The 115,343-nt window shown below is 60.1% G+C and carries 103 protein-coding genes, 3 pseudogenes and 1 riboswitch (1 of these 107 running past the window's edge); of the genes and pseudogenes, 62 read left to right on the top strand and 44 right to left on the bottom strand.

The window, feature by feature from the left end; all coding sequences use genetic code 11:
• Positions 1-106: 106 nt before the first annotated feature.
• The 7 genes from AC13F2_RS09005 to AC13F2_RS09035 all read left to right on the top strand — a co-directional run bounded on the left by AC13F2_RS09005 (position 107) and on the right by AC13F2_RS09035 (position 9,433).
• On the top strand, positions 107-691 hold the full coding sequence (locus tag AC13F2_RS09005) for an efflux RND transporter periplasmic adaptor subunit (protein WP_482970466.1): 585 nt from the start codon (positions 107-109) through the stop codon (positions 689-691).
• Between the two features lie 3 nt (positions 692-694).
• Positions 695-3,958, top strand: coding sequence for a multidrug efflux RND transporter permease subunit (locus tag AC13F2_RS09010; RefSeq protein ID WP_094062451.1), 3,264 nt, complete (start codon positions 695-697; stop codon positions 3,956-3,958).
• Positions 3,955-5,403, top strand: a complete 1,449-nt coding sequence (locus AC13F2_RS09015) for an efflux transporter outer membrane subunit (protein WP_160683005.1) — start codon at positions 3,955-3,957, stop codon at positions 5,401-5,403. The genes AC13F2_RS09010 and AC13F2_RS09015 overlap by 4 nt, the downstream gene beginning before the upstream one ends.
• A 643-nt stretch (positions 5,404-6,046) precedes the next feature.
• Complete coding sequence (locus AC13F2_RS09020; protein ID WP_063510889.1) at positions 6,047-7,147, top strand: ABC transporter permease; 1,101 nt, start codon at positions 6,047-6,049, stop codon at positions 7,145-7,147.
• On the top strand, positions 7,144-7,911 hold the full coding sequence (locus tag AC13F2_RS09025) for an ABC transporter ATP-binding protein (protein ID WP_094062453.1): 768 nt from the start codon (positions 7,144-7,146) through the stop codon (positions 7,909-7,911). Before AC13F2_RS09020 ends, AC13F2_RS09025 begins: the two co-directional genes overlap by 4 nt.
• A gap of 35 nt (positions 7,912-7,946) precedes the next feature.
• On the top strand, positions 7,947-8,819 hold the full coding sequence (locus AC13F2_RS09030; protein WP_234036495.1) for an MlaD family protein: 873 nt from the start codon (positions 7,947-7,949) through the stop codon (positions 8,817-8,819).
• A complete protein-coding gene (locus AC13F2_RS09035) occupies positions 8,816-9,433 on the top strand; it encodes an ABC-type transport auxiliary lipoprotein family protein (RefSeq protein ID WP_094062454.1) in 618 nt (205 codons plus the stop codon). Before AC13F2_RS09030 ends, AC13F2_RS09035 begins: the two co-directional genes overlap by 4 nt.
• Before the next feature lie 41 nt (positions 9,434-9,474).
• On the opposite strand, the gene AC13F2_RS09040 is transcribed toward AC13F2_RS09035, so the two are convergent.
• Positions 9,475-10,113, bottom strand: a complete 639-nt coding sequence (locus AC13F2_RS09040; RefSeq protein ID WP_482964317.1) for a TetR/AcrR family transcriptional regulator — start codon at positions 10,111-10,113, stop codon at positions 9,475-9,477.
• A gap of 239 nt (positions 10,114-10,352) precedes the next feature.
• Between AC13F2_RS09040 and AC13F2_RS09045 the strand changes: the two are divergent.
• Positions 10,353-10,616 (top strand): annotated as a pseudogene (locus AC13F2_RS09045) (transposase); the annotation flags it as partial.
• A gap of 235 nt (positions 10,617-10,851) precedes the next feature.
• On the opposite strand, the pseudogene AC13F2_RS09050 reads toward AC13F2_RS09045, so the two are convergent.
• Positions 10,852-11,808, bottom strand: a pseudogene (locus tag AC13F2_RS09050) (IS110 family RNA-guided transposase); the annotation flags it as partial.
• Between AC13F2_RS09050 and AC13F2_RS09055 the strand changes: the two are divergent.
• A complete protein-coding gene (locus AC13F2_RS09055) occupies positions 11,710-12,855 on the top strand; it encodes an IS3 family transposase (protein WP_482970467.1) in 1,146 nt (381 codons plus the stop codon). The pseudogene AC13F2_RS09050 and the gene AC13F2_RS09055 sit on opposite strands and share 99 nt — an antisense overlap.
• A gap of 118 nt (positions 12,856-12,973) precedes the next feature.
• On the opposite strand, the gene AC13F2_RS09060 is transcribed toward AC13F2_RS09055, so the two are convergent.
• The 5 genes from AC13F2_RS09060 to AC13F2_RS09080 form a co-directional block, all read right to left on the bottom strand.
• Positions 12,974-15,706, bottom strand: a complete 2,733-nt coding sequence (locus AC13F2_RS09060; RefSeq protein WP_063506921.1) for a TonB-dependent receptor — start codon at positions 15,704-15,706, stop codon at positions 12,974-12,976.
• Between the two features lie 166 nt (positions 15,707-15,872).
• A complete protein-coding gene (locus tag AC13F2_RS09065) occupies positions 15,873-16,943 on the bottom strand; it encodes an acyl-CoA dehydrogenase family protein (RefSeq protein ID WP_482964316.1) in 1,071 nt (356 codons plus the stop codon).
• Between the two features lie 18 nt (positions 16,944-16,961).
• Positions 16,962-18,173 carry an acyl-CoA dehydrogenase family protein gene (locus AC13F2_RS09070; protein WP_482964315.1) on the bottom strand — a complete coding sequence of 404 codons (1,212 nt, stop codon included), beginning with the start codon at positions 18,171-18,173 and terminating at the stop codon, positions 16,962-16,964.
• 68 nt (positions 18,174-18,241) lie between these two features.
• Entirely contained in the window at positions 18,242-18,568 is a 327-nt protein-coding gene (locus tag AC13F2_RS09075; RefSeq protein ID WP_006834191.1) for a 2Fe-2S iron-sulfur cluster-binding protein, read from the bottom strand.
• 28 nt (positions 18,569-18,596) lie between these two features.
• Entirely contained in the window at positions 18,597-19,859 is a 1,263-nt protein-coding gene (locus tag AC13F2_RS09080; protein WP_006834190.1) for a cytochrome P450, read from the bottom strand.
• A gap of 123 nt (positions 19,860-19,982) precedes the next feature.
• Between AC13F2_RS09080 and AC13F2_RS09085 the strand changes: the two genes are divergently transcribed.
• From AC13F2_RS09085 to AC13F2_RS09135, 11 genes are all read left to right on the top strand, one after another.
• Positions 19,983-20,789 (top strand): FadR/GntR family transcriptional regulator, encoded by an 807-nt coding sequence (locus tag AC13F2_RS09085; RefSeq protein ID WP_234036496.1) that lies wholly within the window; start codon positions 19,983-19,985, stop codon positions 20,787-20,789.
• A gap of 50 nt (positions 20,790-20,839) precedes the next feature.
• Positions 20,840-21,982, top strand: coding sequence for an NAD(P)H-dependent flavin oxidoreductase (locus tag AC13F2_RS09090; protein ID WP_006834188.1), 1,143 nt, complete (start codon positions 20,840-20,842; stop codon positions 21,980-21,982).
• Positions 21,983-22,062: 80 nt separating this feature from the next.
• Complete coding sequence (locus tag AC13F2_RS09095) at positions 22,063-22,755, top strand: Coq4 family protein (RefSeq protein ID WP_006834187.1); 693 nt, start codon at positions 22,063-22,065, stop codon at positions 22,753-22,755.
• The gene (locus AC13F2_RS09100; RefSeq protein WP_006834186.1) at positions 22,752-23,924 is read left to right on the top strand and encodes a thiolase C-terminal domain-containing protein; all 1,173 of its coding nucleotides are present in this window, start codon (positions 22,752-22,754) and stop codon (positions 23,922-23,924) included. The genes AC13F2_RS09095 and AC13F2_RS09100 overlap by 4 nt, the downstream gene beginning before the upstream one ends.
• Entirely contained in the window at positions 23,921-24,397 is a 477-nt protein-coding gene (locus AC13F2_RS09105) for a Zn-ribbon domain-containing OB-fold protein (protein ID WP_006834185.1), read from the top strand. Before AC13F2_RS09100 ends, AC13F2_RS09105 begins: the two co-directional genes overlap by 4 nt.
• A gap of 6 nt (positions 24,398-24,403) precedes the next feature.
• Positions 24,404-25,654 (top strand): acyl-CoA dehydrogenase family protein, encoded by a 1,251-nt coding sequence (locus AC13F2_RS09110; protein ID WP_063506922.1) that lies wholly within the window; start codon positions 24,404-24,406, stop codon positions 25,652-25,654.
• Positions 25,654-26,745 (top strand): acyl-CoA dehydrogenase family protein, encoded by a 1,092-nt coding sequence (locus tag AC13F2_RS09115; RefSeq protein ID WP_050599567.1) that lies wholly within the window; start codon positions 25,654-25,656, stop codon positions 26,743-26,745. Before AC13F2_RS09110 ends, AC13F2_RS09115 begins: the two co-directional genes overlap by 1 nt.
• A 63-nt stretch (positions 26,746-26,808) precedes the next feature.
• Positions 26,809-28,419, top strand: a complete 1,611-nt coding sequence (locus tag AC13F2_RS09120) for an acyl-CoA synthetase (protein ID WP_006834182.1) — start codon at positions 26,809-26,811, stop codon at positions 28,417-28,419.
• Complete coding sequence (locus tag AC13F2_RS09125; RefSeq protein ID WP_063506924.1) at positions 28,416-30,053, top strand: flavin-containing monooxygenase; 1,638 nt, start codon at positions 28,416-28,418, stop codon at positions 30,051-30,053. Before AC13F2_RS09120 ends, AC13F2_RS09125 begins: the two co-directional genes overlap by 4 nt.
• Positions 30,050-31,021, top strand: coding sequence for an alpha/beta fold hydrolase (locus AC13F2_RS09130; protein WP_050599570.1), 972 nt, complete (start codon positions 30,050-30,052; stop codon positions 31,019-31,021). Before AC13F2_RS09125 ends, AC13F2_RS09130 begins: the two co-directional genes overlap by 4 nt.
• A 419-nt stretch (positions 31,022-31,440) precedes the next feature.
• Positions 31,441-34,377, top strand: a complete 2,937-nt coding sequence (locus AC13F2_RS09135; protein WP_067506363.1) for a TonB-dependent receptor — start codon at positions 31,441-31,443, stop codon at positions 34,375-34,377.
• Between the two features lie 440 nt (positions 34,378-34,817).
• Here AC13F2_RS09135 and AC13F2_RS09140 read toward each other — a convergent pair whose 3' ends face one another.
• Genes AC13F2_RS09140 through AC13F2_RS09150 form a run of 3 tightly spaced genes read right to left on the bottom strand, consistent with a single transcriptional unit; the run spans position 34,818 to position 39,027 of the window.
• Entirely contained in the window at positions 34,818-36,305 is a 1,488-nt protein-coding gene (locus AC13F2_RS09140) for an efflux transporter outer membrane subunit (RefSeq protein WP_067506500.1), read from the bottom strand.
• 37 nt (positions 36,306-36,342) lie between these two features.
• A complete protein-coding gene (locus tag AC13F2_RS09145; RefSeq protein WP_063511168.1) occupies positions 36,343-37,896 on the bottom strand; it encodes a DHA2 family efflux MFS transporter permease subunit in 1,554 nt (517 codons plus the stop codon).
• Between the two features lie 3 nt (positions 37,897-37,899).
• Positions 37,900-39,027, bottom strand: coding sequence for an HlyD family secretion protein (locus AC13F2_RS09150; protein WP_063511170.1), 1,128 nt, complete (start codon positions 39,025-39,027; stop codon positions 37,900-37,902).
• A gap of 177 nt (positions 39,028-39,204) precedes the next feature.
• On the opposite strand from AC13F2_RS09150, the gene AC13F2_RS09155 reads away from it, so the two are divergent.
• The 3 genes from AC13F2_RS09155 to AC13F2_RS09165 all read left to right on the top strand — a co-directional run bounded on the left by AC13F2_RS09155 (position 39,205) and on the right by AC13F2_RS09165 (position 41,887).
• Entirely contained in the window at positions 39,205-39,681 is a 477-nt protein-coding gene (locus AC13F2_RS09155) for a MarR family transcriptional regulator (RefSeq protein WP_225082872.1), read from the top strand.
• Positions 39,654-40,604 (top strand): MlaD family protein, encoded by a 951-nt coding sequence (locus AC13F2_RS09160; protein WP_006834175.1) that lies wholly within the window; start codon positions 39,654-39,656, stop codon positions 40,602-40,604. Before AC13F2_RS09155 ends, AC13F2_RS09160 begins: the two co-directional genes overlap by 28 nt.
• A 539-nt stretch (positions 40,605-41,143) precedes the next feature.
• The gene (locus AC13F2_RS09165) at positions 41,144-41,887 is read left to right on the top strand and encodes a Crp/Fnr family transcriptional regulator (protein WP_103025105.1); all 744 of its coding nucleotides are present in this window, start codon (positions 41,144-41,146) and stop codon (positions 41,885-41,887) included.
• On the opposite strand, the gene AC13F2_RS09170 is transcribed toward AC13F2_RS09165, so the two are convergent.
• The 5 genes and pseudogenes from AC13F2_RS09170 to AC13F2_RS09190 all read right to left on the bottom strand — a co-directional run bounded on the left by AC13F2_RS09170 (position 41,884) and on the right by AC13F2_RS09190 (position 47,143).
• Positions 41,884-42,468 (bottom strand): glycosyltransferase, encoded by a 585-nt coding sequence (locus tag AC13F2_RS09170; protein ID WP_482964314.1) that lies wholly within the window; start codon positions 42,466-42,468, stop codon positions 41,884-41,886. The two genes, AC13F2_RS09165 and AC13F2_RS09170, sit on opposite strands and share 4 nt — an antisense overlap.
• Positions 42,469-42,584: 116 nt before the next feature.
• A pseudogene (locus AC13F2_RS09175) lies at positions 42,585-43,330 on the bottom strand (IS5 family transposase).
• A 299-nt stretch (positions 43,331-43,629) separates the two neighbouring features.
• A complete protein-coding gene (locus AC13F2_RS09180) occupies positions 43,630-45,756 on the bottom strand; it encodes a hypothetical protein (protein ID WP_482964313.1) in 2,127 nt (708 codons plus the stop codon).
• Positions 45,723-46,481 (bottom strand): hypothetical protein, encoded by a 759-nt coding sequence (locus AC13F2_RS09185; protein ID WP_156501901.1) that lies wholly within the window; start codon positions 46,479-46,481, stop codon positions 45,723-45,725. The genes AC13F2_RS09180 and AC13F2_RS09185 overlap by 34 nt, the downstream gene beginning before the upstream one ends.
• A gap of 35 nt (positions 46,482-46,516) precedes the next feature.
• A complete protein-coding gene (locus AC13F2_RS09190) occupies positions 46,517-47,143 on the bottom strand; it encodes a conjugal transfer protein TraD (protein ID WP_067678047.1) in 627 nt (208 codons plus the stop codon).
• Positions 47,144-47,284: 141 nt separating this feature from the next.
• Here AC13F2_RS09190 and AC13F2_RS09195 point away from each other — a divergent pair, with 141 nt between their 5' ends.
• The 14 genes from AC13F2_RS09195 (at position 47,285) to AC13F2_RS09260 (ending at position 67,184) form a co-directional block, all read left to right on the top strand.
• Entirely contained in the window at positions 47,285-49,609 is a 2,325-nt protein-coding gene (locus AC13F2_RS09195) for a MobA/MobL family protein (protein ID WP_482964312.1), read from the top strand.
• Between the two features lie 102 nt (positions 49,610-49,711).
• Complete coding sequence (locus AC13F2_RS09200; protein ID WP_482964311.1) at positions 49,712-50,524, top strand: ribonuclease H-like domain-containing protein; 813 nt, start codon at positions 49,712-49,714, stop codon at positions 50,522-50,524.
• Between the two features lie 57 nt (positions 50,525-50,581).
• Positions 50,582-51,133: a hypothetical protein gene (locus tag AC13F2_RS09205; protein WP_067678112.1), complete on the top strand. Its 552-nt coding sequence runs from the start codon at positions 50,582-50,584 to the stop codon at positions 51,131-51,133.
• Between the two features lie 112 nt (positions 51,134-51,245).
• Complete coding sequence (locus AC13F2_RS09210; RefSeq protein WP_067678114.1) at positions 51,246-52,073, top strand: 3'-5' exonuclease family protein; 828 nt, start codon at positions 51,246-51,248, stop codon at positions 52,071-52,073.
• 183 nt (positions 52,074-52,256) lie between these two features.
• Positions 52,257-53,798: a type I restriction-modification system subunit M gene (locus AC13F2_RS09215; RefSeq protein WP_482964310.1), complete on the top strand. Its 1,542-nt coding sequence runs from the start codon at positions 52,257-52,259 to the stop codon at positions 53,796-53,798.
• Positions 53,795-54,940: a restriction endonuclease subunit S gene (locus tag AC13F2_RS09220; RefSeq protein ID WP_067678132.1), complete on the top strand. Its 1,146-nt coding sequence runs from the start codon at positions 53,795-53,797 to the stop codon at positions 54,938-54,940. The genes AC13F2_RS09215 and AC13F2_RS09220 overlap by 4 nt, the downstream gene beginning before the upstream one ends.
• 2 nt (positions 54,941-54,942) lie before the next feature.
• Positions 54,943-55,887 carry a hypothetical protein gene (locus AC13F2_RS09225; RefSeq protein ID WP_067678135.1) on the top strand — a complete coding sequence of 315 codons (945 nt, stop codon included), beginning with the start codon at positions 54,943-54,945 and terminating at the stop codon, positions 55,885-55,887.
• Positions 55,884-59,288: a DEAD/DEAH box helicase family protein gene (locus AC13F2_RS09230; RefSeq protein WP_482964309.1), complete on the top strand. Its 3,405-nt coding sequence runs from the start codon at positions 55,884-55,886 to the stop codon at positions 59,286-59,288. Before AC13F2_RS09225 ends, AC13F2_RS09230 begins: the two co-directional genes overlap by 4 nt.
• Positions 59,289-59,559: 271 nt before the next feature.
• Positions 59,560-61,605 (top strand): FUSC family protein, encoded by a 2,046-nt coding sequence (locus tag AC13F2_RS09235; RefSeq protein ID WP_482964308.1) that lies wholly within the window; start codon positions 59,560-59,562, stop codon positions 61,603-61,605.
• A gap of 185 nt (positions 61,606-61,790) precedes the next feature.
• On the top strand, positions 61,791-62,423 hold the full coding sequence (gene paoA / locus AC13F2_RS09240) for an aldehyde dehydrogenase iron-sulfur subunit PaoA (protein ID WP_272019815.1): 633 nt from the start codon (positions 61,791-61,793) through the stop codon (positions 62,421-62,423).
• A 2-nt stretch (positions 62,424-62,425) separates the two neighbouring features.
• The gene (locus AC13F2_RS09245) at positions 62,426-63,376 is read left to right on the top strand and encodes an FAD binding domain-containing protein (RefSeq protein ID WP_397489178.1); all 951 of its coding nucleotides are present in this window, start codon (positions 62,426-62,428) and stop codon (positions 63,374-63,376) included.
• A 4-nt stretch (positions 63,377-63,380) separates the two neighbouring features.
• The gene (gene paoC / locus AC13F2_RS09250; RefSeq protein WP_482964307.1) at positions 63,381-65,582 is read left to right on the top strand and encodes an aldehyde oxidoreductase molybdenum-binding subunit PaoC; all 2,202 of its coding nucleotides are present in this window, start codon (positions 63,381-63,383) and stop codon (positions 65,580-65,582) included.
• Positions 65,583-65,611: 29 nt separating this feature from the next.
• Positions 65,612-66,595, top strand: a complete 984-nt coding sequence (locus AC13F2_RS09255; RefSeq protein ID WP_482964306.1) for an XdhC family protein — start codon at positions 65,612-65,614, stop codon at positions 66,593-66,595.
• Positions 66,582-67,184: a nucleotidyltransferase family protein gene (locus AC13F2_RS09260; RefSeq protein WP_482964305.1), complete on the top strand. Its 603-nt coding sequence runs from the start codon at positions 66,582-66,584 to the stop codon at positions 67,182-67,184. Before AC13F2_RS09255 ends, AC13F2_RS09260 begins: the two co-directional genes overlap by 14 nt.
• 15 nt (positions 67,185-67,199) lie before the next feature.
• On the opposite strand, the gene AC13F2_RS09265 is transcribed toward AC13F2_RS09260, so the two are convergent.
• Positions 67,200-67,892: a GntR family transcriptional regulator gene (locus tag AC13F2_RS09265; RefSeq protein WP_482964304.1), complete on the bottom strand. Its 693-nt coding sequence runs from the start codon at positions 67,890-67,892 to the stop codon at positions 67,200-67,202.
• A complete protein-coding gene (locus AC13F2_RS09270; RefSeq protein WP_482964303.1) occupies positions 67,889-69,259 on the bottom strand; it encodes a formimidoylglutamate deiminase in 1,371 nt (456 codons plus the stop codon). The genes AC13F2_RS09265 and AC13F2_RS09270 overlap by 4 nt, the downstream gene beginning before the upstream one ends.
• Before the next feature lie 65 nt (positions 69,260-69,324).
• On the opposite strand from AC13F2_RS09270, the gene hutI reads away from it, so the two are divergent.
• From hutI to AC13F2_RS09300, 6 genes are all read left to right on the top strand, one after another.
• Positions 69,325-70,542, top strand: a complete 1,218-nt coding sequence (hutI, locus tag AC13F2_RS09275) for an imidazolonepropionase (RefSeq protein ID WP_482964302.1) — start codon at positions 69,325-69,327, stop codon at positions 70,540-70,542.
• Positions 70,535-72,067, top strand: a complete 1,533-nt coding sequence (gene hutH / locus AC13F2_RS09280) for a histidine ammonia-lyase (RefSeq protein ID WP_482964301.1) — start codon at positions 70,535-70,537, stop codon at positions 72,065-72,067. Before hutI ends, hutH begins: the two co-directional genes overlap by 8 nt.
• Positions 72,064-72,852 (top strand): N-formylglutamate deformylase, encoded by a 789-nt coding sequence (hutG, locus tag AC13F2_RS09285; protein WP_482964300.1) that lies wholly within the window; start codon positions 72,064-72,066, stop codon positions 72,850-72,852. Before hutH ends, hutG begins: the two co-directional genes overlap by 4 nt.
• Positions 72,849-74,522, top strand: a complete 1,674-nt coding sequence (gene hutU, locus AC13F2_RS09290) for a urocanate hydratase (protein WP_482964299.1) — start codon at positions 72,849-72,851, stop codon at positions 74,520-74,522. Before hutG ends, hutU begins: the two co-directional genes overlap by 4 nt.
• A 102-nt stretch (positions 74,523-74,624) precedes the next feature.
• Positions 74,625-76,412, top strand: coding sequence for a DUF885 domain-containing protein (locus AC13F2_RS09295; RefSeq protein WP_482964298.1), 1,788 nt, complete (start codon positions 74,625-74,627; stop codon positions 76,410-76,412).
• A 26-nt stretch (positions 76,413-76,438) separates the two neighbouring features.
• Positions 76,439-78,217 carry a DUF885 domain-containing protein gene (locus tag AC13F2_RS09300; RefSeq protein WP_482964297.1) on the top strand — a complete coding sequence of 593 codons (1,779 nt, stop codon included), beginning with the start codon at positions 76,439-76,441 and terminating at the stop codon, positions 78,215-78,217.
• Positions 78,218-78,292: 75 nt separating this feature from the next.
• Here the strand turns inward: AC13F2_RS09300 and AC13F2_RS09305 are convergent, their stop codons facing one another.
• The 5 genes from AC13F2_RS09305 to AC13F2_RS09325 all read right to left on the bottom strand — a co-directional run bounded on the left by AC13F2_RS09305 (position 78,293) and on the right by AC13F2_RS09325 (position 86,505).
• Positions 78,293-80,347, bottom strand: a complete 2,055-nt coding sequence (locus AC13F2_RS09305; RefSeq protein WP_482964296.1) for a S9 family peptidase — start codon at positions 80,345-80,347, stop codon at positions 78,293-78,295.
• 49 nt (positions 80,348-80,396) lie between these two features.
• Entirely contained in the window at positions 80,397-81,713 is a 1,317-nt protein-coding gene (locus AC13F2_RS09310; protein WP_482964295.1) for a PepSY-associated TM helix domain-containing protein, read from the bottom strand.
• A complete protein-coding gene (locus AC13F2_RS09315) occupies positions 81,710-82,273 on the bottom strand; it encodes a hypothetical protein (protein ID WP_482964294.1) in 564 nt (187 codons plus the stop codon). The genes AC13F2_RS09310 and AC13F2_RS09315 overlap by 4 nt, the downstream gene beginning before the upstream one ends.
• 11 nt (positions 82,274-82,284) lie before the next feature.
• On the bottom strand, positions 82,285-84,426 hold the full coding sequence (locus AC13F2_RS09320; protein WP_482964293.1) for a TonB-dependent siderophore receptor: 2,142 nt from the start codon (positions 84,424-84,426) through the stop codon (positions 82,285-82,287).
• Positions 84,427-84,576: 150 nt separating this feature from the next.
• Positions 84,577-86,505, bottom strand: coding sequence for a CshA/CshB family fibrillar adhesin-related protein (locus AC13F2_RS09325; protein ID WP_482964292.1), 1,929 nt, complete (start codon positions 86,503-86,505; stop codon positions 84,577-84,579).
• A gap of 117 nt (positions 86,506-86,622) precedes the next feature.
• Positions 86,623-86,731, top strand: a riboswitch (TPP riboswitch).
• A 34-nt stretch (positions 86,732-86,765) separates the two neighbouring features.
• Between AC13F2_RS09325 and thiC the strand changes: the two genes are divergently transcribed.
• The 6 genes from thiC to AC13F2_RS09355 all read left to right on the top strand — a co-directional run bounded on the left by thiC (position 86,766) and on the right by AC13F2_RS09355 (position 91,494).
• Positions 86,766-88,676: a phosphomethylpyrimidine synthase ThiC gene (gene thiC / locus AC13F2_RS09330; protein ID WP_482964291.1), complete on the top strand. Its 1,911-nt coding sequence runs from the start codon at positions 86,766-86,768 to the stop codon at positions 88,674-88,676.
• Between the two features lie 23 nt (positions 88,677-88,699).
• A complete protein-coding gene (locus AC13F2_RS09335; RefSeq protein ID WP_482964290.1) occupies positions 88,700-89,158 on the top strand; it encodes a hypothetical protein in 459 nt (152 codons plus the stop codon).
• Positions 89,151-90,200, top strand: coding sequence for a serine/threonine-protein kinase (locus AC13F2_RS09340; protein WP_482964289.1), 1,050 nt, complete (start codon positions 89,151-89,153; stop codon positions 90,198-90,200). Before AC13F2_RS09335 ends, AC13F2_RS09340 begins: the two co-directional genes overlap by 8 nt.
• A 445-nt stretch (positions 90,201-90,645) precedes the next feature.
• Positions 90,646-90,948 (top strand): hypothetical protein, encoded by a 303-nt coding sequence (locus AC13F2_RS09345; RefSeq protein ID WP_482964288.1) that lies wholly within the window; start codon positions 90,646-90,648, stop codon positions 90,946-90,948.
• 131 nt (positions 90,949-91,079) lie between these two features.
• A complete protein-coding gene (locus AC13F2_RS09350) occupies positions 91,080-91,286 on the top strand; it encodes a hypothetical protein (protein ID WP_272019792.1) in 207 nt (68 codons plus the stop codon).
• A 52-nt stretch (positions 91,287-91,338) separates the two neighbouring features.
• Positions 91,339-91,494, top strand: a complete 156-nt coding sequence (locus tag AC13F2_RS09355) for a hypothetical protein (protein WP_173829928.1) — start codon at positions 91,339-91,341, stop codon at positions 91,492-91,494.
• A gap of 6 nt (positions 91,495-91,500) precedes the next feature.
• Here AC13F2_RS09355 and AC13F2_RS09360 read toward each other — a convergent pair whose 3' ends face one another.
• The 4 genes from AC13F2_RS09360 to AC13F2_RS09375 form a co-directional block, all read right to left on the bottom strand.
• Positions 91,501-91,959 (bottom strand): YaiI/YqxD family protein, encoded by a 459-nt coding sequence (locus tag AC13F2_RS09360; protein ID WP_482964320.1) that lies wholly within the window; start codon positions 91,957-91,959, stop codon positions 91,501-91,503.
• Positions 91,960-92,075: 116 nt separating this feature from the next.
• Complete coding sequence (locus AC13F2_RS09365) at positions 92,076-92,207, bottom strand: hypothetical protein (protein WP_255548735.1); 132 nt, start codon at positions 92,205-92,207, stop codon at positions 92,076-92,078.
• A gap of 129 nt (positions 92,208-92,336) precedes the next feature.
• Entirely contained in the window at positions 92,337-92,762 is a 426-nt protein-coding gene (locus tag AC13F2_RS09370) for an ion channel (protein ID WP_103022292.1), read from the bottom strand.
• A 156-nt stretch (positions 92,763-92,918) separates the two neighbouring features.
• Positions 92,919-93,365: a PRC-barrel domain containing protein gene (locus AC13F2_RS09375; RefSeq protein WP_482964287.1), complete on the bottom strand. Its 447-nt coding sequence runs from the start codon at positions 93,363-93,365 to the stop codon at positions 92,919-92,921.
• Between the two features lie 110 nt (positions 93,366-93,475).
• Here AC13F2_RS09375 and AC13F2_RS09380 point away from each other — a divergent pair, with 110 nt between their 5' ends.
• From AC13F2_RS09380 to AC13F2_RS09395, 4 genes are all read left to right on the top strand, one after another.
• Positions 93,476-93,898 (top strand): YbaY family lipoprotein, encoded by a 423-nt coding sequence (locus tag AC13F2_RS09380; RefSeq protein ID WP_482964286.1) that lies wholly within the window; start codon positions 93,476-93,478, stop codon positions 93,896-93,898.
• 48 nt (positions 93,899-93,946) lie between these two features.
• Entirely contained in the window at positions 93,947-94,408 is a 462-nt protein-coding gene (locus tag AC13F2_RS09385; RefSeq protein WP_482964285.1) for a hypothetical protein, read from the top strand.
• A 183-nt stretch (positions 94,409-94,591) separates the two neighbouring features.
• Positions 94,592-94,936 carry an HPF/RaiA family ribosome-associated protein gene (locus tag AC13F2_RS09390; protein ID WP_103022295.1) on the top strand — a complete coding sequence of 115 codons (345 nt, stop codon included), beginning with the start codon at positions 94,592-94,594 and terminating at the stop codon, positions 94,934-94,936.
• 184 nt (positions 94,937-95,120) lie between these two features.
• Entirely contained in the window at positions 95,121-95,708 is a 588-nt protein-coding gene (locus tag AC13F2_RS09395) for a fasciclin domain-containing protein (RefSeq protein ID WP_482964284.1), read from the top strand.
• 51 nt (positions 95,709-95,759) lie between these two features.
• On the opposite strand, the gene AC13F2_RS09400 is transcribed toward AC13F2_RS09395, so the two are convergent.
• From AC13F2_RS09400 to AC13F2_RS09410, 3 genes are read right to left on the bottom strand one after another with little or no spacing between them, the layout of a single operon-like run.
• Positions 95,760-96,185, bottom strand: coding sequence for a hypothetical protein (locus AC13F2_RS09400; RefSeq protein ID WP_482964283.1), 426 nt, complete (start codon positions 96,183-96,185; stop codon positions 95,760-95,762).
• A gap of 2 nt (positions 96,186-96,187) precedes the next feature.
• The gene (locus tag AC13F2_RS09405; protein WP_221596238.1) at positions 96,188-96,535 is read right to left on the bottom strand and encodes a hypothetical protein; all 348 of its coding nucleotides are present in this window, start codon (positions 96,533-96,535) and stop codon (positions 96,188-96,190) included.
• A gap of 53 nt (positions 96,536-96,588) precedes the next feature.
• Complete coding sequence (locus tag AC13F2_RS09410; protein ID WP_482964282.1) at positions 96,589-97,074, bottom strand: helix-turn-helix domain-containing protein; 486 nt, start codon at positions 97,072-97,074, stop codon at positions 96,589-96,591.
• Between the two features lie 269 nt (positions 97,075-97,343).
• Between AC13F2_RS09410 and AC13F2_RS09415 the strand changes: the two genes are divergently transcribed.
• A complete protein-coding gene (locus AC13F2_RS09415) occupies positions 97,344-97,832 on the top strand; it encodes a hypothetical protein (protein WP_482964281.1) in 489 nt (162 codons plus the stop codon).
• Positions 97,833-97,879: 47 nt separating this feature from the next.
• Here AC13F2_RS09415 and AC13F2_RS09420 read toward each other — a convergent pair whose 3' ends face one another.
• Entirely contained in the window at positions 97,880-98,500 is a 621-nt protein-coding gene (locus AC13F2_RS09420; RefSeq protein ID WP_482964280.1) for a hypothetical protein, read from the bottom strand.
• 209 nt (positions 98,501-98,709) lie between these two features.
• Between AC13F2_RS09420 and AC13F2_RS09425 the strand changes: the two genes are divergently transcribed.
• Both AC13F2_RS09425 and AC13F2_RS09430 read left to right on the top strand, forming a co-directional pair.
• The gene (locus AC13F2_RS09425; RefSeq protein WP_301642160.1) at positions 98,710-99,141 is read left to right on the top strand and encodes a COG3650 family protein; all 432 of its coding nucleotides are present in this window, start codon (positions 98,710-98,712) and stop codon (positions 99,139-99,141) included.
• 17 nt (positions 99,142-99,158) lie between these two features.
• Entirely contained in the window at positions 99,159-99,593 is a 435-nt protein-coding gene (locus AC13F2_RS09430; protein WP_222828369.1) for a DUF3429 domain-containing protein, read from the top strand.
• Here the strand turns inward: AC13F2_RS09430 and AC13F2_RS09435 are convergent.
• Together AC13F2_RS09435 and AC13F2_RS09440 are read right to left on the bottom strand one after the other, a co-directional pair.
• Positions 99,590-99,925: an Mpo1-like protein gene (locus tag AC13F2_RS09435; RefSeq protein WP_103022304.1), complete on the bottom strand. Its 336-nt coding sequence runs from the start codon at positions 99,923-99,925 to the stop codon at positions 99,590-99,592. The genes AC13F2_RS09430 and AC13F2_RS09435 overlap by 4 nt on opposite strands.
• Positions 99,925-101,322, bottom strand: a complete 1,398-nt coding sequence (locus tag AC13F2_RS09440) for a S41 family peptidase (RefSeq protein ID WP_482964279.1) — start codon at positions 101,320-101,322, stop codon at positions 99,925-99,927. The genes AC13F2_RS09435 and AC13F2_RS09440 overlap by 1 nt, the downstream gene beginning before the upstream one ends.
• A 254-nt stretch (positions 101,323-101,576) precedes the next feature.
• Between AC13F2_RS09440 and AC13F2_RS09445 the strand changes: the two genes are divergently transcribed.
• Positions 101,577-102,161 carry a YbhB/YbcL family Raf kinase inhibitor-like protein gene (locus tag AC13F2_RS09445; protein ID WP_103022306.1) on the top strand — a complete coding sequence of 195 codons (585 nt, stop codon included), beginning with the start codon at positions 101,577-101,579 and terminating at the stop codon, positions 102,159-102,161.
• Positions 102,162-102,186: 25 nt separating this feature from the next.
• Positions 102,187-102,438 carry an SWIB/MDM2 domain-containing protein gene (locus tag AC13F2_RS09450; RefSeq protein ID WP_067463687.1) on the top strand — a complete coding sequence of 84 codons (252 nt, stop codon included), beginning with the start codon at positions 102,187-102,189 and terminating at the stop codon, positions 102,436-102,438.
• A 7-nt stretch (positions 102,439-102,445) separates the two neighbouring features.
• Here the strand turns inward: AC13F2_RS09450 and AC13F2_RS09455 are convergent, their stop codons facing one another.
• Positions 102,446-102,844, bottom strand: coding sequence for a DoxX family protein (locus AC13F2_RS09455; RefSeq protein WP_482964278.1), 399 nt, complete (start codon positions 102,842-102,844; stop codon positions 102,446-102,448).
• A gap of 113 nt (positions 102,845-102,957) precedes the next feature.
• On the bottom strand, positions 102,958-103,248 hold the full coding sequence (locus AC13F2_RS09460) for a DUF427 domain-containing protein (protein ID WP_196846919.1): 291 nt from the start codon (positions 103,246-103,248) through the stop codon (positions 102,958-102,960).
• Positions 103,249-103,316: 68 nt separating this feature from the next.
• On the opposite strand from AC13F2_RS09460, the gene AC13F2_RS09465 reads away from it, so the two are divergent.
• Positions 103,317-104,591, top strand: coding sequence for a dipeptidase (locus AC13F2_RS09465; RefSeq protein WP_482964277.1), 1,275 nt, complete (start codon positions 103,317-103,319; stop codon positions 104,589-104,591).
• 53 nt (positions 104,592-104,644) lie between these two features.
• Here AC13F2_RS09465 and AC13F2_RS09470 read toward each other — a convergent pair whose 3' ends face one another.
• The 10 genes from AC13F2_RS09470 to AC13F2_RS09515 all read right to left on the bottom strand — a co-directional run bounded on the left by AC13F2_RS09470 (position 104,645) and on the right by AC13F2_RS09515 (position 112,687).
• Positions 104,645-105,088: a DUF1810 domain-containing protein gene (locus AC13F2_RS09470; protein ID WP_482964276.1), complete on the bottom strand. Its 444-nt coding sequence runs from the start codon at positions 105,086-105,088 to the stop codon at positions 104,645-104,647.
• Positions 105,069-105,260: a DUF3008 family protein gene (locus AC13F2_RS09475; RefSeq protein WP_103022311.1), complete on the bottom strand. Its 192-nt coding sequence runs from the start codon at positions 105,258-105,260 to the stop codon at positions 105,069-105,071. Before AC13F2_RS09475 ends, AC13F2_RS09470 begins: the two co-directional genes overlap by 20 nt.
• On the bottom strand, positions 105,260-105,487 hold the full coding sequence (locus AC13F2_RS09480) for a hypervirulence associated TUDOR domain-containing protein (RefSeq protein WP_103022312.1): 228 nt from the start codon (positions 105,485-105,487) through the stop codon (positions 105,260-105,262). Before AC13F2_RS09480 ends, AC13F2_RS09475 begins: the two co-directional genes overlap by 1 nt.
• Positions 105,488-105,506: 19 nt before the next feature.
• Complete coding sequence (locus AC13F2_RS09485) at positions 105,507-105,818, bottom strand: hypothetical protein (RefSeq protein ID WP_199797710.1); 312 nt, start codon at positions 105,816-105,818, stop codon at positions 105,507-105,509.
• 80 nt (positions 105,819-105,898) lie between these two features.
• The gene (gene dapD, locus AC13F2_RS09490; RefSeq protein WP_482964275.1) at positions 105,899-106,723 is read right to left on the bottom strand and encodes a 2,3,4,5-tetrahydropyridine-2,6-dicarboxylate N-succinyltransferase; all 825 of its coding nucleotides are present in this window, start codon (positions 106,721-106,723) and stop codon (positions 105,899-105,901) included.
• Positions 106,724-106,769: 46 nt separating this feature from the next.
• Positions 106,770-107,849: a phosphotransferase family protein gene (locus AC13F2_RS09495; RefSeq protein ID WP_482964274.1), complete on the bottom strand. Its 1,080-nt coding sequence runs from the start codon at positions 107,847-107,849 to the stop codon at positions 106,770-106,772.
• Positions 107,849-108,937, bottom strand: coding sequence for a Zn-dependent alcohol dehydrogenase (locus tag AC13F2_RS09500; RefSeq protein ID WP_103022314.1), 1,089 nt, complete (start codon positions 108,935-108,937; stop codon positions 107,849-107,851). Before AC13F2_RS09500 ends, AC13F2_RS09495 begins: the two co-directional genes overlap by 1 nt.
• Complete coding sequence (locus tag AC13F2_RS09505) at positions 108,937-110,271, bottom strand: acyl-CoA dehydrogenase family protein (protein WP_196846913.1); 1,335 nt, start codon at positions 110,269-110,271, stop codon at positions 108,937-108,939. The genes AC13F2_RS09500 and AC13F2_RS09505 overlap by 1 nt, the downstream gene beginning before the upstream one ends.
• Before the next feature lie 80 nt (positions 110,272-110,351).
• The gene (locus AC13F2_RS09510) at positions 110,352-111,827 is read right to left on the bottom strand and encodes an MFS transporter (RefSeq protein WP_196846912.1); all 1,476 of its coding nucleotides are present in this window, start codon (positions 111,825-111,827) and stop codon (positions 110,352-110,354) included.
• Positions 111,827-112,687: an SDR family NAD(P)-dependent oxidoreductase gene (locus AC13F2_RS09515; protein WP_482964273.1), complete on the bottom strand. Its 861-nt coding sequence runs from the start codon at positions 112,685-112,687 to the stop codon at positions 111,827-111,829. The genes AC13F2_RS09510 and AC13F2_RS09515 overlap by 1 nt, the downstream gene beginning before the upstream one ends.
• 177 nt (positions 112,688-112,864) lie before the next feature.
• Between AC13F2_RS09515 and AC13F2_RS09520 the strand changes: the two genes are divergently transcribed.
• The 3 genes in view from AC13F2_RS09520 to AC13F2_RS09530 are tightly spaced (at most 14 nt apart) and all read left to right on the top strand, a layout consistent with a single transcriptional unit that may run on beyond the window.
• On the top strand, positions 112,865-114,049 hold the full coding sequence (locus AC13F2_RS09520) for an acyl-CoA dehydrogenase family protein (RefSeq protein ID WP_103022318.1): 1,185 nt from the start codon (positions 112,865-112,867) through the stop codon (positions 114,047-114,049).
• A 3-nt stretch (positions 114,050-114,052) separates the two neighbouring features.
• Positions 114,053-115,192, top strand: coding sequence for an acyl-CoA dehydrogenase family protein (locus AC13F2_RS09525; RefSeq protein ID WP_221596210.1), 1,140 nt, complete (start codon positions 114,053-114,055; stop codon positions 115,190-115,192).
• Positions 115,193-115,206: 14 nt separating this feature from the next.
• A protein-coding gene (locus AC13F2_RS09530; RefSeq protein ID WP_196847947.1) for an SDR family NAD(P)-dependent oxidoreductase crosses the window boundary here: on the top strand, positions 115,207-115,343 show its 5' end (the start). It continues 661 nt past the right edge of the window; 137 of the gene's 798 nt are visible here — the first part of the coding sequence; it begins with the start codon at positions 115,207-115,209; the stop codon falls past the right edge of the window.

Consider the following 115,343-nt stretch of genomic DNA (forward strand, 5'->3'; position numbering starts at 1 on the left):
CGCGCATACTGCGAACGGGTGGTATCGGTCCACATCACTGATCTCCAGAAGTTCTTCGCAAAACTCCTGAATCAGCCCTGGATTTGGCCGTCAAGCTAACTCGCTGATATCACCCAACTTAGTTTCGGGTCAGGCTCTAAGCTTCGCACAGGCAGCCAGCGAGGTCATCGACCTGCGCCGCGCCATCGCTTCGGGCGAAATCGATCTGAATGATGGCGAACAGATCGAGGTACGCCTCACCTTCGGTAACGGGACCGAATATCCTATCAGGGGTTATATCGATTTTCTTGATTTCTCGGTCGATGAACAGACCGGGACCGTTGAGCTGCGTGCCGAATTCAGTAATTCGTCACGCCTGCTGCTTCCGGGCGAGTTCGTGCGGGCGAAAATTTATGCCGGCAAGATCCCGAACGGGATCACGATCCCGCAACAGGCAGTGATTCTGACCGGTGAGGGCGGTTCCGTTTACCTGATCGACAAGGAGGGGCAGGCCCTGGTCCGGCCGATCAAGCTGGGAAATATGGTCGATGGCGAATGGATCGTCGAAAGCGGTCTGAAGCCAGGCGATACGGTTATTGTGAGCAATCTTCAGAAAATCCGACCGGGCGTTCCGGTCAAGATATCCAACACGCCCACCGGCCGTCGACCTGCCCCCGCTCCCTCTACCGCCGCTTCTGGCAAGGGTCGCTAGCGCATGGCACGCTTCTTCATCGTTCGCCCGATTTTCGCCTGGGTGGTTTCGCTGGCTATCCTTCTTGCGGGGCTGCTTGCCTTGCGCGCCTTGCCGGTCGAACAATATCCCGAAGTCGCGCCGCCGTCGTTGACGATCAATGTCGTTTATCCAGGCGCCGGGGCAGAGACGCTCGAGCAGAATGTTACTCAGGTAATCGAGCAGCAACTCAATGGGGTCGATGGCTTTCTCTATATGTCCTCGACCAGCACCTCGGCGGGGCAGGCCAGCATTACTCTGACCTTCGAAGCGGGCACTGACATCGATATCGCCCAAACCGAGGTGCAGAACCGCCTCAGCACGGTGGAGGCCCGCCTGCCCGAGGAGGTGCGCCGCCAAGGCATTACAGTTCGGCAGGCGAGTGAGGGGTTCCTCATGATCGTAGCCTTGACGTCCGCCAGCGGAAGTCTTGATTCCACCGATCTTGGTAATATCGCATCCAACCAGGTGATCGACGAACTACGCCGGGTAAACGGCGTGGGCGACGTTATGTTGTTCGGATCGCCTTATGCAATGCGCATCTGGCTCGATCCCGAAGCGCTGGCTTCCTACAATCTGTCTCCGTCAGCCGTGCTGACAGCAGTCCGCGAAGAAAACGCTCAGACGGCAGGCGGTGCCATCGGCGCACAACCACTTGCCGAAGGGCAACTCATTACGGCCAACATCTCCACCGAGGGCCGCTTCTCTACCGTGGAGGAGTTCGAGAACATTATTTTGCGGGCCAACACAGGTGCAGCAGTGGTGCGGTTGGGTGAAGTCGCGAGGGTCGAGATCGGGGCTCAATCCTATGCGACCTCCGCCACCCTCAATGGCCAGCCGATGGCCGGGATGGCGATCCAACTCGCTACCGGTGCCAATGCCTTGACCACGGCCGAAGGTATCCGGGAACGCCTGGCCGAAATCGACGAAGGCTTGCCACCTGATGTGGCATGGGAGATCCCCTACGACACTACCCCATTCGTCGAAGCGTCGGTGGAAGAAGTCGTCATAACGCTGGTCGAGGCAATGGTCCTCGTCTTTCTCGTTATGTTTCTCTTCCTGCAGAATTGGCGCGCCACGCTCATCCCCACACTTGTGGTGCCGATCGCCTTGGCCGGGGCGTGTCTGGGATTGTGGCTGTTCGGTTTCTCCATCAACGTTCTGTCACTTTTTGGCATGGTCCTGGCTATCGGTATCCTTGTGGATGATGCCATCGTGGTCATTGAAAATGTCGAACGCATCATGCGCGAGGAAGGGTTGCCGCCGCTGGAGGCTACCCGCAAGGCAATGGGGCAAATCACCGGTGCGATCATCGGTATCACGCTGGTATTGATTGCCGTTTTCATCCCGATGGCGTTCTTCCCCGGCTCCACAGGCGGAATCTATCGGCAATTTTCGGTCACGCTGGCAATCGCGATCTTCTTTTCAGCTTTTCTGGCTCTTTCGCTTACCCCAGCCTTGTGCGCGACCTTTCTCAAGCCGATGGATCATGAACACGATGATGCCGGAGAAGTGGACGTTGATCCGGAGGTCGAGGCAGCGTCGGGTTGGCGAGGCATGCTGGCGCGTGCCGGCGGTTTCGGAGCGCGCTTTTTCTCGCGTTTTAACCGTTGGTTTGCGCGAATGCAGGAAAAATACGGTCGCACCAATGACCGTATCCTGTCGCGGCCATGGCCCGGCTTCGCGGTTTTCCTCACGCTCATCCTGCTGACGGTGGTGCTGTTCGCCCGCCTTCCATCCGCGATGCTGCCGACCGAAGACCAGGGATTTCTTATCACTGCGGTCCAGACCCAACCAGGTGCGACCCAGGCTCGAACTGACGAAGCGTTGGAGCCGATCACCGGATATTGGATGAATCGTGAGGAAGTTGAGAACCTCGTACTTGTCCGCGGTTTCAGCTTCTTTGGACGCGGGCAGAACAACGCCTTGATGTTTACAACTTTCAAACCCTGGGAAGAACGGACTGGGCCCGACAGTAGCGCCGGCGAAATGCTGGCAGATGCAATGGACCGTTTTATGCAGCTCGACAATGCCAGTGCCTTTGTAATCCAGCCTCCTGCAATCCAGTCGCTGGGCAGGGCCAGCGGCTTCACCCTCAAGTTGCAGGATCGTGGCGGGGTGGGGCGCGAAACTCTGACCGCAGCGCGCGACCAAATGCTGGGCATTGCTTCTCAAAGTCCAGTTATTGCCAATCTGCGACCGGAAGACCAGGGTCCCAGCCCAGAGGTCGAGGTTGAAATTGACAGGGTTCAGGCTCGTGCACTCGGCCTTTCGCTGTCCGATGTGAACACTGCGCTATCGATCACTTTCGGCTCAGCTTATGTCAACGATTTCAACCGCGACGGACGTGTGCTGCAGGTGCAAATACAGGCTGACGCCCCTTATCGGATGACGCCCGAGGATATCATGGCCCTGCGCATTCCAAATGCAAGCGGAGAGTTAGTGCCATTCAGCGCCTTTGCGTCCGCCCGTTGGTCGGCAGCACCCGCCAGCCTGTCGCGATATAACGGATACCCCGCGATGACACTTTCGGGAACGGCCGCCCCCGGTGAGTCCTCTGGCTCCGCGCTTGCCGAGATGGAGCAACTTGCAGAGCAATTGCCGCAAGGCATCGGCTATGAATGGACTGGCCTTTCTTACGAAGAAAAACAGGCGGGTGGGCAGATCGGCTTTCTTCTTGGCTTGTCGATAATTGTCGTGTTCCTGGTGCTTGCTGCGCTCTACGAAAGCTGGGCGGTACCCCTAGCAGTTCTGCTGATTGTTCCCACCGGCGTGCTGGGCGCAGTCGTGTTTTCCATGCTACGCGGCCTTTCGGCGGATATCTATTTCAACGTCGGCTTGATCACGATTGTTGGCCTTGCCGCCAAGAACGCGATCCTCATTGTCGAATTCGCGATCGAGGAAGAAGAACGAGGGTTGCGACGGATAGATGCAATAAAGTCTGCAGCCCGCCTGCGCCTGCGGCCGATCATCATGACTTCGCTGGCGTTCACCATGGGTATGGTGCCTTTGGCGCTTGCTTCAGGCGCCGGTGCGGCGAGCCGCATCTCGGTAGGTACCGGAGTGATGGGCGGAATGATCGCAACTACGATTTTCGGCATTTTCCTTATCCCGATGCTCTATCTGCTGGTGCGCAGGAATGTCAGCCGCAAGCAGCCGGTCGCAGCCGGACATCTGGACGAGGCTGATCCCGGAAAAGCAAAGCCGGACGACACGGAACCGGGTCCGGATGAGGAGCCAGTCCGATGAAACATTTGATTGCCCTGGCCTTGGCTTCGACGATGCTGGCAGGTTGCGCCAGCATGGCGCCCGACCATGTCCGGCCCGCGCCGGCCACGACGCCCACATTCGACAGTGAATACTTGCCCGATGGCGAAGTCGTCGCTTCCCAGCTCTCCTACCGCGAATGGTTCGTGGATCCTCGCCTGCGGGGCCTCGTCGCCCTTGCGCTGGAGAATAATCGTGATTTGCTGGCAGCAACCGCGCGCATAGAACAGGCTCGCGCGCGTTATCGCATCCAGGACAGCCGCAGACTGCCTGATATCGTTGCTGATGCAGGTGCCGTTCGCACACGCCAGCCGCTTTCGGCTAATCCCGCGCTCGACACAGGTGATGTGGAGGGTGCTCCCGATGCGATTACGTTTAACCGCTTTGACGTAGGCGTTGGCGTCAGTGCCTTTGAATTGGACTTCTGGGGCCGGGTCGCGAGCCTAAGCGACGCCGCGCGCGCGGAATATCTCGCAACGGTTGCCGCGCAGCGTGCTTTCTATCTCTCGTTGATTGCGGATACGGCGGCGACCTATTACGAAATCGTCGAGACGGAAGAACAGATCGCCCTGGCCGAAGCCACCGCCGAAAGCAGGCGCGAAGGGCTGCGGATTGCAAAAGTGCGTCTCGATAATGGCGTGACCTCGGCACTGCCTTTCCGTCAGGCGGAAACACTGCTGACCCAGGCAGAACAGCGACTGGCAGCCGAGCAGCTAACATTGGCGCGTCTACACAATCAGCTGGCGGTATTGGTGGGTGGAACTATTCCCGAGCCGCTTCCCGACGGGCTCGCTCTGGCGCAGCAGGGTAATGAGCGGCGGCTGGCGGCGGGCCTGCCGTCTACCTTGCTTTTTGTACGGCCCGATATCGTCGCGGCCGAAGAACAGCTACGGGCAGCACGTGCCAATATCGGTGCCGCTCGCGCAGCATTCTTCCCCACTATCTCGCTGACCGGCAATACGGGATTTTCGTCAAGCAGCCTTGATGATCTGTTTTCGGGCAGCGGTTGGGGATGGAGCTTCGGTCCGGCCATTTCGCTGCCCATTTTCGACTGGGGTGCACGCGAAGCCAATCTGGCTCTCGCCCAGGCCCTGGAGGTCGAGCAGGTGGCGAATTACGATCGGACCGTCCAGGAGGCCTTCCGTGAAGTCTCGGATGCACTGGCCGGACGTCGCTGGTTGGCCGAGCAGGTTGCAACCCTGGAACGCGCCGTGATCGCACAGGAACGGATCGCCCATATCGCGCGCCTGCGCTATCGGGAGGGTGTAACCAATTATCTCGAGGTTCTCGATGCTGAACGAAACCTGTTCAACGCCCGCCAGGAGCTTCTCGCGACCGAACGGGCCTTGCTCCAGAACTGCGCTACGCTTTTCGTAGCTCTGGGCGGCGGTATTGGAGACGAAAAGCTCCTCTGGCAAGGGACTTAATAGAACTCTTGCAAATCCGGCAAAGGTCAACGCGGGCGGACGTCGCTCAGACGGTATCTCACCTCGCCAGCCTTCGGGCCAAGCGCCGCCGTTGTCCGGCAAGCTCCGATATTCCCGCAACGCAGCATGAGGGCCATGCGTCTTTGCCTCGCTACAGGAGCAAACGGGCCACCCGATTAGCAATCGAGACCGGGGTAGAAGGTTCCACACGTTCGGCGGCAGGACGAAGATCGTCTCGCCTCAGGCAAGCTCGATGCGAAACGAGCCAATGGCGCGGAGCCGTACCGTACCAGGCTCTTCCCGGGAGATGCCTCCCCTTACGTGCCTAGCCGATTCGATACGATATGGCCGGCGGTTTGCAATAGGCTATCCTCTGAAGATACAGTATGTCCCGCGTCTGCGCGATAAAGCTGAAGTTGCGAATTCGATACCTAGCAAGAGAGACGTTTAGGCGCACTTGCCTACCCCCTAAGTTAATGATACGAACCAGTCTACTTAAGGGTCAGAGACAGTGCGGCATGAGCTATTTGTTCAAAGCGGATCGGACTGCTTCCGGCGAATTTGGAGTGTATCCCGGATGCATTGCTCGACCAGCTCCGGTTTCTGTTGATGCACCTATGATTCCAGCTGTTCTCTTTGCTCGATGAAGCTGGGATCACGGCCAGAGATCTTCGTTCGAGAGGAACAGGAAAATGCCACGTTGGTCGTTTCAGGCGACTGGATTACGCAAAACCTCGCAGAACTCCCACCGACAGTTTCGTATGGTTCTTCGGATCATCCGGAAATCGACTGCAGCGAGCTAGGTCGGATCGACAGCGTCGGCGCGCTTGCAATCCTGACGCTTGTGCACCGAGCGGCAAAAATTGAGGGACTGCCTGAAAATCTGGCGCGCTTGTTCGAACTCGTGGACGCCGCCACCCAGGGAGAAGATGCCTCGGAGGCTGCCCGCCACCCGCTGCACGTACGCTTGGGGAAAGTGGTTTATCGGGCAGGACAGTCCATAAAAACAAGCGCGCGGTTTCTGGGGAAGCTAGAGGTTTCTCTGGTTCGTTCGATCGCAAACCCCAGCCGCATCAGGCCCGTTGCCCTGGCATCGTCAATCCAGAAAGCCGGACTCGAATCCTTGCCGCTGATTGCCATCATGACGTTCTTTATCGGGGCGGTGGTCGCCCTGATTGGAAGCGATCTGCTGGAACAATTGGGGGCAGCGGAACTGGTCGTGGAACTGGTCGGCATATCGGTCCTGCGAGAGTTTGGCGTGTTGATACCCGCAATCCTTCTTGCCGGGCGATCGACATCGACCTTTGCCGCCCAGATCGGTGCGATGCGCATGAACCAGGAAACCGAGGCGATGCAGGTTATGGGTATCGATCTGTTCGACGCTCTTGTCCTCCCCCGTTTCTTGTCCTTGCTCATCACCATGCCGTTACTTTCGGTCATCGCCATGATCGCTGGCCTGGCCGGGGGCCTGGTCGCCAGCTGGGGCATTATGGGCGTAAGCCCGATTCTGTTCATCGAGCGGTTGGAAAGCGCGGTGGAAATTCGCCATTTCTGGGTCGGGATAGCGAAGGTTCCGGTTCTTGCTGCCGCGATTGCCATTACTGGATGTCGGCACGGCCTTGCTGTCAAAGGCGATGTCGAGCAACTCGGCTCCCGAGTCACCGTGGCAGTTGTCCAGGCGCTGTTCGCCATCATCTTTCTAGATGCTGCCTTTGCCGTTCTTTTCAATGTGTTCGGCATATGAGCGAAGAGAATGACCAGATTATCAGTGTCCAGGGTCTGACCACCCGCTTTGGCGACCATGTCGTTCACGAAGATCTGGACCTGGAGGTGCGCCGGGGAGAGATTCTTGCAATCATTGGCGGATCGGGAAGCGGAAAGTCGGTTTTGGTGAATGCCATCCTCGGCCTTTTTGAACCGCATAGCGGAACTATCGAAATTTTTGGCAAGGAAATGTCGAATGCCTCTGATCGCCTTGCCGTCGATCGCCGCATTGGCGTGATGTTCCAGCACGGTGCGCTATTTTCATCGCTGACCGTTCAGCAGAATGTCGAAGCGCCTTTGATCGAGCATGCCGAATTGCGCGGCGAATGGCTAAAGCGTGTCGCCTTGATGAAGATTGGTCTGGTGGGCCTCGAAGCGGAAGTCGCGCGTCAACAGCCGACCGAACTTTCAGGGGGCATGAGCAAGCGCGTCAGTGTTGCCAGGGCCTTGGCCCTCGACCCTGAATTACTCTTTCTGGACGAGCCTACTTCAGGGCTTGATCCCATCGGTGCGGCAGAATTCGACCAACTTATCCGCACCTTGACCGACACGCTGGGCCTCACCGTAGTCATGATAACTCACGATCTCGACAGTCTCTACTCCATTTGCGACCGCGCCGCTGTGGTTGCTGACCGTAAAATTGTGGAAATTGCTTCAATTCCCGAGTTGGAACAGTCCGGTCATCCATGGATCAAGGATTTCTTCGCGGGCCGGGCGAAACGCGCCAAGGAGAGGAATTGCTAATGGAGCGAGAAGCGAATTACGGTCTTATCGGCGGGTTGACGCTTGTCCTGCTGGGCGCGGCCTTCGCGTTCGTGCTGTGGTTGGGGCAATCGCAGTTCACCAGTGATTTCGACGAATACCGTGTCGTTTTCGACGGTCCTGTTCGCGGCTTGAACCAGGGTAGCGAAGTTCAATTCAACGGGATTCCCGTCGGGGAGGTCACGTCAATCCAACTCGATCCGGACAACCCGAATCTGGTTGTGACCGAAATCCGTGTTCGAGAGGATACGCCGGTACGATCAGATTCAACGGCAACGACCGAGTCCGAGGGAATTACCGGTGGCAAGCATATTCAGATCGGCGCCGGAACGCCAACAAAGCCTTTCCTAATGGAGAGCTCGAGCGATAAGCGACCGACCATCCAGGCGGAAGAAAGCTCGATGGAATCGCTGATGGATGGCGGCGGAGAGGTGCTTGCCGATGCTTCGGAGGTCCTGAGCCGCGTTAATCGGGCTCTATCCGATGAAAACATCGAGAACATTTCTTCCGCGATTGCCGATGTCAAGACAACCACCGAGCAACTGCGCGCCAGTCGTGGTATGTTTGAAACAGCGGAACAGACATTGGTCCGGCTGGACCGCGCTGCTGCAGATGTCGAAGGTGCTGCGCAATCCGCACGGACGGCGATTGAAGGCGATGGCAGGGAGGCCTTCGCGGACGTGTCGGCAGCCGCAAGAGATTTGAAGGCCGGGATCGCCGAGGCGCGCACCGTCATCCAGCAACTCGATACAGCCACAAGCGGATTGGCCGGGCCGGACGGATCAGGGATCGCCCAGACACTGGAATCGCTCGATAAAGCCGCGACTGAAGTAGAGCAGCTTTCTCGTCAACTGCGCCGTAATCCCCGTGAAAGGAAACTGTCAGAATGATCAGATTGCTATCGAAGAACCTTCCGATCATCGTGGTGCTGGTGGGTCTGACAGGGTGCGGCGGCGGTGTTTTGGGAATTGGCGACGAGACGTCCCTGTACCGGGTGGGCAACAATGCAGACACGGCACCGGCTGTCGCGCAAGGCCGTTTACCTCTTTATATCGCTCGACCCCAGATGCCTTCAGGTGCTGATGCAGACCGGATCCCCACTGTCGAAATGCAGGAGATCACATATTTGGCCGAGGCCCGGTGGGCCAGCCCTGCCCCTGAGATGATAAGCGATCTGCTCAAGGAGAGCATAGAGCGCAACGTAAATCAGGCCTATGTGCCGATCCAGTCGGGATTACCCGATCATCATTTGCTCTCTACGAGATTCACCTCTTACGCGGCCTATTACGAAAATGGGTCCGAAAAGCCGCCGGTTATCCGTGTGGTCGCTCAAGCCGAACTCGCTCGCGCTGCGAACTCTGGCCCCCTGGCAGTTGGGAAATTTTCCCGACAAGTGCCGGCAGTAGAGAACACGGTTTCGTCAGTCATCGACGCTTTCAACACTGCAAGTGTGCAAATTGCTGACGAGATGGCTGTCTGGGTCGGAGAAAATATGGGCGAATAACTAGTCGTGCAGTTTGGATAACGGGTTCCACATACCCCCGCTTATCGTGAGGGACTATCGGCAACGGACGGTCGACAACCGTAAACGAAGAGGTTTACCGATCGATCCATTCGTTCGGCAATTTCAGGGGTGTAGCCAGCTTCAGTTATGCCCAGCGCCGCACGACGAAACGGTGAAAGGATCACCGCCGAAACGAATTGCTCAGCGGCAAAATCGGGATCTGACACGGCAATCTCGCCTTTTTCGTTCGCTCTCTGCAACACTCTGACCACCAGTTTTGTGGTGCGGATGAACCCGAACTCATAGACTTTATTTGCAAGTGCGGGGAACCGCGTGGCCTCCCCCAGCACGACGCGCTCCATAGCGACATGCACATCGGAAAGCATCCACGAAAGTAGCTTTTCGGCTAAGACCACAAGATCGAGAGTGATATTGCCAAGGTCCGGTATGTCCTGTTCGAGAGCGTTCAACCGATCGTGGATTTCCGTCAAGATCACAGGCTCGAACAGTGCCGATTTGCCCGTGTACCGAGAATACAGGGTTCGTTTTGATATCGCCGCTTTCTCGGCAATGTGATCGGTTGTTGTTCTGACGAATCCTTCATCCAGGAAGGCTTGACGAGCGGTCCGAAGTATCTTTCTCGACAGAACCCTCGAAGCTTGGCGGGTAGGCCTACCCATTCAACTTGATTCCATCACCTGGCACGCACTTCTCTCCGCCAACATGTTTCGCCCGTCTCGCCATTGCCGCCATCTTAAAGAAGACAGAGGCGTTAGCCAACAGTTTCGCAAGTGGTCTGAGCCCCTAAATTTCCTCCAATGATAGGTAGAGTCCGGCCCTGACAAGGAGACGGACTGACGTGCTCCCCTGAAATGTGACCGGCTTTTGGTAGAGTCCGACGCGAAGGAGTCGGACGAAAATGAAACGAAGCAGGTTCAGCGAAGAGCAGATCATCGCGGTATTGAAGGAGCAGGAGGCTGGGATGCCGACGGCGGAGGTGTGCCGCCGCCACGGGATCAGTTCAGCCACGTTCTACAAGTGGAAGTCGAAGTTCGGCGGGCTGGAGGTCTCCGATGCCCGGCGGCTGCGGACGCTCGAGCAGGAGAACAGCCGGCTGAAGAAGCTGCTGGCCGAGGCGATGCTCGACAACGTGGTGCTGAAGGATCTGGCATCAAAAAATGTATGACCCGCCCTGTCCATGCAAGGGTCGATTGGTGTTGACGGTGCCAGTCTGCACAAATGTATCCGGCCTCTCGCGAGTGGGCCGCTGTTGCGGCCAGGCCTTGATGAGATCCGCGCGCCTCGTTCCCAGATAAATGCTTCGGGCTTTCTGCCCGCTTTTTTGCAGGGGCTTACGATGCGCTGGTCCACTGTCTCGTCATCACTCTCACGAACCTCGCAGTTGGTGGCGGCTTCGTTCAGCCGAACGCTGGAACGCGCCGCTCGTAGGTAGCACCCGGCTTGGTCAGGATCACCCAGACGATGCGAGCGATCTTGGCTGCCAAGGCAACCGTGACCTTGTTTTTGTGCATCCGACTCTCAAGTCCATCGAGCCATGGTCCCAGTCGGTCCCGGCTGCGGTCAAGATGCGTGACGCAGGATCGAGCGCCATGGACGATCATCCTTCGCAGATACTTGTTGCCGCGCTTGCTGATGCCGAGCAGCTTGGTCTTCCCGCCGGTCGAGTGTTCGCGCGGCACCAAGCCGAGCCAGGCAGCAAGATCACGAGCCTTGGCGAACTGGTGCCCGGAACCGGCTGCCGCCAATAAAGCGGTCGAGGCAAGCGGGCCGATGCCCGGCACTGTCATCAGGCGCCGTGCGGTATCGCTGCGTGCTGCGATGTCTTCGATCTCGTGGTTCATCGTCGCGATGCGCTGTTCGAGCTCCATCATCTCGCCGTGAACCTCTGTCAGGATGCGGCGCATCGAAGGAGTAAGCTCGTTGGTCTCATCTGCCAGCACGCGTGGTATCTCGGCCTTGAACTTGCCCGCCCCCTGATGGATCGCGATGCCATACTCGAGGCAGAAAGCGCGCATCTGGCTGATCAGCCTCGTTCGATGGGCGATCATCCGGTCTCGAACCCGGTGGAGCGCTTGCAGGTCGATCTGCTCAGGAGTCCGAATCTCGACGAAGCGCATGGTCGGCCTGGTCACGGCTTCTGCGATGGCCTCTGCATCGATGATATCGTTCTTGTTCGACTTCACGAAAGGCTTCACGAACTGTGCCGGCACGATACGGACCGTATGCCCCATCGCCTGCAGCTTGCGCGCCAGCCACTGCGAGCCCGGGCACGCTTCCATCCCGACCAGCACTGGGGAAGCGCGCTCGAAGAACTGCAGCAAGGTCTCTCGCCTGAACGTTGCCTTCTGGATCGGCGCGTGGGCAGCATCAAGGCCGACCACGTGAAAGATCGTCTTGCCAATGTCGACGCCGAACACGGCTGCATCTCTTGGTTGGTTGCGTATGCTCATCATTACCTCCTTCTCGGTCCGCAGAACATGCGTGGTAGAACAGGGTGGGTCATCTCATTAATGGTAACGCCCGGCGCGAAGCGGGAAGCCGTCGCCCATGCCCGTGAGCAGCACGGGCTGAGCGAGCGTCGGGCGTGCAGTCTGGTTGGTGTGAGCCGCAGGGTGATCCGTTACGAGCCGACAAGGCCGGATGACGGAGCACTGCGGCAACGGTTGCGCGAGCTGGCAGCGGAGCGTCGCCGGTTCGGCTACCGCCGTCTGGGCTACCTGCTGGCGCGGGAAGGCATGAGGCCCAACCACAAGAAGTTGCTGCGCATCTACCGCGAGGAAGGGCTACGGGTGCGCCGCCGTGGCGGCCGGAAACGGGCACTGGGCACGCGCAGGCCAATGGTGTTGCCAGATGGTCCGAACCAGCGGTGGTCGCTCGACTTTGTATCCGACAGCCTGATCTGTGGTCGCCGCTTCCGCATCCTGTGCGTGGTCGATGACTTCTCGCGAGAATGCCTGGCGCTGGTGGCCGACACGTCGCTGTCAGGCGCGCGGGTCGCCCGGGAACTGACCAGCCTGATCGGGATGCGCGGCAAGCCACACACGGTGGTCAGCGACAATGGCACCGAACTGACCTCATCGGCCATCCTGCGCTGGTCACAGGAGCGGCGGGTCGAGTGGCACTACATCGCGCCGGGCAAGCCGATGCAGAACGGCTTCGTGGAAAGCTTCAATGGCCGTCTGCGCGACGAATGCCGCAACGAGACGCTGTTCACCTCGCTGGCGCACGCCCGGTTCGTGCTCGCTGCATGGCGGCACGACTACAACACGGTCAGGCCACACTCGAAACTGGGCGGGAAGACCCCCGCCGAGATCGCCGGCGAACGTGTCTGGGGGCATGCCACCAGACACGTTGCCATCCCATCAAACATCAATCATGAAGGCGCGAGACTCTACCTCTGAATGGTAACAATCAGGGGAGCACGTCACTCAGACCAGTTACATTGGCTGAGAAGAGAGGGTCAAAAAAGAGGGTCCGACACAGCGAAGCGCCGAACCCTCTTGCAATTAGCGAGTAAGTTTAAAACTTGCCGCGCACGGTGATGCCGTAAGTCCGCGGTTCCGCAAGAAAAGCGGAGAACGTTTGTTGCGGAGCCACGAAAGGCGTGTTGAAGGCCACCTGCGTATACCCAACGTCAAACAAATTATTGACCCATCCCTCGATCGCGAAGCGATCCGCAATATTGGTCAGACCCACACGCCCGTTCACTACGACGAAGCTGTCCTGTTCCTTGCTGAAGAGCAGGTCGGAGCCGGTGTTGTAATCACCAGCCATACGAGCGTTCACGAAGACCAGGCCTTCGAGCCCACTGTCGCCGATTGGCGGCGTCCACGTAAGCGACGATGTTGCCACGATCTCTGGTGCATTCGACAGGTTGTCGCCTGGCAGCAAGCGTAGTGCGGGGTCGAGCGGTGCCCCGGTATCGTCCCCGATAAGATTGTCTTCAAAGCTCGTATCAGAATAGGTGACGCCAAGGGTAATATCCAAATCACGAGCGGGCCGTAGATAGGTTTCGATCTCGACACCTTGAGCGATCACACCTGGTGCAACTTCATCGGAAGAGCATGCACCGGTTGTCGCGCTTGCGTCTCTGTCGGCCCCGCCGAGATCGCTATCGCAACTATTGACCGTCTGCACAATGTAGAACGCCCCATTGAACGTGTTCAACTGGAAGTTACTGAACTCTTGCCGGAAGCCTGCAATGCTAACCCCGAACTCGCGTGTCGAGTATTTGAGGCCGATCTCATATGCATCGACTGTTTCTTCATCGAACTGCAGCGCGGCTGCCGAGATATTGGCCGGATCGAACGCAAGCGGATTTGACAGTGCAGACCTGTCGAGGTTGAAACCGCCCGCCTTGTAGCCGCGTGAATACGAACCGTAGACTAGCAGATCGGGAGTTGGCTTCCAGCTCAGGATAGCCGTGCCGGTAAACTCCTCTTCTTCGCGCGAGTCTTCGAGAGAAACTCCATCGAGCTCCGATGTCGAATTGCCTTGGCAGGAAAGGCTGATGATACCACCGGCCAGAGGTGCCAAAGTCGGAACACCCAGAAAGCCTCCGAGCAGATTGCGGTTTGTCGGACAAACCGTGTTGTCGTTGCGGAAAGTTGCGTCGAAGTCCTTGGTTTCGTTTGTATAACGAAGCCCCAGCGTCAAATCGAGCGTATCCGTGATCGCAAAGATATTATGCGTGAAGAACGCGAAGTTCTCACTCGTCTGATTGTAGACCTCGCTGACCGTTCCCAAATCGCTGATGCTTGCAAGGTTGTTGATACCTGCGAGGATCGCCGGGGTTGCAGCGCCGAATGCCGGGCTTCCGGTCAGCGTACCGTCCAATGCCGCCACGTTGGCACCCAGGCAATTGGAAGCCCCCGGATTGACCAAAGCCGGGTTGATCGCGATAGCGATGCGGCACGCTACGAAATTGCCGTACTGGGTGCCGAACCGCAGATTGTCACGCACCTGCAGTTCTTCATTGGCGTAATACGCGCCGATCAACCAATCGAGTTTGCCATCGAAGGCCTCACCGGTAAGGCGCAGTTCCTGAGTGAATGTTTCAAAGTCTCGAGCAAGAGCATTCTCGGTCGGAGCGCGGTAGAGAATATCGACAGTAGTGTAATCGGTGTCAGATCCCTGGCTGTTGGCATATTCACGGTAGCCCGTGATAGACGTCAACGTGACGTTCCCGAAATCCCAATTGATCTCAGCCGAAATACCGTAGTCTTCGGTTTCGCCTTCATAGCTTCTGCCCGGCGTAGGGTACAGGTCGCGGTTGAATGTATCCTGGGTGAGGGCACGCGGATCCTGCCCAAGCGCAAGCAACACGGGAACGATCGGATTTGCGGTACTCGTCAGGGCGGCCCCATCCGATGGCCTCGTAAAGGGATCAAATCCAGCGCTGATCCGTGCAAGCGGAGCAAACTCGGGCTGGACGAACGTCGCGGCACAGCACGCTTCGTCCTTTTTGGAATAATCCCCGACAAGGCGAATGGACAGGTCGTCATTGGGTTCGAACAGGAGCTGACCGCGGACCAGATAACGATCGCGATTGTTGATCGTCCCGCCGTTGGTAATATCGTTGTAGAAGCCGTCGCGCTCAAAATACACGCCGTCCACACGCGCAGCTACGGTGTCGCCAAGCGGAGCGTTTATGCCACCTTCGACGCGGATCGCATCATAGTTGCCATAAGTGAAGGCCCCGTATGCGCTGAAATCGAACTCGGGCGGTGCGGTGTAGATATTGATCAGGCCTGCCGATGAGTTCCGCCCGCCCAGAGTACCTTGGGGACCGCGAAGGATTTCGACCCTGTCGATAGGGCCGAGCTCACTCAGGGCGCTTCCCGAACGAGAGCGATAGACTCCATCGACAAAAACCGCGACCGAACTTTCCAGACCAGGGTTGTCGCCGACCGTGCCGATACCGCGAATACGCGCGGAACCGTTAGCTTCGTTGCCGGTGGAAGACACCAGCAGGGACGGTGCAACCTGGTTCAGCTCACGTATGTCGCTGGCGCCCGAATTCTGGAGGGTTTCTCCGGAAACAGCTGACACGGCGACTGGAACATCCGCCAAGACCTGCGATCGCCCTTGCGCGGTAACAATGATTACGTTTTGGTCTTCGACATCGGCCCCTTCAACCAGATCCGCATCGGGTTCGCCAACATCCTGGGCGAAGGCGGCTGTCGGTGTGAAGGCAAGTGCCGCTGCCAATGCACCAAGGGCGCAATGGTGGCGTGATGGAAATCTTTTCATGTGCCTCTCCTCTAAGAATGTGCCCCATCCTAGGCACTAGTCGATGTTAGAAACGATGCCGATAAGCGCGTTTCATTTCAAGACTTGGTAGATGAATTGACGGATTATTTCACATTGTCGACAAGCATGTGGCAAAAATGCCATGCAGGTCACTACATGCAGGTTTCTAGTAGCCAGAAAGCTTGGAAAATCGGTCCTTTAACCAGCTCGACGAACCGAAGCTCTGCTCCAGCACGCGGGCGCGCTTGAGATAGAAGCCGACGTCGTACTCATCGGTCATGCCGATCCCGCCGTGCAGCTGGATGCCCTCGTTTGCCATGGTGTGCATAACGCGGTTGGCTTCCGCCTTGGCGATGGTCGCCGCGCGCGCCACGCCGAAGCCGGCATCGACGGCTTGCAGGCCCGCCTCGACCGCGCTGCGCATCTGGGCGAGATCGGCGAAGAGGTCCGCCATGCGGTGTTGCAGCGCCTGGAAGCTCGCCAGCACCTGGTTGAACTGCACGCGCTGCTTCAGATAGTCGAGCGTGTCGTCGAACACTTGCTGCGCCATGCCGAGCATTTCGGCTGCGGTGAGCACGCGCGCGCGGTCGAGCACGTCATCGAGCAGGTTGTCGCCGCCATTGGCGAGCTTCTCCGCCGCCGCGCCGTCGAAGGTGACGTCGGCATGGCTGCGCTGGTCGGTGAGCTTGCGCGTGGCTAGCGACACGCCGTCGCCTTTCTCCACGAGATAAAGCCCGTCCTTTGCGGCCACTACGAACAGGTCGGCACCATGCGCCTCGTGGACGAAAGCCTTGGTGCCCGACAGCTTGCCGCCCGATACGCTGGTCTCGATCTTCGACGGATCGTGCTTTGCGCCCTCATCGACCGCTAGCGTCGCAATCGCCTTGCCGCTCGCCAGTTTAGGCAGCCACTTCGCTTTCTGCTCGTCGCTGCCACCCAGCACGATGGCACTCGCGGCTACCGTGTTCATCACCAGCGGGCTGGCGGTCAGCGTCTTGCCGAGTTCCTCGACGACGAGGCCCGCGGACAGGAAGCCGAAGTCCGACCCGCCGTGCTCTTCGGGGATGATGACCCCGGCCCAGCCCATCTGCGCCATCGTCGCATAGGCGTCGCGGTTGAAGGCTTCGGGCTCGCCGCTGGCGCGGACCTTGCGGAATTCGGTGACCGGGCTTTCGTTGACGACCCATTCGCGCGCCATGTCGCGCAGCATTTCCTGTTCTTCGTTGAGAACTGCCATTGTCCTTGCTCCCCTCTCTTACTGGTGGTCGAGCATGCCGAGCACGCGCTTGGCGATGATGTTGTTCTGGATTTCGGTCGAGCCGCCATAGATCGTCGTGGCCTTGCCGAAGAGCCACGCGCGCACGGCCCCGAGCTCGCCGTCCGAAAAGCCGTCGCCTTCCCAGCCGAGGCCCTGAAGCCCGCGGATTTCGATCAGCAACTCGCTGCGTTCCTGGCTGAGCTTGGTGCCGAGCTTCTTGAGCACCGAGCTGATCTCGGACACGCCGCCCTGCGCCTTACTTTCCTCGACGGCGCGGCGCGCGGTGAGGAGGAAGCTTTTCCAGCGGATCTCGAAATCGGCGATCTTGTCGCGCAGCACGGCATCGGCAAGCTCGCCATCGTCGCCGGTCGGCTGGTACTTCTTGGCGATTTCGCCGAGGCTCTGGCCCATGAGGCGAGCAAGGCTGCCGCCGCCCGAAATATTGGTGCGTTCGTGCTGGAGCAGCCGCTTGCCGATGGTCCAGCCCTGGCCCTCCTCGCCGACGAGGTTTTCCTTCGGCACCTTCACATCGGTGAAAAAGGTTTCGCAGAACGGGCTCGTGCCGCTGATCATGGTGATCGGGCGGACTTCGACGCCGGGCGAATCCATGTCGATCAGCATGAAGCTGATGCCCTTGTGCTTGTCGCTCTTGTCGGTGCGAACGATGGCGAAGCACTTGTCCGCCCATTGCCCGCCGCTGGTCCAGGTCTTCTGGCCATTGACGAGGTAATGGTCGCCCTTGTCCTCGGCGAAGGTCTGCAAATTGGCGAGGTCGGAACCGGCATTGGGTTCGCTGTAGCCCTGGCACCAGCGGATTTCGCCGCGGCAGATCGGGGGGATGTGTTCCTTTTTCTGCGCCTCGTTCCCGTATTCGAGCAGCGTCGGCCCGAACATCATGACGCCCATGCCGCCGATCGGGTTGTAGGCACCCGCCTTGGCGAATTCCTGGTCGATGATCTTGGCCTGCGCCTTGGTCAGGCCGCCGCCGCCGTATTCCTTCGGCCAGGTGGGGGTGCCCCAGCCGCGCGCGCCCACGGCTTCGCGCCACTTGGTCTGCGCCGGCGTTTCATTGGTCGGGCCGTCCACGCCCGCGAGCGCGTTGGACTGGCCTTTCAGTTCGGGCGGGAAATTGTCGGCGAGGAATTGCTGCACTTCCGCGCGGAAGGCGTCTTCGTCGGTCTGGGTTGCGGGCTCGATTTGTGTGGCCATGGGTGTTTTCTCGAAGAATCAAGGAAAGACAGATAAGAATGTAGGCTACGGGGACGAGGATCCCTCCGTCAGTATTGTTGTTCGGGTAGGTGAAGAACCAATCCATCCAGCATCGGCTTCATCGGAATCTGACAGGCAAGGCGACTGTATTCAGTGGTGCCTTCGGCGAACTGCAAGAGGTCGGCCTCCATTCCATCATGCATAAGCCGACCCACCTTGTCGATCCATTCGGGATCGACATGCACATGACAGGTCGCGCAAGCACATACCCCTCCGCAATCGCCATCGATACCCGGCACGTCATTGTATAGCGCCGCTTCCCTGGCTGTCTCGCCTTCTTCTATTTCGACCTCCCGTCGCTCACCATCGCTAGCCACGAACGTAATTTTGATCATCTTGAACTCCGCATTTCGATCTCGAGAGTCAGCGGGCGCGGAGCCGCACCGGCAGCCTGGTGATTCCGCGGACGAGGTTTGAAAAAAGACGCTCTGGTTCACCTGTAACCTCGACCCGGGAAAAGCGCTTGTGAATTTCTTCCCAGATGATCCGCAGCTGCAGTTCCGCGAGCCGGTTTCCCATGCAGCGGTGAATGCCATAGCCGAATGAGAGGTGATGGCGCGGATTTTTGCGGTCGATGATGAACTGGTCCGCGCGCTCGATAGCACTCTCGTCGCGGTTGCCTGACAGGTACCACATCACCACCTTGTCGCCCTTCTTGATCTGTTTGCCGCCGATCTCCCAATCTTCCAGCGCGGTGCGGCGCATATGAGTGAGGGGGGTCTGCCAACGGATGATTTCCGGAACCATTTTGCTAATGAGCGAAGGATCCGCGTCGAGTTTCGCGTACTCGTCCGGGCTTTGGTTCAAGGCGAGCACGCCGCCGCTGATGGAATTGCGTGTTGTGTCGTTTCCACCGACGATCAGCAGCATAAGATTGCCGAGAAACTCGAGGAACGGCATGTCGCGCGTGGCGGGAGAATGAGCCATCATCGAGATGAGGTCGTTCTTCGGCTCCTCGTTTATCCGTTCGTCCCACAGAGTCTTGAAATACATCGCGCAACCGATGAGTTCTTCGCGCCGCGCCTCGTAGGATTCGACGATCCCGGTTTCAGGTGCCGCAGTTGCTACATCGGACCAGCGCGTCAGCTTGCGCCGCTCCTCCCAAGGGAAATCAAACAAGGTTGCCAGCGTCATCGTCGTCAACTCGATCGCAACCTTATCCACCCAGTCGAAATCTTCGCCAATCGGGAGTTCATCGAGAATCTCTCCCGCGCGCTTGCGGATGATCGGCTCGAGCAGTTGCAGGTTGGACGGAGCCACTGCCGGAGTCACCGCCTTGCGCTGCTGATCGTGCTTGGGCGGGTCCATCGCTATGAACATTTCAAGTTCGAGCGCGCCTTCCACCGAATGCATGTCCTGGATTGCAATTCCGCCTAGCTTCGCTTCCGAAGAGAAGACCTTATGATTGGTGTCCACCGCCATGATGTCGTCGAACTTGGTAATGGACCAGTAAGGGCCGACATAGCTCTCGCGGCAGTAGTGGACAGGTTCTTCGGCGCGCAACCTGTCAAAAAATAGACCGATGGTATCGTTCTGAAACAGGCTTGGCCGGGCCACGTCGATTTCCTCGATCGGAATTGACGCGATCCTCGCCGCGGCATCCGGCTCGGCGATCTGGCTGTCCATAAGAACTATTCCTTCTACATCTCAGGCCTGATCGGCCTTCAGTCATCCTTAAGGGAGACATCTCGTGCAGTCAATAAATCGTATACTCTTTTAGTCCCTTGCAGACACCAATCCCATCGGATAGTGTGCCGATCCAACGAAGGTTTGCTAATATCCTTATACTTTTTATTCGAGAGGTGCGGGTGTGCTGATGAGTGGCGGATGTCAGCGGTGAAGAAGGCCAAGCGTGCCCTTTCTCTTGCGCAAAGCATCGTGCGGGACATCGAGGCGGGTCGCCATAACCCGGGTGACAGGCTTCCGCGCGAGGATGAAATGCTCGCGCGTTACGAGGTTGCGCGCGCAACTTTGCGGGAGGCTTTGCGGTTCCTGGAATTGCAAGGGGTCATCCATCTCCAGCTCGGCCGTGGTGGAGGTCCCGTCGTAGCCCGTCCGCAGACCGGCGATTTTGCAAGCAGTTTGTCATTGATTCTGCATTTCATGGAAGCCGATTTGCGTGGTTTGCTTGAATTGCGCGAAGCAATTGCTCCCGATGTCGCAGGGTATGCAGCCCAGCGTGCAACTACCGCTGATCTCAGCGCGTTGGCAGGGTGTCTGGCGGAATTGAGGCATCATGAAGCCTCTGATCAATTCGAGGAACTTAATCGCAGATTTCACGACTTGTTGGGTTGGGCGAGCGGCAATCCGCTGTTCGGTTTGCTGACCTCTGCGATGCATCTGTTGACCCGCGAGTTTTCCCATTCGCTGGGATATTCGGCACAGGAACGGGCGGTGCAGATGAAGTTTCTGGTGCGGGTGCTCGAGGCAGTGCGGACTGGCGACAGCGCCGCGGCCCGTCAAGCAATGAGCCGGTTGGTGGCCGGCTCTGCCGTCTATCTTTCGGAGCGCAGCCCCGAGCTGGTCTCGCAGCGGGTGCGGTGGGGGCAGCTGTAGAATTTTCAATAGTTTGAGTGTGCGTTTAGGCAAGTGGCTGGAGAGGAAGAATGGCGTTGAAGAGCCGAATATGCGAAATGCTGGGGATCCGGTACCCGATCCTGCTTGCCGGGATGGGCGGAGCGAGCGTTCCGGCGCTGGCGGCTGCGGTTTCGAATGCCGGCGGGCTCGGGGTCCTGGGTGCCGCGGCGTGTTCGCCCGATCAGTTGCGTGACTGGATTCGCCAGACCCGGGAATTGACCGACAAACCTTTCGGTGTCGATACGCTGCTCCCCGCGTCGGTCAGGCGCGGCTCTGCCCCTCAAAGCGGTGCTGCACCCCAAAATCCCATGGATCTGATGGGTGAATATCAGCAGTTCGCGCGCGACTTCATGGATCGTGAAGAGCTTCCGGAGGTCGATGCTGCCGCCGCCATGCGGGCGGCGGGCGCGCCTGAAATGGGCAAGGGCGGCCCGCAGTTGTTCTCGAAGGAATTCTTTGAGGCGCAGATGGAAGTGGTGATCGAGGAAAAGGTGCCGGTTTATGCTGCCGGCCTTGGCAATCCTGAACCCTGGATGGATCGGCTCCATGCCAATGGCACCAAGGTCATGGCGGTGATCGGCAAGGTCAAGCACGCCGAACAGGTCGTCGGGTCGGGCATCGACATGATCGTCGCGCAAGGGCACGATGGCGGAGGTCACAACTCGCCGATCGGGACTATTTCCTTGATTCCCCAGGTGGTCGACGCCGTTGGCGATCGTGTTCCTGTCCTTGGGGCCGGCGGTATCTCGGATGGCCGGGGTGTTGCCGCTGCGATGATGCTGGGGGCAGAGGGCGCGTGGGTCGGCACGGCATTTCTCGCGACCGAGGAAGCGGGCATCGAGCGCTTCCAGAAAGAGGCGATCACCGAAAGCGGCGATGCCGATACGGTCGTTAGTCGATCGCTTACCGGCAAACCGGCGCGCATGATCCGTAACAAATGGGCCGACGCCTGGGTGCAGGCCGGAAAGGAGCCTCTGCCGATGCCCTATCAGTCGATGATCTCCGGCCCGGTCATGGCCTCCGGGATCAAGGCAGAGCGCAAGGATGTCATCCCCGGCTTCGCGGGGCAAGGCATCGGCCTGATCGATTCGATCCGGCCTGCCGCCGAAGTGATGCGCGACCTGGTCGATGGAGCCGAGAAGGCGTTGGCGTCCGCTGGTATCTACAAGTGAAGCGCAGGAGGCAAGAAGATGGCTTACGCCAAAGGTCATGAATTGCGCCGCCCCGTAGAGCCTCTCAGAGCGCTGGGGCAATGAGGCAGTTGATTGCCGACAAGGAGGATACGGCGCAGGTGTTCCGTATCGTCAAGGCATTGTCGGGCAATTCCTATTATCGGAATTTCAATCGCTTCATGAAGTCGAGCGATGGGCGGCGTATCGCTTCCGACCGGGCCGACCTACTTGAAACCTTGTGCGATCGCAAACGCCTTGCGACCTGTGCGTCTGGCACGCTTGGCCGAGCCTACCTCGATTTTGTTTACGGGGAGGGTCTGACAGCAGAAGGTCTGGCGGAAGCCAGCGAGGCCGGAGGTCTGGAGGACCTCGGCGACCCCGATGTTTCCCTCTATCGTCGGCGCCTTCGCGATTCGCATGACCTGTTTCATGACGTCGCCGGATACGGCAGGGACGCACTGGGCGAATTGTGCGTGCTGTCCTTCGGAAACGCGCAATTCTATAATCACGGGATCGCTTTCATCTTGGGCGTCGGCATTCCCAAGATGAAACTGGAAGCTGCCCAGTTGCCAGTGGCGCGCGCTGCATTTGAAGCGTGGCGCCGGGGCCGGGCTGCAGCCGATCTGACCACCTTCTACTGGGAAGAAAATCTCGATCGTCCGTTGGAGGATGTCCGCCGCGAGTTGCGACTGCGTCCGCCGGAGACCTATCAGAGGGTGCGCGCTCTTTCCGAACAGCTCGAACGCGATTACCAGGCGGTCAGGCAGGCATGAGCTTAAGCGACAAATCGGCCATCACCGGAGTGGGCGAAACCGCTTTCGTGAAAGGCACCGAGAAAACCGCGGTCGACATGATGCTGGAAGCATCGCGCAAAGCCATAGCAGATGCAGGGCTGAAGCCGTCGGATATCGACGGCATGGTTCCTCCGCCGATCTACACCACCTCGGAAGAGATGGCGGCTAACCTCGGTATCGAAGTTCTGCGCTATGCCTCTACGGTCCACATGGGCGGGGCGAGCCCTACCACGGCACTCCAGAACGCCGCGATGGCAATTGCCAGCGGCTTATGCGACCATGTGCTGGTGACGCTCGGGTGGAACGGTTATTCCGCCTTGCGGCCCAAGCCTGGCGCACCGCCGACGCGGCCGATGAACATGAACACCCTGACGAATACGATCCAAGGCTATTACATTCCGTATGGCGTGTTCCTGCCGGTGCAGATGTATGCCTGGCTCGCCACCCGGCACTCCCGAATTTACGATATCGGCCCGGAAGCGATGGCGGCCGTTGCACTGGCGTGCCGTCGCCATGCGCAGATGAATCCGCAGGCCTTCACTTATGGCCGGGAACTGGATGCCGAAACCTACCATTCCGCGCGCTGGATATCCGAACCCTTTCGCCTCTACGATTGCTGTCTGGAGACTGACGGGGCATGCGCAGTCGTGGTTTCGCGAATAGACCGCGCCAGGGACATGCCGCATGTTCCCGTGAGCATCGCCGGTGCGGCTGAAGGGCATCCTTACCCCGCCGACGATATCCCTTCGCGTCCCGACCCCTTCAAGATCGGCCTGAGCTACGCCGCGCCGCGCGCGTTCGAAATGGCGGGGGTCGATCGCGAAGACATGGATTTTCTGCAGATCTACGACTGCTTCACCTACGTGGTTCTCCTTCAGCTGGAGGCCCTGGGCTATTGCGAACCAGGTGGACAGGCAGAGTTCGTCGCGAATGGCCAGATCGAGCTGGGCGGGCGCTATCCCGTCAACACCCATGGCGGCCTGCTGAGCGAGGCCCATGTTTGGGGACTGAACCATGTCGTCGAGGCGGTGCGTCAGTTGCGCCACGATTGTGGGGAGCGGCAGGTCGAAGGCGCCCAGACCGGCCTGGTGACCGGCTGGGGCGATCTGGGTGACGGCAGTATAGCGATTTTGAGGAGGTTTGCGTGAGCGACGAGAAAGATCTGCCGCCCAAGATGCGCCCCTCGGCGCAGGCCGCACCAGCCAAGCCAAAGCCGCGCCCGCAGGATCCGGTGGAGCAGGAATTCTGGAACCGGTGTCAGGACGGCAACCTTTACTTCCAGCAGTGCGAAGGATGCGGCAGTTTTCGGCATTTGCCGCGCTATATGTGCGCCCGATGCGGTTCTCCTGAATGGTCGTGGGAGCGTAGCACCGGCAATGGCACGCTGTTTTCCTGGACGGTGACCCATCAGGCACTGCATCCCGCCTTCGCCGGCGAGATTCCCTTCATCGCTGCGGTGGTGGAACTGGAGGAGGGAGTGCGCATGGCAACCCGGCTGGTCGATTGCGCGCTCGACGAGCTTGAGCTCGATCTGCCGGTCACGCTGGATTTCGAGCCGATCTCCGAAGATTTTCGCCTGCCAGTATTCCGACCCGTCGCGATCGCGCGCGCAGAAGGATAGACCAAGATGGATCTCGACTACGGACCCCAGTATGACGCGTTTCGCGAGGAAGTGCGCCAGTTCCTGCAAACCCACGGTCACCGCGCACCCGATGGCCAAGGCCGTGCCGCGCGCCCTTCCCCCGAAGCCGTCGAATGGCAAAAGCTGTTGATCCTGCATGGTTACACGGCGCGTACGATTCCCAAGGAATACGGCGGATACGGAGCCGAGCCGGACATCCTGAAATCGCGGATCATTGCCGAGGAATTTTCGCGCGCTGGCATCCCCGCAGGCCTTGCGAACCAGGGCATTTCCATGCTCGTTCCCACGCTGCTGGAACTCGGAACCGAAGCCCAGAAACGGCAATGGATCGAGCCGACCCTAAATGGCGAGATAGTCTGGTGTCAGGGATATTCGGAACCTGGAGCGGGATCGGACCTCGCCGCGCTCAAGACCAGCGCCCGCGTCGAAAATGGCGACTTTGTCATCAACGGACAGAAGATCTGGACCAGCACGGCCAAGCAGGCGGACATGATCTTTTGCCTTGTTCGGACCGAACCGGACGCGCCCAAGCACGGCGGCATCTCCTACTTGATCTTCTCGATGGACACACCAGGGATCGAGGTCCGACCACTCAAGACCATGACCGGTCATGCCGAGTTCAATGAAACGTTCTTTACCGACGTGCGGGTTCCCCTGGATCAGATCGTCGGGCAGCGCGGGCAGGGGTGGTACGTGGCCAATGCCACACTGGGCCATGAACGTGGCATGCTGGGCGACCCCGATGCACTGGAAAACCGGCTCCAGGCGCTGGTCAGGCTGATGCAAAAAGAACGCATCGGCCAGGGTTGCGCAATGGACAACGCCGTTCTGCGTGACCGGCTGGTTGCATTGCAAGCCGAAGTCGCGGCGATGAAATTCAACGGCATGCGCATCCTGTCGAACAGCCTTAGGGGGGATGCCGGCGGCATGGCGAAACTTGTCGTGAAGCTGCAGAGCTGTGAGCTCGCCCATCAGATTTCCGCGCTCGCGATCGACGCAATGGGCGAGATGGGCATACTCTATCACGGAAGCGAGCGCGAGCGCGAAGACGGTGCCTGGCAGTGGAACTACATGTTCCAGCTTGGTCTGATCATCGGTGGAGGCACCGCCCAGATCCAGAAGAACATCATCGCCGAACGCGGGCTGGAAATGCCGCGCGAACCCAAGTTCGCAACGCCTCCCGCCGTCGAACAGGCGACGGCCGTTGCAAGCGGGCAGAATAAGGGAGCCGCCTGATGGATTTCGGACTTTCGCAAGACCAAGAGATGCTCTGCGACGCGATCAGCCGCACTCTTGCTGATACTTGTCCGCTCGATCATGTGCGCGAATGCGCGGAGGGCTCGGTTCCCTTCAGCGACAACGTGCGTTCGGCGCTGGGCGAAATCGGCATTTGGGGAATGATGGTTCCCGAGCAACATGACGGGCTCGGGATGACAATGCTCGATGCCGCCGCTGTGGCCGAGCAGCTCGGCTATGCCGTCGCGCCGGTGCCTTTTATCGGTGCCCATGTACTGGCACCCCTTGCGCTGGCACAGGGCGGTAGCGAGGAGTTGAAGGCGCACTGGCTGCCGAGGATAGCGAAGGGCGAGGCGCAAATCGCCGTCGCGATCGCGGAAACGGTGGAGATCCGGGACCGGGCAGGCGTGGACTTCGACGGCGCAAAGCTCGACGGAACGGCTTTGTTCGCGCTCGACTTCCTGGAAGCCGACGCGTTTCTGGTAGCCGATACCGCCGGTCGTATGCACTTCGTAGCTGGCGATGCTGCGGGTCTGGAGAAGGTTGCTCTCAAAACGATCGACCGCACCCGGAGCGTAGGGGAGCTGCGGTTTTCTGGCGTAGCGGGCGAGGCTCTCGCGGACGATGGTGGGGCCACAGTCAGGCGCCTGCGGGACGCCGGCCGGGTGCTCCTGGCCGCCGATAGCCTCGGTGCGGGCCAGGCTATGATCGAAAAAGCGGTCGACTATGCCGGGCAGCGCGAACAGTTCGGACGAGTGATCGGCAGCTTCCAGGCGGTCAAGCATATGTGCGCGGAAATGGCTGCCCGCCATGAACCATGCCGTTCGCTGGTCTGGTATGCCGCCCATGCGTTCGATGCGACGCCCGACGAGGCTTCGCTGGTGGCATGCCATGCCAAATCACATACGGGCGAAGTCCACCGTTTTGTCGCCCGAACCTCAACCGAGGTGCATGGGGGGATGGGTTTTACCGATCTCCTAGGTCTGCATTTCTGGTTCAAGCGAATCGGTTTCGACCGCCAGGTTCTGGGAAGTCCCGAAGCGGTCCGGGCCGAAGCAGCGGCCTTGCAGGGGTGGACGCAGGTCGCATGAGACGATGAATTAGGCGCACGCTACCGACAAAATCGTGGCCACCAAGGAGAGAGGAATTAATACGTGATCGACTGGAACCTTGGCGACATCCTTGATGCAATCGAACCTGCGGTCCCGGAAGATGCTCCGGCGCTGATTCACGGCGACCGGATCATTAGCTGGCCCGAAATGTCGAAGCGTTCGAACAATTTGGCGCGCAATCTGCGCGCGCAAGGTGCAGGCGACGGGGCGAAGATAGCCTTCTACATGCGCAACCGTTCCGAATACGGGGAATTGATGGCCGCGTGCTTCAAGGGCCGCCTCACGCACGTGAACATCAATTATCGTTACCGTCCCGAGGAGGTTTTCTACATCTTCGACGATTCCGATAGCGAGGTAATTGTTTACAGTTCCGAGTTCCGCGACTGCATTCTTGAACTGAAGGAACGGTTGACCAAGGTTCATACATTTGTAGAAATCGGCGATGCTTCGCAGATCGCTTCCTTCGCGCTTCCTTACGAAAAACTTGTAGAAGGTAACGGCGCGCCTCTCGATATCGAGCGTTCTCCCGATGACCTGCTGTTCATATATACAGGCGGTACCACCGGCATGCCCAAGGGCGTGATGTGGCGACACGATGATATGCGCAAGGCTCAGCTCGACGCGCAAAAGCTGCTGGGTCCGGTTCCCCAGACCATGGAGGAAATGGTGGCCCTGGTGAAGCAGGGCGAGCTTGCGCGCATCACTTTGCCGGCGTGCCCGCTGATGCATGGAACCGGGTTCATTACTGCTATTGGCACGCTCATGTCGGGCGGGGCCATCGTCACGCTGTCCGATCCATCCTTCGACGCGGAAGAATTGTGGGATGCGGTGGACCAGCACAAGGTGCAGAGCATCGCCATTGTCGGTGACGCTTTTGCCAAACCCATGCTGCAGGCGCTGGACGCCCACCCGAAGCGCTGGGACACGAGCAGCCTGATTTCGATCATCTCGTCCGGCGTCATGTGGAGTAAACAGGTAAAGGCGGGCCTGTGCAAACATATCCCCCAGGTCATCCTCATGGACAGTTTTGGCGCTTCGGAAGGGCTGGGCTACGGCTTGTCGGTGACGACCGCACAGGGCGGCACCAACACCGCGAAATTCGGGATCGGGGAATTTTGCGACGTATTCGACGAGAACGACCGGAAGGTCGAGGCGGGGAGCGGCGTGCCCGGCTTTATTGCCCGCAAGGGCGCAATCCCCACAGGATACTACAAGGACCCGGAAAAGTCGGCCAAGACTTTCAGGACGATCGATGGCGTGCGTTACTCCATCCCGGGCGACTGGTGCCGGGTGGAATCCGATGGAAGCCTGACCTTGCTGGGCCGCGGCAGCGTCTGCATCAACACCGCAGGTGAAAAGGTTTACCCCGAGGAGGTGGAGGAAGTGCTCAAAACCCATCCCGCCATTGCCGACGCGCTTGTCGTCGGGGTGCCTGACGAAAAATGGGGCGAAGCGGTGACCGCTGTGGTGCATTTGACCCAGGATGCGGACTTCGACGCGCAAGCGATCAAGGATCACGTGCGCCAGCAACTGGCAGGTTACAAAACGCCCAAGGCGATTTGCCCAACGCAAACCGCCTTGCGCGCGTCAAACGGCAAGGCGGATTATACTACGGCTAAAGACATCGCGAAAGCGGGTGCCGGGGCCTCGTGAGCCATTCGCCCCCTCCTGACTATGATGTCGTAATCGTCGGGGCCGGGTTCAGCGGAATATACCTGCTTTACAAGCTGCGTCAGGCGGGGTTCGATGTTCTGCTGGTAGACGCAGCGGAGCAGCCGGGCGGAATCTGGTACTGGAACCGCTATCCGGGAGCACGGGTCGATTCCCAGGTTCCACTTTACGAATTTTCCATTGCGGAAGTATGGAAAAGCTGGACGTGGAGCGAACGATTTCCAGGCTGGGAAGAACTGCGCGCCTATTTCCTCCACGTCTGCGATACGCTCGACCTCTGGCCGGCAATGCGAATGAAAACACGGGTCGAAAGCGCGCCGTTCGATGAAGACACCGCCTGCTGGCGATTGAAGCTCGACGATGGCGGAAAAGTAAGCGCGCGTTTCCTCTTGCCGGCCCTGGGGTTCGCCTCGAAACCCTACATTCCCGATATCCTGGGCCTTAGCGATTTCGAAGGCGAATGGTGCCATACCGCCCGCTGGCCGCAGGAAGGCATCGACCTTTCCGGCCGCCGGATCGCCCTGATCGGCACGGGTGCCAGCGGCGTACAGGTGGCGCAGGAGGCGGCAAGCTGCGCGGAGCAGCTGACGCTTTTTCAGCGAACCCCGATTCTCGCCCTTCCCATGCGGCAGGAAAAACTGGACGCTGATCGTCAGCTTCGCGAAAAATCCGAATATCCCGCTGTCTTCCACAAAAGGCTTACGACAAGTGGCGGTTTCGAATGCCAATCGCTGGACATCTCGGCCCTGGCTGTGACCGAGGAAGAGCGGACTACGCATTTCGAGGATTTGTGGCAGCGAGGAGGGTTGCGCTTCTGGTATCATAATTTCGCTGACATACTGACGAACGAGGACGCCAATCGCCACGCCTACGAGTTCTGGTGTGACAAGGTGCGCGAGCGGATCTGCGACCCGACCATTGCCGAGAAGCTCGCTCCCGATGAGCCGCCACATCCCTTCGGGACCAAGCGACCATCGCTCGAACAGAATTATTACGAGATCTTCGCACAAGACAATGTTACGCTGGTCGATCTGAACGACACCGCGATCACTCGCGTCACCGAGGCCGGGATAGAAACAGCCACTGGCATGATCCCGTGCGATCTCATTGTCTTCGCGACCGGCTTCGATGCCGGTCGTGGCGGGCTCATCGACATGAACATCACCGGCCGCGGTCGGCTGGCGCTGGCAGAAGCATGGAAGAGTGAGATCAAAGCCTATCTGGGCATGGCCGTCGCCCAATTTCCGAACATGCTGTTCGCCTACGGCCCGCTCAGCCCTTCAGGCTTTTCCAACGGTCCGACAAGCGCCGAAATCCAGGGTGACTGGATCTGCGATTTCCGGATCTGGCTGCGCGATAACAGGATCGGCCTTTTCGAAGCCGATGCGCTGGCCGAGCGAAGCTGGACCGATATGGTCGCCCAAGTAGGGTCGATGACGCTCTTCCCCAAGGCTGAATCGTGGTACATGGGCGCCAATATTCCCGGCAAACCCCGACAACTGATCAATTTCCCCAGCGTATCTGGTTACGCCGATCTATGCCACGATGTCGCACGGCACGATTATCGTGGTTTTATCAGGAATACACTATCCGGTATGGAGACTGCGCCGAAATGAATGAAATGAAACCAATCCACGACGGGTCAACAGATATTGATCCCGTATGGGCCGGCGACGGGGCGGATATACCCGAATGGTTCGCCTGGGCGCTGAGCGTGCCCCGTGAGGAAGGCTTCGTAGAGGTTGGTGGCGCGCGGGTGCATTATCTTCGCTGGGGCAGGCGTGACCGGCCCAAATTGCTCATGACTCACGGTTTTCTCGCCCATGCCCGCTGCTTTGCCTTCATCGCACCGTACCTTGCCGAAGACTACGACGTGGTGGCGTTCGATCTGGCCGGTATGGGCGATAGCGAGATGCGCGGCGTGGCCGATATAGCTGCGCGGGGAAAGGAATTTGTCGAGATCAGCGAAGCGCTCGATTTGTTTGCGGATGGAAGCAGACCGACGATCATCGCCCATAGCTTCGGCTCGGGTGCAGCGCTGACCGCCGTTTCCCAATCGCCGGATGCCTTCGCCGGCGTTATTGTCTGCGATCTCATGGTGATGCGGCCCGAAAAGCTGGAGAAATACTGGACCATGGGCAGATCGAGCCCCGGGTCGGGTAATCCTGACAAACCGGTGCGACGCTACCCCACCTACGAAGCGGCGCGCGAGAGGTATATCCTGTCGCCGCCGCAGGCAGTTGGTGAGCCGTTCCTGATGGATTACATGGCCTATCACTCTCTCCGCCGCGATGGCGAGGAGTGGACATGGAAGTTTTCTCCCGAAGTGTTCCGGCGCAGCAACAAGCCCGACGAATGGCTGACAGTAGGCCAGAGGCTGGTCGATGCGCCCGGGCGCAAAGCGATTGTGTACGGCGAGAAAAGTCAGCTCTTTGATCGCGATTCCGCCCGCTATATCCGGGAACTGGGAGGGGGAAAGATACCAATTGTTGCAGTGCCCGATGCACGCCATCATCTCATGCTGGATCAGCCGCTCGCGTTCGTCGCTGCGCTTCGGGCGGTACTGGCCTTTTGGAGCCTCTGAGATCCCCCATACTAAGAGGCTGGTTCCTGGTCAGAGGCCAGCGAGATGGGGGCAAAGGGCGTTCATATTCATCTTGTACTATATCCGAACCATTGTCGCCGTCGGCACGACGAACGCTTCGTTGGTCTCGATGCCAGCTGGGGCAAAAGCTTTATCGGGAGCAACTCGCTTAGCGCGCCAACCATTGCTGATCTTTAGCAAACGTTCACTCCGCGTGCGATCTGGATCGTGGCCCATGGGGTCAAAAGATAAGGCGCTTTACTAATATCACGCGGACGTATATGCCCATGGACGGGGATTGGGCTAATTCTTTCCCTCTCCTCTCCACAGACTAAGGGGCGACCCTCGAGGTCGCCCCATTTTGCAGTAAGCGGCGGAGCCAATTATCGTCGCACTGAAGAGATGGGAAGGGATGCTATATGACACTGAGAGCGATGGTGCTCGCCACTTCGGCCATCTTGGCTTGGCCGCAGATGGCTTTAGCGCAGGATTCCACAACTGATGAGGCGGAACCCCAAGGATCCGTAATCATCGTGACGGCCCAACGCCAATCTCAAAGTCTGCAAGAGGTGCCGATCGCGGTCAGTGCCTTCGATGCTACGGCTCTCGAAAGCCAGCAGATCGAAAACGCTGCTGACCTTCAATTGACGCTCCCGAACGTCTCATTTTCGAAGGGCAACTTCACCGGGTCGTCCTTCACCATCCGTGGTATCGGCGATCTTTGTGTTGGTGTGACGTGTGACGCAGCGACGGCTATCCATATCAATGGTTCCCCTCTTTTTGGTACCCGGCTGTTCGAAACAGAATATTTTGACCTTGAGCGAATTGAGGTCCTACGGGGGCCGCAGGGCACCCTCTTCGGCCGCAACGCTACCTCGGGTGTTGTCAACCTTGTGACAGCCAAGCCTGACCTCGGTTCTTTCGGCGCGGCCGGAGAGTTCGAGTATGGGAATTACAACAGCATCAAGGCCGAGGGGGTGGTCAATGTCCCGATCGGCGATTCTATCGGCGTTCGGGTAGCCGGATTCTTTCTGAATCGCGACGGTTACACCACAAACCTTTTCGACAATTCGGATGTCGACGACCGAGACATGTACGCTGTTCGTGGTTCTCTTCGTTTTGAACCCGGTGCCGATACCACTCTCGACTTCATGGCATATTATTTCAGGGAAGATGACACCCGTTTACGTAATCAAAAGCAGGCCTGCCAGCGTGACCCGCTCGGCGTGCTGGGTTGTCTGAACAATCGCCGCGACTTTGACATCACCAATGCCAATTCCACAGTCGGCGCAACGCTCAGTTCGCAAGAGTTCTTCGCTATTCAGGGAATTCCCTCAGTACTGGGATTGGGAAGCCTGTACGGCCCCGATGCATTTGCAGGATTCGATAAGCCCGACGATGTGCGCACGGTAAACACGGCGTATACTCCATTCTATTTTGCCGATGAAGTGCAGCTACAGGCCCGTCTCGAGCAGCGCATCGGAGCTATGACACTGACTGCAACCGGTCTTTATCAGGACACCGAAGTCGATTCCCGGCAGGACTACTTTCTGGGCATTCAGGATCGTACCGCCTTTGCTACGGCCTTGAACGTGTTGTCCGGCTTCGCGGCCAACGGTTTGCCTACCGGCCTCCCCGCACCTGCACCGGCGTTCGTGCCAGGTTCGTCGGCGTATTTTACCCCGATTGTGGAGGCTCTCATCCCCAATGGCCCAGGGGGCGTATTGTGCACCTCCGATAACGATGATGGGAACAGGGGCGCGTTCGAAGGTAATGTATTGTGCGGCGAAACGCCGCTATCCTTCGACAGGTCTTCAGAGCAACGCGAATCCTGGAGCGGCGAAATCCTCCTTTCCAGTGATTTCGACGGAGCATTCAATTTCCTGCTCGGAGGGATCTATGCAAAGTCCAAGACTACCGACAACAGTTACTATGTAAACTCATTCGCGCTTGACTACGCCAGTGCCATTCTGGGATCGTTTGGTACTTTGGCAGGCGGTGCACCGCCATCCTACTTCGCAACATCCATGTACCGCAACAATTCTCTCGAGGCTAATCTTGAGAGCTTCGGTGTGTTCGGGGAGATCTACGTCGACCTGACCGAGCGTCTGACCTTCACCGGAGGTTTGCGGTATAACGACGACAAGAAAGACGTGACTGCGCGCACGACCTTGATTAGCTTCCTCAATCCTTACGCGAATGACGGGGAGCCGTTCGACAGCCCGATCACTCCCTTAACCGGTCCCTCTGGTCTTTTTGATGCCGATCCTGGTACGCCAGGTGAGCAGCTGACGCAATTTAGAGAAGTAGGTTTCGATGAAATAACCGGGCGTGCGGTGCTCGACTACGAAGTTACGCCTGACAATTCGATTTACGCATCTTATGCCAGGGGCTATAAATCCGGGGGTATCAACCCGCCCCTTTCGCCCGTTTTCGATGTGGCTGAAAGCTTCGGATCAGAAACCATCGACGCATTTGAAATCGGATCGAAAAATACCTTTGCGAATGGCGCACTGCAATTAAACGCTACTGCATTCTACTATAAGTATAGCGGGTTGCAGCTTAGCCGCATCGTCGCCCGTACCTCAGTTAATGATACTATCGATGCCGATATCTGGGGTGTGGAACTAGAGTCCGTTATCCGGCCCGATCCCGATTGGCTTGTCAACTTGACGTTCAGTTATCTCAACGCGGAAGTTGCCGGCGACCAGTTCTTCTCCAATCCGCGCGACCCGGGTGGCGGCGATCCTGATGCCGTCATCATCAAGGATATCAGCAACGGTGCTAATTGTGCCGTAACCGGGCCAGCCCCCGGCGTGGCCGACGCATTCGTCGCCGGAGTGAACGCAGCTCTGGGTCTTCGTGGTCCCGAAGAATTTCCTAACGACGGCAATCTTGCGTCAAGCGGCGCATTCAGCATTTGCGATGTCTTGGCCGGAGCCGTTCCGGCGGGCAGCGGCCTTGCGGTATTAAGCCCTGGCGTAGAGGTCAACTTAAAAGGGAACAAGTTGCCGCAGGCCCCCGAAATGAAGGTTTCGATGGGTGTGCAGTACACCGCCACTTTCGACAATGGCATGACTCTGGTTCCTCGCGTGGACGTAGCGCTGACTGGTGAGCAATACGGCAATATCTTTAACGGCAGGGTCAACCGGATCGAGCCATTCGTGCAAGCCAACGCGATCGTGCAGTTGAACAGTGCGGATGAGCGTTGGTTCGTGCGCGGATTTGTTCAGAACATTTTCGACAGCAGCTCGGTGACAGGCTTGTACTTGACCGACGCATCCTCGGGGAATTTTACCAATATCTACACTTTGGATCCTCGTAGATATGGTGTTGCTTTGGGGTTCAGTTTCTAACAGGTCCAGATCGTGTTGGCGGGGAGATTGGTGGTCCTCCCAACGACCCGAACGGACAGTGCCAGCTAGTTCGTATTTCGACCCATGACTTTATAGCTTTTCCAGAGCGGCGTAATGCTCGATGACCGCCTCGTAAGCCTACCGACAAGGCGGTCATCGAACCGGCCAAATGCGAGCTGCACTCGAAATGCTTTTACGATCGCTCGTTGATGTCGCTACGAGATGCTCGCGGAAAGCTTAAGGCCTTACATAGATACGACAATGAAGAGTCACCGAATAGTGCAATCGGGATATCCGATGGTGATACTGGCAAACGCACTCTGCGAAAGGCGGAAACATGCTGACCCCTATGATCCAAGATTGGGTCAAAGTGCACGAGGTGCTGACGCGTTAGGAAAAGTTGGAAGGGGCTGCGGGGCAGACTTCTGAGAAAACTTATCCTAACTCTGTTCAGGTTTCATAACTGATTTTCGATCGACCGGAGCAGGCTCAACCGACGTGCGATTGTCGCGAGACAATTCGACCCATCCCAACCCAAGCGACTTCTGGATCGCGATCCAGCCATTTGTCATGGCGGCGATCGCCCGATCGAGATTTGCTCTGGCCTGTTCGCGCTTGCGGATCGAAGTGTTGAGTTCGCCTTGCGAGATTACCCCCGCGGCGCGGCGTTGCTCGTTAAGCTCCGCAGCCGTGTCGGCCTGTCGACTGATCTGCGCCAGCGCGGCTACGTTGGCTCTTTGTTGCCCGAACCGGGCAAGCGATTGTTCGGCGTCGCGCAGTGCGCCAAGGACCACTTCAACATAACGCGCTTCGGCCTCGTCGCGCGCACTCTCGGCCTGATCGATCGATGCTGCCGTGCGGCCGAAATCAAGCAGGTTCCACTGTAGCCGCGGCAAAGCGATTGCCGATAAGTTGCCCGGGTCCAGGATGTCGTCGGGCTCCGATCCGCCCAAACCGAGAATCCCCATGAAGGAAATCTTGGGGAAGCGAGCAGCCTCTGCCACGCCAATCCGCGCATTCGCCGCGGCCAGCATGCGTTCGGCGGCTCGAACATCCGGCCGCCGCGCTATTAGCGCTGCGGGATCGCCCACCGCGACCCGTTCGGGGGGAAGCGGAATTTCGGCCTGAGCCGCCAGGAGCCCGTCGAGTGCGCCGGGCGCTTCGCCCGTCAGCACCGCGAGCGTGTCTTTGAATACATCGATGTCCGCTTGAGCTTCCGCGATCTGCGACTTGAGCAGTTCGAGCTCGGCGTTCGCGTTACCGACCGGGAACAGCGCGAGAGCGCCCTGTGTATAGCGCTGATAGGTCAATTCGAGAATTTGCTGCTGCAAGTCGCGCTCTCGCTGGACAAGCTCGAGCCGCCCTTGCGCTTCTCGCAGGCTCACATACGCCCGCGCGATTTCGGCGGCGAGCTGGACTTTCGCATCCTCGGCGTTCGCCACCGAGGCCGCAGCCTGAGCGTTAATGGCCTCGACACGCCGTGCCTGCCCCCCAGCGAAATCGATCTCCCAGTTTGCGTTGAGCCCGAGGTTGTAGACGCTGAGGCTGTCCTGCTCTTCGGTGTCTGCAGGAGCGCCGGGCGATCCCGGGGGCGGGCCGCTGCCGATATCTAGCCCTGGGATATTCGCCTGGACCGCAGTCGCCTGCGCAGCCACGGCGGGTAGCCGGTTGGCGCGCTCCTGGCGGACAGAAGCCCTTGCCTGTTCGATGCGAGCGCGCGCTGCGGCCACGCCCGGATTGCCGGCCAGCGCACGCGCCTCAAGTTCATTGAGAACCGGATCGCCGAGCAGCGTCCACCAGTCGCCGGCAATCGGCGCCAACGGATCGATTTCGGGGCCGGCCCGTACGAACGCATTGCCTGCGTCGGTCGCAAGTTGCGGGGGGCCGGCATAGTCGGGACCGGACATGCAACCCGCGAGGAGCGCCATGGGAGCGAGGAGGGTTAGGGTCTTGCGCATAGAGTTCTCAGTGCATCGAAAGGGATAAGTTCTTCGGGAGAGGCTTGAGGAACAGTACCAGCGGCACCGTGACCAGGGTAATCGCGCCCATGGCGAAAAAGACATCGTTGTAGGTCATCACGAACGCATCGCGCTGAATGATGCCGGAAAGCATCTCCAGCGCGGCCTGTGGATTGCCCAACGACGCCGTCATGGTGTCCAGGTATTCCTGTAGCCGGGGGCTGTTGGCGTTGAGAGTTTCTTCCATCCGCCGACTATGATGCCACAGGCGCTGGTCCTGGAACGAAGCAAGCCCGGCGAGCGCGAAAGAGCCCCCTAGGTTTCGCGCCGCGTTGAAGATGCCCGAAGCATCGCCGGCATCCTCCTTGGCAACCGAAGCTACCGTCGCCTGGTTGAGGAACATCATCGTGAGGATCATGCCGATGCCGCGCAGGAACTGGCTTTCGGTGAACACTCCACCTCCCGATTCCGCTGTCAGATTTATGCTGACGAAACAGCTTAGCGCCATGATGAACATGCCCGCGCCGACCGCAATGCGGATGTGAATCCTGCGGATCATGAACGGGAGAACGGGCATCAACAGGAAAGCCGGAACGCCCATCCAGAAGATCACAAGTCCGGTCTGCAAGGCATTATAATCGGAAATTATCGCGAGAAATTGCGGGATCACGTAGGTCGAGCCATACATGACCATGCCAAGCGCCAGTGCCATCACCACGACGCTGGCAAACTGCCTGCTGAGCATCAGGCGCAATTTGAGCACGGGTTTGCGCGCGTAAAGCTGTCCGTAGGTCAGAAGTGCAAAACCCACGACCGTCATCAGTGTGAGCTGGACGATCAGCGTGGAATCGAACCACTCCTCACGGTGGCCTTCTTCCAGAACGATGGTCAGCCCACCCAACCCAAGGATCATACCAGCTATTCCCGCCCAATCAGCCTCGCGCAGGTAAACCCAGTCGGGCTTTTCATGGGGTAACCCGATGAATAGTAAAGCAAGGAGCAACGCGCAGACGGGCACGTTGACGAAGAAGGCGTAGTGCCAGCTCAGGTTCTCGGTAAGCCAGCCCCCCACCAACGGGCCCATTACCGGCCCAAGAACCACGGTCATTCCGAAGAGCGCCATGCCAATCGGCTGTTGCGATGGAGGCAGTCGCTTTGCGACGATGGTCATGGCGGTTGGAATAAGCGCGCCGCCCATGAACCCTTGACCGGTGCGACCGATGATCATCGTCGTCAGATCGGTGGCAATGCCGCACAACACCGAAAAGGCCGTGAAGGCAGAAACCGCGACGATGAGCAGCGTGCGAAGGCCGAGCAGTCTTTCCAGCCACGCGCTCAGAGGGATGATGATGATCTCGGCAACAAGGAAGGCTGTCGCGATCCAGGTGCCTTCGGTTCCGGTCGCGCCGATTTCCCCCTGGATCGTCGGCAGCGCCGAATTGACGATCGAGATGTCAAGCGTTGCCAGCATCGCCCCCAGCGCACCGGCGGCTACGGCGATCCAGGCCGTAGCATCGGCCTTTTCGACCGGCGGCGAAACCGCTGCAGCGGCGCCTGCCATCGGTCAGTCTCCGGCCGCGTTGCGGATCGAATCGAGTTGGTCTCTAGCGGCGCGCGTATCGACACTCGCGACAACAGACATGCCCGGCACCAGCAGACGCAGGATCTCGGGCGAAGCCTGAATGGATATGCGCACCGGGACGCGCTGAACGATCTTGGTGAAATTACCCGTCGCGTTCTGTGGCGGAAGGATTGAGAATTCTGCCCCGGTCCCGGGGGCGATGCTTTCCACTCTTCCTAATAGCTCGAGGTCCGGCAGCGCGTCGATTTCCAAGGTGACGGGTTGCCCCGGGCGGACAAGTCCGAGCTGCGTTTCCTTGAAATTTGCTGTCACGTAGAGGCGGTCGGTCGGTACGAGGCTCATAAGGCGTTGGCCAGGCTGGACAAATTGTCCAGGTCGGACCGTGAGGTCACCCACCCGCCCGGAAATACTGGCCTGGAGCGTGGTCGATGACAGGTTCAGACGGGCGGCCTCGAGTTGCGCACGAGCGGCGTTGGCTTGCGAATTGGCCTGGTCTATCTGCTCGCTAAGCGTGTTCTGTCGGCGCTGTGCCGCCGTGAGCGCGGCGCGCGCTGCCGCGACTTGAGCCTGCGCTTCTCTGGCCTGGGCCTCCAGCTGATCGAGCCTCTCGCGCGGCTCCGCTCCCGAAGCGGCAAGGGGGCGGTACCGGACAACCTGCTCAGCAGCGAGACCAGCCTGTGCAGATGCTGCTGCGAGCTGTGCACGGGCCTGGGCAATTGCCGCGTCCTGCTCTTGTTGCTGGGCGCGTACCGTATCTGCTCCGGCGAGCGACGCGGCGATCTGGGCTTCGACCTGGTTCGTTTGGGCACGATAATCTCGCACGTCCAGCTGGACAAGTGCATCGCCCGACGCGACCGTTTGATTCTCCGTCACTAATACGCGCTCGACGTAGCCCGCAATTTTGGGGGAGATGATGACGCTGTCGGCGGCAATATAAGCGTTGTCGGTGGACTGCTGGAATCTGCCGTACGTCTGATGATTGTAATACCAGTAGCTCCCGGCGAGCAGGACCAGAATGCCGGCGATCAGCAGACCCAGCCGGACCCGCGGACTGGACAACCCCGTCGGACGTGCGCCTTCATCGCTAGCCCCTGCTGTCTCGTCCGCCATGATTATTTCGCTCCTCGCCATCGTTTGAGCCGCTGCGCGAGCGATATAGCGGCCAAAACAAAATGCGAAAGTCCTTTACTATTTTTCTCCGATCGATAGGAATGTCTCATGCCAGAAGATGAGGGCACTCTCGCACTCGACAATGTCATCACCCACGATGATCGAGCGATCTTCATGATGGACCAGATCAGCCGCGCCGCGCGCAAGGCATTCGATGACCGAGCACAGCCGCTGAGCCTCAATCGTACGCAGTGGCGTGTGTTGGCGCAGCTCATCAGAGCTCCTGCCCTGAACCAGACGGACATCGCCAGGAGACTTGAAATCACATCCTCCAGCAGCGGCCTGGAAGACATGACGCCTTCGCGCTTGAGTGACCGGACGCGGCTTGCGCAAGTCATAGCAATATTCGGTCGCCACGGGCGGGGCGGCATCACGCCCGTGTTGGGACTAGGCCGATCTCAAACCAAAACACATTCGACGCGCCCGGATGCCCCGCTCGTGGCGATTGCGCCAGGGGACGAACCTCGGTCATGTTCTATAGCGGACAACCGAATGGAGCATGCGGGACGCGAACTTTCATTGCACCGGCCCTCTGCCGGACGAACAAACCGCTGGCGGCGTGCTAGATGGAAACTAACGCAAACTTCTCCCTAGTGGCGTGGATCGTTGGCATTCTGATGCTTACGACCATCGCTTTCGCGATGTGGCTAATCGATCCCAGACCAAATCAGGAAACATATCAGATCAAGTTTGATCGCTCCGTGGAAGGCCTTCAGTCGGGATCGACTGTAACACTATCGGGAGTCCCTGTGGGACAGGTAACATCGGTCCGTCTGGCGGAAAATGAACCGGAAAACGTGGTCGTTGTTCTGACTCTCGATCCTTCTGCGGCGAAAGTCCACGGCCTTGAAGCGACAATCAGCACGGATCTGATAACTGGAGAGGCTGCGCTCGTGCTCGAGGGCCGACGGGGTCGTCAGGGCATTTACACCGACAAGTCAGGAAAAAAGATCATTCCCGCCGCGGACGAAACCGGACTATTGGGGAGGGATGCGACCGCCACTGTAGAGACCGTGGCAAATAGCATTCGCGCTCTGAACGAAGGACTGGAGCCAGAAAAGCAACGGGTGATCACCTCCGATCTTGTCCGGCTTCGAGTCACGACGGCCGCACTCGCATCGGACGCCGAAGGTTGGGACGAACGATTGGCCTCAACAAAAGGAAGATTGTTAGACTTAGGGCAAAGGGTTGGTGGATGGGGAAATAATCTTCGAGATGCAGATCGGCGGATCTCAGGGCGGAGCGCTTCTGCTATCGCGCAACGACGCCTTCGCCAATTCAGGGAGGGGGTGCAGAACGCTGAAAACAAACTTTCCCAGATAAGGAGTGGCATTCCGGCGGTCGAAGATTCTTTGGTTGAAGGTGAAACGGACCTTCGCGAGCTTAGTCGCGAACTTGCTCCTCTCAGTGAAAAAATCGAAGATATTCAGGTTGAGGGAATTACATCAAATCCTCCCCTCCCAGACTATCGGCCAAAAAGAAGAGAAGCTGGAACGAATATCGATGATTTAAAGTAAACCGAACGGATGACTGCTTCCGGGCAGAGCGCGCAGCCCGTAGAATAGCGGAGATTGGAGCGCAAAGCGGATAACGACCTACTCCGCGGTCAAGTTTGAAATTGAAATTCCGAGTCCTAAAAAAGGCATCGAACCAATACATTAGAGGGATTTTGCGGGCCTTTTGCGGGCTTTTCAGCTTGACCGAAATATCTAAACATCAGAAATTAAACGGAAAAGAAGTTCGAATGTGATGCCTCTTCTGGCACCATCTTTCGGCAACTAACGCAAAATAGCGATGTGAGCTTAGGCACCTAAGGCCGGGGTCATCTGAAGAAGGCTTCAGCAAGCTCGTTGTTCGGCGCTGCATGTCGCCGGTGCCACGTCCCGCCAGGCTGGCGCGGTGAAATCAGCTTCAGCTAATCGCATCGTGCTTGATTACCGGAAGTGTTGATTGACCTTCTGCACAATTCTACCTTGTCTGACTTAAGTTAGTTGCTCCCGCTTTGACACCGGCCTGCCGTGCCGATAGCGAAGCGTGGAACAAACAGGGACTATCCGTGCGCACCGAATTATTCCTCAAAGGCAGGCTTCGACACGATCTCAGCGCGGATGAGAAGCGCGCTCTCGAGGATGCTGTCGTCGATGTCGTCAAACTCGATCCGCGCAAGACATTGGTTGAGCGGGGCGAGCGGATAGAGAATTCCTACTATATCATCGAAGGGACGATGCTCCGGCATATCGATGATCGCCGGGGCGAACGCCAGCTCGTGGGCTTGAACGTCACGGGCGATTTCGTCGACCTGCACGGTTTTCCCATGAAACGGCTCGATCACAATGTGGCATCGCTCGATACCGTAACCTTAGCCAAAGTGCCGCACACGGCGATCGCCCGGCTGGTCGAGCGTTTCCCGCATCTGGCCCGGGCGATGTGGTTTTCGACCTTGCTCGACGCGGCCATGCATCGGGAATGGATATTCCGTCTGGGGCGTCTCAATGCCGAGGGGCGGATCGCGCATCTGGTTTCGGAGATAATCGAGCGGCTCAAGTTCGTCGGGCGGTTTGATGGCACCAATCTGCCGGTTCCGCTGTTGCAGCGCGATTATGCAGAAGCGTGCGGTATTACCTCGGTCCACGCCAATCGCAGTTTCAGAAACCTTCGTGAACGCGGAATTCTCGATCCACAGGGCGATGGCAGGATTGTCATCCAAGACGAGGCGGCATTGAACAAGCTGGGCGAGTTCGATGGAGACTATCTGTATGGCGACGGCGACCTGGCGCTGGATACACTGGACGACCGTTAGACGCCAAACTGGCGGTAGAGGTCCGTTATTTCGCGGGCCATTCTGTCGGCCGAAAACCGTTGCTCGAACGTCTTGCGGATGATGGCAGGGTCAAGGTTGCGAATTTCCGGCAGACGATCGAGCGCCTCCTCAACCGAATTGACGATAATACCCGTTACCCCATCATCGACGATTTCGCGGACACTACCCTCATCCCATCCGATAACCGGAGTTCCGCATGCCATGGCTTCGATCATGACGAGGCCGAACGGTTCAGGCCAGTCGATCGGGAACATCAGGGCCAGTGCGTTCGAAAAAAAGCCTTGCTTCTGATCGTCCGTGACATTGCCCACGTGCTGAATAGCGGCATCTAGATGCGGTTTAACGACGTCATCGAAGTATGTTGGATTGCCGGGGTCTACCGGCCCCGCAAGTTTTAGGGTCAGACCGCTCTGCCTGGCGAGCGCGATGGCGCGATCGGGACGTTTCTGGTCAGTCATTCGCCCGAGGAAGGCGAGGTAGTCAGTGCCGCCGCCTCCGAAGGCGTACCGGTCAAGCGGTATGCCGTGATGCACCACTCCTGCCAGGTTGGCGCGAGGCACGTCCAAGGCCTGCCGCCGCGAAATTGCAATGACCCGTTCCTTCGGGAAGCTTTGAAAATGTCGCACATGATCTGGTTCGTCTGCTCGCCAGTGAACCGTGCGAAATGTCGGAATTCCTAGGTTTCGTGGACAAAGGGTATCCAGAGTTTGACTGAGGCGAGCGCGACGAAGCCGAGATAGGATTCCTTGGTTTTGTCGTAGCGGGTCGCAACGCGTCGCCAGTTCTTGAGTTTATTGAACAGTCGCTCGATCAGGTTGCGCCACTTGTATTTCGCGCGATCATGCGCGGCGGGATTACGCCGGCCCGCCTTGGCCGGGATCACCGCCTCGACGCCCGCCGCCTCAATCTCTTCGCGGATCGCATCGGCATCGTATCCCCGATCAGCCAGGAAGGCCTCGATCCGGTCAGTTATCATGCGGAACAGCGGTGCGAAGCCCTGCACATCGTGCGCTTGCCCCGGTGTCAGCACGAAGCCGAGGGGCAAGCCTCTGGCATCGCACCTTGCGTGGAGCTTGGTGGTGAAGCCGCCGCGCGATCGGCCAAGCGCCTCGGTTTGCTGAGTCCCCTTTTTATGCCGACGGCACAATGATGTGCCCGGACCACGGTGCTATCGATCATGTCGGCGGCTGTGTCGCGCCCCGCCAGTTCCGCCAGCGTCTCCAGCATGGCATCGAACACGCCGGTCGTAACCCATCGTCGATAGCGCCGGAAAACGCTGTTCCACTTGCCATACTCATCCGGCAGGTGACGCCACTGCGCTCCGGTCCGCGCGATCCACATCATGCCTTCGAAATAGGGGCGGTTGTCCTGCGCCGGACGGCAGCCACGACCCCGCTCAGGTGGCAGCAGCGGCCCGATCACTTCCCACTCTTCGTCCGTAACGCCAATCCGCTCGCCCAAGGCTGCCTCCAAAAGCCAGCCTTGAATCAAGGTCCGAGTCCACAGTCAAGCTTTGTCCACGAAACCTAGCTTGCTTGGAACGACGGGTCGGTTCAACGATGGACTAACTCTGATGTCAGATGAAACTCGCTACTGACCGCCCGTAAACTGGTCGGAATCGGAATGGCGGCTTTCCGGCTGCCCTACGCCAGAAGCAGACAGGCAGCTAACGGCCCATCTTCGGCCATAGAACTCCGGAGGCAAATCTGCGCACTTAGCCGCTAAATACGCCCACAAGAATCCCAATCCCTTTGCCATGACCAATCTTTGCTGTGACTGATCTCGCTTTTTGAAAGAGCCCAAGCAAACTTCGGCTTCCCCTTTCCTCCTGCCGGAAGCGAGCCGATCCTTTCGGCTAACCCCGGATCGAAATTCGTTGGCGACCAAGCCGCAAACCTTCTTGCCGCCTGCTGCAAAATCGCAAATTTGCGATCCGCCTGCTGCTGAACCTCTGCGCTCGGTATGATTTCCGGGATCTGCAGATCGTGAAACTGCCGCCGAAATATTTGCTGAACGTTCTCCAATGGATGGGCAAGGGGCAGTCGCCGTTTTGGCTGCGGGACGAATTTCCCGCTTGAGCGTTGCGCGGCAGGTCCTGATAGATAATCGAACCCCTTTGCGACGTTATCCAACTTTTCGTCGTAGAGAATGAAATTCGAGCATTTGCGTAGAAATTCGACTTCTGCTTCTGGCTCGAACCATGCTCGATGGTAGGCTCCACGAGTCCAGCCTGGCTTCCCGATACGTGAGGCGCTGTCGATGGCAGAAGTGACGTTTTTCTTCAGAATATTCTTGAAGGAATCGGGAAGCGTTAAAAGAAGATCCTCGATACGCTCCGCTTGCTTGACAAATTTTGCTTTTACGAAAGCCATAATTGCAGGGCCATCATGGCGATCTGCATCGTAGGCACCATCGGTCAAAATCATTGCTGTAGGATAAACGATGAGCCATCCTGGCTCATTCCGCACGATCTTCACATACTTCCTCTTTTCACCAGCAGCTAGTTGAACAGGGACCTTTCTCATCAACTTCGCAGTCAATGACTGGGCAGTCGGCGGGCAAATGTTCGCTAAGATGACGATAGACAGCCACATCTCTCGCTTGATCCGTTTGACGGTGTCACGAAGGATCTGCCGACAGTCTTGAGGACCGGTTTGGTCAGCTAATCCCAACCAAATCTGGTGAAGGGAGGCAGGCATAAAATGGGCTAGATCAAGCCCATTCATGAGCAGGGCGGGAGCCTCACCATTCGGGCATTCCACTCGGCGGAAGGACTTCTGCAGGGCGTCGGAACATGCCACGCTACTTTTCAAGCGCGCTAGCAGGTCTGTGTCGGCAAAGGCCTGGTTCGAGCCATTCATGGTATGATGGACGAACCGCGAGCTTAGCAGCAGACCTCGGATATGTTTTCCGATTTCACTTTCATCAGCCATCAAGTCGTCGATTGTCCTGTAGGCAGCTACGCGTGCACGAACGGCGGCCGATGTAATGCCTCTGCGTGCCCTCATCTGGTTTGCGATTTCCACAATCCGCTCGATCTCACTCATGATAGCCCATGGCGCGAGGAAGGAATCCCGATCTCCTGTTTTAAGAGTCAATAGAACTGGTGTGCCGAAGATTTCGCTGAGGGATGGTCCACCCTGCGATCCTGCTTGCGAAGTCAGACGATCGAGATCTTCCCAGCGCCGAAGCCATAATGCGACGAACAGTTCAGGCGACTTCGACAGGATCGCGTCCAAGTAGCCGACGAATTCGAAAACGCCGAACCCCCAAAGCTGGCGCTGGATATGGTCGGTCGTCATTACCCGGTCATAGACTGGATTTCCGGCGTAAATCTCTTGAACTCTAGCCATCGGGTGGAACAGCGCACGCCAGCGTGCGTGGACCAAGAATTTCAGCTGAGATCGTCCGGCAGGGACCGTCACACCGTCTATCGAGCAGACTTGTCCGCTAACTTGAAACCCCGCGACCGCCGACAAAGCTCGCACGGTATCGTCACACGCCACCGGATAGCGCTCGTCTTCTGTTGCCTTTGAAAGCGCCACGGCGACAGGATGTCCGGTGGCGATCTCGTCACGCATCCCCGGCCATCGCTCAAATCCTGCTCCGGTCGTCGCGGAAGAGAGAGCTATGGCGCAAGCTGAGGTCTCTCCGACCGGAAAGGCACGAGCGATCCGCGCGGCGCTTTCCTCAAGACCAGGCATAGCTAAAGTCACGATTTCGAAGAATCGTGATTGCTTCTCGTCCCAGCCCGGCAAACCAGGTAAGAGAGGATCGAGACCATCTCGCGAAGTAGCTAATCTAGATGCAGGCTTTACCTCGCATCCTGCCATTCTCTTTTTGCGCATTCCCATTCTTTGTCGTCCCGCATTATGCTTTCTTGATGAAAGCGTCCAAGATCGACTTCTAGGATTTCGACCCTTTTTATGAGTAGGTCGACAGAGCTAATAATCTCGACTGTCTCGAAATGGGGCAGAATCGCTTCCAGCTTCGGGATCATGCTGAACAGCTTGCCGATGATGGCAATGATCTCGCGTTCTATCGCGAGTGGAGATGCCAAACGGCAAAGCATCCCTTCGCTATCAACCCATTCAAACCAGCCGCCCTCGTCGCTCTCCGGGCGATAGAAGAGCGGATCTCGTTGAAGATGCTCGAACGCTGACGCGAAACTAGGACCGAGGTCCTTGGCTTCGATTGCCGTCACGAGCGCCGCCGCTCGCTGTTGGGTGAGGTTGGGCGCACCTGCAAGACGGTCGCGATCCTTCGCGCTGACCAGCTCAAATTCGTCATGCAAACCCACCACGAGGCGGAGGGTGTTCGCGTTTTCGTTGATCACGCGAATATGGTTAGCGAGGACTTTAGCCCGTTCACGGGTCTCCATCTCAACGTAGCTGTTCCATCGCTCCGCATCTGCTCTTAAGTGATCGAGACGCTCCATCGCTTTGCGTATCTCGCGCCGCTTCTGCGCCTTTGCCTCGCCGGTTAGCAAATCGACTTCCCGAAAGAGCCGATCGACTCTCATCGTGAGCTCCGCCGCTTCGGCTTGGATCGCGTGCGGTTCATCGAGCTCCACCGTCGTACCGGTTGCATCGGTCCATCGGAAGCCACTCAAAGGAAGTTCTCGTAATTCAGATTGGCGCCCTGCGCTTCCAGCCAGTCGGCGGCTTGGCCGCGTAGGAGATGTCCGGGCATCGGCAGGCGAAGGACGCGGCATGTCAAACGCACCAGCCACCTTTGATCTGCGGTCATCTCGAGTGCGCGCCATGCGCCTTCGAGACGAAACTCCATGTCGCGCTTCAGCCATTCGGCGCAATCTTCCGCATAAAGGGTGAAGCGGCGCTCCCACGCGGCATAAAGGCCCCGAGCCTCGAGTTCGCGCGCATTGCGGTCGAGGATATCTGCCAAGGCTTGTCCGGCAGTTTTACCGGCATAGCTAAGGGCGCCGGCGGCGAGAGCGTTATGTAACCTCGATGCCGGAGAGCTGAGCAGACCTGCAAAGGCATCAGCGTCGGCTGCCTGAAAGCCTGCTGCCACCATCACCGCACCCAGCGTGATCTTGTGATGCATGGCGGTAGGCGCTGCCACCACCGTCTTGTGGACCGGCTCTGCCAGGGCTCGCTGACGTTCCGCAGTCTGGCGCATGACCCGATCAAACTCGTCGAGCCGTGCTTCGAAATCGCTGTCCGTCTTCTTTTTTTCCGGTTCGTCGCCGCTTTCGTAAATTTGCGAATTCATGATTGGTCTCCTTTCGAAGACCTCTTTCCCCTGAACAGGAGTGGGAAGGAATCCTGACTTACTCAGCAAGTCAGGATTTTGCGGCACAAATTTGGAAGTTAAAGTGGGGGGTGTGAGTTTGGCGCAATAAATGTTTCAGCTATGCCGAAAACAAAATCATCCCCCACTTCGCTTCGAACACCCCGCACTTCAAAGGAACATCGCTATGTCGCGGCGGTCTTCGTCGATGACTTCGGCATTCCACGAAAGCTCTCCGTCGCAACGGCGTCTTCGTTCTCTAAGAAGAAGCTCGCCGCTGCTGCACGCCGGACATTGAAGCTGGCCGATGCAGAGCTCGACCGCGCGATGAAGGCTGGCGACCGCGAGACAGCGCTCGCAATACGGCGCCTCCGCAAGCAGGAACGCGCAGCTGACCGGAGTATCGCTGCGTTCTTTCGCCGGCGGATCAAGACCGTCGAGCCCGAGATCGAGAAGATTCAGCATCAGCCAAAGGTCAAGATCATATCGCGGTGGCCGTTTCGGCAGGTCGCGCTGCCGCGTTACAACGCAGTCGTTCTCGATAGCCAGAAGCGGCGCGGCGTATTCATGCGCGTGGAATACTACGGCGCCAAAACATCGAAGCCGGGCGTAGCCATGCGCGTCGGCAAGTACATTTTCGCCGGGTCCGCGATGGACGATGTCGGGCGGCCGATGTTCGAGAGCAATCTCGGCTTGAGCGTTGAGGAAGCTTTATGCGGCTTCGATCACCTCGAGCAGATCAATCGATCGGCGCAGAGGAACGCCAAGGTCATATTCCACACCGTGCTGGCGCTCGACTACCGCTGGTCGAATGAGCAGCAGTTTCAGACTACGCGCGAATGGGCCGAAGAGTGTTTCGGGAAGCATGGGCTACCATACGCAATCGCCCTGCATGCGCCCGATCCCGATGGGGATCCTCGCAATTGGCATGCCCATGTCATGTCAAGCTATCGCCCGATGACGCGCGTCGGCCCGAACGAGTGGGAGGTAGCCGAGGCCCTGCGCACCGATCTCGACAATCCCCGAAGCATGCAGCTCCTGCGGGAAAATTTTGCGCGTGCGATGACACGCATGTCGCGCGAAGCCGGTCAGTGCGAGCGCCACACTGCCTTGTCGCATGCTGCCCGTGGTCTTCCGGTGGAACCCCAGCAACATCTGGGAGAGGCGCGCACGCGCAAAGCAAGATCTGGCGAGTACGTTGCGGCAAACGAGGAGAACCACAGCCGCGTAGCGCGATCCCTGTCGGCGCTGGCATCCGCCGAGCTGGCCAGGTCCAGCAAGGATATCGACCGCAAGGCGCGCCAATTCGAGGAGGCGAGAAACAGGCTGGCGAAGCCGATCAAGTCACTGCGTGTGCCTTCGCGCCCGAGCTTGGCTTCCAACTTCACTTTGTCAGCCATCCCGCCCTTACCGGATTTCCGACAGGTGCAACCGATCGCGTCCGTTGACCTGCCCGAGCTTGCGGTCACCACGTCGCCATTTCGAATGCCGATCAAACGAAGGTCGACGAAAATTCCACCGCTGTTCTCGAACGATTTCGCGAATTTGCGAATTCCGCCGATTGTGCCGCAGGTGAACGTGCCGCCCGTCCCTAAATTACCCATCCAACCTGCGCGGGCTTTCAGCAAAATCGAGCCGATAACTACGCTTGCCGTCCCGGGGCTTACCCCGCAGATCTTCGAGTTCTCAGTTCCGAACAAACTATCTGAGCCAATGCCCTCCCTCATACCAATGGACGAATTTCCAAGGCCATCGCGCGCATCCGAACTCGCGGAGCAAGACGGCGTCGGTGCTGACCAGTCTGACGCCATGCCACCAGCCGCCCCCTCGCCAAGCGAGAGCGGTCCACGCCTCGATCTCGAAGAGATCATGGCACGCCTGCGGAAGAAGAAGCGCCTGATCCGTTGGGCCGGAAATGGCTTTGTGCTTCCAGCAGATATGTTGGAGAATATGGGGCTAGACCCAAGTTTCCTTTCTGCACCTGCTGCGCAGGATGCGCTGCGAGCAGAACATTTCCGGCAGGTTGATGACATCGGTCGCGTCGTCGAGCATTTCGCTGCAAAACCCGGAGATCTTTACGCTGTCCCCGGCGGAATACGCGCCCACCAGGACGTACCCCGCGATATTCGCGAGGAGGTTGACCGATGGCTGATGGAACCCACCATACAATCGGCGTTGCGCAAGCTGTCCCGTTTGGATGATGCCGATGCCGCAAGCCTTGAATATCAGCGCCGCATCGACCTGCTCCATAAGCTGATCTATCCTCACGCGAAGGTTCGGGTGCAATCGCTGGATGATATGCGAACCGCGCCTCGAGACGCGGCAATTTCTCCCGCCGACTCCGACAACGACGTCGCGATGAATGACGATCGTGAGCCCTCTGCCTACAAAACATCGCCAGGCTCGGCAGGATGGCCCGAACCCGGTAAGGGCCGCGGGGTCAATTAGAACAGGATGGTGAAGTGACCGGGTTGAGCCCGGTCGAAGGAGTGGAAAAGGGAGCAAGACGCTCGCTTGCGCTTCGCCGGGTTTGGGCCGGAGGCCGAACCCATGAAATACCAGAGATTCGACTACCCCGAATGCTACCAGACCGACCACGTCCAGGTGCTCGATATCGAAACGCTTTCACCGGCAAACGAGGACGGCTCGTTCCCGCCCTGGCCGCTGCACGAGCCCGTTTGCTGCAGCGTCTTGAGCCAGAAGAAGATCGGCGACGATTATGCGTTCGGCATCGAAACCATCGACTTCGCCAACGAACGGGCGGGCTTGCGCCGCCTGTTCGAGCTGCTCGATCCGGGCGCGACTTTGGTCACCTGGAATGGCCGGGGGTTCGACGTTCCGGTCCTGCAACTCGCCGCTTCTCGCCAATTGCTCTTCGAGGACAACGCCCTTCGCACAGCTTGGATGGCGCCGCGTTGGGCGATTACGCACGCCGACCTTGCCGAACTCTACGGCAGGTTCGGTGGTGCGGGGCGACCCAGTCTGGCGAACATATGCAAGGCACTCGGCATTGACGCCAAGACGCAGGGCAGCGGCGATAGCGTTGCGGCCATGATCGCCGACGGACGCGAGCAGCAGGTGTTCCGCTATTGCGAGGAAGACGTCGCAATAACCTGGCTAGCGTGGCTGCACTACGCCGCGTCGCGATACGCATCTCCCTCCAAGCTTGCCCATCCGCTGGCGGCGTTCGATCGCTGGCTTGCTGACGACACCGACGAGCGGTTCTCCCACCTCATGCACTTGCGCGATCTCTCCCTGTTCCGTGACGCCCGCGAGGCGGATCCCATCTTCCGCCTCGATCGGCTTATCCTGCAGGCCGAGAGGCGCGCGGCCCTCGCCAACATGCGCCCCAGCGCGATGTGACCTGACCTTCCTTGCCGAGACTGAAGGCAAGGATGGTGATTTAAAGGAAAATACGAAATGACTGACACGTTCACCGTGTGCTGCTTGCGCACGCGTGCTGCTGACGCAAACGACAGAGGCGACACGATCTACATCCACGGGGCCGGGGCAGCCCGGTTCGTTTTCGAAAACGGGCACTGGACCGCCCATACATCAAGCTGGGTGTGCGGCGGGCACTCCGATCCGGACGGTACTTTCCTGCAGTGGATCGCGAACCAAGCCGTCATGCAGCCGCTCGTGTTCTGGTCCCTGCCGGTATTCGTACAACAGGCGATTGCACTGGTCGATCAGGTCGACATCTCGGGCAATTGCGATCCCACCGATGACCTTAAAGCGATCCGCATGGCTGTCGGCCGAAGCGCTGTTCCTTCGGTGCAGGCCCACTATCCAAATACAGAACTCGCAACGGCTTCTTCGCCAGACGATGAGCGCAACCGCACGCTTCTGATCGAGATGCAGGGCTCGGGGGACACATCGCTCATCTCGCTGCACCGCTCGGTCACTGCCGAGGCCGAGCTGATCGGACGCTTGGCCATAAAGGCGCTCGGACGCGACGCTGAGCTCGACTGACGATGACCAAGAGCGCCTGTCGCCAACGCGCCCCGCCCTCAGGTGGGTTCGCCAACACTGACTAACCTCCGCCCGCTGCATGCGGGCTTTTTTATGCCTGGAGTAAATTTACATGACCAACCAAACTTCGGAACTGCTGCCCGTCGAGCAGTCAGCCGCCCTGCGCCAGAAGACCCATACGCTTGGCGAAGAGGCTGCGCTATTCCTCGCCGATCGATCCGCAACCAGTCCGTGGCAGCGGGTGATCGTCTGCGACTTCGAGTTTCTCTACGATATGGACGCCTTCAAGCGTTACCAGGTGGCCGAGAACGACGCTACGCAAGGCTTCGTCCGCTGGCCGTTCCACCGGATCGTCGCGGGCGCATGGTGTGTTCTGACCATATCGCCGGACATGGATCGACCTGTGGTCACCAATGTCGAGGTGATTACAGATCAGCCCGAGGAGGACATTGTCGGCGCGTTCTTCACCCTATGCTCGGCGTTTCAGGACGCCAGGATCATCAGCTGGGGAGGCGAAGCAAAGGACTTTCTATGCCTGAAGCGCGCAGCGATGGAACGCGGCATGGTCCTGCCGCTGCAACTGCGCGATCCGGCACCGTTCGCGCGTACCCGGCTTGACCTCTCTAGCGCGGTGCGATCGCTCGGCCATTACGTCCATCTTCCGGAGTTTTGCGAGGCCATCGGCGTGGCATCGAAGCCGATGCCCTCAAAGGATATCTCGCTCGCGGTCAGGTATGGCGCATGGGACCATGTGGAGACACAGGTCGTGGCTGACGTCTGCACGATCACACAGGTGGCCTGGCGCTATTTTCTTGCGACCGGGGCGGCCTCTGGTGCGCCTGATGCTGGTGACGACGCAGTCCTTGCGGCGCTAACCGATCGGTTTCCCACCAATTCTTGGCTGGCTAAGATGGCCGAGCCGCAACGATTGGCGGCATAAGTGACAGACAGCTCGCCGCCTTGCGGTTCAAGGCGGCGGGCATCCGCCGGTTCCCGCTCAGTCGGCACGTCCGATTGATTGCTAAAGCCTCTTGTGGTCTAGCTTCAAGAATCCCTTCCCGAGAAAGCAAAATTTTGCTTTTCTATCCGGCTGTCTACTGAGGCGGCTAAACATGGAGCCGCAATGCTGACGGGCGAAATCCGCAATCAAGTCGATCAAATTTGGAATGCCTTCTGGTCGGGGGGTGTGTCTAACCCGCTGTCCGTCATCGAGCAGACTACCTATCTGCTATTCATCAAGCGCCTCGACGACTTGCATACTCTTGAGGAAAACAAGGCCGCCAACCTTGGCATTGCGATGGAGCGGCGAATTTTTCCGGACGGCAACGACGATCAAGGTCGTCCTTACTCCGATCTTCGCTGGTCCCGCTTCAAGAACTTCGAAGCGCGCGAGATGATGGATGTCGTGGCCGAGCGGGTTTTCCCGTTCCTTCGCCAGCTGGGTGAGCACGGTTCCAGTTATGGCGAGCACATGAAGGACGCGCGGCTTGGTTTCAGCAACGCCGCATTGCTCGCCAAGACCGTCGACATGCTCGACAAAATCCCGATGGACGATCGCGACACCAAAGGCGATCTCTATGAATACATGCTCGGCAAGATCGCGAGCGCCGGCACCAATGGCCAGTTCCGCACGCCGCGTCATATCATCCGCTTGATGGTCGAGATGACCCAGCCGACGCCCGAGGACGTGATCTGCGATCCCGCGCTCGGCACAGCGGGCTTTCTGGTCGCGGCCGGCGAGTACCTGCGCGACAATCACCCGCAGCTGTTTCGCGATGAAAAGCTGCGCCACCACTTTCACAATGCCATGTTCCACGGGTTCGATTTCGACCCCACCATGCTCCGCATCGGCAGTATGAATATGACTCTGCACGGGGTGGACAATCCCGATGTCAGCTACCGCGACAGCCTGGCCGAAGAGCATGGCAAGGATGCGGGCAGGTACAGCCTGATCCTCGCCAATCCGCCCTTTGCTGGATCGCTCGATTACGATGCGACCGCCAAGGACCTCCAACAGATCGTCAAGACGAAGAAGACCGAGCTGCTGTTCCTCGCCCTGTTCCTGCGCTTGCTCAAAACGGGCGGACGCGCGGCGGTGGTAGTGCCCGATGGCGTGCTGTTCGGATCATCCAAGGCGCACCAGGAATTGCGCAAGCTGCTGGTCGAGAAGCACAAGCTCGAAGGCGTGCTGAAACTGCCCTCGGGCGTGTTCCGGCCCTATGCGGGCGTGTCGACCGCCGTTCTGTTTTTCACCAAGACCGGCGTAGGCGGGACGGATCATGTCTGGTTCTACGACATGCAGGCCGATGGCTACTCGCTGGACGACAAGCGCACAGCGCTGTTGCCGGAGGAGAAGCTAGGTCTGCAATTCACCTCGCCGTTGTCGGCAGAGGAGCATGCCAAGAACAACCTGCCCGATGTGCTGATCCGCTGGGGCAAGCGCGACGGTGACGAGCGTGAGAACCCGCGCACTGCGCAGAGCTTCACCGTGCCCAAGGACGAAATCGCCGCGACCGGCACCTATGACCTCTCGCTCAACCGCTACAAGCAGGTCGAGCACATGGAAGTCACGCACGACAAGCCCGCCGACATCATCAAGGAATTGCGGACGCTGGAGCAGGAAATCAGCGACGGCCTCGCTAAGCTGGAGGCGATGCTGGGATGAGAACGGGACAACTGGGCGATCACGTCGAAATTCTATCAGGCTTCGCCTTTAAGTCAGACCGCTTCAATGATGAAGGCCAGGGGCTTCCCCTAGTACGCATAAGGGACGTGAAACCCGCTAGATCACAAACCTACTTCGACGGCGACTACGATGCCCGCTTTGTGCTTTCCGACGGCGACCTGCTCGTTGGAATGGACGGTGAATTCAATTGCGCGCGCTGGGCAGGTGGGCCAGCCCTTCTCAATCAGCGCGTTTGCCGGGTTCGTGCAGCGTCACAGCAACTGGACGAGCAGTATCTGTTTTGGTTTTTGCCCAAAGCCTTGAAGGATATCGAAGATCGATCCAATTTTGTGACGGTCAAGCATCTGTCGGCCAAGCAAATCAACGAGATTGAAATCCCGCTACCTTCGCTCGACGAGCAAAAGCGGATTGCGGCGATCCTTGATCAGGCGGACGAGCTGCGCTGCAAGCGCCAGCGCGCCATCGACCGACTCAACCAACTAGGGCAAGCCATCTTTCACGAGATGTTTGGCGATCCCGTTGCTCCATCGAATAGGCTCGCAAGCAGACTCATCGATATCGCTGAGCTCATCAATGGCGATCGCTCTTCAAATTACCCCAGCGGAAATGACATCAAAGACGAAGGGATTCTATTTCTCAACACTACGAACATTAGGGCTGGCGAGCTAGATTTCACGAAGGCTCAGTTCATTAACGAAGCGAAATTTCGTTCGCTATCGCGAGGAAAGCTTCAGCGAGGTGATCTGGTAATCACGTTGCGCGGAACCCTTGGGCAATGCGCACTCTTCGACTGCCAATATGAGACTGGCTTCATCAACGCCCAGATGATGATCATTAGGGCAAAAGCCACTGTTCTTCCCAGATTCCTTAGGGAATATATTTCCTTCCCTTCCGTGCAGGCCAAATTGAAGGGGGCAAACAGCGGCTCGGCGGTCCCGCAGCTCACTGCTACTCAAATGAAAGAGATGCAGATTTTGCTTCCTGCATTGGATGATCAGCGGCGTTTTGTGGACGCCATCGATTCCGCGCGGTCGGTCCAAAATGAAATCGTCGCGCACGCAAATCGGCTCGATGGACTTTTCGCCAGCCTCCAACACCGCGCCTTCCAAGGGGAGCTGTAATCATGCGCGGCGAGCTTCTCAATGTATGGGACAAGGTCTGGTCGGAGGTTTTCGTCAAGCTTTCGAAGCACAAGGGCGCGCCAACCGAGCTTTTCTCAGAGCTCTATGATGCGATCATCCCCTTGCCAATTCCTCCTGCTGAACCTGCTGAGCCGACACAATTTGATGAGGACGGTAGGCTGACGGACCCCAATGAAATTGCGGCGGAGGAGGCTTATAACAAGGCGCTTGACGACTTTGGGGCGGCTCGTTCGCACTATGAGCAAGCCGTCTCAGGAAATTCGAAAGCACGCCGGTGGTTGCGTACCGAGTTGCCGCTGCACATCACTAGTGAAAGCAAGGCATTGGCCGCCTTGGCCGCAGTGCATGGCCGGGTTCGCGATATTGGCGGCGATGCATTAAGCAACCGCTACTTCAATCTCGTTGAAGCCTTCATCGACAAGTACAGCCTGCGATATGATCTTCGCCGACCCTTCTCGATGCATCCAACACTGCCGGGAATTTTTGCCCGAGTAGTGCGAAATCTCAAGGCCGCCGCTCAGACTGATCCGCATCTGGCCACGGCATTCCATGAATTTGAGGACGCCCTACGCGACCTGACAGCCGAACGGACGCCGAACAGAATCAAGACCTGCATCGCCAAGCAGACAAATTTTTTAGAAGCGATTGGTCAAATTGCTCCGAATGTGACGGGCAACACACTTGGGCAGATTTGCGATCAAGTCGGCACTTGGCCGCACGATCGAATCAAAGACTCTATGAAAAATATGTACGGCTTCGCATCGAACTACCCCGGAATTAGGCATGGTGGCACGCCGGCCAATCAAATTCGCGAAATGGAAATGCGTGATTTGGTCTCCGTCTGCGTGGTGCTGTTTGGGTTTGCGCCATACCTGACTGATCAACTTAATTATGACGATATCTACTCAATCGGGGAAGCCGCATGAGTCAGTTCGCCTTCCTCCAAGCTGAATTTGCCGAGGTTTATGGCCTCGCGAGGAAGGCGGAAAAGCTTGCCCTGTCCGATCCGCGCGGGAGCTGTTTTCATTCCCGACTTGCGCTCGAAAGCGCGGTCAAGTGGATGTATGACCATGACCGCAGTCTGCATTCGCCCTATGACCCGACGCTTTCAGCGCTGATCCATGAGGGCACGTTCCGCTCTCTGGTCGGCAACGCGCTCGTCACCAAGGCGCGGATCATCAAGGACCTGGGCAACGTCGCGGTGCATGAAACGCGGCCCGTTCCCGAGAAGTCCGCGACCGACTGCCTGAAGCAGCTCTTCGATTTCTGCTACTGGCTGATGCGCACCTATGCGCGCGGGGCCAAGCCCGATCCCGCCGTGCAGTTCTCAGTGGCCGCCTTGCCCCGCGCGGTGCAGGTGGAGGTTTCAACCCTCAAGAAATTGCAGGCTCTCGCCAAGGAGCGCGAGGAAGCAGCAGTAGCGCTAGCCGAAGAGCAGGCCTCCCGCATCAAGAGCGAGGAAGACCGCGCCGCGCTCGATGCGCAGATCAAAGAGCTTCAGGCGCAGATCGAGGCGATCAAGGCCGAGAATGCCATGGTCGAAGATACCCACGATTACAACGAAGCCGAAACCCGCGACATCTGGATCGACCGCTTGCTGGCCGAGGCGGGCTGGCCGCTCGACCAGCCGCGCGACCGCGAATATCCCGTCACCGGCATGCCCAGCACGTCCGGCGAAGGCTTTGTCGACTATGTCCTATGGGGCGATGACGGCAAGCCGCTCGCGGTGATCGAAGCCAAGCGCACCAAGCGCGATCCGCGTGAAGGCCAGCAGCAGGCCAAGCTCTATGCCGATTGCCTGGAGCAGCAGTTCGGCGTGCGACCGCTGATCTACTACACCAATGGCTACAAGCATTGGCTGTGGGACGATGGAGCCTATCCGCCCCGCGAGGTGCATGGCTTCTACAAGAAGGACGAGCTGGAGCTGTGGCGCCAGCGCAAGGCCGCGCGCCGGTCGATTGCGACCACCAAGATCGATGAGAATATTGCCGGGCGGTATTATCAGACCCGCGCCATCCGCCGGATAGGCGAGGCGTTCGAGAAGGACCGCCAGCGCAAGGCTCTGCTGGTGATGGCGACGGGCTCGGGCAAGACCCGCACCGTAATCGCGCTGGTCGATCAGCTGATGCGCGCCAATTGGTGCAAGCGCGTGCTGTTTTTGGCCGACCGCGTGGCGCTGGTGAAGCAGGCGCATAACGCCTTCAAGGCGCACATCCCGACGACGCCGAGCGCCAATCTGATCGAGAAGCACGACGCCAAGAAGAATGACCACAATGGCGCGCGCGTATGTGTGGCGACCTACCCCACGATGATGGGGCTGATCGATGAGATGCAGAACGGGCAGAAGCGCTATGGCCCGGGGCATTTTGATCTCATCGTGATCGATGAAGCGCACCGATCGGTTTACCGCAAATACCGCGCAATCTTCGACTATTTCGACAGCCTGCTCGTCGGGCTGACCGCGACGCCCCGAGATGAGATTGACCGCGACACCTATTCGCTCTTCGAGCTTGAGCGCGGCGTGCCGACCGACAGCTACGATCTCGATGAGGCGGTGGCCGACGGCTTCCTTGTCCCGCCTACGCCGATCTCGGTGCCCACCCGCTTCATGCGCGAGGGCATCAAATACGATCAGCTCTCCGATGAGGACAAGGAGAAGTGGGATCTGCTCGAATGGGAGGGCCAGCTTCCCAAGGGCGATGTCGATCCGGCTGCACTCAACAAATGGCTGTTCAACGAGGACACCGTCGACAAGGTGCTTGAGCACCTTATGGTGAACGGCCTTAAGGTTGCCGAAGGAGATCGCCTTGGAAAGACGATCATCTTCGCGAAGAACCACAAGCACGCGCAGTTCATCGCCGAACGGTTCGATGCCAACTATCCGCATCTGAAGGGCTCGTTTGCCCGCGTGATCGACTACTCGGTTGAATACCCGCAATCGCTGATCGACAATTTCTCAATTGCCGACAAACCGCCGCACATCGCCATCTCGGTCGATATGCTCGATACCGGCATCGACGTGCCTGAGGTGCTGAATCTCGTCTTCTTCAAGGTGGTACGCTCCAAAACCAAATTCTGGCAGATGATCGGCCGCGGTACCCGCCTTCGTAAAGACCTGTTCGGCCCTGGCCGGGACAAGACCGAATTCCTGATATTCGACTACTGCCAAAATTTCGAGTTCTTCAACGAGAACCCAAACCTGAAGGAGGCCAAGCAATCAACCTCCCTTAACGAGAAGCTTTTCACCACGCGCGTAGAGCTCGCCATGCAACTGGCAGGCTTGTCCGATGAGGAACGCGGTCACGGTCTGGCGCAGCTAGACAAGGACACGCGCGACTACCTTTTCGACGAGGTTGCTGCCATGAACCTCGACAACTTCCTTGTCCGCGCCAAGCGCAAGGAGGTCGAGGAATTCCAGAAGCGCGAAGCATGGAACGACATCGGCTCGAATGAGCGCGAGGTGCTAATCGGCGAGATCGCTGGGCTGCCTTCGGCCCGTGAAGATACTGACATTGCCGCGAAGCAATTCGACTATATCATCCTGAAGGGGCAGCTTGCTCTTCTTCAAAATGATGCGTCGTTCACGCAGTGCCAGGAGAAGGTGATCGCGCTAGCCTCCAAGCTCGAAGAGCTCGGGAATGTTCCGATGGTTTCAGCGCAAATGGACTTGATCCTTGAAGTCCAGACGCCGGATTATTGGGCCGACATCGATGCCTGGGCGGTGGAGCAGATGCGCCGCCAGCTGCGTGCGCTCATGAAGCTCATCGAAGGAGATGAAGCGGTAATCATTTATACCGACTTCGAAGACGAGATGGGTGAGGCAACGCGCATCGACTTGGCTCATGCGAGTATCGGCACTGACAAGCCGCGCTTCTTAATTAAGGTACGCCACTTCCTCAAAGCCCATGCCGATCACATCACGATCCAAAAGCTTCACCGCAACGAGCAGCTGACCCCGCAAGATTTGGCAGAGCTGGAGCGCATCTTGCGCGAAGAAACGGAAGCGAGTGACGCTGACATCGCTGTCATCACAAGTGAAGGTGGCCTCGGCCTGTTCATTCGTTCGCTCATCGGCCTCGATCGTGAGGCTGCGAAGGGGGCGTTTGCCGAGCTACTAGCCGGTCAGAACCTCAATGCGAACCAGATCGAGTTCATCAATTTGATCATTGACCATCTCACCGAACGCGGTGCGATGGATCCGCGCCGGCTATACGAGAGCCCATTCACCGATTTCGATGATCAGGGTGTTAGTGGCGTGTTTCAGCAGGCTGAAGTTCAGCGGATTGTACAAGTGTTGAGCGATGTCAGCAGGCGGGCGGCCGCGTGAGAGAAAGCGTAGGAAACCATGGGCCGGACAAGTTCGCCGGCTCATCCTTATCTCGCAGCTGAATGAACTGACGCGGCACCTGCGTCAAACTCCTGAAGCAACCTCCGAGCCTCGGCTCAAGGCAAATCAATAGTAATTTCCCATAGTTTCGAGTTCCCATGTTCGTCTTCCATGGGGCACCACTTTCATTGTTGACTGAAATCCTGCCATGTCCCTGGCGGCCCCATACATGACCGCCGAGAACATTTGAGCAATAGCGGCAGGTGTTTGCTTGACCCAGCAATACACTGTCGCACCCATCCGCAATTGCTGTATCGGCAAGGCAGTGCCAACCCTCCTCACCTTGTTCGTAAATGCCTTGCCTCCCGGCGCCCGGCGGATGTTGGTACGTGCCGATCCCGGGCTGCTGCGGACTGCCCGCGGTGCGCGTGCCATGTTCGCCTTTGTGCTGACGATGGCGGTGACCGTTTTGGCCGGTGGGGCGTTTGGAGCACCCATCACGGCGTTTCTCATTGCCTTTCCCGTCACGGTTTTCAGCTGCGCGGCGATAAGCGACGACGAGACGCGGGCGCGGATTGGCAAGATACTCGCCTTGTCCGCATCGGCAGGTGCGATGTTTACGCTTTCGGCTCTGCTACATACGAGTTGGATAAATCATTTCGTTTTCGTGCTGCTGATCGGAGCAGTGGCATATGCACGTCAATTTGGCGGCCCCTGGATCCCGGTCGGGCTTGCCGCGAATGTCAGCTATTTCTTCGGTGCGTTTCTCAAACCCGACACGCAGATGCTCCACTGGCAGTGGGTCGGAGTGGTAATCGGCGCAGTTTGCGCATTGATCGTACACCAACTGGTCGTGCCGCACAGGCCCTGGCGGCGAATGCGTTGGGCAGTTAGCTCGATACGGATGCGCATGGGGGGCATGCTGGAAGTGGCTGCACGCTTCGGTGAAACGCAGAAAGCTCCTCACTTGAAGCGGGAATTGGCCCGGGTTGCCAATGCGGTGAACATTGCCGAAAACGAGTTGGACAATCTTCCGGGCGGGCGGCTTGCTCACCGGCCGCTTGCCGAAGCCCTTCTTTCCATCCTGGCTCTGGCAGAGCGCTTTGCATTACAGCTTCAGGACCAGCTGGAACGGGTCGGCATGCCGAATGCCGACAAGCGCGAACTGGCGAGCCTTTCGAAAGCGCTGATCGATTACACGCCGCTCTCGCACAACGGTGATCTTGCCTCGATTGGCTCTGGGATAGACAGGCTCGAGCAAGCGCTGCTCCTACCGCCTGATCTCGACGCTGCGAGGTCGCGAAAAGTGCCACTTGCCGAGCCAGTCCGAGCGCAATTTCGGTCCGCCATTCAATCGGCGGCGGCTGCAGCGCTCGCTATCCTGGGCGGGGTGATGCTCTCGCCCGAACGCTGGTATTGGGCGGTCATAACCGTGTTCGTTATGTTCACAGGCACATTTTCGCGCGGCCAAGCGCTGGCCAAGTCCCTCCAGCGCACATTCGGAACCTTGGCAGGCATTCTGGTGGCAATGGGCGTTGTCTGGGCCCTGCAGGGCAACATTCATGTCGCTCTGGCGCTGATGCCGCTCGCGATTTTCTGCGTTTTTTACGCCTTCACTCAATCGTATACCTGGATGGCTTTCTGGATCACGGTGACCGTTGCCTTGCTGTTTCTGGCAACGGGGCGCTTCACCGACGCATTGATGGTGCTGAGGCTTGAAGAAACGGCGATCGGTGCAACTGCCGGGATCATCGTCGCAGCGTTCGTGCTGCCGAAGAGCACAGATGCCTATGCCCGTGAGCAATTGAACGATCTTCTTGATACAACCCGTGCTGTGCTGGAAACATCACTACCGGATGGTTCGATTGACCGGTTGCAGCTGACTGCCGCACTGCATGATTTCGAGGCGAAGGTTTCAAACATGCGGGACGTGATCGAGCCATTGCGTATTTTTCCCGGGGCACGTGCCAGCGGCCAGCGGGACGGGATAACGCGCCAGCTCGTCCTTACCAGCTATTGGGTTCATGAAATCGCGCTTGCGGTGCGCGAACTGGATAGCGCCGGCGTGAAGCGATCGCCAGCTCGCGCTTTGAAAGCTTCGGCAAAGTTGGAATCCGTGATAGAACGCCTTCGTGTCCCCGGACATGATGAAACTGCGGTGGAGACTGCTGATGCGCCGCCACCGTTGGCCCGTGAGACGGGCGGCGACCCGATGCAAGTGATCGCTACTGCATGCCACGGTGCCGCCGTCTCTCTGACAAGCGTAGCGCGCCTCGTCACCGATCGAAGCATGCATAGTCGCGCGTTCCGGTTCTGAAGCTCCACTTTTTAGCGAGCAGTGTGTTCGTTGCACAAAATCGCCAGGCGACTGCTCCGCTACTGGCGAAGTCAAAAGCACCCACGTCGGCATCCAAGCAGCCACGGTGTGCTCGCAAATCAGCATTTTGGTATCGGGAGCTTTGCTGCCATAGTGATGGCAAGGCAGGAAAACAGGAGGCGCCCATGGCTCAGGACGGATTTCTCAAGGTCTCTCGCAGGGGCGTTCTGGCAGGGGGAGTGGCTTCGGCAGCGGCCAGCCGAGCGTCGATCGCATTTGCGCAGGAAAATTCCGGGGCTTCTGCCGTTGAGGCTACCGTGCCCCTCAAATTTACCGTGAACGGCGAAGATCGCCAGCTCGACCTCGATACGCGGACAACGCTTCTGGACGCCTTGCGTGAGCATTTGCAGCTAACCGGCACGAAGAAGGGATGCGATCATGGCCAATGCGGCGCTTGCACGGTGATGGTGAATGGCGAGCGGATCAATTCGTGTCTCAGCCTGGCGGTACAGCATGAGGGTGACGAGGTAACGACGATCGAAGGACTCGGCTCTGCCGACAAGCTCCACCCGATGCAGGCCGCATTCGTGAAGCACGATGGCTATCAGTGCGGCTATTGCACTCCGGGGCAGATCTGTTCGGCGGTCGCCGTGCTGGATGAGATTCGCAAAGGCATACCGAGCCATGTCACCGAAGATCTCGATGGGGCAATGCAGCCGAGCAATGTGGAGATGCGCGAACGGATGAGCGGCAATATCTGTCGCTGCGGCGCCTATTCCAACATCGCCGAGGCGATGGCCGAAGTGGCGGGAGCCTGATCATGCGCAGCTTTACTTACGAACGGGCGAAAACGGCGGCAGACGCGGCAAAGACGGTTGCAGAAACACAGGGTGCCAAATTCATCGCCGGCGGCACCAATCTGCTCGATCTGATGAAGATCGAGGTGGAGACGCCCACTCATCTCGTCGATGTACAGGACCTGGGCTTCGATGCGATCGAGGAAACGCCGGAAGGCGGGTTGCGGATCGGCGCGCTTGTTTCCAATACTGCCCTGTCTGCCCATCCTGTCGTGCGGCGGGATTACGCCGTGCTGACGCGGGCGATCCAGGCAGGCGCGTCGGGACAGTTGCGCAACAAGGCCACCACCGGCGGAAACCTGTTGCAGCGGACCCGCTGTGCATATTTCTACGACACCAACATGCCCTGCAACAAGCGCAAGCCGGGCGATGGCTGCGCCGCGCTAGGCGGTTTTTCGCGGCAGTTGGGTGTCATCGGCATTTCTGATGCCTGCATTGCCACTTATCCCGGAGACATGGCCGTGGCGCTACGGGTGCTCGACGCAGTGGTCGAAACCGTGAAACCAGACGGGACGGCGCGGGCGATACCGATTGCCGATTTCCATCGCCTCTGGGGCGACACCCCTCAGACCGAAACGGTGCTTGAGCCCGGCGAACTCATCACGGCCGTGGTTCTGCCGGAGCCGCTGGGCGGACAGCATTTCTACCAGAAAGTCCGCGATCGTCGGTCATACGCCTTTGCGCTGGTGTCTGTGGCGGCGGTCATACAGGCTGACGGCACGGGACGCGTTGCTTTCGGCGGTGTAGCGCCCAAGCCGTGGCGTGTGGAGGCAGCGGACGCGCTGCTTCAGCAAGGCGCATCGGCTGTGGTGGCCAAGGCTTTTGCCGATGCCCGTCCGACCGAACAGAACAAGTTCAAGATCCCGCTCGCCGAACGGGCACTTGCGGGCATCCTTGCAGACGCGAGAGGCTGATCAGATGGAATTTAACGCTCCTGCGACTGAGAACCTGTTCGACCGCGCCAAGCTGGTCGGCAAGTCCACTCCGCGTATCGACGGGCCGCTCAAGGTGTCGGGCGCCGCGCCCTATGCGGCAGAGCGCCACGACGTCGTCGATGGTCAGGCCTATGGCTGGATCGTCGGCGCGGCGATTGCCAAGGGCCGGATCCGGTCGATGGAGCTGGGCGATGCCCGCCGGGCGCCCGGGGTCATCGCGATCGTTGCGGCGACCGAACATGAGCCGGTTGGGACCAGCCCCTACAATCACGCGCCGCTCTTCGGCGGCCGCGACATCGCCCACTACCATCAGGCGATCGCCGTCGTGGTGGCCGAGACGTTCGAACAGGCCAGAGCCGCAGCGAGCCTGATCCGGACGCAATACGATGCCGCCGATGGCGTTCACGATCTTGCCCGCGTCAAAGGCGCGGCCAAAATCGGCACCGGCTTCAGCGGCGAATCGATGAAGGACACCCTGGGCGATTTCGATGGGGCTTTCGGCGGTGCGGCCGTAAAGATCGATGCCACTTACACCACGCCTGACGAAGCGCATGCGATGATGGAACCGTTTGCCACCATAGCTGCCTGGGAAGGCGACAAGCTGACGGTGTGGACGTCGAACCAGATGATCAACTGGGGCAAAAGGGCGCTGGCATCGATCCTTGGTATCGAGGCCGACAATGTGCGGGTGGATTCGCCCTATGTCGGCGGCGGTTTCGGCGGGAAGCTGTTCATCCGCGCCGACGCGGTGATGGCTGCGCTAGGGGCCAAGGCGGCAAAGCGCCCGGTCAAGATCGCGATGCAGCGCCCGCTGATGTTCAACAATTCGACCCATCGCCCGGCCACCATCCAGCGCGTGCGCCTGGGGGCGGGATCGGATGGCAGGATCACCGCCATCGCGCATGAATGCTGGTCGGCAAATATCACCGGCGAGGATGGCGAACATGGCACGCTGCAAACGCCCAAGCTCTATACCGGCGCCAACCGGCTGACCGCTTCCTATGTCTCGCAGATCGATCTTCCGGAAGGCAATGCCATGCGCGCCCCGGGCGAAGCGCCGGGTCATATGGCGCTTGAGGTCGCGATGGACGAACTGGCCGAACAGGCGGGCATCGATCCTGTGGAACTGCGTATCCTCAACGATGCACACGGTGTCGTTCCGGGCGACCCCGAAACCAAGATATCGGATCGCCATCTCGCCCGCTGTCTGAAGGAAGGGGCCGAACGCTTCGGTTGGTCCGAACGCAAGGCCCAGCCAGGGCAGGCGCGCAACGGTCGCTGGCTGACCGGCATGGGCGTGGCTGCCGGATACCGTGCGGGTCCGACGGCCAAATCGGCTGCGCGTGTCAGCCTGTCCGCGGACGGCACGCTCAAGGTCGAAACCGACATGACCGATATCGGCACCGGCTCCTACACCATCATTGCGCAGACCGCCGCCGAAACCATGGGCCTCCCGCTCGATAGCGTAACGGTTGAGCTGGGTGACTCGAACTTCCCCGTCTCGTCGGGCTCCGGCGGCCAATGGGGCGCGGCAAGTTCGACGGCGGGCGTGTACGCAGCCTGCGTCAACCTACGCCGGATGATTGGCGAAAAGCTTGATTTCGATGGCGATGCGGCGGATTTCCAAGGAGGCCGCGCGACGCTGGATGGACAGGGCTGGCAGATCACCGAAGCCGGGGCACTCAGTGCCGATGGCGAAATGACCTATGGCGATTTCAAATCGGATTACGACGTGGGCACCTATGCCGCCCATTTCGCCGAAGTGCGCGTCGATGCCTTTACCGGCGAAGTGCACATCACGCGCATGCTGGCCGTTTGCGATGCCGGGCGCATCCTGAACCCACTGTCCGCGCGCAGTCAGGTGATCGGCGGAATGGTCATGGCAGCGGGCGCGACACTGATGGAAGACCTGCATGTCGACAAAAGGTTCGGCTTTTTCGCCAATCATGATCTGGCCGGTTACGAAGTGCCGGTTCATGCGGACATTCCTCATCAGGAATGCATATTCCTCGACACGCTGGATCCCATCGTTTCCCCGATGAAGGCGAAGGGTGTGGGCGAACTTGGCATTTGCGGGCCCAATGCGGCGGTTGCCAATGCCGTTTACAACGCCACCGGCGTGCGCGTGCGCGAATACCCGATTACGGTCGATAAATATCTCGACCGGTTACCGGCGCTTGCGTGATCGCATCAGACGGGGTGCAAACCGCAAGGATGGCTGAAAACTCTGCCTGGCTGATGAGCGGGCTCGAAGACGATGTCCGGCCGCGTATGTTCGAGGTGGCAGATCGGGGCGAAGCCTTTGCCCTGGCCACCATAGTGAAGGCCGATGGCGGCCCGCGGCCAGTTGGTGCACAGATGGTCGTCACCGCGCGAGAAAGCTGGGGCTTTCTGTCGGGTGGCTGCATCGAAGACGACGTGGCGCTGAATGCGCGCGAGGTAATCGATGACGGGCAACCCCGCGCTATCGTCTATGGAACCGGAAGTCCGCTGATTGACATCCGCCTGCCCTGTGGCGGCAGTATCGAAGTGATCATCGAACGGGTGTCGCCGACCGATGCGGCGCTTGCCGATCTGCGATCGCTCACTTCTGCGCGACGACCTGCTGTCTGGATCAGCGATGGACTGCTGCGAAGATGCATTGCGCTGGGCCATGGCGACGACACCGCGCCCGCCCTGATCGTCCGTCATTACGTTCCGTGTCAGAGGCTGGTGGTCGTCGGCTCCGATCCCTTTGCACTGGCGATTGCGGGGCTCGGCCAGACAGTCGGCTGGGACGTATCCATTCTCGCTCCATTCGGACCGCAAGCCCATCCGCCCATTGGCGTATCCTATGATCGGCGGACCCTTGCAGAGGCCATGAACGATCCGGCGCCCGACCGCTGGACGGCCGTCGCCGTGGCGACTCACGATCTCGAACAGGATGAAAGCGCTTTGATCCCAGCCCTGCAATCGCCTGCAGGCTATGTCGGAGTGCTCGGCTCGCGTCGTAAGCTGGACCAACGCCTCGCCGGCCTGCGGTCTGCCGGGTTGGATCAACCGGCGATCGCACGGCTTTCGGCTCCCATTGGTCTGAACATCGGGGCGTCGTCTCCATGGGAGGTGGCACTGTCGGTCGTCGCCGAAATAGTTGACGCCTCCCGCGGCGACACACGCCGCGTCGTTGCTCCCTCGCGCAAACCGCATGTCGCGGCCTGAAGCGACCGGGTGCCATGCCATCGTCCTCGCCGCGGGGGCGGGTAGTCGGTTCGGAGGCGGGAAGCTGCTTGCCCCTTTTCGCGGACGCCCGCTCATCCACTGGTCCGTCGCAGCAGCCCTTTCATCATGCGTAACCAGTGTAACGGCTGTTCTTGGAGCGCGGGCCGACGACGTCGCGGCAGCCTTGGCACCGTTCGCCGGTCGCCGTCTTTCTCTGGTTCGCTGCAGGCATTGGGAAGAAGGGTTGTCGGCGTCGCTGACATACGGGCTGCGAACGCTGCCACAGGACACGCGCGCGGTAGCGATCTTCCTGGGCGACATGCCCGATCTCGATCCCGGACTGGCCGATCGTGTGCTGACAGAGGTAGTTGGCGGCGCCCCGGCAGCGTATCCCGAGTGTAAAGGTCTCCCGGGGCATCCGGTGGCTTTGTCCAACGAGCTATTTCCTCTGATCGAAAGTCTCAAGGGCGATCAGGGCGCTCGCGCCGTATTTGCCGGCCAAAGCGGTGTTATCCGTGTTCCAACCGACGATCCCGGCTCCATTGCCGATATCGACACAAGGCACGATCTGAAGCGGCTGGGACCTTAGCCCGTTCGTTTCGACCTAGATCGTGAAATCCAGCCGATATCCGGGAGCATAGTGCAACGCCATGGTCGTGACAGAGCGTTCGCCGAGCCACGTCGTTCGGCGCATGGTGAAAAGCGCCTCTCCGCGCCCGATACTCAGTATTTGCGCTGTTCTCGCTTCAGCCGATATCGCCGACAGTTCTACCTCGCCGCGCGTGAAGGGGACTTTGCGAACCAACCATTCGTTTGCGCTCAGCGTGCCGAAGTCGGCGGTTTCGAAATCGGGTACGGTAGCAAGGTTTACCCAGCGCATTTCGAAAGCGAAAGGCTGCCCATCCGCAAGATGCAGGGTCTCCAGATAGGCTGCCTCTTCGTCTTCCGGGATCTGAAGGCCAAGCGAAGTTGGGACGGGTGGCCGCGTCGTCCGGCGCTTTACGATCTCGCAACTGTAGGCTCGTCCCATGTCTTCAACCTGTTCGCGCACCAGCGGAATGCGGAGCTGCGCCTGGGGCAGGGGCAGTGGGCGTACGCGGGTGCCGCCCTTGCGCTTGCGTTCCACGATGCCTTCTTCGGCCAAGGCCTGAAGAGCGCGATTCACCGTGGTCCGCGAACAGCCATACTGCTCGGCGAAATCGACCTCGCCCGGGATCAGTTCACCCAGTTTCCATTCGCCCGCCACGATGCGGGCGCGAATTGCTTCGCGAATGCCGCGGTGCGTTTGTGCATTCACAGGGCGGCGCCCAGTTCCCGGATAGTGCGGGCGAAGCGCGCACGGATGTCGGCAGCGCGAATATGCTCACCGCCTTGCACGATGTGGCGGCCCGCCGACCACAGATCGCTAACGGCGGGTGCTTCCACGCCGAAAATCCACGCATCGAGCCGCTGGTCCGGTTGTGGCCAGTCGAGGAAGGGCAGATCATCGCGCAGGCCGACGATATCGGCCCGCATCCCGATTTCGATAATGCCTGCTTTCCGTCCGATTGCCTGCGCACCGCCGCGAGCCGCCCGCTCGTAAAGATAGCGCCCGTTGGACCGGGTCGCGTCATCGGTCAGCACCGCGCGCTGGCGGTGCTTCAGTCGCTGCGAAACTTCGAGCATGCGCAGTTCTTCCGCAACCGACAGGCGAATGTTGGAATCCGAACCGATGCCGTAGCGCCCGCCAGCCGCGAAATAGTCACGGGCCGCGAAAATCCCGTCGCCAAGGTTCGCCTCGGTGGTCGGGCAAAGGCCCGCCACCGCGCCCGAAGCGGCAAGGGCCTTAACCTCGTTTGCATCGAGATGAGTTGCATGGATCAGGCACCAGCGCTCGTCCACCGGCATATTGTCGATCAGCCAGCGAACAGGACGCGCGCCCAGATGGCCCTCTACCTCTTCAACTTCCCTGATTTGCTCAGCGGCATGGATATGGATGGGCCCTTCAGGGCAGAGCGCCAGGCATGCCTCGATCCCGTCCCGATCGACCGCCCGGAGCGAATGCGGCGCAACGCCAAGGCGGAAGTCTTCCGGAAGACTGCGGCTGTTGTCAGCAATCCGCGCATACAGCGCCTCGAACTGATCGACGCTATTGCCGAACCGCAACTGGCCACCATTCAGCGAACGCCTGTCCAGCCCGCCATAAGTATAGAGCACCGGCAGGTGGGTGAGCCCCATGCCACTGGTCTGGCTCGCCGCAAAGATGGCGTTGGACAATTCGGCGATGTCGTCGAACTTCTCGCCGCCGACCTGGTGGTGTACGTAATGGAATTCGGCCGATGCGGAATAGCCCGCCTGTGCCATTTCCATCTGCACCAGTGCGGCGATGGATTCGATGTGGTCCGGCGTCAGTATATCCAGAAACCGGTACATCACTTTCCGCCAGGTCCAGAAATCGTCCGCCCCCTGCGGGCCACGCGCTTCGGCTAGCCCCGCCATGGCGCGCTGAAAGCTGTGCGTGTGGACATTGGCGAGGCCGGGCAGGGCAGTTCCAACCGCAGTGGCGGGATCGAAACCGCGCGGGGATATCTCCTTGATAGTGCCAAGCTCGTCGACATGAATGGCATGGTCGGCAAGCCATCCAGAGGGCGTTAGAACCTGCCGTGCGGAGATGATGCCAGCCATTTACCGTTGCGCCTTTCTGGTATTATGTGCATACATAATCACACGGTAAGGAGATGCGCAAGAGTATGGCAGGCCGAGTCTTCACCCATTGCAAAGCCGCGACGCTGGTCGCAGGGGCGACGGGCTATGGTCTGGTCGAAGACGCTGCGATTGCAGTGCAAGGGGGGCGGGTTTCCTGGGTCGGGGATGCAACCGATCTGCCGCAGGATTACGCCGAGTGGGAGAAGGTCGAGCTGGAGGGGGCACTCGTCACGCCCGCGCTGGTCGATTGCCACACGCATCTCGTTTTTGGCGGCGATCGCAGCCGCGAATTTGCACTTCGTCTCCAAGGCGCGAGCTATGAAGAGATCGCGAAGGCCGGTGGCGGCATCCGTTCGACTGTTTCTGCGACGCGGGAAGCAACGGATGAGGACCTGCTTGCCAGCGCCTTGCGCCGCGTCGACGATTTGCTCGCAGACGGTGTCGCGGTGATCGAAGTGAAATCGGGCTATGGGCTGACCATCGAACAGGAAATGCGCATGCTGCGCGTGGCGCGCGCGATCGAGGGGCACCGCCCCGTCCGCATCCGCACCAGCTGGCTCGCGGCCCACGCGCTGCCCCCCGAATTCGAGGGCGAGACCGACCGCTACATCGACGAAATCGTGATCCCGGGCCTCGAGGCCGCCGTCGCCGAAGGTCTGGTCGATGCGGTCGACGGGTTTTGCGAAAGCATCGGCTTTTCGCCCGCGCAGATCCGCAAGGTGTTCGACAAGGCACGCGAACTGGGCGTGCGGGTCAAGCTGCATGCCGAACAGCTGAGCGACCTCAAAGGCTCGGTAATGGCCGCCGAATATGGCGCCTTGTCCGCCGATCATCTCGAATGGCTCGCGCCCAAGGACGCTGCCATCTTGGCGGAGAAGGGCGTGGTCGCGGTCCTCCTGCCGGGGGCATTCTATGCCCTGCGCGAAACGCGCCTGCCGCCGCTGGACGCGCTACGCGCAAACGGTGTGGCGATGGCGCTCGCCACCGATTGCAATCCGGGCAGCTCACCCATGTCCTCGCTGCGCCTCGCCATGAACATGGGGTGCACCCTCTTTCACATGACTCCCGAAGAAGCGCTCGCCGGGGCGACCCGCCATGCCGCGAAGGCGCTGGCGCTGGAGGAGGACCACGGCACGATCGAGGCGGGCAAGCGCGCCGACCTCGCGGTATGGGATGTCTCCCACCCCGATTATCTCAGCTACTGGATCGGCGGGCACTTGCTGCGCGGCCGGATCACTGCAGGATCATATCACGATGCTTGAATTGTCGCCCGGTTCGCTGGGGTTGGCGCAGATCGAGGAACTGTACCGTTCGGCCGGCTCCTTCCGGATCGACCAGCCGGCGATGGATGCCGTAGCCCAGTCGGCCGACCGCCTCGGCGCGGCGCTCGGCTCGGGCGAGGCGATCTACGGCGTCAACACCGGCTTCGGCAAACTCGCCAGCGTGCGCATCGGCGAAACCGATCTCGGCACGCTCCAGCGCAATCTGGTGCTTTCGCACAGCGCGGGCTTCGGCCCGCCGCTCGATCCGCAGATCGTGCGCTTCATCATCGCGCTCAAGTGCCTTTCGCTGGGGCGCGGGGCATCCGGGGTCCGGCCCGTGGTCGTCGAACGGTTGCAGCAGCTGGTCGAGGCTGGCGTGACCCCCGTGGTCCCGGAAAAGGGATCGGTCGGCGCATCGGGCGATCTGGCGCCGCTGGCCCATGTCGCCGCCACCCTGATCGGGGAGGGCGACGCCTTCTACAAGGGCGAACGCATGGCGGCGGGCGCGGCGCTGCAACGCGCCGGTCTCGAACCGGTCGAGCTCGAAGCCAAGGAAGGGCTCGCGCTGCTCAATGGCACGCAGGTGTCCACCGCTCTGGCCTTTGCCGCGCTGTTCGACAGCTGGCGGCTGGCGATCAATTCGCTCGTCACCACGGCGCTGTCGCTCGATGCGGCGATGGGTTCGACCGCGCCGTTTCATGACGAGATTCACCGGCTGCGCGGCCATCGCGGCCAGATCGTGGCGGCGCAGATCATTCGCGACCTGCTCGACGGATCGCAGATCCGCGAAAGTCACCGCGAAGACGATCTGCGCGTGCAGGACCCCTATTGCCTGCGCTGCGCACCGCAGGTGATCGGCGCCTGTCTCGACCAGCTGGCGCATGCCGGCGAAGTCCTGCGGATCGAGGCCAATGCCGCGACCGACAACCCGCTGGTGCTGAGCGACGGCACCATCGTGTCGGGCGGCAATTTCCACGCGGAACCCGTCGGCATGGCGGCAGACGGTATCGCCATCGCCGTGTCCGAAATCGGTGCCATTGCCCAGCGGCGCATCGCGCTGCTGGTCGATCCGGCCTTGAGCTTCGGGCTGCCCGCCTTCCTGGCGCCGTCGCCGGGCCTGCAATCGGGGCTGATGATCGCCGAGGTCACCAGCGCCGCCCTGATGAGCGAGAACAAGGCGCTGGCCAATCCGCGCGTGGTCGATTCCACCCCCACGTCCGCCAATCAGGAAGACCATGTGTCCATGGCCTGCCACGGCGCGCGCCGTCTGATCGAGATGAACGGCAATCTGGCCGCTATCGTCGGGATCGAGGCGATGACGGCGGCACAGGGGGTCGAGTTTCGCGCGCCTCTCGCCACCAGCGACACGCTGGGCGCGGTCATCGCGCGTATCCGCGACGCCTCGCCCACGCTTACCGAAGACCGGCTGATGGAACCCGATATCGCCGCCATGGCGCAATTGCTGGGCTCCAAGCTCCTGAGTGAAGGCGTTGCCTGTTCCTCGATCGCGGATTTCGCCGGGTGAGCCCGGTCAGGGTCATCCCGGGCGACGGCCCGATCGTGCTGGCCCAGCCGCATTCGGGCACTTTCGCGCCGCAGGATATCGCGGCGAACCTGACCGCGCGGGGCCGCAAGCTCGCCGATACGGACTGGCACATTCCGCAGCTCTACGACGGCCTGTTGCCCGATGCCACGATCGTGCGGGCCGAATTCAATCGTTATGTGATCGATGCCAACCGCCCGCCCGATGGCGCCACGCTGTATCCCGGGCAGAACACCACCGGGCTGGTCCCGATGGTCGATTTCGAAAACCACCCCCTGTGGCTCGAAGAACCGGGCGACGCCGAAATCGCGCGCCGTCGTGAGGCGTTCCACCACCCCTATCACGCGGCCCTGCAGTCCGAACTGGACCGGGTGCGCGGCCTCCACGGTTTCGCCGTGCTCTACGATTGCCATTCTATCCAGTCATGCCTGCCGTTTCTGTTCGAAGGCCGGCTGCCCGATCTCAACATCGGCACCGACAATGGCGCGACCTGCCATCCCGCAATTGAGGCAGCGGTCGCGAACGCCTGCGCCGCCGGACCCTATAGCCATGTCGTCAACGGGCGGTTCCGCGGCGGCTGGACCACGCGGCATTACGGCCGGCCCGACCGCAAGGTTCACGCGATCCAGATGGAGATCGCGCAATCGACCTATCTCGAAGCGGAGGAACCGCCCTTCGCCTATTCCCCCGACAAGGCCGCCAGCCTGCGCGATACGCTCGCCGCTGTGTTCGGCGGCATCCAGAGCACTTTCGGAGACCTTGCATGAGTATCGACCGCCGCAACGCCCGCGACATCAAGGCGCCGACCGGCCCCGAACTCACCTGCGGCAGCTGGCAGACCGAGGCGCCGTTCCGCATGATCCAGAACAATCTCGACCGCGAGGTGGCGGAGAACCCTGACGAGCTGGTGGTCTATGGCGGCATCGGCCGCGCGGCGCGCAGCTGGAGCGATTTCGAAGCGATCCTTTCGAGCCTCAGGACCCTGGCGGACGACGAGACGCTGCTGGTGCAGTCGGGCAAGCCCGTGGGCGTGTTCCGCACGCACGCCGATGCCCCGCGCGTGCTGATCGCGAATTCGAACATCGTGCCGCACTGGGCGAACTGGGACCATTTCAGCGAGCTCGATAGGAAGGGCCTGATGATGTACGGCCAGATGACGGCCGGTTCGTGGATCTACATCGGCACGCAGGGTATCGTTCAGGGCACCTACGAGACCTTCGTCGAGGCGGGCCGCCAGCATTATGGCGGCGATCTGACGGGCAAGTGGATCCTGACCGGCGGGCTTGGCGGCATGGGCGGGGCGCAGCCGCTCGCCGCGGCGATGGCCGGGGCCTGCTGCCTGGCGGTCGAATGCAATCCCGAGAGCATCGATTTCCGCCTGCGCACGCGCTATCTCGACGAGAAGGCCGAAAACCTGGACGAAGCGCTCGCCCTGATCGAGCGCTGGACCGCCGCGGGCGAGGCGAAGTCGGTCGGCCTGCTGGGCAACGCCGCCGAAATCTTCCCCGAACTGGTGAAGCGCGGCGTGCGGCCCGACATCGTAACCGACCAGACCAGCGCGCACGATCCGGTTAACGGCTACCTGCCCGAAGGCTGGACCATGGGCGAATGGCGCGCCAAACGCGAAAGCGATCCCAAGGCGGTGGAGAAGGCCGCGCGCGCATCCATGCGCAGGCAGGTCGAAGCCATGATCGCCTTCTGGGAGGCGGGCGTGCCGACGCTCGATTACGGCAACAACATCCGTCAGGTCGCGCTGGAGGAAGGGCTGGAAAATGCCTTTGCCTTCCCCGGTTTCGTGCCTGCCTATATCCGCCCGCTGTTCTGCCGCGGGATCGGCCCGTTCCGCTGGGCCGCGCTGTCGGGCGATCCGGAAGACATCTACAAGACCGACGCCAAGGTGAAGGAACTGCTGCCCGACAACCATGCCTTGCACAACTGGCTCGACATGGCGCGCGAACGGATCGCCTTCCAGGGCCTGCCGGCACGGATCTGCTGGGTCGGGCTGGGCGACCGCCACCGCCTGGGCATGGCGTTCAACGAGATGGTCGCCAGCGGCGAGCTGAAAGCACCGGTGGTGATCGGTCGCGACCATCTCGACAGCGGATCCGTCGCCAGCCCCAACCGCGAAACCGAAGCGATGAAGGACGGCTCGGATGCAGTCAGCGACTGGCCGCTGCTCAACGCGCTGCTCAACACGGCGAGCGGGGCGACCTGGGTCAGCCTGCATCACGGGGGCGGGGTCGGCATGGGCTTTTCGCAGCATTCGGGCATGGTCATCGTGGCCGACGGGACCGAAGACGCCGCGCGCCGGCTCGAACGCGTGCTGTGGAACGACCCGGCCAGCGGCGTGATGCGCCACGCCGATGCGGGCTACGAGGATGCGCTCGATTGCGCGCGGGAAAAGGGCCTGCAGCTTCCCGGCATTCTGGGCGCATAGGTCCACGTATTTCGCGGACCCTTGCCGACCGTTGGTCAAGAGGGCTTTGCTACCGGAGCGAGTGCAGCTAGCCTCCCGGCGCATATCTGGGGAGCTACATCAATGAGCCGTAATTTCAGCCGCCTCGCATCGGCGATCGCCATCGCTTGCGCCACCGTGTCCGTGCCTGCCTTCGCACAGGATCATTCGGGGCACCATGCCGGCATGTCTGCCAGCGAACACGATGCTGCCAAACTGCATGCACTTTTCGAGCGCAGCGAAGCCGAAGCGCTCGATCGCAATCCCATTACCGCCTTCTTTCGCGGGGACTTTTCCGATGCGGACAAGCTGGGAGATTTCTCTCCCGCCAGCTACGCCGAAGAGCGCGCCGCTGCGGAGGCGAATCTGGCCGAACTGGCGACCGTGGACCGCGATGCACTGAGCGAAACCGATCGCATCGCCTATGATGTCTTCGAATACACCCAACAGCGGACGCTGGCGATGACCTCGCCCGAGATACTGCCCACCGTGCTTGCGCTGCCGATCGATCATTTCCGCGGGATGCATGTGTTCTACCCGCGTTTTTCCGCGCCCGGCGCGCTGATGCCGTACGACACGGTCGAGGACTACGAAAACAATTTCAGCCGTCACCGTGAAATGGCGAAGATCGTCGATCAGGCGATCGCGCGCTTCAAGACTGGCGCCGCATCGGGCATCACTTTGCCGCGCATGTCGGTAGAATTGATGATCGAACAACTCGATCTTCAGCTCGATGCGCCGATCGAAGAAAGTCCCTACTGGTCTCCGGTTGCAAATTTCCCCGACAGCATTTCGCAGGCCGAACAGGAACGGCTGACGAAGGAGCATCGCGAGGTACTTACCGGCACGTTGATGCCTGCGTTCAAGAAGCTGCGGGATTATCTGGCCAACGAATATCTGCCGCAAGCGCGCACAAGCATTGCTGCAACCGACAACCCCGGCGGCGAAGCTTACTATGCCTATCGCATCGAGGATAACACGACCCTCCCGCTGACCGCGCAGCAGGTCCACGACACCGGTCTCGCCGAAGTCGCGCGCATCAACACTGCGATCGAGGAAGCGAAAGCGGAGGCCGCAGGGCGGACGGGTGAAACCTATACCAGCAAGGCGGACTTGCAGGCTGCGTGGTATGACGTCGCCGAACGGCTCGATCCGCTGATGGATCAACTGTTCCTGCGCATTCCAAAGACCGAACTGCGTATCGAACCTTACGAACCCTACCGTGAAAAGTTCAACCTTGCCGCCAGCTATATGGCTGGCAAAGCCGACGGATCGCGGCCAGGCACCTTCTATTTCAGCGGCTACAATGTTGCAGAGCGCAAGCTGGGCACGTCGATCGCGCTGTACATGCACGAGGGCAATCCCGGCCATCACTTCCAGTCTATGTTCGCTATCGAGAATGAGGAATTGCCCGAATTCATGCGCTATGGCGGGTTCACCGCTTTCAGCGAAGGCTGGGGCCTGTATGCCGAAAGCCTGGGTTACGAACTTGGCCTGTATGACGACCCGGTCGATCGTCTTGCAGCACTTCAGGGCGGTGAATTGCTGCGCGCCGTCCGGCTGGTTGTCGATACTGGTATGCACTCCCTTGGCTGGAGCCGCGATCAGGCGATCGAATATATGGTTGCCAACGGGCAACCCCGTGATTTCGCCGAGAGCGAAACCGCGCGCTACATCGTGATGCCCGCGCAAGCACTCGCCTACAAAACGGGTGAACTGAAGATCAAGGAACTGCGCGCCAAGGCGCAGGCCGCATTGGGCCAAAATTTCGACGTGCGCAGGTTCCATGAGCAGGTGCTCAATACAGGCGACATGCCGCTGCCGGTGCTGGAAGCCAAAATAGACGCGTGGATTGCCGGGGGTGGGCAGTGAGCGCAGCGAACGGGACCCGAACGGCCATGAACCGCATCGCTCTGACAGCCGCTTCCGCCTTAGCCATCGCTGTTACTGCGGTGGCGGCTCCGGCTGCGCTTGCCCAGCCTGGCACGGCTCCAACTGCTCAGCACGGCGAAGGGCAGAAGCTGCGCGATCTTCTCGCCCGAAGCGAAGCTGCTGCACTCGACCGCTCGCCCATATCCGCATTTTACAGGGGCGATTTTTCGGATGCCGACAAACTCGGCGATTTTTCTCCGGCAAGCTTTGCGGCTGACCGCGTAGCAACCGAAGCAGAGTTGGCCGAACTGGCAACGATTGATCGATCCGCGCTGGGCGCACAGGACCAGATCGCCTACGACACGTTCCGTTATGCCGGTGAGCGTACGCTCGCCGGGTTGCAGCCGGAAATCCTGAAAATCCGCTTGGCGCTGCCGCTGGATCACTTCACCGGCATTCAGGGCGATTATCCGGGGTTTTCCGCCCCCGATGGTGTGATGCCGTTCAAGACGCCGGGCGATTACGCCGCCAATATCGCTCGCCACGAGGCTTACGGGCAAATGGTGGAAGACGTCATCGCGCGGTTCGATAACGGGCTGGAACAGGGCATCACCCTGCCGCGACTGACGGTCGAGATGATGATCGAACAGCTCGACACACAGCTTTCGACGCCCGCCGAAGAGAATGCCTATTATGCGCCGCTGCGGGCACTGCCTGACAGTTTCACCGATGGTCAGAAAGAGCAGGCTCGTGCAGATTTGACAGCGTCGATCGATCAAACGCTCTATCCGGCAATCCGTCGGCTGCGGGCTTATCTGGCAGATACCTATCTTCCCAAGGCACGCGATACGGTTGGTCTTTCTGCCATGCCGGGCGGCGACGCCTTTTATGATTATCGCATCGCCGAAATGACCACTCTGCCGCTTACCGCGCAAGAGGTTCACGATCTCGGCCTGTCTGAAGTCGCGCGGATCAGCAAAGCTCGCGAGCAGACGATTGCGGAGCGAGGTGAACGTCGCCCGCAAATCTACAAAACGAAGGATACCCTGCAGGCAGCCTGGTACGAAACCGCCAAGGAAGTCGACAGCAAGATCGGACCGATGTTCCTCAGCGGACCCGAAACACCGCTGCGGATCGAGCCGTACGAACCCTATCGCGAACAGTTCTTCCTCGCGGCGTCCTATCAGGCTGGCGACCCCGAGCGCGATCGGCCGGGCACCTTCTACTTCAGCGGCTGGAACGCTGCCGAACGCGAACTGAGCCCCTCGGTCCGGCTCTACATGCACGAAGGCAACCCCGGCCATCACTACCAGATCATGTTCGCCATCGAAGACGAGAACCTGCCTGATACGCTAAAGCACGGCTGGTACACCGCGTTCGGCGAAGGATGGGCACTTTACGCCGAAAGCCTCGGGTATGAACTGGGTCTCTACGATGATCCGGTGGAGCGGCTGCAGGCTTTGGAGGATGGCGAGTTGAAACGCGCCGTCCGGCTGGTTGTCGATACCGGGATTCATGCCCTCGGATGGACCCGCCAGCAGGCGGCTGATTACATGGTCGAGAACGGCAGTGCGCGCGATTACGCGGAAAACGAGGTCGCTCGCTACATCGCCATGCCGGGGCAGGCGCTTGGCTACAAGATCGGCGAATTGAAAATCAAGGAACTGCGTGCTCGCGCCGAAGCGGCGCTAGGCGATGGTTTCGACATTCGCCGGTTCCACGATCAGGTGCTCAACAGCGGCAACGTCCCGCTCGCGGTACTGGAAGCCAAGATTGATGCATGGATCGCAGCCGGCGGCCAATAGCCTGATCGTGCAGTGGTAAAAAAGGGGGGCCGCGCGATCCAGTGTCGCGCGGCCCCCTTCTTGGTCTCTCAGGCGTCAGTCCGCGCTGGCGGTGCCGGTCGTGCCTGCAGGCAGATCGGGACGGGTGGCGGGTAGTTTCGCCTTGCGGTCGCCCGTCTTCAGATAGGTGTCGAACCAGCGCATCATACGCAGGTTATAATCGTACCGGGCGGCGGCCCTGCTATTGCCGTGACCTTCGCCCGGAAACAGGACGAGCCGCACTGGCACGTCGGGCTTGCGCACCTTCATGCTGCGATAAAGCTCGTAGCTCTGGCTGGGGGCAACGCGGGTATCTTCGGCGCCGTGCATGATCAGCAGCGGCGTGTTCGCCTTGTCGACATGGTAGATCGGCGAAACCTCCAGCATGGCCTGCCAGTCGTCCCACGGCCATTTGCCCGAATGCACATTGTACATCTCGTATGGGATGTCGGTCGTTCCAAACTTGCTGACCTGGTTGGAAATACCCACGAACATGACGCCGGCGGCGAACTCGTCGCTCAGTGCAGTTGCGGCCCAGCCGGTGGCGTAGCCGCCATAGGATCCGCCGGTGATGCCGGTACGGTCCGGATCGGCTATTCCCGCGTCGACGAGGGCACGCTTGGCATCGACCAGATCGGTGAATTCCGGATCGGTGTAATTGCCGGTGTGCTGCTTGGAAAAAGCCGTGCCGTAGCCGGTGGAGCCGCGATAATTGGGGAGGAACACGGCATAACCCTGTCCAGCGGCAACCTGTCCCGGCTTCGAATAGGCGGTCTGCCAGCCATTGCTGTCATGTGCTTCCGGGCCGCCATGGACGTTAAGGATCAGGGGCGCCCCACCACGCTTGGCCCCGCCGACGGGTTCGATCAGAACGCCTTCGACTTCCTGCCCGTCGCGCGCAGTATAGGTGAAGGCGCGCTGCTTGCCGAAGTCGATGTCCTTCAGCCAATCGTTATGGGTGGTCCAGCGCTGGAAGCCGTCGTCCTTCCAGACGAAGAGCTCGGTCGGATGCTTCGGGCTGCTCGCTTCCACAGCGATGGTGTTTCCGCCAGCCTGAATGCTCGACAGGATAAGCTCGCCCCCATCGTGTTCCGCAGCGACGGAACCGTCGGCATTATAGATCCGCAGAGCGCTCTGTGCGCCCTTGTGGATCACTGCCGCCAGCCGTCCGTCGGCCAGCCATTCGGCGTCGACCGCGGCTTCGGGCGCACCGGCGTTGAGCGCGCGATACTGCCCGGTCGCCATGTCGACCAGGTGCAGTGTCGTCTCAGCAGGATCGTTTATGTCGACCCCGGCAATCATCGAAAGCTGCGTCCCGTCCGGCGAAATCTCGATATCGCCCAGCTTGCCGGGCGTTTCGACCACGCGCAGCACCTTGCCGCTTGTCAGGTCGAGGATATGCGCGCGCTTCGAAGTATAGGCATCGTCGATCTGCGGAGTAGGCGCGCTGTCGACCACGGCATGGCGGCCATCGGGCGCAACGCGGAAGGCGCTGACATAGCCGGGGATCGTCACCGCCTTCGGATCGGTATCGAGCGTTTCGCCCACGCGGGCCGAGAACAGGCGCGTCAGCTTCGCTTCCTCTTCATAGACGATTGCATTGAAGCCGGCCTTGGACTGCTTGTCGCGCGCCTTGTCTTCCTCTGCTGCGGCGAGCATCCAGATTGTCGTGCCATCGGGTGACCAGGCATAGGAACGCACGCCGGCGCCGTCCACCGCAGCAAGTTTACGCTGCCCGCCGCCGTCGACCGGGATGCCCCATACGGCAGACTTTTCGTCCTCGTCCGCCCAGACGAAGCTGATCATCCGGCCATCGGGCGAGAAGGAAATGCCCGACACGTCGATGTCATCGGGCAGGAATGCGCGCGCATTGTTGGGGCCATAAGCGAGATTGAGGCGCTCTTCGGTGGAACCGTTCTCTTCACCGTCGGTCACATCGGGCAGGCTCGCGGTGGTATAGGCGATGCGGCTGCCATCGGACGACACGGCAATCGTGCCCACGCTTTCCAACCGGGCGACATCTTCCGGCGTCATCGGCCGGGCCTGTGCCTGCGCGGCGAGCGAGGCGGTGGCGAGCAGAATGCCCGCAGTTAACGGCGCGCGAAAAGTCATGTGTGTGCAATCCTCCTGAAACGTGTGGGACCGCTATACCGATCAGGGGCTAGGGGGCAAATTCCGGCACCGCGGGCTTTGCCTTGACGATTGTCGATCTGCGCGATGCCATCAGCGCGATCGCCACCGCCGCCAGCGTCACGATCCAGAATATGGCCACGAAGGGCGCTTCATTGCCCATCGTCATGCGCGCTGCCAGCGTCGCCGCGATACCCAGCGGCATGCCGATCGTGATGCCCCACCAGCTTGCCCTGATGGACGGGCGCGGGCTGCCCTTCCGGTCCTGCTTGTTCAACCAGATGAAGGTGCCCGTCGACACCACGATGGTGAGCGCGATCCCGAACACGATATAGGCCAGCTTTACCGCCAGGCCGCCGAAATTCCCGAAATGCAGGTTATAGATCGACGCCGCGATCTGCTGGCCGAGCGTCCCGTCCGCCAATCCGGCGGTGCCATTGAATGTCCCATCTGCGCCGAACGCGTAATATTCGCCGAAAATCAGGCGCTGGCCATGCACGCCGACAATCTGCACATGCTGCCCGCGCGTGCCGGGATCGTGCAGGATGGCATAGGAAACGCGGACCTCGGGATGGTTGCGGGCCATATAGTCCAGGGCGGGCGTCACCTTGGGCAGGGGCGCTGCTGCCTCGTCCCCGTCCGGTTCCGTTCCGAAAACAGGCGCAATCGCAGCCTCGCTATCCCCGTCATAGTCCGCTGCTGCCAGGCTGTAGCCCGAGATGTAGAACAGCCCGATCATCGCTCCCGTCAGAGCAATCGCGAGTGCAAAAGGCAGGGTCCACACCGCCAGCCTGTTATGCCAGTCGAGCGTGGACACTTCATCGTTACGCCGTGCGCGCAGACGAAACGCATCGCGGAAAATGCGCGGGTGCGCTACGATCCCGCTGACAGCCAGCGCTACGATCATTGCGCCGAACAGACCCACCAGGCTCATGCCCCAGATGGCCGGCAGGTTGAGCCGGTAATGCAAGGCCAGCAGGAACTCCGCCCAGGCGTTTTCTTCCGGCACGGCAATCGCGCCCTGCGCATCGATATGAAAGGCCTGCGTGTCCGTGGTGATCGTTGTACGGGGCAGCGCTTCCGTCGGCATGTGCACGTAAAGATGGGTAGTCGGTGTCGCGCCTTCCTCGGCTGCCACGACATTGGCGATACCCGCATCGACCGCTTGCGGTGCGATCCGGTCCATTTCGGGCGCACCCGGCTGTTCGAACCGCTGGATTTCCTCGAACAGCACGATGGCCGTGCCGGTCACGCAGATCAGGTAGAGCAGCGCGCAGCAGACGAGGCCGATGGCGGAATGGGCGGAAACCCCTTTGCGAACGGTTTGCTTGGCGAAGAGTGGCTTCACGAGCGGCCTCCCAGCAGGATGAGCGGAACGAGCGACAGGGTGAGCGGGATGGCCAGCATGGCGATTTGCGATGTGCGCTTCGTGCACATCAGCATCGCGAAGGTCAGCAACGGCCAGACGAGCGGAACAAGGCCGAGTACCATGACATTGCCATCGGCTTCTGCCACCGGCCAGCGCATGGCCAGATCGCGTGCGGCAAGGGCGATGGCGATTGTCACGACCAATGCCGCCGGTCCCGTCAGCGCGAAAGTCATCAGGCCGCGGCGCCAATCCCCGGCTTCGGCGCCGCTCGCCCCGTTTGCCGCGGCCCTTGCGCGCCGCGAAGCCTTGGGCATTTCAAAGGCGCCAGGGGCCAGTGCGATGCAGGCTGCGGCCGTCCCAACCAGCATTATCACGGTCAGACCCCACGCTCCTGCGCCGCTGCATCCGCCAGCGGCACCGACGGCGAGCAACAACCACCCGGCGGTGTTGTGCCGGACAGATCGACCTGTGCGGTGCCAGGAGTATCGCAATATCGCGATGCCGAGGATGGCAGACCCGGCGCTTGCGAGAATGAGCACGTCCCCCGCCATCAGAAGCGATAGCTCACGGTGCCCATCACATTGCGTTCGCTGCCGACGAAGCAGTCGCCCCGTGCGAGACAGGCCGAATAATAGCTCTTGTCGAACAGATTGGTCGCGTTGATGGCCACGCTCCAGTTCGCGAATGCGACTTCGGCCAACGCATCGACCAGGGTGAAAGACGGCGTGACGATGCCGTCCGGAAAAGCCGGTCCGAAGGATCGGTTCTTGCCGACATGGCGCACGCCAGCGCCCAGCAGCAGCGAGACGTCATCGCCCAGCGCAAAACCCTTCGTCGTCCAGAGCGATGCGTTGACCTTGGGCACATTATCGATCTGGCGATCGGTGCCGGCTATTTCGGCCTCGTTATAGCTCGCATTGGCGATGACGGTCAGCTCGCCGGGCAATGATGCGCTACTTTCGAACTCTATGCCTCTGGAATTAAGTTCGCCGATCTGGATCTGGTCGAAGGGGTCGGGGGTGCTGTCATCCGAAACGGGACGATTGCTTTCCCGGATGTCGTACCCGGTCACCGTGATCAGCACGGCGTCGGTCGGGTGGAATTTGATGCCCGCTTCGAACTGGCGCCCTGTCTTGGGAATGAAGGCTCTTCCGTCGCTGGCTGTACCTGCGATGGGCTCGAAGCTTTCGGTATAACTGAGGAAGGGCGAAACGCCCTCGACCACTTCGCCGATTATACCTGCCCGGAACGTCGTTGCAGAATCGCGCCGTGCAGGGCCGCCCATGCTTCTGGCGCTGGTCCAGTCACGCCGCGCACCGAGCACGATCGACACCCGGTCGGCAAAGCGGATCTGGTCCTGAAGGTAAATGCCCGCCTGATCCTGATCGACATCTTCGGCGACATAGGCAGGGCTGGGCAGGCCGCCACCAAAGTCGGACAGGGCGCCGTAATCGATATCGTAGATATCGAACACTTCGGTGGCGAAGCCGCCGGTCTTGTAAACCGAATTGGTGCTGTAATCGACGCCCGCCAATACCGTGTGCTCGATGCCCGCTCCCGTAGCGAAATCGAACTGCACGTTATTGTCGGTGGAGAAGATTTCCATCCGGGCGAGGGTTCCGTCCGCATACAGTCGCATCGTGCGCTGTTCGGGATCGGGCACGAAGCCGCCTTCGTCGTTGAGTACCGGTTGGCCGGTTGCCGGATCGAGCAGGACGAAGGGGTTTGCCTGGTTGGTATAGCTATCGGGATAATGCGTGAAATAAGTCAGGTCGCTGTCGATATACCTGGCTTTCAGATTGACCCGGACACCATCGCCGAAGCGATGCTCGAGCAGCGCGGTGCCCTGCAGCAGTCGGCCGTCGTACCGGTCCCATCCTGGTTTGCCGACAAACAGGTCGTTGGGAAGCTGCCCGTTGGGATTGGGCAGGATCGTGCCGACCAGCGGCAGGAACTGCGACGTCGAACCGCTGTCGTCTTCCTGGTAAAGGCCGATAAGGGTGAGTTCGGCGTCGGATGTCGGCTGGAAGGTGATGGACGGCGCGAACAGGATCCGGTCATCCGGCACGTAATCGGTCTGCGTATCGGCATCGCGGACCCGCGCGACGAACCGGGCTGCAACCGTATCGCTCACGGGGCCGGTTACATCGACCAGCGCTTCCTTGCGGTCGAACGAACCGTACCGCAGCGAAACCTCTCCCCCGGCTTCGAATTCCGGACGCTTGGACACGAGATTGATGATCCCGCCCAGCGCGCCCTGACCGAACAGGACCGACGCCGGGCCGCGCACCAGTTCGACCTGGTCGAAATTATACGGGTCGGAACGGATGCTGGCGTAATAGCTGAAAATGTCCCGCATACCGTCGCGGAACTGCAGCGCGTTGATCCCGCGCACCAAAGCGCCATCGACACGGCTGTCGGGGCCATACGGGTTGGCCGTCACGCCGGAAACATAGTTCAGCGTGTCGCCGATACTTACTGCGCCCTGCGCCAGATACAACTCGTCATCGATGACCGTTATCGGCTGCGGCGTTTCGATGATCGGCGTGTCCGTCTTCGTGGCGGTCGTACCTTGATCGCGCGCACCGGTCACGATGATGGTGCGCTGTTCGCTCTCGTCGGCAACGTTGGCCAGCGCCGGGACCGGGACAAGCGCCGTTGCGCACAGCACGGCGGACTTCAACATTCGCATTGTAAACCCTCACGTTCGAATATGAGGGCCCGCTACTGCGAATTAATTGCAAGAGTCAAGGCTAATGAGAATCATTCGCATATAAGTGACCGCTTGTCAGAGCATGGGCGTATTCGCTTCAATGCGCATATCGACGAGGGCAACCTGCGATCATTCGATGACCATCCTGTATCGCAGGGTGAAACTGGGATGCGCAGTTCCATTCGATGCCTTTAGCGTGCCCGAAGGGGAGAAACGGATACCCGTCACGGCAGGATCGAAGGGTGCTAGCGGGGAATAACCGGTGACGGTTCCGCCGGGCTGGTTGGAATAGGCGACGTTGCTTGCGCCGTTGAACGCAAGTCCGCTTACCGTCGCGCCATCGATAAAGACCGGTGGGAAATCCGTCCGCCATGCCAATGCGGCAGAGGGTATATCGACGAGCCGCAGGGTGGACGCGTCCGTTGGCGCATCGCCCGAATTGGTAACCGTCACCGTATATTCGATCACTGCCCCGGGGATCGCCTTTGGATTGGCGCTGCCGGTGGGGTCGGACACGATGCGCGACGTCTTGTCGACCGAAAGGATCGGCCGTGCCGCGGACCGGGTGTTCGTGATCGTGCAAGTGATAACATCCCCAAGTTGCGGGGTCAGCGCTCCCGTCGCGCCTCCCGCGGGCAGCGCCGTCGTCGATGTCGCATTGCGATTGGCGCATGCCAGCGTCGGAGAATAGCGGGCCAGTACGGTCGAACCGTTCGCAGTTTCCGAAAGCTGATAGGAATTACCGGCAATCGCGCCCAGCAGGCCTGTGGCGGCGGGCGTGGCCGTTGTTCCAGTTCCGGTCGTGGTAAAGCTTGCCAGCTCGGTATTCGCCGTCTGATTGCGGATTGCCAAGGTGAACTGATCGGTGCCGAAAATCCGGCCGGGCGCGGCGATCGCCGTGCGCAACTGCAGGCGTGGCAGCGGCGTGTTGGTGAAAACGCAGTCGACGAAATCGCCGAACTGCAACGTGCCGAAATTGTAACTGTTCGTCACCACGTCGCGGGGCAGGCTCGTGGTCGAACCGCTGTTGATGTTGGTGCAGGTCAAGCTGGCACGATAATCGGCCAGCGCACTGGTGCTGCCCGCCACCATGGCTTCGCGAAGCACGAGCGGCACGCCGGATGTCGAAGAGAAGACCGCGGCCGGAAACGGCCCGAGATCGGTTCCGCTCGTCTGTCCCGACGCATAGGTGGTCGCGCCGTTCTGGGATTCGATCACGAAGCGGAACTGGTCGTTGTCTGCGATCCGGGTCCCGGCGATCGTCTTGCTCAAGGTGATCGAGGCGAACCGTATCGCCAGCATCACGCCCTGCAGACCGGACCCTTGCATCGTGATGGTCACCGATGTGGGGTTCAGCGAACTGACGATATACGCGCCGACATTTCCTGTCTGGCCCCCACCGGCGGTGCGGAAAGTGGTTGTGTTGATCCCGGTGCTGACCGGATATTGCGTACCGCTGCGCGGTGCCACGCGGTCGAGCAACTGCCAGGCGCCGCCATTCGTCGTATATTGCTGGTATTCCGAATTGTCGGTCGATTCCGCATCGGCCACTACGAACGCATACTGGTTGGCCTGCGTCACCCCGCCGGGGGGAATGATGGCGATATTGGTCAGCGTCAGCGTCGTTACGGTACCATTCGTCGCTTGATAGAGGATCGGGCGTCCCGGAATGTTCAGGAAGCTGCTGTTGCCGACCGCCGCCCCGGTCCAGCTCGGCGCGGCCGCGCTGACCAGAGCGGTGCCGGTGGCGGTCGGCGTCACCGCGACCTGGAGCCGGAACGTCAGGCGCGATCCATCTGGCAGAACATAGCTCATCGGCTGCCCGGTGGAACGCGCCTGCGTATCGCTGTAATTGCTCATGTTGAGCCAGCAGTAGGTCTGCCACGACGACGGTGCCGCCCCGCGCGCGCCTGCTCGCGAACAATCCTGCGCACTGGCGTCCTGCGGGGCCAGCAGCATGACTGCGGCGATCAGGACGCACAGCGCGGCGATCCATTCCCTGGCGCGCCGGGCAAGGGGGCGGGCTACACCCGCAAAAGCGACACGCTGGCAAATCACGACGCTGCGCCCATAACCCGGGCGCGCTTAAACTACGGTAAATAACGTAGAAGCCTTTGCGCGGCACCCGCGCGTGACCGGTCCTATTGCGTGGCGGCGCGCAGACCCCTACACTCGCGCACATCCCCGGGGAGCCAGTGTTGGCTGAGAGGCAGGTGTCACGCCCTGCGACCCGTTGAACCTGAACCGATTAGCATCGGCGGAGGGAGTGGAGCGGCAACGGAATTCCGCTCTTTCTCCGCCTTGAGGAGAGCAAGCGCATGGCCGACATCAACAGCAAATTCGACATCGGCGTCACCACCGGCCCGATCCGTGGCAGCCGCAAGGTCCATGTCGGCGCGCAAAGCGGCAGCGGCGTGCGCGTCGCCATGCGGGAAATCGACCTCGAAGGCGGCGAACCCAGCATCCGCGTCTACGACACCTCCGGCCCCTATACCGATCCTGCCGCCACCATCGATATTCGCGCCGGGCTCGAACAGAAGCGCCGCGAATGGATCATGGCCCGCGGCGATGTCGAGGAATACGCCGCGCGCGAAGTGAAGCCGGAAGACAACGGCCAGCTTGGCCCCGACCGCTCCGGCGGCGTCCCGGCCTTCCCCAATGTCGCGAAGAAGGTCCTGCGCGCGAAACCCGGCATGAACGTCAGCCAGATGCACTACGCCCGCCGCGGCATCATCACACCGGAGATGGAGTATGTGGCCGAGCGCGAGAACCTCGGCCGCGCCATGCTGCGCGATGAAGCCGCCCGTCTCGAAGCGCGCAATGACGGCCAGCCCTGGGGCGCCAGCCTGCCCGATTACGTCACCCCGGAATTCGTGCGCGACGAGGTCGCCCGCGGCCGCGCGATCATCCCCTCCAACATCAACCACCCCGAAACAGAGCCCATGGCCATCGGGCGCAACTTTCTCGTCAAGATCAACGCCAATATCGGCAACTCCGCCGTCGCGTCCGATGTCGCCAACGAGGTCGACAAGATGGTCTGGTCGATCCGCTGGGGTGCGGACACCGTCATGGATCTGTCGACTGGCCGCAACATCCACGACACGCGCGAATGGATCATCCGCAACTCGCCCGTCCCCATCGGCACCGTCCCGATCTATCAGGCGCTGGAAAAGGTCGGCGGCATTGCGGAGGACCTGACCTGGGAGATCTTCCGCGACACGCTGATCGAACAGGCCGAACAGGGCGTCGACTATTTCACCATCCACGCCGGCGTGCGCCTGCCCTATGTGCCCATGACCGCCAAGCGCGTCACCGGCATCGTCAGCCGCGGCGGCTCGATCATGGCGAAATGGTGCCTCGCGCATCACAAGGAGAGCTTCCTCTACGAGCGCTTCGACGAGATCACCGAGATCATGAAGGCCTACGACATCGCCTATTCGCTGGGCGACGGCCTGCGCCCCGGCAGTATCGCGGACGCCAATGACGAAGCCCAGTTCGCCGAGCTCTACACGCTGGGCGAACTGACCAAGCGCGCCTGGGAGCAGGACGTGCAGGTGATGATCGAAGGCCCCGGCCACGTGCCGATGCACAAGATCAAGGAGAACATGGACAAGCAGCTCGAAGCCTGCGGCGAAGCCCCCTTCTACACATTGGGCCCGCTCGTCACCGATATCGCGCCGGGGTACGACCACATCACCAGCGGCATCGGCGCGGCGCAGATCGGCTGGTACGGCACCGCGATGCTCTGCTACGTCACGCCCAAGGAACACCTTGGCCTGCCCGACCGCGACGATGTGAAGGTCGGCGTGGTGACCTACAAGCTCGCCGCCCACGCCGCCGACCTCGCCAAGGGCCACCCCGCCGCCAAGGTCCGCGACGATGCGCTTTCGAAAGCCCGCTTCGAATTCCGCTGGCGCGACCAGTTCAACCTCAGCCTCGACCCCGACACGGCCGAACAATATCACGACCAGACCCTCCCCGCAGAAGGCGCCAAGACCGCGCATTTCTGCTCCATGTGCGGCCCGAAATTCTGCTCGATGAAGATCACGCAGGAAGTGCGCGACTTCGCCGCCAAGCAGAACTCGGACAGCTATCTGGCGAGCGAGAACATCAAGCGCGAGACCTCAGCCGAAGAAGCCGAGGAAGCGCGCGAGGGGATGGAGGAGATGAGCAAGGTGTATCGCGAGAAGGGCGAGAAGTTGTATTTGCCGGAGGAAGAGTCTAGCTAGAATTTCCCATTAAAGGCATTGATATGACGATTACTATCGGCTTTCGGTCCTCGCCGAAAGAAGTCAGCTTCGCGGTTTACGATTCAGAAGATCGGCGGGTTTTGAATGTCGAAACCCTACTTGTACCGATGGCCTTTGATGAGCCGCAGGCGCTGAAATTCGTACGTTCGAATGTATTAGACATTCTTCGCGAATACTCTGTGGAGTATGCTGGGATTCGCCTGACCGAACCTGCCGCCCAATCGATAGATTTTCGGAGAATACACATCGAAGGCGTGATTCAAGAGGCGTTCGCTAGCAGTTCACTCCTCGGTTTCTACGCTGGCCCCATAGCTGTGATTTCGCGCCTACTCGGAATAGATCGCACTCAGTTTAAGCCTGCTGTCGGCGGTGAGAATGTTTTGGAAATCGAGAACTGGGGCGAGATGAAGGCCAATCAACGGGAAGCCATATTAGCTGCAGTGGGGGCCAGTCGTGTTTAAACCTTACACCCGCGCGCAGGTGGATTTCGAACTCCGTGATTCTATTGGTGACGAAGGCAAAAATTCAGAAGCGTATGTAGCCTACGATCCGCAAATTGACGCGACCATAGTGATCAAGGTAATCGAGAAAGCAAAGATAGAGGAGGATTTATACTTCGCTGAATCTCAGACGATGTATCGTTCCTCGCATCCCAATGTCGTTCCTATCCTCTATGCGTGTCAGGACGATGATAAGATTTACATAGCAATGCCGTACCTAGAAAATGGATCGGTAAAGGCTTTAATCTCTGAACGGTATCTCACCGTCAGAGAGGTGGTTTCGCTATCATGCCAAGTGCTCAGCGGATTGCACAACGTGCACTCCAAGCGCCTCGTTCATTTCGACGTAAAACCAGATAACATTCTGCTGACCGATAGAGGTGAGGCCGTTCTATCCGATTTCGGGCTCGCAAAAGCTATGGCTGCCAATGGGGCAGCGGAGCAGGATCGTTTCTATTTCAAGAATAGGCCCCCCGAAGCCCTTCGGGGCGGTTACGAGTTCGGTCCAACTTTTGACATATATCAGTTCGGGCTGTCGCTTTATCGCATGTTGAACGGGGATGATGCATTTTACGGCCAGTTTGGCGCCTTTTTTAACGATGCGGGCCAATTTGACAGAGATGCATTCAAGTTTGCCGTTAGGAATGGTCGTTTCCCGGATAGAGGGTACTTTCTGGAGCATATACCTGAGCGATTGCGCCGAGTTTGTAAGAAGTGCCTCTCTCCAAATCCCGACGACCGATATCAGTCTGCCGTTCAAGTCAGCAATGACCTCGCGAAGGTTGACCTTTCCTACATGGATTGGGCGTACACGGAGAACGAGGGTTGTAGAACTTGGAATAAGAACGTAGAGGGAACAGAGTACGAATTTGTGGTTCAACCGACTGGAGTCACGGAAATGACAAAATCGGTTAACGATGGCGCCGCACGTCGCATTCGAAAGTACTGCAGCGGCGGTATGACTAACAGAGAAATTCGGACTGCACTCGGCGAAGCCTCGTGAAAAAGGCCATTCGGAACCGGCCTAAGTCCTATTTGACGCGTTCGAAACTCGTTTCTGTCGGCGCAAAGGGATTGAATGCTAACCGAAAAAAGGTTGCGAAGCGGAGATCGAAGTTGGCCACCGAACCTATGGATCCTTGGGGTTATATAAGCTTGGTAGATTAGCCTTCTAAGGAGTTCCCAGAGAGTTCCGGGAGCAGTCTACTTATTCCGCCGGAACCAGCTTCTCCACCAGCGCACTGAGTTCGCTCGGCGTGGTATGGCCGGCGACGATCTCGTGGTAGCCAATGCCCGCCTTGCGTGGTTCTCGTCCTATCGCTGCGCTGCTTGAGGACGGACTTCCTTCTTCACCGCATCGCGTGCGGCGGCGCGTGCCAGCCCCACGCAACCTTCCACCCCGCCCGCCGTTGTTGCAATGCAGCATCCTCGCTGCCGGAGTATCTTCCATGACCAAGGCCATCAAAAAATCTTCGGCAAAAACCTGGCCCGAACTCGCGATCGAGGGGTGGGTGCTGGGGGCGGAGATGTCGGCGGTGATCTGGCTGCGCACGCTACGGATGATGACAGGGGGCAGGCTGGCGACACGCGAGGCGGAGCGGGCGGTGAGCGAGAAAATTACCGCTGCGATGACTCTCGTTCCCACCATCATGGCAGGCGGCGTGAACCAGTCCGCGGAGGAGGCGACGGGCCGCGCCATCGCGCATTACTGCAGGCCGGTTCGCGCCAATCGCAGGCGCTTGAGCCGGTAAGACCCCGTACAGCCGACGATGCGCCACGTTGGTCCTCGCAAGCCCTCGCCCGGTGGTAAGATAAGCCACCCCGAATCGATCTCGGAACTCTCGCGAATCCCCACCCGTTGGTCTTGCAAAGGAGGCCAACAATGGCACGCAATACAGGTGACGAACACCGCATCGGCTCGGTCGACGATCGCAGTCAGGTTAAGAACACCGCGACGGGCAAATGGACCAAGCGCAATCGTGAGGACGGCTCGGCAGATGCGGGGCAGTTCATGGATGTCAAATCGGATGGCGAGCCGTTCAAGGGCGTCGCCAAGGAACGCGACGGGCGGCGCAGCGACGAGGAGTGATCGCTGCACGCCCCACTGGCCAGCGCGCGTCGATGCGCCCATAGGCACCGGCATGGCCGATCTCTATCTCAAGAATCTCGAATCCGAACGCCGCCAGCTCTGGGCGACTTGCCGCCTCAAGGGGTTGGCCAAGGACACGCCCGAGCGGCAGCGGATCGCCGCGATCGACGAAGCGATTGCCGCGCATAAGGCCAAGAAATCGGGCTGACCCTGCTCAGCCCTTGCGGCCCATCGCGGTCAGCACCTTGTCGAGCGCCTGCAGGAAACGCGAACGGTCGGCCTTGCTGAAGGGCGGTGGGCCGCCCCCGATCCCGTCCATTCCGGCGCGCAGATCCGCCATGATCGCGCGCGTGGCCACCGCACCGCCGATGCTGGCGGCATCGAACGGCTTGCCGTTGTGCGCCAGCACCTGCGCGCCTTCTTTCAGGCAGCGCTCGGCCAGCAGTATATCCGCCGTGATCACCACGGTACGTGGGCTCGCATTGTCGGCAATCCAGTCGTCCGCGGCGTCGAAACCGTCGCTCACCACCACGCGCTTTACGCGCTCGCTCACCGGCACGCGGAAGATGTCGTTGCTGACCACGCGCACATGCGCGCCATGGCGCTCGGCCACGCGGTAGATCTCGTCCTTCACCGGGCAGGCGTCGGCATCGACCAGGATGGTTGCCGGCATATCGCCGCTATCGTCGGGGCCGGGTCGATCGGGGGATTGGGGCGCGGGCATCGGTGCCGCCTTAGCACCGCATGCCGCCCGCGCATACTTCGGCCGCTTCAAGGCGTGCCGCAGCCTCAGCTGTTCTTCATATTCTCCAGGCCCTTGATCGCACCCGGCTTTTGCGATGGTTGGGACGCGTTGGTCTTGATCTTTTCCTTTTTCGGCTTGCGCGCTTCTCGGCTCTTCTTTGCTTGGCCTTTGGCCATGATCGTTTCCAGTCGGGGCGGCATGCCCCGCACGCACCCTACGCTCTTTCCCGCAATCGCCTGCATCAATTCGGCAGACGCCGGGAAACCCGCCCCGCCGCGGTCCGGCCCGGCGAATGCAAGGACGGCCTAGCGCCGCCCCATCCGGGCCATCAGCGATACGAAGAATGCCGTCGACCAGCCGAGCAGCAGGATGCCGTTGATCCCCTCGATCGCGGCGACCAGTTGCCACGCCCGCTCCAGCCCCTCGTCGTCATAACCGATCGTGGCATAGGTGATGGTGCTGAAATACACCGATATGTGCAGGTCCGGCAGCGCGCCCGTCAGCCAGTAGAGCAGGGCGTAAAGCCAGATCTCGACCCCGTGGATAGCAAACAGGCCCATCACCAGCGCAAAGGTGAATATCATGCCCGGCAGGCTCACGGGCGAAAGGTGTTCCTGCCGTTCCTCGCGCTGTTCGATCCGCAGCAGCCGGTTCAGCAGCACCAGGCCGCCCCCATGGATCGCCACCGTTGCCAGCACCATGCCCGTCGCAATCGCAAGTTGCTCGATCATCCCGGCCCCTCCTGCCCCGGCAATAGCATATCCGGGCTGCGCGCACAGTCGCTCCGTCATGGCCGGATTGCAGGAAGGGTGCGCCCGCACACCGAAAAGCCCGCCCCGGATCGCTCCGGGACGGGCCTTCGCAAAAAACGGAAAATTGCGCTGCGCTTACATCGTCGTGTTGTTGACAGCGCTCATGTCGGCGTCGGGCAGGGCCGCCAGATCGGCGGCACTCATGGATGTCTGGACATCGCCGTCGGTGGCATTGCCGCGCAGGGTCAGGCCATCCATCGGAATTTCGACCCAGCGGTCGGGATCGGTGTCTTCCAGTTCGATCACCAGCCCGGTCACGGTGCCATTGTCGTCGCGGCGAACCAGCGCGACATCGCCCAGATCGGTACCGTCGGCAGTTACCAGATCGGCATCCAGCAATTGCGCTTCGGTCATGCCAAGTGCGGCCTCGTCCGTACCGGCGGCTACCGCGCTGCGGTCGGCTTCCATTTCAATCTGGTCGTCCATGGTGTCGGCTTGCTGTTCGGCCGGCGTTTCACCGCAGGCGGCCGTCAGGGCAGTGGCGCCGACGATGCTCAAAAGGATTGGCTTGGGCAGTTTCATGAACGGTTCCTTTCACTTTTGTCATGTGTCCAATGCTCGTCGCGTCCCCGCGTTCCGCCCGGACGGCGTGGTGCCGGGAACGCAGGCGCGCATACCGGCGTTTGCTGGAAATGAAGATCCTTGCACCCCTCGCCGCCGCACTCGCCATCCCTCTGGCGGCCTGTGCCACCGTACCCTCCAGCGCCGATGTGGTGACGGTTTCGGGCGAAGCGACCTATCGCGAACGCATCGCCCTGCCGCCGCAGTCGGTGATGTCCGTGCGGATCGAAGATGTCTCGCGCGCCGATGCGCCCGCCACGGTTCTGGCCGAAGAAATCATGCCCACCAACGGGCGTCAGGTGCCGTTGCCCTTCAGTGTGGAGGTGCCGCGCGATGCCTTGCAGGGTGCCGTGCGCACGACCGCTCGCGTGCGGATCGAAGATGGCTCGGGCCAGCTCCTCTGGATCACCGATACCAATACCCCCGTCGCGCCGACGGCGGGCAGCGACCGCGTGGATCTCGGCAGCCTGATGCTTGTGCGCACGCCCGGCTGATACGAAAACATTTTCCTACACACCCGGTTTTGTGGCTCATCCTGCAGGATGACCGATGAAACCGACGCGCCACCTTCCTCTCCCGCCCGCCCGAACAGGCGGGGGCGGCAGTGCAATGCCGATTATCGCTGGACCGTGCCCAAGGTGAAGGTCTTCCTTCTCGCGCTCGAACAATGCGGGCGCGTGGCGGAGGCGGCGCAGGCCGTGGGGATGAGCCGGCAGTCGGCCTATGCGCTGCGCGCCCGGCTCGACGGGCCGAAATTCCGCGAAGCGTTCGAAGGCGCCCGGCGCATGGGGTTGCGGGCCCGCGCGGCTGCCAGCAGGCAGCGTCTGCACGCGGCCCGCTCGTGCTGGGAAGGGCCGGGCCTTGCCGCGCTCGACTATCTGCGCGCAGCCCCCTCGCAAGCTGACATATCCGGGGCCTATGCCGACATGCTGGCCGCGCAAGCCGACATGCGGGCCGAACAAGCTGACATGATAATGCCTCAAGCTGACGCTGCGGACCCGTAAGCCGACGCCTGGTCGCACAAGCCGACAAAGTTTTCTCCCTGGACTGTGTAACACCCGGTCCATGTCTCCTCCCGACGCTGCACCGAACCCGGTCGGAAAGTTGCTCATTCGCGTCGAAAATGCGGACCGGAATGCGCCTGCCGGGCGTTGAATAGACAAGCATGCAAAAGGAGAGACAACGCCATGCAATTCCAGTTCAATTCGGACAGCAGCGTCATGGGCACGGACGACGTCGCCGAGCGCATCGAAGCACAGGTGCGCGAAAAACTGACGCGGTTCGAAGAACGCCTCACCCGCCTCGAAGTGCACGTCCACAACGAACACCATCACACCCATGGCAATGATGACAAGGGCTGCACCATCGAAGCACGTCCCCGCGGCGGCAAGCCGATCGGCGTGACCGAGCATGGCTCTTCCGTGGATGCCGCTGCGCGCAAGGCGGCCAGCACCATGGCCCAGCGCCTCACCCGCCTGTTCGGCAAGGAAGCGAAGCACCGGCATGAAGCCCGCCCCGAAAAAGTGATGTAACAGCGCGCGCCCATGCACCGACAGTGCGAGTGGCCACATGTCATTCGTCGCGTCGGTGCACCGGCTCGCCACATTGTGGCAGCATTTGGGCACATTCAGCCGCGGCGCTCGTTGGATGGAGCGACGATAAGGTCGGCACCGCCGGCCAATACGTTCTCGGAACCAATAGAAAAGGGACCCCGATATGAATAAGCTCGCAATAGCACTCGCCTCGGCCGCAACGCTCGCCATCGCCGCCTGCGCCGAAGAACCTGCCGATAATTCCGCCATGGACACTGATGCCGCCGCTGCGGATCAGATGGCCAACGACACCACCACCGAACCCGGCACCATCGTGGAAGTCGCTCAGGGCAACCCGGATTTCTCCATGTTGGTCTCGGCCGTCACGGCAGCGGATCTCGGTGCAACCCTCTCGGGTGACGGACCCTACACGGTATTCGCACCGACCAATGCTGCGTTTGAAAAGGTGCCCAAAGCAACCCGTGACGAACTGCTCAGCCCGGCTGGCAAGTCGGACCTGACCGGTATTCTCACATATCACGTAGTCGAAGGCGCAACGCCTGCCAGCGAACTGACGCAGGCAATCGAGGGCGCCGGTGAAGACGGCTATGAAATCACCACCGTGAACGGTGCCAAGCTGACTGCGACCATGGAAGGCGGCAATGTCGTTCTTACCGACGCGGCTGGCAACAAGGCCACCGTCACCATGACGGATGTCGAAGCGTCGAATGGCGTCATCCATGCGATCGACACTGTGATGATGCCGTCGTAATCGACTGTTGATCTGAAAATGCGAAGGGCGATCCGTTAGGGTCGCCCTTTTCTATGTGGGTGACGGGTTCACGCCGCGGCGCTGATCCACGATCAGCCCCACGACCATCACGATCAGGCACGGGAGGGACCAGAACCCTGCGATGCGCTCGGCCACCATATGGGGGGTGGGCGGAAGCACAACGGCCAATACGGTGAACACGACCGATGTCATATGAAACGCCGCAAACCAGATGGGCCAGTATCGGCCGCTCGACAATGCGTATCGCATCACGACGACCAAAAGCAGCACATCGACGGCTGCGACGAGGGGAAGGGAAATGCGCTCCTGCAAGAACAGGCTCGCGCCAGCCGAAATTAGCGCTGCTGCCGCAATCGCAATAATTACCCTGCGGTCATGGCGATTACCCGCCTGCCATCCGAGTGTCAGTGCCGTGAGCAGAAACAGCCAGAAGGCAAGCAGGAAAATCACGTCCATGGTCAGGCAGCCAGATCCACGGCAACATCGTCTGAAAGGCGAGCGCTTGCTTCATGAAGCGGTGGGCATCCGAACGCCACCGTTTCCAGATTGGACGCATTCTGGATCTTGATCAGTTCTCGGGTGGCGCGGCTCAGGTCTTCCCGGCTGCTGATCGCTTTCGTCAGTCCCGTTCCGGCCATTGCAAGGGCGCCCTGCGCCGTACTGATGGGAAGGCGTGACGCTTTGCTCACCTCGACAATGCTGGCGCATAGATGTGCAAGCGACATCACGGCCTGATCGACTGCCTCGACCGATTTCTGCGTATCGCTGGCGACTACCTGGCCCGCTGCTGGTTCGATATCATGCATGGTTATGTCCTTTCTCGCCGTCTCCACGATTGGAGAATGCAGGGGGCATGAAATCATCCGGATACTTGCCTGACCATCTCGGAAAGGCCCAAAATGAACACAACCGCGAGGCAGGTCAGCATCAGGCTGAGGATGCCGATGCGGATTATCCATATGATACGATCTTTGGTCGACGCTGCGTTTACCCCGCCTCCGATCGGAGGGAAAATGGGAAGATAGCCTGATCTCCGGTAAACTTCGCTAGGGCGAGGGAGCGGGCTCAGGTGATGCTGGCGCTTATCGCGCGACGGTGCTTGAGGAGGTTCGGTGCCTTCCGAGACTTCCACAAGCTCTTGATCGTGAACGAGGGAAACAGCTTCCAGACGACTGTGAACGCCCAAATTTTCAAGCGCAGCCGAAATGTGCTGGTCTACTGTACGCGGGGAAATGCCCAGTTCACGGGCGATCTGCTTTGAGCTCAGCCCATCCTGAAGCAGCAGCATACATTCTTTCTGGCGCCCAGTTAATGGATCGTCCTGATGCTGCGGTGCTGCTCGCATCTATTCCTTTCCTCCATTGTCGAACGAATTTCCAGGATGCGGAAATGTTCCCACGATTGGGTATGAAATATAAGTATAATATGGTCTAGCCGCGCAAGCATTTCGTAAAATTCCAAAAGCCACGCGGCCGACTCTCGCTCTGATTTGCGATCGTTGGGGAACCAGCGGCCCTGACAGGCGCTAATGTCGTCATGAGATATCTAGCCATTCCTCTCGCCGCGGCTCTTTTGTCCGCGTGCTCATCGCAGGACGATAACCCTTCTGCTGCGATGCAATCCGAGGCAGCTACCGAAGCCATCGCCAGTCCCGCATCTGACAAAACCGTGGCGCCCAAGCCAAAAACACTGACGCTTGAGGGGCTGGGTGGCCTGACAATTGGGCAGCCGGTACCCGCCAACAGCAGTTTTACTGCGGGCGACGGTCAGATTGGAAATGGGTGCGAAACCCTGTCATCTCCCGAATGGCCGGGGGTTTACGCCATTCGAACCAACGGAGAAGTGCGCCGCATTTCAGTCGCTGATGGTAGCGGCGTAAAGCTCATTGAAGGTATTGGTCCAGGTTCGACCATCGAGGACGTGCGTGCTGAATTCCCGAGCTTCCGGGAAGAGCCTCACAAATATACCGGTCCTGAAGGCAGATACCTTACCCAGCCCGGCGATGAGCCCAGACTTCGGTTCGAGATTAACCCGGACGGGAAGGTTTCCATCATCCATGTCGGTGTGATGCCCGAGCTGGGTTATGTTGAAGGCTGTGCCTAAATTATCGCCGTCGCTGTTCTACCAAGCGAGCGCCCACACAGACCAGTTTACTGCGTGACCGCGGGGCGCGGCGAGATAGGAAGAGGTTCTCCAATCTCGGCATCGCTTCTGCGCACATTATCAGAGCCTGGAGGTCGCTGGCTCTTAATTGAGGCGTCGGCCACCTGCATTTTTGCGCGAACAGATTTGATCGCGGGCGCCTCTTTCGACCCGGTTTCTGCGTTTTCGCTGAATGCGTTCTTTGTCCGATCGGATTGATAGGCGCGATCGAACGCTTCAATAGCTCGATTATTTGTGGGGTGCCAGTCCGCCAAACGATCAATCTCGTTATTGTCGAGTTCCCATTCCTGCTTGGTATCGACCCCGCTTTCGTCGAACGGGCCGCGCCATTCATTTCGTGAATTACGCAAGCGCCCATGCCTGGCCAATTCGGCAACGGGAATAGTCCCGGAGGGTGTCACCAATGGATAGTGATTGGGCAGTTTTCGGCTGTCAGATAGCTGGTAATCCCCAATGGCAGAATTTCCCGACATGTCGGGAAGAACTTTAGTCGGCTTTTTCAGACTAGTTGTTGAGCCGATGGAGGATCCGCCTAACGCCCCCGCGCACACGACGGCAAACACGGCGGGGGCGGCGTACCAGACGAAATTGAGGCGCGTCGACTTCATGTATGCAGTGTTTCATCTGCATACCCGCAAGGCAAGCCATTGGTACGTTCCGTTCTATTGGCCGGTCCTTCGCAGGGGGGAAAAGATATGTGCGAATTAAGGGTGATGGAGCTTATAGGGGACCTGGCTTCTCTCCCGGCTGCCGCATTCTTCAAGGCAGACAAACAGTGGGAAGGCGCAAAAACGCATTGGTTATCACAGGAAAAGCGATGAAGTTGCAGATTCTAGTGGCAAGCTCTTTGATCTTGCTGGCTGCTTGTACCGCGGACGATGGGGCGTCGAACAGCGTGAAGGATGGTGGCACATTCGATGCGATCTCGGCTGGTGAGGTCATCCACTATACTGGAACTGAGCCGTTCTGGGGAGGCGCATCCGGAGCGGGCATGGCCACATATTCCACCCCCGAAAATCCTGACGGAAGTGAATTTCCGGTTGAACGTTTTGCTGGCAATAACGGCCTTGGCATCAGCGGCAGCCTGAACGGAGCGAGCTTCGATCTGATGATCACTCCCGGCGAATGCTCCGATGGCATGAGCGACCGCATCTTTCCCTATACTGCCACCCTGCTTGTCGGTGGGGAGCAACGGCAAGGGTGCGCGTGGACGGACAGCCAGCCCTTTAGCGGGCCCGAGGCTCCGTAGTGGGCAACGTTCCCCGGATGCCACGCTGGCTCGGCCTTGCCGGTTTGTTGCCTCAGTTCATCTGTGTCGCTGTCCTCTATTGGGGGCCAGATTATAGCCGTGAACCGGCACAGATCATCAGCGTAGCTTATGCCGCACTGATCCTGGCTTTTCTGGGTGGAACATGGTGGGGAATAGCAGCCATGGCCCCGGCCGCTGAGCGCAGGCGGGCTCTTGGCTGGGTTTGGATTGCAGCGGTTTTGCCGGCTCTTGTCGGACTTGCTTGTTTCCTACCCTGGCTTCTGGGTTGGGAATGGCCTGAGCCGTCGCTGATCATGCTCGCCGGCGGGCTTCTTGTCAGCCTCGGTGTCGATGCAAAGCTAAACTCTCTCGCGCCGCCATGGTGGATGGCACTGCGGGTGCCGCTATCTATCGGCTTGGGACTACTGACCCTAGCAGCCGCATTGGCCTAGCTTGAGGTGACACCAGCGGCGTCAAGTTCGCGGCCTAGCCTGCCCGTCAGCCACAACCACCACATCTGGAAGTCGGCCCTGAAGCTCCACAACGGGTAGGTGAACGTCGCGGGCCGGTTCTTCTCATGAGCAAAATGCGCGATCCATGCGAAGAAATAGCCAGCTACCGGCATAGCGAGCAACCACCACCATCTTCCTGTCACCACGGCGCCGATCGCTACCGCCACGACCAAGCTGGTGCCGATATAATGCAACGCGCGTGTGCCGGGGCGGGAGTGTTCGCGTAGATAAAAGGGCCAGAACTCGGCAAAGGTGGTGTAACGCTCTGCCATCACTGCAAGCCTGGTATCTCGATTTGCGCGGAATTGGGCGCGTCGGGCATCATCAATTGGCTCGTTTCCGGTGCCGCACTTCTGGCAGTGGTCGAACCGGGTGCCGAACCGATCGCCGTGCAGCTGCGGCCGGCGAGGAAATCGAGCGCCGTAGCGATGGAAGCTTCCCGGGGATCGCCCAACTGTCTCGAGATATCGTCCTCGGCCCGGCATGTCCGCGGCATCACACTGGCGAGGCCGTCATAGTAATCCCCGCCGCCGTTCGCATTCACTGTGCGAAATGCGACGACCCGAAAGCGATCGTCGCAGGCTGAACGGTCGCGCGCGATCTGGCCGACCGGCTTGCCGAAGGTATCGGACCCGACAAGCGCGATATTGTTGCCGAGGTAGGGAATAAACGCATTCGGTACCAATTCGCTGGCTGATGCCGTGCCGTCGGTACCGATTACGGCGATCTTGGTCGCCGAGATTGCTTGCGGCTCGGAATTGAACAGGCGCGTTTCGTCGAACTGGCTTTGGGAATCGCGGAATACGGTTTTGCTGAACACCTGACCGACCTTGTCAGACGCCAGTAGATCGCCAAGCAATTCGGCGACCGAAACGAGACCCCCGCCGTTATAACGGAAATCGAGGATGATCTGGGTTACGCCCTCGTCTCGGAACACCTGAAATGCTTCCCGTAACTGGCGAGTGGCATCTTCAATAATGAAGGTTCGCAAGTTAACGTAGCCGACCCTGGTACCGCCATTGTCGAAGATCTTGGCACCATATCGATCCGAAATCGGATCGAGCGAGAATTCGGTTTTCGTCACCGATGCTGTCAGTTCGCTGCCGTCGGGCTGACGCACGGTCAGTTCACGGGTTACGCCCGGATCGCTAGGGCCCAGCGCATTCACCACGGCTTGCGGCCCGCCACTGGCCATAAGCTGGCTGACGCTTTGCCCATTGATCGCGATGATCTCGCTGCCGCGGTCGATCCCTTCGGCCAGTGCCGGAGCGCTCTCGAACGCTTCCACCACGAAAACCTGCTGAGATGCCTGTTGGTAAGACAGCCGGATGCCGAAGCCTGCGCTCGACCCGCTACTGATGAGGGCATTCTCTTCCGCGATCGACGTGATGTAGGTGAAAAACCGGTCGCGCTGCTGGGCGCGGGCTGGCGCAACCAGAGCATCAATATAGCTTTGGACCGTCGAATAGTTTGCACGGTTAACGGTCTGATCGATCAGGGTGGGGAACAGATAAAATTCGTTCAGCTGCTGAAGCGCCCAGTCCTGCCGACTTGCGAGAGAGCAGGCATCGGCAATGGTGCCACCGCCAGTAGTCCCGCCAGTTCCGGTGTTGCCGCCGCCGCTACTGGAATTACCACCGCCCCCGCATGCGGCCAGTGAGACTGCCAATGTTGCGCTTAGAACGGTGCGACCCAACCCCATAATCCTGCTCCCCTTGCTATCCGCCTTAAATCCCGACGATCGGCCTTCTTCTGACCATGACGGCTTAATTGAGGGGGAGCAATAGCACGAATAAACGCCTGCAAGGCCCATTTCCCCGTAAAATCGGTGCAAATTTCGCCCCATGGGATGGTTTGCACCCCCGAGCTATGCCTTAAGGGCAGGCCGAAAGATGCCCGCAATAGCGGAAAAGAGGAGATTTCATGGCGAGCGGCGTAGCGCCTTGGGTGCTGAATGCGGTTGGCGGGGTTCCCGTCGGCCATACTCTAACACTGGAGAAGGTTGCCGACGAGCGCGTGCTTGGACGCGGCGGCTTTGCATTGACCAGCGCAGCTTTTCAAAACGGCGGCGAACTCGACCCATCGTTTACGGCGATCGAGGAGGACGCGGTCGCTCCTCCGCTGGAGTGGACGTCGCCGCCCCCAGGGGCCCAGGAAATTGTTCTCGTGGCAGAGGATGCCGACAAGGGTCATGTCCACTGGACGGTCTGGGGCCTTCCCCCGCAGAAGGGCAAGCTGATGGAGGGCGAAACGCCCCCCCGCACCGGCAAGAACGCGCACGGTAATTCGGAATGGCTGTTGCCCGATCCTCCGCTGGGCGAGGAACACCGGTATGTCTTTCAGCTTTTCGCGATTGATCTCCCGCTCACACTGATGCCGGGGGCAACGCATGAGGAACTCGTCCGCAATCTGGACGGACACGTGACCGCCGCTGCGGTTCTCACCGCCCGGTTCGAAGGCCATGAGGTCGAGGAACTGGACGTCGAGGATCTCGGCGACGTAGATTGAAGCATAGCCTAGGAAAGGATTAGTCATGGCTGGCAAGAACAACGCACTGCAGAAGCCGGTAAATCTATCGCCGGAACTGGAGAATGTCGTGGGTAAGGGTCCGATGACCCGTGCGCAGGTCACCTCCAAGGTGTGGGATCACATCAAGGCTAACGACCTTCAGGATTCCAAGGACAAGCGCATGATCAACCCCGACGACAAGCTCGGCGCGGTGATCGGCAAGGAACAGATCTCCATGTTCAAGATGACGGGCGCCGTCTCGAAGCACATGAGCTGACGACTGGCTATCGGCGGTGTAACGGCCAGTCCGTTACGCCGCCGGTCCATAGCGCGAGCCAGACCAGGATCGGCTGTGCGATCATCCTCGGCATGTGATAGCCGAGCCCAAATCCGCCATCGGGGCGGGCCATATCCAAAGCGAAATGATGGATATTGGCGGGGAATACGCAAACGGCATAAACTGCAAGGCCGATCGCTCCGGCCCTCCGCAAAGCCAGACTTACCGGTTGCATCAACGCCGCCGCGCCCAGCAGTTCGGCAATCCCCGTCCAGAAAACCACTGCGTGCGGCATCGGCACCCAGCCCGGCATAATCGACAGAAAAGGCTGTGGGTCGGCCAGATGGATGACGCCTGCAAACGCATAGAAGGCTGCCAGTAGCCAACGAAGTCCGGTCCTGATCATGAGCCTCGCTATCAGTATGCGATTGCAGGTTCCAGACAATCAATCATGAAAAGGCAGAGATACCGGCGCCAAAAAGCGGTTCTATACCTCTTGGGGATTAGCCCGTGCTCCGTTCACCCGTCGACAACCTCGACGCCCTTCCAGAATGCGATGCGGCCCTTTATTTCTTCCGCTGCCTCCTTTGGTTCGGGGTAATACCATGCCGCATCCGGATTGATCTGCCCGCCGGCGTTGATCGAGTAATAATTCGCCGTACCCTTCCACGGGCACTCGCTGGTGGTATCGCTGGGCACCAGAACACCGCGCGCGACATCGTCTGCAGGGAAGTAATGGTTTCCCTCCACGACGATCGTTTCGTCGCTGCGGGCAAGCAGTTCGCCATTCCAATGCGCAGATACGGTCATGGGCGAAGCCTTTTCTTGTTGTTCGTGTTTGCTAGGACAGTCCGCGAAACAACAAGGGGTTCCTGTCCATGCGCCGTTTCCTGCTAGCTTCTGCGGTTGCCGCCATCGCGTGCGGCTCCCCGGCATTCGCTCAAGACAATGCCGAGCGCATCGCTGCAGCCGCTCTCGAAGCGGCTCCGGTATGGGACGGGCATAACGATGTTCCCATCCAGCTGCGTTCGCGGGTTGGCAACGTGATCAACGATTTCGATTTTCGCGATACGCTCAATACGGCCTCTGCAGATCATTCGGCCATGCATTCGGACCTGATCCGCCTAAAGCAGGGGAAGGTCGGGGCGCAGTGGTGGTCCGTTTATGTCAGTGCAAACTTGTCGGAGCCCGAAGCTGTTCAGGCTACGATCGAGCAGATCGACGTCACGAAGCGCCTCATCGCGCGCTATCCCGACGATATGCAGCTCGCGCTGAGCGCGGATGAGGTAGAGGAGGCGATGGCGGCCGGGCGTATTGCCTCGCTCATCGGGATGGAGGGTGGCCACTCGATCGGGTCGAGCCTCGCCGTATTGCGGCAAATGTACGATCTTGGCGCGCGTTACATGACGCTGACGCACGGAAAGACTTTGAGTTGGGTCGACAGCGCCACCGACGCTCCCAGGCATGATGGGCTCAACGCGTTCGGCAAGGATGTCGTGCGCGAAATGAACCGCATCGGGATGCTGGTAGATTTGAGCCATGTCAGCGAAGCATCGATGATGGATGCGCTCGATGTGGCTCAGGCGCCCGTCATTTTCAGTCATTCAGGGGCACGGGCCGTCGCGGGGCATTTGCGCAATGTTCCGGATGGTGTGCTTGCCCGCATGCCTGCAAACGGCGGTATCGTGATGGTCGTTGCATTGCCGTGGTTCATCAAGGAAGACCTTCGGACTCATTCGGCCAATCGAGCAGGCGAAGAAGCCCGTCTGAAAGCCCTTTATCCGGGCCTTCCAGATACAGTCGAAGCCCAGCTTGCCAAATGGGATGCGGAAAATCGCGAACCGGTCGCGACCATTTCGGATATGGCTGACCACATCGATCATATTCGCGATGTTGCCGGCATCGATCATATCGGCATCGGGGGCGATTACGATGGCATGCCGAGCGGCCCCGTAGGAATGGAAGACGTCACCGGCTACCCCGCCCTGTTTGCGGAACTCGCCGGGCGTGGGTATTCGCAGGATGATCTCGAGAAGATTTCATCCCGCAATATGATGCGGGTTCTGCGTGAAGCGGAAGCGTTCGCCGCCAGCGTTTCCGACCTCCCCCCGATCGAATACCCGGCTGGCGAACCTCGCGACGATAGCGAATGAACGCCAGCACGCGATAGCAGGCTACAATCTATAAGCTGGCGCTGGAGATGCCGTCAGAGTTTTGCCAGGGTAAGGGGATCGCGCTCGCCGTCGTAGAACTGTTCGAGCGCTTCGGAGAAGACTTGCGCGTCTTCATCTCCGCAGGCGAGTTCGAAAAGCGTCATGCAGCTTCGAAACTTCAGTGCATCGACAGGTCCGAGAATATCTTCCGCTGACATGGTGCCGGCCCAGTCCAGCATGGCTTCCGTCGCTTCAAAAAGCCGCGGGCCAAGTTCGTCGTGGGTACAATAGGACGTCGCTTCGGCCTTGTCGGCAAGCGCGAATCTCCGGGCGTGTGCACTGCTGCCTAGCCCGGCAATCTGGGGAAAGATGAACCACATCCAGTGGCCCACCTTCTTGCCTTCGTGAAGTTCGGCAAGGGCCGCGTCGTAAGCGCCGCCGTCCTGAGCGTTCAGGAAATGGGCGAACTCGCTACGTTCAGTCGTCTTCGTCGACATGGTCGGGGAGCCCGTCGAGCTTAGTCGAGGCATAATCCTCGAGCTCGTCTTCACTCATGCTATCGTACATGTCTTTCGAAGCGCCCTGAAGGTCACCGACCTTTGTCTCGCCTCTCTTAGCGGCCAACGCAGCGCCGGCCGCGCGTTGCTGGGCTTTCGATTGTGCAGGCATCAGTTCTGCGCCTCCAGTTCGGATCCTAATTTCAGGACTTCGTCGCCATCATCCTGCCGGACGAGATAAGCCGGATTGTCTCCGTCGCCATCCTTCGTCACTTCCGCACCCTGCAGGGTGCGGGTGACTTTCCGTTCGAACCGCTCCGAAATCTGGCCCTTGCCTTTGCCGTTACCCCAGCTCCATTCGACATATTGGCCGGACCTGAAACTGTTTGAATTGCTCATGCGACCTCTCCGCAGATGCTCAGTTTTCGACGACTTCCAGTCCGTCTTCGGTGGTGGTGCGGTCTTGTTGCGTTGTCGCCTCGTCATCGCCCAGATCGGTCACGATGCTGTCGGTATCGCTGCTACCGTCTTCCATGGACGAAATCTGACCGCTCACGGTGCCTTCTTCCTCGACATCGCCCGTGGTCATTGCGGGAATAATCCAGGTAATCGACAGAAGGATCACTGCCAGAAGCAAACCTCCGGCCAGTACCCAGCGTACGACGCCCTCTTTCGAGCCACCGCTTGCTTCGGTTTCGTCGATGTGGATCTCTTCGCCTTCTTTGTGCACGCGGTACTACTCCCTCAAAATGTGCGAACCCGCAGGTATCAGGGAGATTTACGCTTCCGTGCGGGGAATGTTCCTTTGCGCTAGTCGCGCAGCAGATCATTGATCCCGGTTTTCTCTCGCGTCTGGGCGTCCACCGTCTTGACGATCACGGCGCAGGCCAGGCCCGGGCCGCCGTCCTTGCCCGGCAGGGCTCCGGGTACGACCACCGAGTAAGGGGGTATATGTCCGCGGATGACCTCGCCGGTGTCGCGATAGACGATCTTGGTCGACTGGGTGATGAAAACGCCCATGGCGACGACACAGCCTTCACCCACAATCACGCCTTCGACGATCTCGCTCCGTGCGCCGATGAAGCAATTGTCGCCGATAATGGTGGGATTTGCCTGCATCGGCTCCAGCACGCCGCCAATACCCGCACCGGCGGATATATGGCAATTTTCGCCGATCTGCGCGCAGCTGCCGATGCTGGCCCAGGTGTCGACCATCGTGCCCTTGCCGACATAGGCTCCGATATTGACGAAACTGGGCATCAGTACGCAGCCGGGGGCGATGTAGGCACCTTCGCGGGCAATTGCGCCGGGCACAACGCGGAACCCGGCCTGGCGGAAACGGGCATCGTCCCAGCCGGCGAACTTGCTTGGAACCTTGTCGAATGCAGGATGGCCCGCACTCCCGCCTTCCATGACCTGGTTGTCGTTGAGGCGGAAGCTGAGCAGAACAGCTTTCTTCAGCCACTGGTTGACGGTCCACCCGCCCTTGCCATCGGGTTCTGCAACGCGACCTTCGCCGCTGTCGAGCAAGGTGAGCGCCGCTCCGACCGCTTGGCGCACGTCACTCGATTGCGGAGTGACATTGGCGCGGTCTTCCCACGCAGCTTCGATGCGGTTTTCGAGGTCGGCGCTCATCTTCATCTCCGGATAATTCGGAGCACGCGTTAGCAGCGTTGCTGCGCTAGTCCATCCCTGCTGCCGTGGCGAATTTGTATGCCCTGTCGACCAGCGGCGCGACACGTTCGGACATCGACTTCGCATGAGCGGAAGACGCGGTACCATCGATCACGCGTTTCTTAATGCCCTGCATGATGCCCGCCAGGCGGAACAGATTATAGGCAAAGTACCAGTCCATCGGCGGTACGGGATAGCCGGTACGCGCTACATAGCGCTCCACTGCTTCGTCCTGCGACGGGATGCCGAGTTCCTTGAGGTCGAGACCCTCCAGTCCAGCGCGGCCATCATGAGGGTTATGCCAGTTCAGCATCAGATAGCTGAAATCCGCAATCGGATCGCCGAGAGTGGACAGTTCCCAGTCGAGCACTGCGAGTACTTCGTTGGAATCTGGTCGGAAGATCATATTGTCGAGCCGGTAGTCGCCATGCACAACGCTGCTCTCGTGCTGCGGCGGGATGGTTTCGGGCAGCCATTCGATAAGCCGTTCCATCTGGGGCATGTGCTCGGTTTCGGAGAGCTTGTATTGCTTGGACCAGCGGCTGATCTGACGTGCGCAATAATCGGTCGGCTTGCCGAAATCCCCAAGCCCGATGGCAACAGGATCCTTTGTGTGGAGATCGGCAAAAGTGTCGATCATCGAGTTGTAGATTTCTTTCCGCTCGGCCGGTGTATTGTTGGGCAGGGAGCCGTTCCAGAGACTGCGCCCGTCGGCGAGACCCATGACGAAGAACTTCGAACCGATAACCTCGGGATCTTCGCACAGGCCGTATGTCTTGGGCACGGGGAAGCCGGTGGGCCCGAGGGCATGCATCACCGTGTATTCCCGGTCCACGGCATGCGCGCTTGGCAGCAGCTTGCCGAAGGGCTGGCGGCGCAGCACATAGCTGCGCGCCGGCGTGTCGATCCGGTAGGTCGGGTTGGACTGGCCGCCCTTGAACTTGGTATAGCTCAGGGGGCCTTCGAAACCCTCGACATTGGCCGTAAACCACTCTGACAGCGCGTCGAGGTCCATCCGGTCGGCTTCGGGGACCTCGATTGTGCCGACCATTTCCTTGTCGAAATCGATCGCCTGTTCTTCGGCCATCAGTCGAAGACCACCACGCTGCGCGCGGAGGTTCCCTGCTTCATCTTTTCGAACCCTTCGTTGATCTTCTCCAGCGGGATACGCTCGGCGATGATCGTGTCGAGATCGAGGAGGCCGCGCATGTAGAAGTCGACGAGGCGGGGCAGATCGACCGGGAAGTGGTTCATGCCCATGATTGCGCCTTGCAGTTTCTTGCCCGACAGGAGGTCCATGGCGCCGAGACCGACCTTGCAGTCCAGCGGCATCATGCCGAGGATCGTGGCGGTGCCGCCGCGCCGGAGGATCTTCACGCACAGGTCGGCGGAGGCCTGGCGGCCGACGGCTTCGATAGCGTGGTGCACGCCGCCGCGGGAAATCTTCATGACTTCCTCGACCGCGTTATCGGCCATGGCATCGACCGTGTGGGTGGCGCCAAGTACTTGAGCGAGTTCACGTTTTTCGGCGAGGGGGTCGATGGCGATGACTTTGCCCGCGCCGGCGATCTTGGCCGCGTTGATCGCCGCCAGACCGACGCCGCCGCAGCCGACCACGGCCACGGTTTCGCCCGGGACGACCTTGCAGGCATTAAAAATCGTTCCCGCTCCGGTAGTTACGGCGCAGCCAATGATGGCCGCCCGGTCCAGCGGCATGTCCTTATCGATGGCGACGCAGGCATTTTCGTGGATCAGCATCTGTTCGCAGAAGGCGGACAGATTGAGCATCTGCCCTACAGGAGTCTTGTCAATCGAACGTATGATCCGGGGTGTTTGGTCGGCCGAACGGCGCGTATCGGCCCCAAGACACAGGGCCATACGGCCGGTGACACAGAATTCGCAGTGTCCGCAGAAGACGGACAGGCACGAAACCACGTGATCGCCCGGCTTCACCGTCTTCACTTCCGATCCGACCGCGCGCACCACGCCCGCAGCTTCGTGACCCGGAATGGCGGGAAGCGGGTGCGGATAGGCACCGTCGATGAAGTGGAGGTCGGAATGGCACAGGCCGCACGCCTTGGTGTCGATCAGGACTTCATGCGGTCCGGGATCGGCGAGTTCCACCTCGCCGATCGTGAGCCCGCCGACCTTTTCAAGAATAGCTGCCTTTGCCATCAGCGTGTCGCCCCCATGTCGCCCGAGCTGTGGTTGTCGTTGCCCGATGTGGGCGCCGCACCTTCGCGCAGGGCATTGGCGGTGGGACCGGCTTCGGGAAGATGCTTGGCAAATTCCATCCGCGCGATCGAGCGTGCGTGCACTTCGTCCGGACCATCGGCAAGGCGCAGCGTGCGCTGGTGGGCATAGGCATTGGCCAGACCGTAATCGTCCGACACGCCGCCGCCGCCATGCGCCTGGATGGCATCGTCGATGATGCGCAGCGCCATATTGGGTGCCTGCACCTTGATCATGGCGATTTCCTGCTTGGCCGCCTTGTTACCGACCTTGTCCATCATGTCTGCGGCCTTGAGGCAGAGCAGACGGGTCATGTCGATGTCGATACGGGCACGCGCCACGCGTTCTTCCCAGACCGAGTGCTTGTAGATCGGCTTGCCGAAAGCTTCGCGTTCCTGGAGACGCTTGCACATCTTGGCGAGCGCTTCTTCGGCAACGCCGATGGTGCGCATGCAGTGGTGAATGCGGCCCGGCCCAAGGCGCCCCTGCGCGATTTCGAAGCCGCGGCCTTCGCCCAGCAGCATGTTGTCGACCGGAACGCGCACGTCCTTCAGTTCGACTTCCATGTGGCCGTGCGGGGCATCGTCATAACCGAAGACGGGCAGGTGACGCAGGATGTTCACGCCCGGCGCATCCATCGGCATCAGGAGCATCGATTGCGCGGCGTGACGCCCGGCGGAAAAATCGGTCTTGCCCATCACGATGGCAACCTTGCAGCGCGGATCGCCCACGCCCGAAGACCACCACTTGCGCCCGTTGATGACATATTCATCGCCGTCGCGTTCGATGCGGGTTTCGATGTTGGTCGCGTCGGACGAGGCAGTGAACGGTTCGGTCATCAGGAAGGCCGAGCGGATTTCGCCGTTCATCAGCGGCGTCAGCCACTGGTCTTTCTGCGCGCGAGTTCCGTAGCGATGGAAGACTTCCATATTGCCGGTGTCGGGTGCGGAGCAGTTGAACACTTCCGAAGCGAAGCCGATGCGGCCCATTTCTTCCGCGCAGAGGGCATATTCCAGATTGGTGAGGCCCGGGCCTTCGAATTCGAAGCTTTCTTCGACGTGGTGATGGCCGTCGTTGCGGGGCGGCATGAAGAGGTTCCAGATGCCTTCCTTCTTCGCCTTGGCCTTGAGATCTTCGACCACGGGAATGACTTTCCAGCGTTCGCCTTCGGCATCCTGTTTCTTGTAGGTGGAGACGGCCGGGCGAACGTGATCGTCGATGAAATTCTTCACCCGGTCGCGCCAGTATGCTTGCCTCTCAGTGGGTTCGAAATCCATCGTATCTGTCCTCTTCTCTCAATTCGGTTGCGCCATGAAACTGGCATAAGGTTAGTGCCAAGCCAAGCCCGCTTGGCCGGTCAGGGGGTTATCGAATGCGCATCCGGGTCGGCGCGCACGGCATCATCGATCGGGTCGTTTTCTTCGGTTGGCGGGCGCCGCGACAGCCGGTTCGCCACCCGCGCTTCGTGCTGGGCCCGCGTGATCGGGAAGCGCCCCAGCCAGAAGGCTGCGAAGAGCGCAAGCGCGCTGGCCGCGATGACGAACAGTACCACCAGTTGCCGCACGGCATCGGGCGAAACAGCGGCCTGCGGCGTGCCCGGGGCGATATCGACCGATTGCACGATCAGGCTGGTCAGCATGATGCCGCCACCGGTAGCGCATTTCTGCACCAGCCAGTTGCCCGAATAGAACGTGCCTTCCGCCCGCTTGCCGGTGCGTTCTTCGAACGCCTCGACAATTTCAGCGACCATGGAGGTGGCCGAAATGATCGAGATGACGCTGGACGTATTGGCGACGATCAGCAGGGCGAACAGCAGGACGGTGGAGGCGGTCGTTCCCGGAGGCGGCCATGCGCCTGCCAGCAGCAGGAAATAGGGGCCGCAGTAGAATACCAGGCCGACCAGCGCGGAGACGGCGGCGGCTTTCGGCTTGCCCCAGCGGCGATGGATGGGGCTGACGATCAGGAACATGAGCACGACCGAAAGGAACAGGACGGCGGGATAGAGCTTGAAGGCCAGATCGCTGAACTGCCACACGTAGAGGTTCACATATTGCGTGATCGAAAAGGTCATGCCCTGAAGGATGTAAGCGGCCAGCCCGCCGAGCGCGAAAATGACGAAAGCCTTTTCGCGGAAGGCATCGAAGATTTCCGAAAAAGCATTGCGGATCGAGAAGGCAGGGGGCCGATGCGGCGGGCGATGCGCCACGACGCGGTGCTGGGCCGCCGCCGAACCGATGACCGAAAGCGCGATCAGGCCCGCCCCGAACATCCCGTAGAGCGCATAGCCTTCGGGCTGGAGCTGGGATTGCGGGGTGGGCAGGAACAGGGTGAAGGTCAGCACCATCATCAGCAGGCCGCCAAGCCAGCCCGACAGGAAGCGATAACGGAACAGCGTGGTGCGTTCATCGTAATCGTCGGTGATTTCGGGCACCAAGCTGACCGACGGCACTTCGCAGGCCGACAGGAGCAGGCGCACGCCGACGGCCAGTGCGACGATATCCCAATAGCCCGGCGCGCCGGTAAAGGGCGGCGACCACAGGAGGGTCCACAGAACGGCCAGCGGGATCGGAGCGAGATAAAGCCACGGCAAGCGGCGGCCCCATTTCGTATAGGTACGGTCCGACAGATGGCCGAGAAGCGGATCGACCAGCGCATCGATCAGCAGCGCTGTCGCCAGCGCCGCCCCGACCGTGCTGGCGTCCACGCCGAGAACGAGATTGTAGAAGGGCAGCAGAAAGAAGCTGAAGCCCGAATCCTTCACGCCGAAGGCCACGGCCCCGAAGCCGTGGGCCAGCTTCAGACGCTGGGGGAGGGGGCCTTTGACGAAGGGCATCAGGGCGCTTTCTGTGCCTCCCTGGCCTGCGCTTCCATCGCTTCGAGAGAGGCCAGCAGGCCGGGTTCTTCGGGGTCCCAGCTATGGCGCGGGCCGACTGTCAGACCGCCGTCCACCAGCAGCGAGGTTCCGGTTACGAAGCTGGCTTCCTCGCTGGCGAGGAATGCGACCGCATTGGCGATATCCATCGACTGGCCCCCGCGCGCCACGGGCTGGGCGTTGGCGGACATCTGCGCGATCGCGGCCTTGGCCATCGCTTTCATCTCGCCCGTCAGTTCCAGGCTGGCGGTGAAGATATTGGTGTTGATGAAGCCGGGCTGGACCGCGTTTACGCGAATGCCGTGTCGTGCAAGGTCGGTCGCCGCGCATTTGGTGAGATGCAACACGCCCGCCTTGGCCACGGCATAGGCGGTGGGGGAGTAGCCCGGGCCGACGGCCGCCACGCTGGATACATTGACGATGCTGGCACCCTTGCGCCCCTTCATATGCGGGACGGCATAACGGATGCCGAAGGCCACGGACCGCAGCAGCAGGTCCATCGTGCGGTCCCAGTCATCCGGTTCCATTTCGGAGATGTCGGCACGGGTGCCGCCGGCGCCGGCATTGTTGAAGACGACGTCGATACCGCCCGTTTCATCGCCTGCGCGGTCCATCAGCGCCTTTATGGCAACAGGATCGCAGACATCGCATCGGGCAAAGCGCACGTCACCCGGAGTATCGGCGGCCAGTTTCTCGCCCCCGTCGATATCGATATCGGCGGCGAAAACGATGGCACCTTCGCTGGCGAACAGCGCGGTTGCAGCAGCGCCGATTCCCGACGCTGCGCCAGTAACGATTACGGTCTTGCCCGAGAATCGCATGCCTACTCTCTCCCCGAATTTCTCCGTTTCAAGCTTAGGGGAGCGCTGCGCCGCGTCAACGCATTCCGGCTGACGTTACGGCAATGCGGACCGTCGCCAGTGGTCTTGCACATGCCATGCGAATCACCCTAACGTAAGCGTCAACATACCGCTGCTTTAGAAGAGAGGATTCGGCACATGTCCGACAGCGATCTGGAAGCCTTCCGCGCGGAAACGCGTGAATGGCTCGAGGCCAACTGCCCACCCGAAATGCGTGAACCCGTCCGTGACGAGGGCGATGTCTATTGGGGCGGCCGCAATGCCAGCTTCAAAAGCGACGCGCAGAAAGCCTGGTTCGAGGCGTGCCGCGACAAGGGCTATACCGTGCCCGAATGGCCCAAGGCCTATGGCGGTGCGGGCCTGACCCCGCCCGAAGGCAAGATCCTGCGCCAGGAAATGGCGCGCATCAACGCCCGCCCGCCCCTGTCCAGCTTCGGCATCTGGATGCTTGGCCCGGCGCTGCTGCATTTCGGCACCGAAGGCCAGAAGCAGAAGTTCCTCAACGAAATCGCGCGCGGCGAAATCCGCTGGTGCCAAGGCTATTCCGAGCCGGGCAGCGGTTCCGACCTAGTTTCGATGCAGACGTTCGGTGAAGACAAGGGCGACCACTGGGTGGTCAACGGCCAGAAGATCTGGACGTCCTATGCCGACGAAGCCGACTGGATTTTCTGCCTCGTCCGCACGGACAAGGAGAACAAGTACCAGGGCATCACCTTCATGCTGTTCGACATGGAGAACGAGGGCGTCAGCACCAAGCCGATCAAGCTGATCAGCGGCAACAGCCCGTTCTGCGAAACCTTCATGGACGATGTCACCGTCCCCAAAAGTTATGGCGAGGACATTCCCGGCTATGTCGGCGAGATCAACCGCGGCTGGGACGTGGCGAAATATCTGCTCGGCCACGAGCGCGAGATGATTTCGGCTACCGGCGGCGGCGACCGTGCCTCTTCGCTGGGTGCCGTGACGTCGCGTGCGGGCCTGCTGGATCCGGTGCTGCGCGCCGAAATGGCCATGTTCGATGTGGATGCCTTGTCCTTCACCGCGATGAGCGAGAAGTTCATGGATGAACTGAAGGCCCGGAAGGGGCATCCCGCCCAGCCCAACATGCTGAAATATGCCGGGACCGAGCTGAACAAGCGCCGCCACGAACTGCTGATGGCAGCGGGCGGCAGTGCGGCGCTGGAATGGGAAAGCGAAGAGAGCAACGGCGGCAAGACCGCCCGCAGCTGGCTGCGCACCAAGGCCAATTCCATCGAAGGCGGTACGAGCGAGGTCATGCTCAACGTCATTTCCAAACGTATTCTCGACCTGCCGGGAGCCTGATCGATGCCTCTGTATTACGACGACGACCAGACGATGCTGGCCGAAACCGCCAACCAGTTCATGGCGGAAGAAGGGTCGATCAAGAACCAGCTGCGCCACTGGCGCGACCGCAACTGCAAGGACGGTTTCGGCCATGCCCTGTGGAAGCAGTTCGGCGAAATGGGCTTCACCGGCATGCTGGTGGGCGAAGACGACGGCGGGCTCGGCATGGGCCAGGTGGAAGCGAACATCGTGCTCGAGGAAATCGGGCGCAATCTGACGCCGTCGCCCTTCCTGTCGTCTTCCGTGCTGGCTGCGACTGCGCTCAAGCACGGAAGCAACGATGTGAAGGGCCGCTGGCTTCCGGACCTGATTTCGGGTGACAAGGTCTATGCCGTCGCGATCGACGAAGGGCCCAAGCACCGGCCCGAAACGATTGCCTGCAAGGCCGAGAAATCGGGCAATGGCTTTCGCCTGTCGGGCAAGAAGGATTTCGTGGTCTATGGCGCCAGCAGCGAGATGATCGTGGTGGCTGCCCGGACTTCGGGCAGTGACAGCGACGACGAAGGCGTGACCCTGTTCGCCGTGCCGCAGGACGCCGCGGGCATGAGCCACGACAGCGTGCGCCTGGTCGACAGTTCGATGGCCAGCCACATCACCTTCGACGGCGTGGAGCTGGACGGCGATTCCGTGATCGGCGAAGTCGACGGCGGGCGCGAAGTCCTCAACGCCATGCTGATGGCGGGCCGCGTCGGTTCGGCAGCGGAAGGCGTGGGCGTCGCCCGCGGCGCGATGGACATGACGGTGGATTACCTGCGCCAGCGCAAGCAGTTCGGCAAGGTGATCGGCGAATTCCAGGCGCTGCAGCATCGCGCCGCGCATCTCTATTCCGAAGTCGAGATCGCCCGCGCGGTCACGATCAAGGCAGCCCAGCTTGTCGACGGCGGCAGCGAAAAAGCCGATCTGATGGCATCGGTCGCCAAGGCCAAGGTGGCCAAGGTGGCGGGACTGGCCGTGCGCGAAGGCGTGCAGATGCATGGCGGCATCGGCATGACCGACGAATACGATATCGGGCTCTACATGAAGCGCGACCGGGCGCTGCAGGAATTCCTGGGCGACCAGTATTACCACGCCGGCCGCGTTGCCGAGCTGAGCGGTTATTGAGCGGGAGAGACATGATGACGCTTGAAGACCTGTTCAGCCTCAAGGGGCGCGTTGCGCTCGTCACGGGCGGGAGCCGCGGCATCGGCAAGATGATCGTCGAAGGCTTCCTCGCCGCCGGGATCGAGCGCGTTTACATCAGCGCGCGCAAGAT

This window comes from Qipengyuania sp. L-5Y, assembly GCF_056859455.1.

Bases quoted from the DNA above. Each gene is read 5' to 3' on its own strand.
- AC13F2_RS09010 (WP_094062451.1), top strand. From the start codon at position 695: ATGGCACGCTTCTTCATCGTTCGCCCGATTTTCGCCTGGGTGGTTTCG.
- AC13F2_RS09015 (WP_160683005.1), top strand. From the start codon at position 3,955: ATGAAACATTTGATTGCCCTGGCCTTGGCTTCGACGATGCTGGCAGGT.
- AC13F2_RS09020 (WP_063510889.1), top strand. From the start codon at position 6,047: ATGAAGCTGGGATCACGGCCAGAGATCTTCGTTCGAGAGGAACAGGAA.
- AC13F2_RS09025 (WP_094062453.1), top strand. From the start codon at position 7,144: ATGAGCGAAGAGAATGACCAGATTATCAGTGTCCAGGGTCTGACCACC.
- AC13F2_RS09035 (WP_094062454.1), top strand. From the start codon at position 8,816: ATGATCAGATTGCTATCGAAGAACCTTCCGATCATCGTGGTGCTGGTG.
- AC13F2_RS09040 (WP_482964317.1), bottom strand. From the start codon at position 10,113: ATGGGTAGGCCTACCCGCCAAGCTTCGAGGGTTCTGTCGAGAAAGATA.
- AC13F2_RS09060 (WP_063506921.1), bottom strand. From the start codon at position 15,706: ATGAAAAGATTTCCATCACGCCACCATTGCGCCCTTGGTGCATTGGCA.
- AC13F2_RS09065 (WP_482964316.1), bottom strand. From the start codon at position 16,943: ATGGCAGTTCTCAACGAAGAACAGGAAATGCTGCGCGACATGGCGCGC.
- AC13F2_RS09070 (WP_482964315.1), bottom strand. From the start codon at position 18,173: ATGGCCACACAAATCGAGCCCGCAACCCAGACCGACGAAGACGCCTTC.
- AC13F2_RS09075 (WP_006834191.1), bottom strand. From the start codon at position 18,568: ATGATCAAAATTACGTTCGTGGCTAGCGATGGTGAGCGACGGGAGGTC.
- AC13F2_RS09080 (WP_006834190.1), bottom strand. From the start codon at position 19,859: ATGGACAGCCAGATCGCCGAGCCGGATGCCGCGGCGAGGATCGCGTCA.
- AC13F2_RS09090 (WP_006834188.1), top strand. From the start codon at position 20,840: ATGGCGTTGAAGAGCCGAATATGCGAAATGCTGGGGATCCGGTACCCG.
- AC13F2_RS09095 (WP_006834187.1), top strand. From the start codon at position 22,063: ATGAGGCAGTTGATTGCCGACAAGGAGGATACGGCGCAGGTGTTCCGT.
- AC13F2_RS09100 (WP_006834186.1), top strand. From the start codon at position 22,752: ATGAGCTTAAGCGACAAATCGGCCATCACCGGAGTGGGCGAAACCGCT.
- AC13F2_RS09110 (WP_063506922.1), top strand. From the start codon at position 24,404: ATGGATCTCGACTACGGACCCCAGTATGACGCGTTTCGCGAGGAAGTG.
- AC13F2_RS09115 (WP_050599567.1), top strand. From the start codon at position 25,654: ATGGATTTCGGACTTTCGCAAGACCAAGAGATGCTCTGCGACGCGATC.
- AC13F2_RS09130 (WP_050599570.1), top strand. From the start codon at position 30,050: ATGAATGAAATGAAACCAATCCACGACGGGTCAACAGATATTGATCCC.
- AC13F2_RS09135 (WP_067506363.1), top strand. From the start codon at position 31,441: ATGACACTGAGAGCGATGGTGCTCGCCACTTCGGCCATCTTGGCTTGG.
- AC13F2_RS09140 (WP_067506500.1), bottom strand. From the start codon at position 36,305: ATGGCGCTCCTCGCGGGTTGCATGTCCGGTCCCGACTATGCCGGCCCC.
- AC13F2_RS09145 (WP_063511168.1), bottom strand. From the start codon at position 37,896: ATGGCAGGCGCCGCTGCAGCGGTTTCGCCGCCGGTCGAAAAGGCCGAT.
- AC13F2_RS09150 (WP_063511170.1), bottom strand. From the start codon at position 39,027: ATGGCGGACGAGACAGCAGGGGCTAGCGATGAAGGCGCACGTCCGACG.
- AC13F2_RS09155 (WP_225082872.1), top strand. From the start codon at position 39,205: ATGGACCAGATCAGCCGCGCCGCGCGCAAGGCATTCGATGACCGAGCA.
- AC13F2_RS09160 (WP_006834175.1), top strand. From the start codon at position 39,654: ATGGAAACTAACGCAAACTTCTCCCTAGTGGCGTGGATCGTTGGCATT.
- AC13F2_RS09180 (WP_482964313.1), bottom strand. From the start codon at position 45,756: ATGCGCAAAAAGAGAATGGCAGGATGCGAGGTAAAGCCTGCATCTAGA.
- AC13F2_RS09190 (WP_067678047.1), bottom strand. From the start codon at position 47,143: ATGAATTCGCAAATTTACGAAAGCGGCGACGAACCGGAAAAAAAGAAG.
- AC13F2_RS09195 (WP_482964312.1), top strand. From the start codon at position 47,285: ATGCCGAAAACAAAATCATCCCCCACTTCGCTTCGAACACCCCGCACT.
- AC13F2_RS09200 (WP_482964311.1), top strand. From the start codon at position 49,712: ATGAAATACCAGAGATTCGACTACCCCGAATGCTACCAGACCGACCAC.
- AC13F2_RS09205 (WP_067678112.1), top strand. From the start codon at position 50,582: ATGACTGACACGTTCACCGTGTGCTGCTTGCGCACGCGTGCTGCTGAC.
- AC13F2_RS09210 (WP_067678114.1), top strand. From the start codon at position 51,246: ATGACCAACCAAACTTCGGAACTGCTGCCCGTCGAGCAGTCAGCCGCC.
- AC13F2_RS09215 (WP_482964310.1), top strand. From the start codon at position 52,257: ATGCTGACGGGCGAAATCCGCAATCAAGTCGATCAAATTTGGAATGCC.
- AC13F2_RS09220 (WP_067678132.1), top strand. From the start codon at position 53,795: ATGAGAACGGGACAACTGGGCGATCACGTCGAAATTCTATCAGGCTTC.
- AC13F2_RS09225 (WP_067678135.1), top strand. From the start codon at position 54,943: ATGCGCGGCGAGCTTCTCAATGTATGGGACAAGGTCTGGTCGGAGGTT.
- AC13F2_RS09230 (WP_482964309.1), top strand. From the start codon at position 55,884: ATGAGTCAGTTCGCCTTCCTCCAAGCTGAATTTGCCGAGGTTTATGGC.
- paoA (WP_272019815.1), top strand. From the start codon at position 61,791: ATGGCTCAGGACGGATTTCTCAAGGTCTCTCGCAGGGGCGTTCTGGCA.
- AC13F2_RS09245 (WP_397489178.1), top strand. From the start codon at position 62,426: ATGCGCAGCTTTACTTACGAACGGGCGAAAACGGCGGCAGACGCGGCA.
- paoC (WP_482964307.1), top strand. From the start codon at position 63,381: ATGGAATTTAACGCTCCTGCGACTGAGAACCTGTTCGACCGCGCCAAG.
- AC13F2_RS09255 (WP_482964306.1), top strand. From the start codon at position 65,612: ATGGCTGAAAACTCTGCCTGGCTGATGAGCGGGCTCGAAGACGATGTC.
- AC13F2_RS09260 (WP_482964305.1), top strand. From the start codon at position 66,582: ATGTCGCGGCCTGAAGCGACCGGGTGCCATGCCATCGTCCTCGCCGCG.
- AC13F2_RS09270 (WP_482964303.1), bottom strand. From the start codon at position 69,259: ATGGCTGGCATCATCTCCGCACGGCAGGTTCTAACGCCCTCTGGATGG.
- hutI (WP_482964302.1), top strand. From the start codon at position 69,325: ATGGCAGGCCGAGTCTTCACCCATTGCAAAGCCGCGACGCTGGTCGCA.
- hutH (WP_482964301.1), top strand. From the start codon at position 70,535: ATGCTTGAATTGTCGCCCGGTTCGCTGGGGTTGGCGCAGATCGAGGAA.
- hutU (WP_482964299.1), top strand. From the start codon at position 72,849: ATGAGTATCGACCGCCGCAACGCCCGCGACATCAAGGCGCCGACCGGC.
- AC13F2_RS09295 (WP_482964298.1), top strand. From the start codon at position 74,625: ATGAGCCGTAATTTCAGCCGCCTCGCATCGGCGATCGCCATCGCTTGC.
- AC13F2_RS09300 (WP_482964297.1), top strand. From the start codon at position 76,439: ATGAACCGCATCGCTCTGACAGCCGCTTCCGCCTTAGCCATCGCTGTT.
- AC13F2_RS09305 (WP_482964296.1), bottom strand. From the start codon at position 80,347: ATGACTTTTCGCGCGCCGTTAACTGCGGGCATTCTGCTCGCCACCGCC.
- AC13F2_RS09320 (WP_482964293.1), bottom strand. From the start codon at position 84,426: ATGCGAATGTTGAAGTCCGCCGTGCTGTGCGCAACGGCGCTTGTCCCG.
- thiC (WP_482964291.1), top strand. From the start codon at position 86,766: ATGGCCGACATCAACAGCAAATTCGACATCGGCGTCACCACCGGCCCG.
- AC13F2_RS09335 (WP_482964290.1), top strand. From the start codon at position 88,700: ATGACGATTACTATCGGCTTTCGGTCCTCGCCGAAAGAAGTCAGCTTC.
- AC13F2_RS09345 (WP_482964288.1), top strand. From the start codon at position 90,646: ATGACCAAGGCCATCAAAAAATCTTCGGCAAAAACCTGGCCCGAACTC.
- AC13F2_RS09350 (WP_272019792.1), top strand. From the start codon at position 91,080: ATGGCACGCAATACAGGTGACGAACACCGCATCGGCTCGGTCGACGAT.
- AC13F2_RS09355 (WP_173829928.1), top strand. From the start codon at position 91,339: ATGGCCGATCTCTATCTCAAGAATCTCGAATCCGAACGCCGCCAGCTC.
- AC13F2_RS09360 (WP_482964320.1), bottom strand. From the start codon at position 91,959: ATGCCGGCAACCATCCTGGTCGATGCCGACGCCTGCCCGGTGAAGGAC.
- AC13F2_RS09365 (WP_255548735.1), bottom strand. From the start codon at position 92,207: ATGGCCAAAGGCCAAGCAAAGAAGAGCCGAGAAGCGCGCAAGCCGAAA.
- AC13F2_RS09370 (WP_103022292.1), bottom strand. From the start codon at position 92,762: ATGATCGAGCAACTTGCGATTGCGACGGGCATGGTGCTGGCAACGGTG.
- AC13F2_RS09375 (WP_482964287.1), bottom strand. From the start codon at position 93,365: ATGAAACTGCCCAAGCCAATCCTTTTGAGCATCGTCGGCGCCACTGCC.
- AC13F2_RS09380 (WP_482964286.1), top strand. From the start codon at position 93,476: ATGAAGATCCTTGCACCCCTCGCCGCCGCACTCGCCATCCCTCTGGCG.
- AC13F2_RS09385 (WP_482964285.1), top strand. From the start codon at position 93,947: ATGACCGATGAAACCGACGCGCCACCTTCCTCTCCCGCCCGCCCGAAC.
- AC13F2_RS09390 (WP_103022295.1), top strand. From the start codon at position 94,592: ATGCAATTCCAGTTCAATTCGGACAGCAGCGTCATGGGCACGGACGAC.
- AC13F2_RS09395 (WP_482964284.1), top strand. From the start codon at position 95,121: ATGAATAAGCTCGCAATAGCACTCGCCTCGGCCGCAACGCTCGCCATC.
- AC13F2_RS09400 (WP_482964283.1), bottom strand. From the start codon at position 96,185: ATGGACGTGATTTTCCTGCTTGCCTTCTGGCTGTTTCTGCTCACGGCA.
- AC13F2_RS09405 (WP_221596238.1), bottom strand. From the start codon at position 96,535: ATGCATGATATCGAACCAGCAGCGGGCCAGGTAGTCGCCAGCGATACG.
- AC13F2_RS09410 (WP_482964282.1), bottom strand. From the start codon at position 97,074: ATGCGAGCAGCACCGCAGCATCAGGACGATCCATTAACTGGGCGCCAG.
- AC13F2_RS09415 (WP_482964281.1), top strand. From the start codon at position 97,344: ATGCAATCCGAGGCAGCTACCGAAGCCATCGCCAGTCCCGCATCTGAC.
- AC13F2_RS09420 (WP_482964280.1), bottom strand. From the start codon at position 98,500: ATGAAGTCGACGCGCCTCAATTTCGTCTGGTACGCCGCCCCCGCCGTG.
- AC13F2_RS09425 (WP_301642160.1), top strand. From the start codon at position 98,710: ATGAAGTTGCAGATTCTAGTGGCAAGCTCTTTGATCTTGCTGGCTGCT.
- AC13F2_RS09430 (WP_222828369.1), top strand. From the start codon at position 99,159: ATGCCACGCTGGCTCGGCCTTGCCGGTTTGTTGCCTCAGTTCATCTGT.
- AC13F2_RS09435 (WP_103022304.1), bottom strand. From the start codon at position 99,925: ATGGCAGAGCGTTACACCACCTTTGCCGAGTTCTGGCCCTTTTATCTA.
- AC13F2_RS09445 (WP_103022306.1), top strand. From the start codon at position 101,577: ATGGCGAGCGGCGTAGCGCCTTGGGTGCTGAATGCGGTTGGCGGGGTT.
- AC13F2_RS09450 (WP_067463687.1), top strand. From the start codon at position 102,187: ATGGCTGGCAAGAACAACGCACTGCAGAAGCCGGTAAATCTATCGCCG.
- AC13F2_RS09455 (WP_482964278.1), bottom strand. From the start codon at position 102,844: ATGATCAGGACCGGACTTCGTTGGCTACTGGCAGCCTTCTATGCGTTT.
- AC13F2_RS09460 (WP_196846919.1), bottom strand. From the start codon at position 103,248: ATGACCGTATCTGCGCATTGGAATGGCGAACTGCTTGCCCGCAGCGAC.
- AC13F2_RS09465 (WP_482964277.1), top strand. From the start codon at position 103,317: ATGCGCCGTTTCCTGCTAGCTTCTGCGGTTGCCGCCATCGCGTGCGGC.
- AC13F2_RS09470 (WP_482964276.1), bottom strand. From the start codon at position 105,088: ATGTCGACGAAGACGACTGAACGTAGCGAGTTCGCCCATTTCCTGAAC.
- AC13F2_RS09475 (WP_103022311.1), bottom strand. From the start codon at position 105,260: ATGCCTGCACAATCGAAAGCCCAGCAACGCGCGGCCGGCGCTGCGTTG.
- AC13F2_RS09480 (WP_103022312.1), bottom strand. From the start codon at position 105,487: ATGAGCAATTCAAACAGTTTCAGGTCCGGCCAATATGTCGAATGGAGC.
- dapD (WP_482964275.1), bottom strand. From the start codon at position 106,723: ATGAGCGCCGACCTCGAAAACCGCATCGAAGCTGCGTGGGAAGACCGC.
- AC13F2_RS09495 (WP_482964274.1), bottom strand. From the start codon at position 107,849: ATGGCCGAAGAACAGGCGATCGATTTCGACAAGGAAATGGTCGGCACA.
- AC13F2_RS09500 (WP_103022314.1), bottom strand. From the start codon at position 108,937: ATGGCAAAGGCAGCTATTCTTGAAAAGGTCGGCGGGCTCACGATCGGC.
- AC13F2_RS09505 (WP_196846913.1), bottom strand. From the start codon at position 110,271: ATGGATTTCGAACCCACTGAGAGGCAAGCATACTGGCGCGACCGGGTG.
- AC13F2_RS09510 (WP_196846912.1), bottom strand. From the start codon at position 111,827: ATGCCCTTCGTCAAAGGCCCCCTCCCCCAGCGTCTGAAGCTGGCCCAC.
- AC13F2_RS09515 (WP_482964273.1), bottom strand. From the start codon at position 112,687: ATGCGATTCTCGGGCAAGACCGTAATCGTTACTGGCGCAGCGTCGGGA.
- AC13F2_RS09520 (WP_103022318.1), top strand. From the start codon at position 112,865: ATGTCCGACAGCGATCTGGAAGCCTTCCGCGCGGAAACGCGTGAATGG.
- AC13F2_RS09525 (WP_221596210.1), top strand. From the start codon at position 114,053: ATGCCTCTGTATTACGACGACGACCAGACGATGCTGGCCGAAACCGCC.